We start from the raw sequence: 113512 nt of genomic DNA on the forward strand, positions 1-113512 counted from the left end.
TTCAGCGTCTCCGGCCAGGCCTCGGCGAGGAGCTCGACGATGGGCCGGCCCTGGTTGATGGACTCACCGAAGTCGCCCTGGAGCAGACCCGTGAAGTAGTACCAGTACCTCACGAAGAACGGGTCGTCGAGGTGGTACTGAGCGGTGAGCGTCGCTCTGATGTTGTCGGGTACGGGCTTCTCGCCGTACAGGTTCTGGATGGGGTCGCCACCCATCTGCGTGACGAGAAAATAGACGATCAACGTGGTGCCGATGAAGACGGGCACCATCTGAAGGATTCGTCGGATGACGAACCGGCCCATGGATCCTCCTCGCGAGAAACGGCGGGGGCCGGTGTTGCCGGCCCCCGCCGCCGTTCTCGACTCTTAAAAGTGGGTCAGATGCCTGAGGCCCTTAGGCCTTCGAGATCTTGGTGACGTCGACCCGGTTGAAGAGGTCCATCTCCACGTTCGTCACGTTCTTGCTGTGCGCGAACACGTTCTTGCCGAAGCGGAGCGGGATCACCGGCATGTCCTGGACGAGGACGTCCTCGGCCTGCTGCCACAGCTTGATGGCGTCGGCGGAGGTCTTGGCCGCGCGGCCCTGCTCGACCAGGCTGTCGAACTTCTTGTTGCTGTAGCCGTAGTAGTTCGAGGAACCACCGGTGGTGAACAGCGGGCCGAGGTAGTTCTCCATGGACGGGTAGTCCATGATCCAGCCCATCCGGAACATGCCGGAGAACTTCTTCTGCTCGACCTGGGTCAGCAGCTCGGCGAACTGCGGGACGGCCTGGCCGACGCAGTCGACACCGAGGTTCTTCTTGATCTGGTTGCAGGTGGCGTCCACCCACTCCTTGTGACCGCCATCGCCGTTGTAGCCGATGTTGATCTTGTTGCCCTCGATGCCGCCGGCCTTGGCGAGCATCGCCTTGGCGGCAGCCGGGTCGAACTTGCAGGAGTCACCGCAGGTGTTCTCGCGGTAGCCGCCCACGACCGGGGAGACGAAGGAACGGGCCGGCGACTGCGAGTCGTTGAGGATCACCTTGGTGATCTCCTCGCGGTCGATCGCCATCGAGATCGCCTTGCGGATCTCCGGCTTCGCGTACTTCTTGTCGTACGTCGGGAACGACACGAACTGGAAGGTCGACGCCGGGGACGACTTGAAGCGCTTGCCGAACTGCTTCGGGGCGTTGGCCAGTTCGGAGCTCGGGACCTGCGGGACGACGTCCAGGGCGCCGGCGACGACGTCCTTGTACATCGTCTCCTGCTTCTGGTAGATCTTGTAGGTCACGGAGTCGACCTTGGGCTTGTTCGTGCCCGTGTAGTCAGGGTTCTTGACTACCTTGATCGACTTGTTGTGGTCCCACTTGCCGTCGATCTTGAAGGCGCCCTGGCCGATCGGAGCCTGCTCGTACGCCTTGATGTTGGCGATGGCGGCGTCCGGCAGCGGGTAGAAGACCGTGTAACCGAGAACGGTCTTGTAGTCGGCGAAGGGCTTCGCCAGCTTGACCGTGAAGGTGGTGTCGTCGACGACCTTCAGGCCCGAGAGCTCCTTGGCGGTCGGCTCGGGAGCCTTCTTCGGGCCCTCCTCGCCGTCCGGGTCCGCCGGGTTGAGGGCGTCGTAGCCCTCGATGGTGGCGAAGAAGTAGTTGCCGTCGGCCGCGTTCGGGCCGTAGGCGCCCCAGTTCCAGCCCTGGACGTAGCTCTTGGCGGTCACCGGGGTGCCGTCGTGGAACTTCTGCCCCGGCTTGATCTTGATGGTCCAGAGCTTGTTGTCGGTCGTGGTGATGGACTCCGCGGCGTCCTCGACCGGCTGGTTCTTGTCGTCGTAGCTGACGAGCGGACGGAACAGCGCGTCCAGCACCTGCGAGCCCTCGGACTCGGTCGTCGTCTGCGGGACGAGACGCTTCGGCTCCGAGATGCCGACGCTCACCGCGCCGCCGTCCTTGGCCTTGCCCTCCCCGTTGTCCTTGCTGCCGCCACAGGCGGTCGCTGCCAGGGCGACGGCGATCGCGCCCGCAACCCACTTGGCGCTCTTGGCACCACGCATGGGGTTCCTCCTCATGAGTCCACTTGTCACTACGAAAGGGACGCACGGAGACGGCCGACACCCCTGACGGCCCAGGACTCCAGCGCCCCGAGTGTGCTCGTGAGTCGGCACTCCCCACAGTGCTTGACCCATTGACCCGAGCTCAATGGAGCCAACTATTAAGTACGTCCGGGCTGTAAACCACACTTAAGTGGTCTCGTTTTGACAACATCACCAAGCCGTCAGAGGCCAAAATCCGGACAAACTGATCACAGACAGACACACCCGAAACGGACTGTTAACACACGTACCGGAGAGCGACGTCCGGAAATCGGACGCGCGGCATCGAAATCGGTTTGACGCCCTCGCGGAGCCGGTGCTGCGCGCCGCCGGACCCGCCGGAAGCGGAAGGGTGTACTCAACTCTGTTGTCAAGCTCAGAAGTTGCTCAAAACTGTGTCCCACGTCTCCCCCGGCCCGCAAGACTCCGATCCGGCCCGCTGACCACGGGCCGCTCCGCCGCCCGACCGAGCGGCACCAACGAGGGGAAAACGCCATGCGCAAGAAGCTCGCGGCAGGACTCATGACCACCTGCCTGTCGGCCGCCACCCTGGCCCTGCTGCCCGCCGGCAGCGCCCAGGCGGCCGAGATGATGTGCAGCCCGGGGAGCCAGAAGTACACCTGGTCCACGGTGAGCAAGACTCCGGTCGTCACCCATCGCAAGGCGATCGAGCACTACACCGACGGCACGATCGTCAAGACCGTCAGCGCTCAGTCCGTCACCAGCATCACGGCCTCCGTCACCGCCACCTCCGGTGCCGAGGTCAGCGGGAACGTCGCCCTCGTCAGCCTCAGCGGCAAGGTCGGCCTTGAGCTGAAGGCCGAGGGGTCGAAGACGAAGACCACCGCCGAGTCCATCCAGCACCGGCTCTCCACCCGCGGCAAGTACGTCCTGTACGCCGGCACCATGAAGACCCAGGGCTACTACACCCAGTTCCGCTGCGACCGCGGCACCCGCTGGGTGAACACCGGCAACTACGGCAAGGCCGTCAGCTTCACCGTCGCCACGGAGGGCGGTCTGCGCTGCGGCACGTCCGTGCCGGCCGGCAGCCTCGCCGCGTACGCCAAGCGCTACTGCTGATCCCGCCACCGCCCCGCCCGGCGCCGGCCCGACCGGCCGGCGCGGGGACGGGCGGGGCGCGCACCACCCGTGAACGGGGGACGTGAACGGGGGACGGGGGAAAACGAAAGCGCCCGGCCGGGGAGAACCCCGGCCGGGCGCTTTCGTCTGTTCCGGCTCCGCGGCCGAACGGCTCAGCCGTTCTTCGCGCGGGAGGCCGCGCGAGCACGCTCGCGGGCGTCCAGGTTCACCTTGCGGATGCGGACGGCCTCCGGGGTGACCTCGACGCACTCGTCGTCGCGGCAGAACTCCAGCGACTGCTCCAGGGAGAGCTTCCGCGGCGGGACGATCGCCTCGAAGGAGTCGGCCGACGAGGAACGCATGTTCGTCAGCTTCTTCTCCTTGGTGATGTTCACGTCCATGTCGTCGGAGCGCGAGTTCTCACCGACGATCATGCCCTCGTAGACCTCGGTGCCCGGCTCCACGAAGAGGACGCCGCGCTCCTGCAGGTTGGTCATCGCGAAGGCGGTGACCGTGCCGGCGCGGTCGGCGACCAGCGAGCCGTTGTTACGGGTCTGGAGCGGGCCGAACCACGGCTCGTGGCCCTCGTGGATCGAGTGGGCGATGCCGGTGCCGCGGGTCTGGGTCAGGAACTCCGTACGGAAGCCGATGAGGCCGCGGGACGGGACGACGAACTCCATGCGGACCCAGCCGGAGCCGTGGTTCGACATGTTGTCCATGCGGCCCTTGCGGACGCCCATGAGCTGCGTGACGGCGCCCATGTGCTCCTCGGGCACGTCGATCGTCATGCGCTCGACGGGCTCGTGGACCTTGCCGTCGACCTCCTTGGTGACGACCTGCGGCTTGCCGATGGTCAGCTCGAAGCCCTCGCGGCGCATCTGCTCGACCAGGATGGCCAGCGCCAGCTCACCGCGGCCCTGCACCTCCCAGGCGTCCGGGCGCTCGGTGTCCAGGACGCGGAGCGAGACGTTGCCGATGAGCTCGCGGTCCAGGCGGTCCTTCACCTGACGGGCGGTGACCTTGCGGTCCTTGACCGCCGCCTTGGCGTCGGCGCCCTTGCCGGTGCCGCCACGGCCGACCAGCGGCGAGGTGTTCGTACCGATCACCATGGAGATGGCCGGCTCGTCGACCGTGATGAGCGGCAGCGCGACCGGGTTCTCCGGGTCGGCCAGGGTCTCGCCGATCATGATGTCGGGGATGCCGGCGACGGCGCAGATGTCACCGGGGCCGGCCACCTCGGCCGGCTTGCGGGTGAGCGCCTCGGTCATCATCAGCTCGGTGATGCGGACGTTCTGGATCGAGCCGTCCCGCTTGATCCACGCGACCGTCTGGCCCTTGCGGAGCTCGCCCTGCTCGACGCGGAGCAGCGCGATGCGGCCGAGGAAGTTGTCGGCGTCGAGGTTGGTGACGTGGGCCTGGAGCGGCGCGTCCTCCTCGTACGTCGGGGCGGGGACGTGCTCCAGGATCGTGGAGAAGAACGGCTCCAGGCTGGTGGAGTCCGCCGGGACCGTGCCGTCCTCCGGCTTGGTCAGCGAGGCGATGCCGTCACGGCCGCAGGCGTACACGATCGGGAACTCGATCTGGTCCTCGTCGGCGTCCAGGTCCAGGAAGAGGTCGTAGGTCTCGTTGACGACCTCGTCGATCCGCGAGTCCGGGCGGTCCGTCTTGTTGATGCAGAGGATGACGGGCATGCGGGCCTGCAGCGCCTTGCGGAGCACGAAGCGGGTCTGCGGCAGGGGACCCTCGGAGGCGTCCACCAGGAGGACGACGGCGTCCACCATCGACAGGCCGCGCTCGACCTCACCACCGAAGTCGGCGTGGCCGGGGGTGTCGATGATGTTGATCGTGATCGGGGCCCCGCCGTCCTTGGGGTGGTACTTCACCGCCGTGTTCTTGGCGAGGATCGTGATGCCCTTCTCACGCTCCAGGTCGTTCGAGTCCATCATGCGGTCGTCGAGCTGCTGGTGGGCGGCGAAGGCACCCGCCTGCTTGAGCATGGCATCGACGATGGTCGTCTTGCCGTGGTCGACGTGGGCGACGATGGCTACGTTACGGATGTCGTGGCGCGTGGGCATGGGTGGCTTGCGCTTCTCTCGGTTCGTGGGAATCGGCGTCAGTTCCTCTTACGCCCGCCGGGCGGACGCGCCACGGCTATGTCCTATGGTACGGGGCTGCCGCGCAAGGGGCTTCCCCGGTTGTGATCCGAGAGGGTCTACTGGGAGGTTTCAGGGTGTGGGGAAGATCATGCGGCCGGGTCAAGGGTCCGACGTGATCCTGCCCGCCGGAAGGCCCGGCGGGCAAGGAAATTGAGCGGGTTCTGAGGTTGTGACCTGCGGTTTCAGTGCTTTTCAGCGGTTCGGCCGGCACCCTTGACGGTTTCGGCCTTCTTGTAGCCGATGTCCTGGTAGCGGGGGGCGGCGAAACCCCACGCGCCGGCGTTCACGACGTCCGCCCGGGCGGCGACCAACTGGGGGCGCTGATAAAGGGGGATGGAGCCTGCGGCGGCCCAGATCCGGGCGTCGGCCTGGCGGACCAGCTCCCTGGCCTCCTCCTCGTCGAGGGTCCCCGCCGCCTGGTCGAACAGCTGGTCGATGCGGTCGGTGCCCACGCGCGAGTAGTTCTGCTCCACCAGCAGGGAACCGTCGGAGGCCGGCTCGGGCTTGGCGAAGATCGGCCGGGCGTCGGTGGCCGGGAAGGCCGTGGCGGGCCAGGAGTAGAGGGCCAGGTCGTAGTCGCCGGAGGCGATGTGGTCCTTGAAGAAGCTCTCGTCGGAGACCTTCGTGACCTGGGTGCGGATGCCGACCGCGTCGAGCATCCGGACGATCCGGTCGCCGACCGCGCGCAGCGACTCGGAGCCGGGCCCGGACGGCAGGACGAAGCGGAGGCTGAGTGCCTTGCCGTCCTTCCCGAGGGCCTGGTCCGCGGCCGGCACGGCGGCCGGGGCGGCGGTGCCGCGCGGGGCGTAGGCCCCGGCCACGCCCCGGTCCGGCTTGGTGACGGACTGGGCGGCGCGGGCTCCGGCGTCGGTACCGGTGTCCAGGGCCTCGGCTCGGGCGAGGAGGGCCCGGCCCTGGCGGTCGGCGGCGGGGGCGGCCGCCAGGACGCCGGTGCCGTTCTCGGGGCCCGCGGGTCCGATACGGGGGGCGGTGGGGTGCTCGCCGGGCTTGTCGTCCCCGACGATGTAGAGGCCCTCGTCGGAGGCGGTGTCCGCGGCCTTCGGGTCCTCGGCCTCCTTCTCCTTCTGCTGCTTCTGCTCCTTCTCGGCCTTCTCGGCCTCACTGCCCGCCTTGGTGCCGGCCGGCTTCCGGGCCGCGCCGCCCGGGACCCAGCCCGCGTCGGCGAGGAGCGCCCGTGCCTCGGCGGTGTCCTGGTCGCCGAGCGCGTCGCTGCTGTCGGCGTAGGCCGGCTGGCCGGCCAGGGCGAGGTGGCTTCCGGGCGGGCCCGCGGGCAGTCCGAGCGGTTTGAGCACCGACTCGGCGATCTCCTGGCGGTCGATGGCGCGGGCCACCGCCCGCCGGACCCGTTCGTCGGCGAGCGGGCCGGACTCGCCGTTGAGGGAGAGCTGGGTGTAGGCGGGCTCCAGGGACTTGCGGACGACGAACCGGGCGAGGCCGTCCTGCTCGGCCGCGTACCGGGCGACGGCCCGCCGGTTCTCCTCCCGGGCGGCCCGCACCTCCTCGGCCCGCTCCTCGTCGGAGCCGTACGCCAGCGCCCAGGACTTCAGGGCCTTGGCGGGGGTGATCGCGGCGCCGGGGCCGTGGGCGACGGCCGCCTCGGCTCCCTTGCGGCCGGCCCGGGCGTCCCGTACCGCGAGGGCGATCCGCTCGGCCGTGGACCGGTCGATCTCGGCCAGGTCGAGCGTGCCGGCGGCGAGGGCCGCACCGCGCTCGGTGCGGGGGACGGCCTTGAGCACGAGGCTGTCGAGCTTGGCGGGCTGTCCCCACCAGCGGGGGTTGCGGACGAGGGTGACGTCACCGCTCGCGCGGTCGACCTTCTTCAGCAGGAACGGTCCTGCGGTGGACTTGAGCGTGGTGCGCGCCCCGTCGTTGAAGGCGTTCGGGGACCCCATCACCTCCTTCGGGTAGAGGGGGGTGAAGAGGGACTTCCAGTCCGCGTACGGCTTGGCGTAGGTGACCCGGACCTCCAGGTCGTTCTTGCCCCGCTCGATCTTCTCGATCCGCTCGTACCCGGCGTTGCGGGCGGTCCAGTACGCGGTGTCCCGGCCGCTCAGGGCGCGCCACTGGGCCACGAAGTCGGCGGCGCCGATCTCGCGTCCGTCGCTCCAGACCGCCTGCTGGTTGAGCTTGTAGAGGACCACCTGCTTGGGCTCGGTCTCGATGACCTCGGCCGATTCCAGGTAGTCCGGGTTCCGCTGCGGACGGCCGCGCTCGTCGAGGGTGTGGAGGGCGGGGAGGACGGCTCCGGCGACGCGGGCGGTGGTGCCGTCGGCGTCGGCCTGGAAGGTGTTGAGGGTGCTGGGGAGCGTGTCGACGGCCCAGCGGAGGGTGCCGCCGTCGGCGACCTTTTCGCGTGCGGCGGGGGCGTGGTCCTGAGCGGCGGCCGGGGCCTGCTCCTCGCCCTCGCCGGAGCATCCGGCGAGCACGGTGACGGCGAGGACCGCGCTGGTGAGGGGGGCGACGGAGCGGAGCGTGCGGGAGCGGGGGCTCCTGGCCCATGTCCTCCCGCGGGGGGCGCCGACCTGGGACATGATGTGTACCCCTTCGTCCGGAATCATGCCATTTGGAGATGATCAGACCTATCGCTCATCCACTGAAAGCGACCGATCCGATCCGGCCGTGCCGACACGGCGGCGCACCCGCCGAACCCCACCCGTGCGGCCCAATCGCCCCGGCGGCGCCCCCGGACGGGCGCGCACCCGGGCAGCCGGGTCAGTGCCAGCCGGCGCGGTAGGCCGCCCAGTCCTCCTCGCGGGCCGCGAAGTCGACGTACAGCGCGACACCGAAGCGCTCGCGGCCGGGGTCGGTGCGGCCCAGGCCGAGGCGGGTGCCGCGGACGGCGGCGGCGACCGTTTCCGCGCTCTCGTGGTGACCGAGGTCGTCCTCGTGGAAGAAGGGGAGTCCCATGAGGAGGTCGGTCGACTCGGGCGTCACCTCCAGGGCGAGGCTCGTCTGCTGGGCGACGTACCCGCCGTACATGCCCTCCAGCGGCATCCACGTGTCGTACGACATGACGGCGATCTGGTCGACCCGGCGCGCGACCTGCCCGAAGAACTCCTGCGACCACCACTTCTCGCTGCCGCCGCTGACCACGCCGAGCACCGAGTGGGCGCCGGGCAGGGGATCGATCTGGTGGGCGGCGACGGAGAGCGGCACCTTCCGGGCCCGGGTGAGCCCGCCCAGGTCGTCGAGGAGGGAGAGGTAGTGCGCGTCGTCGGAGTGGAGCGGCTCCAGGTCGAAGTGGACGCCGTCGAAGCCGGCGTCGAGGATCTGCCGCGTGGAGCCGACCACGGCGGCCCGGGAGCGCGGGTCCTCCAGGCGCAGCCCGACCGGGCCCTCGGTGGCGAGGATGTCGCCCAGCCAGGCCTGGACCCGTATGCCGGGCATGGTCCGGTGCACGCCGTCGATCAGCCACCGGGCACGCGGGTACCTGTCCGCGCGCAGCGTGCCGTCGTGGTCGAGCGGACCGGCGTGGACGTACAGGTCACGGATGCCGGTCCCCCTGATCCGTTCGGCGAAGGCCGCGAGGTCGGCGTCCGTGCGCCGCCCGTCGACCCAGGCGTGCCCGAGCCAGATGGCGTTCTTGCCCCGGGTCCGCGCGTCCTCCCGCACGTCGCCGGCGTAGTTCACGCGCAGGGCGAGCGCCCCGGAGAGCGGCAGGATCAGCAGTACGAGGAGCGGGCCCAGGACGAACCAGCGCCCCTTCCGCCACACACGCCTCAGCCGTCCACTCACACGAGCCTCCTCAGGGGAGTCTTGTCACCGGAGCCACCGGGGCGTCGGCCACCGTCAGGGACGCGGGGTGATCACGGACGGTTTCCGAAGGCCCGTGATCCTCTCCCGGACGGCTTCCGAACGGCGCCGGTCCGCTCGCACTCCCCCATACCGGGACATAGCCTCCTTTTGTGACGCGAACAGCCACCCGAGCCCTTCTCGCGGTACTGGTGGCGGCGTGGTGGCTCCTCGTGCCCGCCGTTCACGGTGCCCACGCCGACGATCCCGCCGAGCTGTCCCGGGACGGCCAGATCACCGACCGGGCCGGCGCCCTCGGTGAGCGCCGGGCCGCCGTGGCCGCGGCGCTCGACCGGCTCTACGAGGACCACCGGATCCAGCTGTTCGTGGTCTACGTCCGGGACTTCTCGGGGCGCTCGGCCCCGGACTGGGCCGACGCCACCGCCGCGCGCAACGGGCTCGGCGCGGACGACGTCCTGCTCGCCGTCGCCACCCGCGCCCGGCAGTACGCGCACTCCGCCGACCCTGCGGGCCGGCTCACCCAGGCCCAGCTGGACGAGGTGGCACGGACGGCGATCGAACCGGCCCTGCGGCGGAACGACTGGGCCGGGGCCGCCATCGGTGCCGCCGACGGCTACGGCGCGGTCCTGGCAGGCCGGCCCGTCCCGGCGCCGGCGATCACCCCCGGCCCCGCCGACCCCGGGCCGGAGGGGGGCGGCTCGTGGGGCACCGACCTCGTCCTGCCGGTCGTGCTCGTCGGCGGCGCCGGGGCCGTGGCGGCGTACGCGTACGCCAAGCGCCGCAGGCGGACCGCGACCCGCACCACTCCCCAGGGCGGGCGGGGCTGGGACCCTCCACCCGAGCACGCGCCGCCGTCGCTGGACGCGCTCGACGCCGACGCCCGGCGGACCCTGGTCGCCACCGACGACGCGGTCCGCACCAGCCAGGAGGAACTGGGCTTCGCCTCCGCCCAGTTCGGAGAGGCGGCCGTGGAGCGGTTCACCGCGGCCCTGGCCTTCGCGAAGGAGCAGCTCACGGCCTCGTTCCGGGTGCGGCAGCGGCTCGACGACGCCTTCCCCGAGGACGACGGGGAGCGGCGCAACATGCTGGAGGAGATCCTCCGGCGCTGCGCCGAGGCGAACGCGCGCCTGGACGCGGAGAGCGAGGACTTCGACCGGCTGCGCGCCCTGGAGCGTACGGCTCCGGAGGCGCTGGCCTCGGTCGAGGCGGCGCTCCGGGAGCAGAGCGGGCGGGTGGTCACGGCCGGGGCGGCGCTGAGCGCGATGCGCGAGCGGTACGCGGACAGCGCCGCCTCCCCGGTCGCCGGCAATGTCGAGCAGGCCGAGGACCGGCTGGTCTTCGCGACGACGCACGTCGACGAGGCCCGGCAGCGGGTGGACGAGGGCGACAACGGCGGCGCCGCCGTGCACATCCGGGCCGCCGAGGGCGCGGTGGACCAGGCCGCCCGGCTGATCGAGGCGGTGGACCGGCGCGCGGTGGAGCTCGCGGAGGCGGTGGGGAAGCTGCCGGGTGCGCTCCTTGAGACGGACGCGGACCTCGCGGACGCCCGCGGCCTGCTGAAGGGCACGGCCGAAGGGGTGTCCACGGCGGACCTCCAGGGGCGGATCGCGCGGGCGGAGACGGTGGCCGCCGAGGTACGGCAGGCCGGTGAGGCCGGGCGGTACGACCCCCTGGAGGCGCTGCGGCGGGTCGAGGAGGCGGACGCGGCGCTCGACGAGGCGCTGCGGGGCGCGCGGGAGCGCGAGTCGGGCGACCGCCGCGCCCGCGGCCTGCTGGAGCAGGCGATGCTGACGGCCCGTTCGGCGATCGGGGCGGCCTCCGACTACGTGACGACGCACCGGGGAGCGGTGGGCAGCGAAGCCCGCACCCGGCTCGCGGAGGCCCGGCGCCGGTGGGAGAGGGCGGAGGCGCTCGCCGCTGCCGGGGACCCGCGGACCGCCCTGCCGGAGGCGCAGCGGGCGGACGGCCTGGCGCGGCTGGCGCAGGAGCTCGCGGAGCGGGACGTCCACGCCTTCGGGGGCCCCGGCGGTCCTGGTGGGGTGCCGGGCGTGGGCGGGGGCGGCGGGCTCGGGGGTGCGGTGCTGGGCGGCATCCTCCTCGGCGGACTGTTCGGCGGGGGAAGCGGGGGTCACGGGGGCTTCGGCGGCGGGTTCGGGGGCGGTGGTCACGGCGGCGGGCCCGGCAGCTTCGGCGGCGGCGGCACGCGCGGCCGGCTGGGCGGCGGGGGCCGCTTCTGAGCGCGGCCCGCCGTCCTTCCCTGTTTCGCGTCCCTCTGAGGACTCCACGAAGGAGATCGAGCATGAGCAAGCAGACCGTTCTCGGCCGGGTCGCCCAGCTGGCGAAGGCGAACATCCACGCACTGCTGGACCAGGCCGAGGATCCGCAGAAGATGCTGGACCAGCTGATCCGTGACTACTCCTCCAACATCGCGGAGGCCGAGGAGGCGGTGGCCGCCACGATCGGCAATCTGCGGCTGATGGAGCAGGACCACCAGGAGGACCTGGACGCGGCGAAGGAGTGGGGCGGGAAGGCACTCGCCGCCAGCCGGAAGGCGGACGAGCTGCGGGCCGGCGGGCGGACGGCGGAGGCCGACCGCTTCGACAACCTGGCGAAGGTGGCGCTCGGCCGCCAGCTGCGCGCCGAGCAGGAGGCGCGGACGGCCGAGCCGACCATCGCCGCGCAGACCGACGTGGTGGCCAAGCTGCGGACCGGACTGGACCAGATGGGGACCAAGCTCGGCGAACTCCAGGCCAAGCGCGACGAGCTGGTCGCCCGCGCGAAGTCGGCGCAGGCGCAGAACCGCATGATGGACGCGGTCGACAGCATCGACCTGCTCGACCCGACGAGTGAGCTCAGCCGCTTCGAGGACAAGGTGCGCCGGGAGGAGGCGCGGGCCCTGGGCAAGCAGGAGCTCGCCGCCTCGTCCCTGGACGCGCAGTTCGAGCAGCTGGACGCACTCGGCGACAGCGACGAGATCGAGGCCCGCCTCGCGGCGCTGAAGGCCGCCTGACTCCAGGGGTGCCCGGCGGGTCCCCGGCTCAGAACATGCTGAGGAGCTGCTCCACGCTGGGCTCGGCCGCGCTCTCCCCGTCGGGCAGGGCGAGTTCGAACCAGACGGTCTTGCCGCGCGGGGTGCGGCGGGAGCCCCAGGAGGAGCTGAGCAGCCCGACGAGCTGAAGACCGCGGCCGCCCTCGTCGGTGTCCCGGGCCCTGCGGCGCCGGGGCTGCACCAGGCCCGAGTCCCAGACCTCGCAGACGAGGGTCCGGTCGCGCAGCAGGCGGAGCCGGATCTCGCCCTCGCCGTAGCGCAGGGCGTTGGTGACGAGTTCGCTGACGAGCAGTTCGACGGTGTCGACGAGCGAGGCGAGGCCCCAGGAGGTGAGCTGCGCGCGGGCCAGTTCGCGGGCCCGGCCGACGGAGCGGGGCTCCCTGGGAAGCCGCCAGTCGCCGACGGCCTCGCCGGGCAGGCCCCGGATGCGGGCCATCAGGAGGGCGATGTCGTCCTCCCCGTGGCCGGTGTCGAGCCGGCTGAGGACCCGGTCGCAGACGTCCTCCAGCGGGCGTTCCTGCCCGGTGAGGGCCCGGCGGAAGGCGTGCAGGCCCTCCTCCAGCGGGTGGTCACGGGATTCGACGAGTCCGTCGGTGTAGAGGGCGAGGAGCGCGCCCTCGGGCAGTTCGATCCGGACCTCCTCGAAGGGCTCGCCGCCGACGCCGAGCGGCATCCCGGGGGGTACGTCGAGGAGGACGGCCTCCTCGCCGGGGCCGACGAGCACCGGGGGCAGGTGGCCGGCGTTGGCGAAGGTACATCGCCGGGTGACCGGGTCGTAGACGGCGTAGACGCAGGTGGCGAGGTAGACCTCGGAGAGTTCCGGGCCCCGGTTCTTCTGGGCGCGGGACTGCTGGGCGCCGATGGGGGCGCCCAGGCCGCGGGCGATCTCGTCCAGGTGGGAGAGGACCTCGGCCGGTTCGAGGTCGAGCTGGGCGAGGGTGCGTACGGCGGTGCGGAGTTCACCCATGGCGACGGCGGCGCGCAGACCGCGGCCCATGACGTCCCCGATGACGAGGGCGGTGCGGTGGCCGGGCAGCTCGATGACGTCGAACCAGTCGCCGCCGACCTCGGTGGCGGTGGTGCCGGGCAGGTAGCGGCAGGCGATGTCGAGTCCGGCGGCCTCCGGGTCGCCGGGCGGGAGGAGGCTGCGCTGGAGGATGAGGGCCCGCTCGTGCTCGCGGCGGTAGAGGCGGGCGTTGTCGATGCAGACGGCGGCGCGGGCGGCGAGTTCGACGGCGAGGGCCCGGTCGCGCTCCCCGAAGGGTTCGCTGCCCTTGGCACGGGAGAACTGCACGAGGCCCACGACGGTGTCCTGGGCGACCATCGGGACGACCAGGGTGGACTGGACGAGGTCGCCGTCGCCACCCGGCACGGTGCGGACCCGGCCGGTGCGCAGCGCGCCCGCGCAGGGCGAGTTGAAGGGGTAGCGGTGGACCTCGCCGACGCCGACGGCGGCGGGCCCGCAGCAGCCGGTGTCGGCGCCGTGCCCTTCGGCGGCCCGGTGGGGGGTGTCGGAGACGGCGCTGGAGAAGGCGACGCGGCGCAGTTCTGCGCTGCCCGCGCCGTAGCCGATGTCGTGGGAGCTGCCCCAGCGCCCCGGCGGTGCCTCGTCGCCGGTGAGCAGGCCCTGGTAGAGGTCGACGGAGGCGAGGTCGCAGAAGCCGGGGACGGCCACGTCGAGCAGCTCGCGGGCGGTGGCCTCCAGGTCGAGGGAGTTGCCGATGCGGGAGCCCGCCTCGTTGAGGAGGGCGAGGTTGCGGCGGGCGCTGGCGGCTTCCCGGGCGGCGTTGTGGCGGCGGGTGACGTCGATGCCGAGTCCGGCGACGCCGATGGGGCGGCCGGTGCCGCTGTGCACCCGGTAGAGGTTGATCGACCAGTGGCGCCGGTCCCTGGCGCCGGGGGCGGCGCCGACGATCTGCAGGTCGGTGACGGCCTCGCCGGTCTCCAGGACCCGGCGGAGGGCCTCGGTCATCCGGTCGGCCTCGGAGCGGGTGAGGTAGTCGTGGACGGTCCGGCCGCGGTGGTCGTCGGCGGAGCCGCCGAAGACGGTGGCGAAGCGCTGGTTGGCCCGCTTGACGGTGAGGTCCGTCCCGAAGAGGAGGAAGCCGAAGGGCGATTGGCCGAATATCGCCTGGGAGGCGGCGAGGTCGGTCTCGATACGGCGCAGTGCCCGGACGTCGACGACGATGCACAGCGCGGCCCGTTCGCCGGACTCGGTCTCACTGGGCATGACGTACATCTCGGCGAGGCCCTGCGGGCCGTTCTCGCCGGGGACGCGGAAGGGGACGAGCCCCGTCCATTCCTTGCCGTCGAGGATCTCCCGGACCGTGCGGTGTCCGCGCTCGCGCAGCCCGGCGGGCATGAAGACGTCGACCGGGTCCCGGCCCCTGGCCTCCTCGGCGGTGACGCCGAAGAGGTCCACGGCCCGCCGGCTCCACTGATCGACGAGCCCGTCGGGGCCGAGGGAGAAGGAGGCCACCCGTATGTAGTCATAGATGGACCCGGGCGGGCTGCTCTGCCACACGACGCCGCTCGCCGTCTCAGGTATCTCGCTCAACGCGACCGTCCCCTCCAGCTCACCGCACCGGACCGGCCATGCCCGCAGTATTCAGTACGGCAGGCCCCGGCGGCACGACGTTCACGATCACAGGGTGGTCTCGTTCGGTTCTGGCCGAGTGCCGGTGATCGTCGTCCCACCCTCTTTACTCACCAGGGAGAGCCAGCTCGAACCATACGGTTTTGCCGGTCCTTCCCCTTCGGGTCCCCCAGCGGCGGGCGGCGCCGGCCACCAGCGCCAGACCGCGCCCCCCTTCGTCGTCCGGGCCGGCGGGCCGCTCGGTGGGCGGATCGGGAAGCGGATCGGAGACTTCCACGAGCAGCGCGTCGCAGGGGCCCGGGCCGGTGCCGTCGGGGCCGAGGCGGACGAGCCGGACGCCGATGGGGCCGGAGGCGTACCGCAGGGAATTGGTCACCAACTCGCTGACCAGCAGGACGGTCACATCGCCGAGGGTCGCGTCGAGCCGCCAGCCGCGCAGGGTCGCGCGCACGGCGTGCCGGGCGGTGCGGACGGCGTCGGCCTCCGCGGGGAAGGTCCATTCGGCGCGGTCGCCGTCGGCGTCGCTCACTCCCGATCACTTCCCCAGCCGTGCGTCAGCAGGAAGACCCCTGCCCCCTCAAGGGCACATTCTGGACATACCCGTTATTTCTGGCCGAATATCGCGCCAGTGGGGGACGGTCGGCGCACGGAGGCACGAACGGCGTAGAGAACGCCTCGCGCGCCCCGCCGACGGTGCGGGGGAGCGCGCGTCGGCGCAGGGCATCCGGTGGTCCGCGGGGCGTGGGCCGGCGCGGGCGGCCGGCCGTACGGAGAGGCGGGAGGCCGGCGACACAGGGAGGCCTGGGGCCGGACGGAAAGCCGGCCGTGCGACGGAAGCGCGGGTCAGCGCAGGGCGCCGGCGGCCCGGAGGTCGTCGAACAGCAGCTGGTCGACGGGCGGTACGCGGTCGCGGTCGGCGTACGAGAACCAGGCCATCTCCTCGATCTCACTGCTGGGGAGCAGTTCACCGCGGTACTCGGCGGTGTAGCAGGCCATCCGGACCACGGCGCCGTCGGGGAGGCCGGGGCCGCCGGCCTCGTACGTCCCGGTGTGCACGGCGGTCTCCGGGTCGAGCAGGACGGTCAACTCCTCCTCGATCTCGCGGACGAGGGTCTGGAGGTCGGTCTCGGCGCCCTCGCGCTTGCCGCCCGGAATGTAGAAGATCCCCTTGCCCCGGGGCCGGGCGCACAGGATCCGGCCGCCTTCGATCCGCACCCAGGCGACGGTGTCGATCAGCACGCCCGCACCCCTCTTCCCTCACGTCCCTCAGCCGACGGACGCGACCCTACCGGGAGGGCGCGCGGCGCGCGGGGGCGCCCGGGGCAAGGACGGCGGCCCGCCGGGGAACGGCCGCGGCACCGCTCCCGGCCCGTGAGGGGCGCGGAGGCGGTGCCGCGGTGATGCCGTGAGAGGGGTGCGCGGCCCGGGGCGGGCTCAGGCGGGGGCGCCTCCCATGCGCTCGACCCAGTAGAGCCGTTCGTGGCCGCGCGCGTCGAGGCTGTCCGCGATCTTCCGGGCTTCGTCCTCGGTGGCGTACTGACCCACGCGGTAGCGGTGGCCGTTGTCGTCCTGCCGTATGACGAGCCAGGGAAGGACGGGGCCGCTCTCGGTCATCGGGCTTCTCCCTCCGTCGGTCCGGGCGCCTTCGACGATCTCCAGGAAACCGCATTGCGCATATGCCCGAGCTTACGCCTGACCTTCACACAGCGGATACGGGTTTTCACGAAGAGATACGGATCGGCCGGGAACCGACGGCGGGCGGCCGAAGGGCCGCGCCCGGCGGGCATGCCGTGCGCCCCCGCCCGGGGAGCGGGCGGGGGCGCACGGTGTGAGGGAACGTCAGCGCACGGGCAGGTGATAGGAGAGGCGGTAGCGGTCGGCCGGGACGACGACGTCCGCCGTCTCGACGGCCCGCCCCGAGGCGTAGAAGGTCCGCTCGATCACCATCACCACATGCCCCGGCACCCCGCCGAGCGCCATGAGCTCCTCGGCGAGGCCGGGCCGGGCGCCGACCTCCTCCACCACGTTGTCCACGACGATGTCGAGGGCCGCCATCCGCTCCACGACCCCGGCCCCTCCGAGCGGCCCCTCCTCGGGCAGCATCACCGGCGTCCTGCCCGTGACCGCGAGCGGCTCCCACGAGGTGGAGACCATCATCGGCTCGCCGCCGTCCCGGTAGACGTACCGGGTGCGCATGACCCGATCGCCTGGTTCGATCCCGAGCCGGGCCGCCACCGCGGCGCTCGCCCGCCCCTGCTCGCTGTTCGCATCCCAGGTGCCGCGCGCGCCTTCGGCCGCCTGCTCCTGGCGGAAGGGGCCGGCACCGGACGCCGGCCGGTACCCGGAGCGGGAGATCCGGCGTGGCACCGGCCGCTCCCGCACGTAGGTCCCCGACCCCGACCGGCCCTCGACGAGGCCCTCGGCCATGAGCACCTTGCGGGCCTCCAGTGCGACGGTGTCCGACACCCCGTACTCCTCGCGGATGCGGGCCTGCGAGGGGAGACGGGTATGCGGGGGAAGCGAGCCGTTGGCGATCTTCTCCCGGAGATCGCTCGCCACGCGCAAGTAGGCGGGCTGCTCACCGAACGTCACTGGACACTCCCCTCAGGTTGACGGACAGCTACAGCCTGACAACCCAGGGTGGCGCGCCGCAAGCATGGGCCAGGGTTTCACTCGAAGTGATGACAATGCTTGCCACCGGCAGTCACCCGGGGTAACCCCTTCGGTCCCGAGGGATCAGACGGATGCACCGCCTCCCGGCCCGTCCCCGGAACCGCCCGTCCCGCCGCCCGCGCCGCCGTCCGGCAGCGTGTCCGTCAGGCCGAGCGCCGTGCGCGCCCCCGCCCCGGTGTCCTCGGGCAGCAGCTCGAAGGCACGGTCGTACGCCTCCCCGTACGCCTCGGGGTCGGCCGCGCCCGCGAGCGCGCGCCACTGCGCGGAAGCGGCGTCCAGATCGGCGCCGAGCTCCGCGACGGACGCGCGCGCCGTGTCCGGCCAGGGGTGCTTCCCCAGGCCGGCCCGGGCCCTGTCGACGGCCGCGAGGACCTCCCCGGCCCAGGCCTTGTTGGCGGCGAAGTCCTCGTCCGGGTCCTGCTCGGGCTCGCGCAGGACGACCGTCTCGATCGGGTTCATCGTCTTCAGGAAGTGCACCTGGTCGGCGTCGAGCACCGTCGCGTCGGAGCGCAGCGCCCCCGTGAAGGGCTTGCCCTCGGTGGCCAGGGCGCAGGTCACGGTCCGGTCGCCGAGCCGCCAGCTCTGCTCGCTCGGCAGGTAGTAGTACACCCACACGTCCCCGGGGACGGCCCAGGTGTCCAGCGCGTAGGCGGAGTTGACGGCCTCGCACCGCTTCTCCGCGATCCGGTCGACGGCGGACTCACCGGGCCAGCCGTCGAAGCCGGTGACCTTGAAGTCCCCCGTCACCTCCCCGTCGTGCGGCCTCGCGCAGTCCACGATCTCGACGTCCGTCGCGTACTCCTGGAGTTTGCCGTCGTCGACGAAGCACTGGCCGGTGCGCAGCGAGAAGGCGGAGTCCGAACGCGCCGCCTCCTCCATCCCCGCCCTGAACTCCTGCCAGAACCGGGAGAAGCCGCCGGTCACCAGGCCGGCGACGAGCAGCAGGCAGCTGACGGCGGAGAGGACGATGCCCGCGACGGCCAGCCCTTTGCCCGCCTGGTCCCGCGCGCGTGTCCGGGGCAGGGCGATCAGCCCCAGGACCAGCCCGAGGGGCGGGAGACAGCAGACGACGCCGGAGACGAAGGACGCGACGGCGAGGCCGTTGGTCGTACGCGGCGGCCGGCCGTACGGGCCGGGGGCGCCGCCCGGCGCCCCGGGCGGACCGTAGGGACCGGCGGCGTACGGCATGCCCGGCGAGGTGTACGGACCGGGAGCGGGGTACGGGCCGGACGCGGGTCCGCCGTGCCCCGGGGACGACGAGGGCTGCGGGGTCGGCGGGGTCGGCTCCACGGGCGGGGTGCTCCTGTCGGCGCGGGCGGGGCGAGGGGACGTACAGCCGAACGACGGAACGACCGAACGACGGAACGGGCGTACAGGCGTACAGGCGGACGGGCGCGCATCGTACGCGGTCCGTGCGACGGCCCGGTGATCCGGGGTGGCGCTCGCCCCCCCCCACTCCCCCGGGCACGGCGGAGGGGCGGCCGCCCGCCGGCGACCGCCCCTCGTGCTCTCAGATGTTCAGGACCCTGTCACCGGGGCCCGTCGGTTCGCCTCGGGTCAGAACTGCAGACCCCAGGAGTCGATCTTGCCGGTGTCGTAGCTGGCGTTGTCGGTGACGCGCAGCTTCCACGTGCCGTTGGCGACCTCGGAGGAGGCGTTGACCGTGTACGTGGTGTTGATGTTGTCGGCGCTGCCGCCGGTGCCGAAGGCCTTCAGCGTGTAGGCCGTGCCGTCGAGGGCGATGAGCTGGACCTGGAGGTCACCGATGTAGGTGTGGGCGATGTTCACCGGCACCTGCAGGGCGGAGGGGGCGTTGCCCGCGACGCCGCTGACGGTGACGGGGGACTCGACGGTCGCGTTGTCGGCGATGGCGTAGTCCGTGGTGTTCTCGAACTTCGGGCCGGTGGGCGGCGGGGTGGTCGTGCCGCCGCCGACGTACAGGAGGCGGTTCGGGGAGCCGGTGCCGGGGCTGGTGACGACGTTCGGGGTGGCGGCGTTGGTCAGGGCCGTGGAGACCTGGGCCGGGGTGGACGCCGGGTTGTCGGCCAGGTAGACGGCGGCGGCGCCGGCGACGTGCGGGGCGGCCATCGACGTACCGGAGATGGTGTTGGTGGCGGTGTCGCCGGTGTTCCAGGCCGACTTGATGGAGGAGCCGGGGGCGAAGATGTCGAGGACGCTGCCGTAGTTGGAGAAGCTGGAGCGGGCGTCGCTCGACGTGGTGGAGCCGACGGTGATGGCCTCGGAGACGCGTGCCGGCGAGTAGTTGGAGGCGTTGGCGTTGTCGTTGCCCGCCGCGACCGCGTAGGTGATGCCGGCGGCGATGGAGTTGCGGACGGCCGTGTCGAGGACGCTGTCGACGCCGCCACCGAGGCTCATGTTGGCGACGGCCGGCTTGACGGCGTTGCGGGTGACCCAGTCGATGCCGGCGACGACCTGCTCGGTGGTGCCCGAGCCGTTGTTGTCGAGGACGCGGACGCCGACGATCTTGGCCTTCTTGGCGACGCCGTGCGCGGTGCCCGCGACGGTACCGGCGACGTGGGTGCCGTGGCCGTGGCCGTCCTGGGCGGTGTTGTCGTTGTCGACGGCGTCGTAGCCGTTGACGGCGCGGCCGCCGAAGTCGCTGTGGCTGATGCGGACACCGGTGTCGATGATGTACGCGGTGACGCCCTGGCCCGCGCTGTCCGGGTAGGTGTAGCTCTGGTTCAGGGGCAGCGCCCGCTGGTCGATCCGGTCCAGGCCCCAGGACGGCGGGGAGGGCTGGGTGGCGTCGATGGTGAAGACCCGGTTCTGCACGACGGACTTGACGGCGGGGTCCGCCGCGAGCTTCCTGGCCTGGGCCTCCGACAGCTCGACGGAGTAGCCGTTGACGGCGGTCGTGTACGTCCGCTTGATCTTCGCGCCGAACTTGGCGGCGACGGCGCGGCCCTTGGCGGTCTCCGCCTGGGCGGACTCGTGCAGGGTGACGATGTAGCTGCCCGCGATGGTGCCCTCGGCACCGGCGTTCTCGATGACGCCTTCGGCGGCGGCCGGGGCGGCGGTGGCGGGGAGTGCGGAGAGGGATCCGAGGGCGAGGGCGGCGACGGCGATGGCCGCGGCCGTGGTGATACGGCGGCGCGAGTCACGCACTGACATGTGGGGGGTCCTCCTCATCGGTGGTGCACTGCCGTGGGGATAGGGCAGGGACATGACAATCCATGGCATGGAGTCCGCGGCGTCTGGAACGTCCGGCTGCCGAGCGAAAGATTGACTGATCCATAGGAATCGCACAAGAGCGCGCGGGCATCCGCAACACCCTCGCCACACCGCCGACATGCCGCCGCCGTGAGCTCCTGGCTGTGTCACGGACGCGGTACGTCCGCGCCCACCGACGCCCTCACCTGGTGTTGTCCTCGCTGTCGGCGCCCGGAACCCCGGCCTCACCACCGCCCCCGTTCCCCCCGCCGGAACGCGCGGCCCGGGTGAATTCCCTCCGGCGGTACGAGGAGGCGCTGCCGCCTCTGCCGCACGCGGGCGCCGTCACCCCCGGCACCGCGCTCGCCCTCGACGAGCCGCGACGGCACGGCCTCACCGACGCGCGGCGCCCTGGTGGCCGTCCGGGCCGAAGTGGTCTCCCCGCCGGCACGGGCCTTCCACGCGGGGGCGGCACCACGGCGTGGGGGCGGGCCCGGCGTCCTCCCGAACGCCGGGCCCGCCCCCGCTCCCCCGCCCCGCTTCCGTACGGCTCGGAGTCCGTCGCCGCGCGGTCCCACGCCCCGGAGCGTCCCGGACCGGACCTCGTCGGCTCGTGACGCGACGCCGGGCCCGAAGGCCCGGCCCGGGACTCGGCGGCTCAGAACTCGTCGGCGCCGGACCGCAGCTCGTGCGTCCAGTAGCCCGTCTTCGCCACGGCCTCGTTGACGGCGAGACCGCCGGCCGGCGCCTTGACGACGACGCTGCCCTCGGCCGGGCCGTCGGCGGCGAAGAGGTTCACGTTGAACGCGGTGACGACCTTGGCGTCCTCGTCCACGCCCCCGAGGGCGATGCGGACGTTGGCGTACGCGGGGGCGCCCGGCTTCAGGACGACGGGGGCGGCCGGCTTGCTCTTGGCGACGGCCGGGACGTCCTTGGCGGTCTGGATGTCGCCGAAGGCGATCAGCGGGTAGCCGATGAGCCGGCAGGAGCTCGCCGAGGTGTTGGTGGCGGTGAGCACGATGTGCTCGGTGGGCACCTCGTCGGCCTTGGCCGCGGTGATCCGTACGTCCCCGGCGGCGCAGGCACGCTCCTTCGCGCCGGTCGAGCCGGCACTGCGGGTCCCGCCGGTGCCGGTCGCCACGGCGGTGGTGTTCGCTGCGGTGTCCGCCGTGGTGGCCGAGCCGCCGGCGGAACCGGACGTGCCCGTCCCGGTGCCGGTGCCCGTCGTCCCCGCACCGGCGGACGAGGCCGCCGACGGCGAGACGGAGACGGCGGAGGAGGAGGTGGGCGAAGACGCCGTGGCGCCGGTCGCGCTGCCCGCGTCCTTGGCACCCGTGCCGGTGCCACCGCCGCAGGCGGTGAGGCCCAGCGAGAGGGCGGTGACGGCGACGGCCAGAGCGGTGGTCGTGCGGTGAGTACGCATGATGAGAGTCCCCCGTGAAGGTGAGGCGTGACGCCTGCGGTGTGCTGTGCGGTCGGTGCACCCGGGCGCTCCGGTGGGCGCAGCGCCCGGGTGCGGCACCCGGGACCCGCCGGTCCGGCGGAGCCGGGCGCCGCACCCGGGGCGCGCCGGTGGGGTGGCGTCCGTGGTGCGGCACCCGGCCCCCGGCGCGGCGGGCCCTTCGTGCCGACACCAGCTTCCGCCCCCGCACTGCCGTCCCGCTTGCGTACCGCTAACGGTCCGCTGCCAGACGCGAAAGCCGCTCCGCCGCCCGCGCCGAACCCTCCCGGAAACCGGCCGCGTCGGCCGCGGCCATGGCTCGTTTCAGCTGGTCGGCGGCCTCGTCCAGCCGCCCGCTTCCGGCCAGGGCCTCCCCTTGGAGGATCTGCAGCCCGGCCCGTACGACCATCCCGTCGGGCGGTACGAGTTCCCCGGCGCGAACGGTGTGCGCGAGGGCCGCCTCGTACTCCCCCGCCTCCAGGCAGTGCCGTGCGAGGTGGTGGAGCGTCAGCACCTGGGTGTTGGGGTGACCGGAGCGGTCGGCGAGGGCGACCGCCTGGGCCATGAGCAGACCGGCCCGCCCGTGCTCGCCCGTCGCGTCCAGGACGGCGGCGAGGTTGACGTACGCGATGGCCTCGCTGATCGTGTCGCCCGCCCGGGCGGCGAGGACGGGCGCCTTCTCCAGGTGGACGAGGGCCTCCGCGTCCCGGCCCTCCTCGTGGAGGATCCAGCCGAGCAGCGCCCGCGTGCGCGACTGGGCGTCGAAGTCGCCCTCGTGCTCCGCGGAGGCGAGCCCCGCCTCCAGGAGCGGCGTCCAGCCGTCGCTGATCCGCACCAGCATCAACGGCCACTGGACCAGGGCGAGCCGCCAGGCCCGGTCGTGCAGCCCGAGCGCGGCGGCCGCCGCGACGGCCCCCTCCAGGGCGGGACGCTCCGCCGCGTACCAGTCGAGTGCCGCCGCCCGGTCCTCGAACTCCCGGGTCGCCGCGGGCCGCCGGTGGTCGGCGGGCAGGGCGTAGCAGGGCTGGGAACCCGGTTCGGCCGCGGCGTCGGCGGCGAGCCCGGTGTAGAGGTAGTGGTCGAGAAGGCGCCGCAGCCCCTCCTGGTCGGCCTGCGGCGCGAGCCGGCGCGCGTAGAGGCGTACGAGGTCGTGCGGGGTCCAGCGGCCGGGAACCGCCTCGGTGAGCAGATGGGCGGCGGCGAGCCGGTCCAGGTCGGCGGAGGCCTGCGCGGGCGAGGTGCCGGCCAGCGCGCTCGCCGCGAACCGGTCGACATCGGAGCCGGTGTGCAGGGCCAGGGCCCGGAACATACGGGTGGCGGACTCCGGAAGCTGCTGCACGGTGAGGCGGAGCGCGGCGGAGACGCCGATGTCCTCCACGTCGAGGAGCGACAACCTGCCCTGCTCGTCGGCGAGTTCGCCGACCATCGCGTCGAGGGTCCAGCCGGGCCGCTCGGCCAGGCGGGCGGCGGTGACGCGCAGGGCGAGCGGGAGCCCGTCGCAGAGCCCGGCGAGCCGGGCCGTGGCCTCCGGCTCGGCCGCGACCCGGTCCTCACCGAGGACGGTGGCGAGCAGGGCCGCCGCGTCGGCGGCCGGCAGGTGGTGCAACGGCACGGGCCGGGCCGCGTCGGACGCGATGAGCCCGCCGAGCCGGTCGCGGCTGGTGACGAGCGTGACGCAGCGGTCGCCACCGGGCAGCAGCGGGCGGACCTGCTCGGAGGAACGGGCGTTGTCGAGGACGACGAGGAGCCGGCGCCCGGCGGTGAGCGTCCGGAACAGCGCGCCGCGCGCCTCCGCGCCCTCCGGGATCCGCGGCTGCGGCACCCCGAGGGCCAGCAGGAACTCGCGGAGCACGGCGGCCGTGTCGGGCGCCGGGGTGTCGCTGAAGCCGCGCAGGTCGGCGAAGAGGCGCCCGTCGGGGAAGTCCTCGCGCCGCTCGTGCGCCCAGTGCACGGCGAAGGCGGTCTTGCCGACCCCGGCGGGACCGGTGACCAGACACACGGGGCCGTCACCCGCGCCGGCCTCCCGGTCGAGCGCGGCCAGCTCGCCCCGGCGGCCGGTGAAACCGCGCGGCGGGCGCGGCAGCAGCTCGGGCACCACGACCGGGGCGGGCGCCGGGGGCTCCGCCGTGAGCGCGGCGGCGGTACGCGGCGGGGCGGCGGGCGCGGCGGACCGCAGCAGCGTCGCGTACGCCTCGCTCAGCGTCTCGCCCGGGTCCACCCCCAGCTCCTCGGCGAGCAGCCGCCGGGTCCTGTGGTACCAGTCCATGGCATCGGACTGCCGGCCCGCCCGGGCCAGGGCCAGCATCAGCGCCGCGGCCAGGGACTCGCGCAGCGGATGGGCGACGGCCTCCGTCCGCAGGACGGCGGCGGCCCTGCCGTGCTCACCGAGCCGCCCGTACGCCGCCGCCAGCGCCTCCACCGACGCGAGCCGCATTTCCTCGAGCCCGCTCGCCGCCGCCTCCAGCGGCCGGCTCGGCACCGTCCCCGTGAGCGCGGGACCCTGCCAGTACGAGAGCGCCTCACGCAGCATCCGCACACTGTCGGCGGGACTCCGCTGCACGCCGGCCAGCGCCACCAGCTCCTCGAACCGGTGCGCGTCCACCAGCGACTCGGGCATCCGCAGCAGGTACGCCGACTTCCGGGTGACCAGCTCGACCCCGTACGCCTCCGCCCCGTTCTCGGCGAGCAGCGCGCGCAGCCGCGAGACATGCCCCTGCAGCACGGTCTTGGCATGGGTGGGCGGCTCGTCCTCCCACAGCGCGTCCATCAGCTGGGGCACGTTGACCGCCGTGTTGGGCCGCAGCGCCAGCATCGCCAGCAGAGTCGCCCGCTTGGCGGGCCCCAGCCCGACGTCCCCGCCCTCCCCCACCACCGCGACGGAGCCGAGCAGCCGGAACTCCACCTCACGTACCTCCGCGTTCCGATTCCCCGGCGAACGAGAATACGCGGACGGGGGGCGGTGACCGACGACCTGTGCGTGGCTCGGTGGTACGCACAGCTCGGTCTCCGCCGCTCCGGGGTACCGGACCGCCCTCCCCGTCGGGCCGCCGGACGAGCGATTCACACCTGGTGGCCGAAACTGCCCTCATCAACTCTCTGAGATCAGGAAGAGCTGGATCCGGCAAGGACTAGCATGGCCTTCTGCAGCAGGCCATGACACACCTGACAGGCTTCGGAACTGCTCCCGCACGGGCAGCCCTCTACCTGGTCTCGCCGAGTGCCACGGGGCGAACGTGCCCTCGAACCGGCCCTGCTCATGGGGGGAAGGGGGCTACGACTTGACATACGACTTGGCGCCACCGAAAGCCGTCGGCATGGTCGCATCGCTGAGTTCACTCGGGTACTCGCTGCCGGACGCCGTGGCGGATCTCGTGGACAACAGTGTGTCGGCCGCGGCGCGCTCCATCGACGTGGAGTTCACGTGGGAGGGTCCTCGTTCTTGGGTCGCCATCGTCGACGACGGTGTGGGCATGTCGGAAGAGGCGCTGGTCACGGCCATGACCGTTGCCGCCCGGTGGTCGGCCACGGACCGGACGAAGACCGACCTGGGGCGCTATGGGGTGGGGCTGAAGTCGGCCTCCTTCTCCCAGTGTCGGCTCCTGACCGTTTGCACCGCACAGGCGGATGGACGCTGGGCGACGCGCACCTGGGACCTGGACGTCGTCGAGGAGACCGGCGAGTGGCGTCTGCTGCGGGAGCCTCCCCCCGATGCCGCCGAAGCACTTGAGATGCTCGTCCGCGGGAGAGCGCACGGCACGGTCGTACTCTGGCAGCGGCTGCGCGGTTACCGGCGCACCACAACAGCCGACGCAAAAACACAGCAGGGGTTCTACGAGGAGATACCGAAGGTCTCCCAACATCTGGGGCTCGTCTTCGCCCGCTTCCTCGCCGGCAACGCCGGACTCACCGTTCGCGTGGCAGGCGATGCCGTACGGCCCTGGGACCCGTTCATTTCCTCCCACCCGTCCGTTCGGCACCTCCCCGGAGAGCAGTTGCCGCTCGACGGCCATGTCGTCAGGGTGAAGCCGTTCGTCCTGCCCGGCCTGCAGCGGCTCACCCCCGCCGAGGCCGAAGAGGCGGCAGGCCCGAAGGGTTGGCTGCGACAGCAGGGCTTCTACGTCTACCGACGCGACCGGCTGATCCTTTCGGGAAGCTGGCTCGGCATGCGTGGCCTGCGCCGCGAGGAGAAATACAACCCCGCGCGCATCGCGATCGACATCCCTGCGGAGACCGACTCCCAGTGGCAGGTCGACGTGCGCAAGGCGACGGTGGTTCCTCCGGTGGCTCTCAGAGCTCACCTCGCCCGCTTGGCCAAGACCACCCGCCTGGAAGCCGCGAAGACCGTGCGGCATCGCGGCCGAATCTCCGCCCGACAGCATTCCGGCGATCTCCAGTTCGCCTGGAAGGTCGACCGTCCGGACGGCACCGTGCGGTGCCGGATCAACCGGGATTACCCCTTGGTGCAAGCCGTTCTCCAAGAGGCGTCGGCCGATCCTTCGCACGTGCGGGCCCTCCTCCGCCTGCTGGAGGAAACCGTTCCGGTTTCAGCTCTCCGAGTGATCCATGAGCCTGACACGGCGGACGACCCGGAGCCTTTCGGAGGTCCCGGCAAAGCGTCGAAGGAGGCCACGGAGGTGGCCCGACATACGCTCGACATGCTCCTGGCTCAAGGACGCTCCCGGCCCCAGGCCCTGCAGGTGATTCGCTCCATGCCCCCGTTCGACCAGCTTGAGGGCTTCTGGAGCAACTGACGGCGTACGCCGCCGACGCTCATTCCTCCGTTCATCCCATCCCCACCGCCGCTTGGAGGCATCTGTGGACCCGGCTGTCGACAAAGACTTGGCCCGTGCCCTGAAGGCCGCGATCCAGCTTCTCCCCGAGGACCGTCAGGCCACACCGGAGGACGTGTCGAAAGCCGTCAGTGGCGCGGTGATGATCGCCGAGCTGCAGGGTGGGGCGGTGATCGACGCCGAAGAACTTCGCAAACTGGTCGAGGCGCGGACCAACATCTTCCAAGAGGCCTCCGCCGCCATCAGCGACGGGACCGGGCACATCCCCTGGTTGCCGGACGCCAAGAATGACCGTAAGTGGCCGTTCTGGGAGCGCTACGAGCGCTATCTGTCGTGGGTACGCGACATGCCCGCACAGGTCGTCCGAAGCATCGACCGCACCACCGACGAGGTGCTCGGTGAGCTTGAGGACCCCAATCGGCCGGGTCAGTGGCGTCGCCGGGGACTCGTCATCGGACAGGTCCAGTCCGGTAAGACCGGTCAGTTCATCGGCCTGGCCGCCAAGGCCGCCGACGCCGGATACAAGCTCATCGTGGTCTTCGCAGGTATCCACAACGACCTGCGGGCGCAGACCCAGCTCCGTATCGACGAGGGCCTGCTCGGCTTCGACACCCAGTTCCAGCTCCGGTCCGACCAGGAAGGGGCCAATTACTACATCGGCGTAGGGAACATGGCCGGAGAAGGGCGCCTCGCCATCGCCTCGTTGACCAACAGTGCAGAGGATGGCGACTTCAACGGCAAGACGGCTTCCAAGGCCAACCTGCCGATCGGACATTTTCCGATCATTCTGGTCGTCAAAAAGCATCCCAAGATGATCAACCATCTTCGATCCTGGGTGACCGACAAACACGGCGTCGAAGACTCGGCCACCGGACGCCGCACCGTTCGCGACATCCCGATTTTCGTCATCGATGACGAGGCGGACAACGCGTCCATCAACACCGCCGACATCGACGCCGACCCCACCAAGATCAACTCCTGTATCCGCGAACTTCTGGCGAGTTTTGAGAAGTCGGCGTACGTGGGCTACACAGCGACCCCGTACGCGAACATCTACATCGACCCCGACGCCGATCACGGCACCTACGGGAACGATCTCTTCCCTGAAAGTTTCATTCGCACGCTGCGCGCCCCCTCCAATTACCTGGGACCTGAGAGGGTCTTCGGCCTCACGGCCTATTCCGAGGAGGAGGAGGACATCGAACCGCTGCCGCTCGTGCGGTACGCGGAGGACACGGACACCTGGGTACCGGACAAGCACAAGTCCGGATGGGTACCTACGGCCGACCTTCCGGCCAGTCTGGTCACGGCCGTGCAGTCCTTCGTGCTGGCCTGCGCCGCGCGGCGGGCTCGGGGGCAGGTCAATGTTCACAATTCGATGCTGGTCCACGTCACGCGATTCACAAGCGTTCAGGGGCACGTACGGGATCAGATCGAAGATTACGTGCGCCTCCTGCAGCACAGCTTGCGAGATCGCTACGGCACGGCCTCCCGCGACCTCACGGAGGAGCTCCGTGAGCTCTGGGAGAAGGATTTCGTCGACACGACCCACTTCTTCACGGCCGAGGACGCGCCCCGCCTCTCGTGGGAAGCGGTGACGGCGGAAATTTTGCCCTCCCTGTTGAAGATCCAGGTGAAAGCGATCAACGGTGTGGCCAAGGACGCACTTGACTACTACACAAACCGCGACAAGGGTCTCTACGTCATCGCTGTGGGCGGCCAGAAGCTGTCACGTGGACTGACTCTCGAAGGCCTCTCCGTAAGCTACTATCTTCGATTCGCCAAAACGTACGACACACTGCTGCAGATGGGACGCTGGTTCGGTTACCGACCGGGCTACGAAGATCTCTGCCGCCTGTACACGACACCGCAGCTGGAGGCCGCTTACCGAGAGGTCACGGTCGCCACGGATGAACTGCGCCGCGACATCGAGGAGATGTCCGTGCTGGGCTATACGCCGAAGCAGTTCGGCCTCAAAGTGCGGACCTCCTCCCTGGGGCTGAGCATCACCGCCACGAACAAGATGCGGCAGGGCACAAAGGTCAGACTGAGCTACTCCGGGGAGCTCGCCGAAACGACGATCTTCCCGCTCGCCGACGGTGTCCCGGAGAGAAACTTCAAGAGTCTGCAGACCTTCACAGACCTGTTGCTCACGCACTCGAAGCCCCGCGTGGACGACAGAACCGGCAGCCTCGTCTGGGCCGACCTCCCCCCGGAGACCGTGGCAGGAGGCTTTTTCGACACCTACAAGTCGGCTCCGGAAGCGAACCGAATCCGGCCTGAGCTCATCGCCGAGTACATCCGGCACTGTGCACGCCATGGCGAGCTTGGCCGGTGGACCGTGCGCATCGTCTCCCGTAAGGACGCCGCGACCACCACGGAGCTCGCCGGCCATACTCTTGGCCCCGTCGTCCGCGCCGCCTCCAACACGGCGCGCACGGCGCCCGACCGGCACACGATCAAGCGCGTCCTCAGCCCGAAGGACGAGGCACTCGACCTCGACAACGAGCAGTACGAAGCAGCCCTCGCGAAGACCAAGGAGCTCGCACTGGGGGAGATCAGGCGGAACGGCGAGCCGCGCGACCCCGCGCTGCCGTCCAGTTTCCAGATTCGGATGCAACGACGGCATGACCAGCCTCTGCTGCTTCTGTACCTGATCCAAGCTCCCGAGGGCTCCGGAGTGAACACACCACTCATCGGCTTCGCGGCGAGCTTCCCGCTTTCCAGGGCCGACAACGCCAAGGAGTACGTGGTCAACGTGCCCTGGTGGAATCAGGACGACGAGGTCGAGACAGACGAGGCGAACGAGGACGTCAAGTGATCGACGAGAATCTCTGGAAGGAGCTGGAAGCTCCCCAGCCGGATCGGGGGCGTTCCACCCGACGCCTGTTCCCGGAGAGCCCCCACAGCATTCACGTCGGCGTGACACATCCGGCACGCCAGCGCATGCTGGTGGTGCGGGCCGGAGCCAGGGCGGCGGACCGGGCCCGTGATCTGCTGATGGACCTCCGGGAGACACGTGGCTTGAGCCTGTCCTGCAGTTCCGTCAGCAACCGTGAGTTCGAGCTTCAGATTTCTCTCACCGCGGGAGACCTCAGGGAGGTGTTCACGCCTCTAGCAGAGGACATCGCACGTGCAGCCAGGGACGCTGCGCCCGAGACGGTGCTGGAACGCGCGGTACTCCGATTCACTCGCTGGCAGGAACTTCTGCGTCGTGTCGGCGAAACAGGGCTGGGTCGGGACACCCGGCTGGGGCTCTACGCGGAACTGCACTACTTGCGAAGTCACCTGATGCGCTCTCTGCCGGCCGATACGGCTGTGGCGGCGTGGACAGGGCCGGAGGGCAGCAACCAGGACTTCCAGCTGCCGTCCATCGCCATCGAGGTGAAGGCCACTTCCGGGAAGAGTGCTGCCGCCGTACGGATAGCCAACGAACGTCAGCTCGACGACAGGGGCGTCGATCGCTTGGTTCTCGTACGGATCGCCCTCGACGCGCGGCGGGGCGGTACAGGCGAGAGCCTCAACTCGGTGGTGGACGAGATCCGGTCCGCGCTGGGCACGCCCGCGGCCACGGCGGGGTTCGAACAACGGCTCGCCTGGGCCGGTTACCTGCCTCACCAGCGGCACCTGTACGACGAACCCCGTTACACACTGCGTCAGACTGATCTGTGGAACGTCGACGAGGAGTTTCCTCGGATCGTGGAGACCGGCCTTCCCGCCGGCGTAGGAAACTGCTCCTACGAGATCAGCGTCGCTGGACTTGAGAAGCACCGCACAACGACCGACGAGGTCACCGGAGTGATCAGAGGTACTGATGGCTGAGCTGTCCCTTGCCGACTACGCCCGCACGCTCGTGAATGAGATACAGACCCGGGCGGAGGCCGAGGACGGCTCCATCCCGAAGACGTTCACCCGCCGAGTGCTGGAGATGCTGGAGGAAGGCGGCTTCGTCTCCAACACCACCGTCGCCTACCACGAGGGGCACGGAGTCATGGTCTTCGGGTTCGGTTACAGCGAGGACCGGACGGTCCTCGACCTGTACACCGCGGACTTCAACCTGACCCCTACAGCGACCAAGTTGACCAAGGCCGGCATGGAGCGCCAATTCCGGCGCCTTCATGCCTTTCTGCGGAAGACCAGTAAAATCCAGCCTCACTTCGATCCGATCGATGAGGTGTACCAGCTCTGCGAGGGCGTCGAGAAGATACTCGCCGATGCCACCCGGATCCGTCTGTTCTTCTTCGCCAACTACGAGTCCACGGCGCGCAGCGGCCCCGAACCGGAACAGTTCGACGGGGTCCCCGTCGAGCACCACCTCTGGGACCTCGGTCGCCTGTACCGGCACGAGACGTCCGGCACAGGTGGAGAGCCGATCATCGTGGACTTCGATCCGCCGCTACCGTGCCTGTCCGTTCAGGGCGGTGACTCGGGCCTCTCGGTCACGCTGGCCGTGGTTCCGGGCCAGCACCTTGCCGAATTGTACGAAGAGCACCGCACCCGACTGCTGGAGCTGAACGTCCGGGCGTATCTCCAGGCCCGAGGCAAGGTCAACGGTGGAATCCGTAAGACTCTCAGGGAGGAGCCCGAGTTCTTCCTGGCCTACAACAACGGCATCACGGCCACGGCGCTGGAGGCGGAGTTCGTCGAGGACTCCGACGGGAACCGGGTGGCGATCAGGAAGCTCACCGGCCTCCAGATCGTCAACGGAGGCCAGACCACCGCAACACTGCACCATGTCCTCAAGCGGGACCGGAAGGACTTGGCGAAGGTCAGTGTGCAGATGAAGCTGACCCTCGTGCAGGAGTCGGACCTCATGGAGATCGTCCCACGCATCTCCGAGTATTCGAACACCCAGAACAAGGTTACTCTGGTCGACTTCTCGTCGAATGACAAGTTCCACGTCGACTTCGAGCGGGTCAGCCGTTCTCTCTGGGCAACGTCGGCCGACGGCACCGGCCAGGACGTCCGGTGGTGGTACGAACGGGCCCGCGGCTCGTACGCGGTGGAGGAGGCGAAGCATGTCACGCCGGCGGCCAGGCGCAAGTTCCGCTCGGACAACCCGCCTGCACGCCGGTTCACCAAGGCCGACCTGGCGAAGTACGTGAATGTGTGGGACGGCCTGCCACATCAGGTTGCCCGAGGCGCTCAGAAGAACTTCGCCGAGTTCCAAGTGCGCGTCAAGGAGAACCCACCGGTCGTCGACGCGGACTACTGCCGTCGGGTCATCGCCATGGGCATCCTCTTCAAGGCGGTCGACCAGGTGGTCAAGAACCATGGGGCCGGCAGCCAGAAGGCCGTGGTCACCACCTACACCATGGCCCGTCTCTGCGAGGCGACAGACCGACGAATCGACCTCGACGGAATCTGGCGGCGTCAAGCGGTCAGCGCCGCCGTCGTCCAAGCCGCCGACGACCTCTGCCCGCGGGTGATGGACATCGTCATCCAGGAGGGCAAACTCGCCACCGAGTGGGGTAAGAACCCCAAGTGCTGGGATGACGTCAAATCGATCGACTGGCAGGTGCCTGACGAACTCGCGGCGGAACTGCTGAGTCAGCCCGTCGACATTCCCATCGACACCCGGGAGGAGGAAGAGGCCCGGCTGGAGAGGCTGAAGGAGATCCCGCTCGCCGACTGGGAAGCCCTCAGCGGGTGGGCACGGGAGACGCGAAGTCTTGAGTTGCACGACCAGCAGATGGCAACCACCGTTGCCACGAAGCTGACAACGGGGAGCGAGATCACTCCGGCCCAGGTCCGCCAAGCCTTGGAGGTCTACGACAGGGCTCTTGCGGGTGGGTTCAGCCCGTACCTGACCTGACGCCTACAGGGCCCGGTCCCAAGAGATCTCGGAACCGGGCCCTGGGCCGTTGCACAGAACCAGGCCCTAGCAAGGCCGGTCCACAGCCTCATCACCGAAAGTGACGCTGTACAAGTCGTCGTCCGCCGGCTTGCCCAAACAGTGCTTCAGCAGCGGACACTTGCGGTCGGGCAAAGAACAGTGCGGCTTCTGCGCCGTGCAGTACTCGTTGCCGATCACCCGTAGGGCTGCCATGCGCAGGGAGGCATTGGTCCCGGCGCCCACCAGCCGGATGAGATTGACCCGTCCGTCGGTCAGCTTGTTCGTCCGGTCCGCCTCACTGTCATTGACCCTGGCACCGACGCGGAGAACGCCCTGCGTTATGAGCAGCAGGTCCTGGTCACCCAGGAGAAGGGTATAGAGGGCTTCCTCGGCGGGCTTGAACCCCAGGGCCTCCGGCACGTCGTACTGGTTCGTCTCCCGCCACGCGTGCCGGTCGTCGACCAAGGGCTTCAGGCGGGCGAGCTTCTCCCGTGCCGACACCGTCGGCGCCTGGCCGAGGAGCTGCTCGAACAAGCGCGCTGTCACGCTCCTCTTGCCTCGCATCGTCTCCATCATGCCGCGCAGCTCGTTCGCCCTGAGGCGGCTGCCGGACATCAAGGCCATGACCGCGGCCTGCGGCGACTTCATCTCAGGGCCTGGAAAGTGGAACCAGGCTTCCTTGTCGCGAGCGGCTTCGGCCCAGTCACTGAGCTCCTGGCGCACCGACCGCCAGTGGGGGATCAGTGGCCGCCCATGCTCCGTCCCTTCCACGGGTGCCACCGCGGCGGCCGCAGCCTTGCCGAGGAGGGGAGGCACCGCGTTCCCGATCTGCCGGAAGGCGTCGCTTCTGGTGCCCGCGAAGCGGAACCGATCGGGGAACGTCTGGATACGGGCAGCCTCTCGGACCGTGAGGGTCCGGTTGTCCTCTGGATGGATGTACCAGTAACCGTCCTTGGCGATGTGTGCCGTGATGGAACGGCTGCGTTTGTCCCAGTCCAGTCGCTTGTACTTGTCGGTGAAATTATCGGCACGATAGCGCCGCAGTTCGGCGGGGATCTGCGAGTACAGGGTCGTCGACGTCATCCCCGAGAAGATCTCCAGATCGTCTTGGCGCACGCGCCTGGTCATGTGATCATGGATGGAGCCGGCGGGTGCACCCGCACGCATCAGGGCGACGAACTCCGACGGATTCTCGGGTTCCTGATATGCGAGTTCCCGCGCTCCCACGCGCTCTCTGGCCTTGACGTCGAATCTCGGCAAATCCGCAATCGCCTCACGCAGTGTGACATCCCGCTCCGCCTTCGGTTGCCAGTCGAAGCGCTCGATGTCGTTACGCGCGAGCAGTATCAAGCGCTTCCTGTGCTGGGGGACGCCGTAGTGCCATGCGTCGACCAGACGGACCTGAGTGGCGTATCCGAGGTCCTCCAGTTTCTCCTCAATGATCCGCACAACGGCGAAGTCGTCCCCAAGGCCCATGTCCGGGACGTTCTCCATCAGCACGGCGCGCGGCTGGACCCGCGTGACGACATCAAGGTACGCCTGCCAGAGCTGCTTACGATGGTCCTTCGGGTCCCTGCCGTGGTTGCGCACCAGATCGCGAATCTTGCTGCGGCCGGCACGGCTGAACGGCTGACACGGCGGACCTCCCGCCACGAGGTCGATCTTGGCTTCCTTGAGAAGGGCCACCAAGCGATCGCGAACCTCCGGATCGCCCAAGTCCATGGGAAGACTCAGCCCTGGAAAGTTATGGGCATGGGTTTCCAAGGCTCGAGTGTCGAAGTCCACCCCGGCAGCGATCGTCCAACCGGCTTCCTCGATGCCGAGGCTGAGTCCCCCCGCTCCCGTGAACAAGTCGGCGGCCAGCCTCCGGTCACGGTGACGCTCGACCCACTCCGAGAAGTTGTCCTCCGTGCAGTGGTCGGGGTGAGGAGGTAGCCCAAGATAGTCCGACCGCTCCAGGGGAACCCCGTACTTCCCCTTCGTCACTGCACTGCCCTCCATATTTTGAATCGCGGTCCCTGAAGCACTGTCCGTCCACCACGTGGCGGGCTCCCGCAGGAAGAGTCACAGCAACACCGGCGAACCGTCGACCCAAACACCAGAATCCGCGGGCAGGTTCTCATCCACCCCCGTACGGAGCCCCGCTCGCGGAAGCTGCGCCCTACGATCTCCGAGATCATCGATGGTACGCGAAGCGTATCGATGCCCCACTCCTCTGTGGACGACGTTCGAGAGTGTTTCCTGGGTTCACAACTGCTGGACCGGAACCCGGAAGACCTGCCGTGCCGCCGGCCTCCCGCCCGGAGCAGACGCACGCTTGAGCGGGAACGGGAGGCGCACCTGCCAGTGAGGGAGATGGTCCACCTCGGCGACGTGCACCTCCGCGCCTTCCACCTTTCAGCCCGTGCCGGCGTGGCAGAGGCCGCCTCACACGTTGAAGCGGAACTCCACCACGTCGCCGTCCTGCATCACGTAGTCCTTGCCCTCCATGCGGGCCTTGCCGGCCGCGCGGGCCTCGGCGACCGAGCCCGTTTCGACGAGGTCGTGGAAGGAGATGACCTCGGCCTTGATGAAGCCCTTCTGGAAGTCGGTGTGGATCACACCGGCGGCCTCGGGGGCCGTGGCGCCCTTCTTGATCGTCCAGGCGCGGGATTCCTTGGGGCCGGCCGTCAGGTAGGTCTGGAGGCCGAGGGTGTCGAACCCGACGCGGGCGAGGGTGGCGAGGCCGGGCTCCTCGGCGCCGACGGACTGGAGGAGCTCCATGGCGTCCTCCTCGTCGAGCTCGGCCAGGTCGGCCTCGAGCTTGGCGTTGAGGAAGATCGCCTCGGCGGGGGCGACGAGGGCGCGCTGCTCGTCCTTGAAGGCCTCGTCGGTGAGCTCGTCCTCGTCGACGTTGAAGACGTAGAGGAAGGGCTTGGTGGTGAGGAGGTGGAGGTCGTGCAGGAGCTCCGCCTTCTCCGAGCCCTGGACGATGCCCTGGGAGAAGAGGGTGTCGCCCTTCTCCAGGATCTGCTGGGCGGCCTCGACCGCGGCGACCTTCGGCGCCACGTCCTTCTTGATCCGGGACTCCTTCTGGAGGCGCGGCAGGACCTTCTCGATGGTCTGGAGGTCGGCGAGGATCAGCTCGGTGTTGATCGTCTCGATGTCGTCCTTGGGCGAGACCTTGCCGTCGACGTGGACGACGTTCTCGTCCTTGAAGGCGCGGATGACCTGGCAGATCGCGTCGGACTCGCGGATGTTCGCGAGGAACTTGTTGCCCAGGCCCTCGCCCTCGCTCGCGCCGCGGACGATGCCGGCGATGTCGACGAAGTCGACCGTGGCCGGGAGGACCCGCTGGGAGTTGAAGATCTCGGCGAGCTTGGTCAGGCGGGCGTCGGGGACGCCGACGACGCCGACGTTGGGCTCGATCGTGGCGAACGGGTAGTTGGCCGCCAGCACGTCGTTCTTGGTCAGGGCGTTGAACAGGGTCGACTTGCCGACATTCGGCAGACCGACGATTCCGATCGTGAGCGACACGGTGGCGACTTCCTGAAGGTGGGTGGGTGGGCCGATCCACCAGTTTACGGGCGGGTGGAACCGGCCGGTGACGGCGACCTTCGGCCGAAGTCGGGGTCAAGGTCACCCAAAGGGCGTGTCCCGGACCGGATTCCCGCCCCTTCCCGACCTACGTTGGTGGAGTGGAGCAGCACAGGACAAGTCAGCCGCAAGGCCGCCGACGGCAGCAAACCCCTCTCGCGCCGCCCGGTGCGCTGGTGGAGGGCGCTGCCGTCTACCGCGTGACCGGCCGCTCCGGACGGACACCCGGGGGCGCCCGCGTCGAACGGGCCGCCGCCGGTACGGGCGCGGCCGGGCGTCCCGGGGACAGGCGGCCCCCGGGGGCGCGGCGACCGGTGCCGCCGGTCGTGCTCGCCCTGCGGCGGCTGCCCTCGCCCCGGCTCACGGGGCTCGGCGCCGGTCTCTTCGCCTGCGCCGCCATGCTGGTGCTCGGCGTCCTCGACCGGGTGCTGTTCGACGGGTCCCCGCTGGTCTACGGGCTGCTGTTCCTGCCGGTCAGCGCGCTGACCGCGCTGTGGGTGCGGCCCGCGGACCTGGTCACGGCGCCCATCGGCGTACCGATCGCGTTCGCCGTCGGGGTCGTCCCCGTCTCCGGCGGTTCGGGGGGCATCGGCGGCCAGGCCATGGCGGTCGTCACGGCCCTCGCCGTGCACGCCGGGTGGCTCTACGGCGGAACGCTCGTCGCCGGGCTCATCGCGAGTGTGCGGAAGGTGCGGGACATGGGGCGGCGGCAGCAGCAGCGCGCCGCTGCCGCCGCCCGCGAGGCGGCCGGACAGCGTCCCGCCGCCGCTCCCCGGCCGGCGCCCTCCCGTCGTACCGCCCCCTAGGGAGTCGTACGACGGGGGCCGGGCCTCGTCCCGCCGGGCCGTACGCGGGTGGCGCGGGGCTCCCGGGGGCGGGCGGCTGCGGGACCCGCGGGCGGGCCCGTCGCGCGCCGCCCGGCGGGTGCCCGGTCCGGCGGGTGCCCGGTCGCCGCGGCGGGTGTCAGGACCCGGCCGACCGGTCCCGGCCGCCGGCTTCAGGTGACGCGGCCGCCATCGCCGCGCCCACGATGCCCGCGTTGTTCTGGAGCTGCGCGGGCACGATCTCCGCGCGGATGTCCTCGATGAAGGGGAGGAACTTGTCCGCCTTGCGGCTCACTCCCCCGCCGATGATGAAGAGCTCGGGCGAGAACAGCATCTCCACGTGCGCCAGGTACTTCTGCAGCCGCCTGGTCGCCCAGTGCTCCCAGGTCAGTTCCTCGTCCTCGCGGGCCTTCGCGGAGGCCCGCTTCTCGGCGTCGTGGCCCTTCAGCTCCAGGTGGCCGAGCTCGGTGTTGGGGACGAGCCGGCCGTCGACGAAGAGGGCCGAGCCGATGCCCGTACCGAGGGTCAGCATGATCACCGTGCCGGTGCGGCCGCGGCCGGCGCCGAAGGTCATCTCGGCGAGGCCGGCCGCGTCGGCGTCGTTGAGGACGGTCACGGGGAGACCGCCGACGCGCTCACCGATGAGCCGGGCCGCGTCGACGCCGATCCAGCCCTTGTCGACGTTCGCCGCGGTACGGATGGTCGAACCGGTCACCACGCCGGGGAAGGTCACCCCGATGGGACCGGACCACCCGAAGTGCTCCACCACCTCCGCGACGCAGCCCGCCACACCGTCGGGTGTGGCGGGCTGCGGGGTCAGTACCTTGTGACGTTCCTCGGCGAGAGCACCCCGTTCCAGATCCACGGGGGCGCCCTTGATGCCCGAGCCGCCGATGTCCACTCCGAAGACGTTCATGGAATCACCGTATGGGCACCGGGCCCGAAGTTACTCCTTGACGAGCCCGGCGGCCTCGGCGCGCAGGTCGCGGCGGAGTTCCTTCGGGAGGGAGAAGGTGAGGGACTCGTCGGCGGTCTTGACGATCTCCACGTCCACGTAGCCGCGCTCGGACAGCCACTCCAGGACCTCCTGGACGAGGACGTCCGGGACGGAGGCGCCGGAGGAGAGGCCGACGGTGGTCACGCCCTCCAGCCACGCCTCGTCGATCTCGCTCGCGAAGTCGACCAGGTGGGCGGCGGGGACGCCGGCCTGGAGGGCGACGTCGACCATGCGCTGCGAGTTCGAGGAGTTCTTCGATCCGACCACGATGACGAGCTCGGCGTCGCCGGCCAGCTCCTTGATGGCCAGCTGGCGGTTCTGCGTGGCGTAGCAGATGTCGTCCGACGGCGGGGAGATGAGCTGCGGGAACTTCTCCTTCAGCGCGTCGACCGTCTCCATCGTCTCGTCGACCGAGAGGGTGGTCTGGGAGAGCCAGACGACCCGGGAGGGGTCGCGGACCTCGACCTTGGCGACGTCCTCGGGGCCGTCGACCAGCTGGATGTGGTCGGGGGCCTCGCCGGAGGTGCCGATGACCTCCTCGTGGCCCTCGTGGCCGATGAGGAGGATGTCGAAGTCCTCCTTGGCGAAGCGGACGGCTTCCTTGTGGACCTTGGTGACCAGGGGGCAGGTGGCGTCGATGGTGGCGAGGCGGCCCTGGCGGGCCTCCTCGTGGACGGTCGGGGCGACGCCGTGCGCGGAGAACATCACGATGTTGCCCGGCGGCACCTCGGTCGCCTGGTCGACGAAGATCGCGCCCTTCCGCTCCAGGGTCTGGACGACGTACTTGTTGTGGACGATCTCGTGCCGGACGTAGATCGGCGCCCCGTACTGCTCCAGGGCCTTCTCCACGGCGATCACGGCACGGTCCACGCCCGCGCAGTAGCCGCGGGGAGCGGCGAGCAGGACACGCTTCGGGCGGTTGGTCGCGGGCGTTGCAGTCATGCGTCCCATCGTAAGGCCGCGTCGGTCGCCGTTTTGATCGGCGGCGTGGCCGAAACTGGGCCCATGGCTCAGGACGCGCGGGTGGCGGATCACGGGACACTGCGCCGGAACCTCGGGTTTCGGGATCTGGTCGTGTACGGCCTGCTGTTCATCGCGCCCATGGCGCCGGTCGGCGTCTTCGGCACGCTGGACGCCCGGTCGCACGGGGCGGTCGCCCTCGTGTACGTGGTGGCCACGGTCGCCATGGCGTTCACCGCCTTCAGCTACGCGCAGATGGTGCGCGTCGCCCCGCAGGCCGGCTCGGTCTTCACGTACGCCCGCAAGGGGCTCGGCGAGGGACCGGGATTCATCGCCGGGTGGATGGCGATGCTCGACTACCTGCTGATCCCTGCCGTCGCCTACCTCTTCGCGGGCATCGCCATGGAGGCGCTGGTCCCGGGGGTGGACCGGTGGATCTGGACGGGGATCGCGGTCGTGATCACCACCCTGCTCAACCTGTGGGGCGTCCGCGCGGCCGCCCGCGTCGGCTTCGCGGTGCTGGCGATGGAGATCGCCGTCCTGCTCGTGTTCGTCGTCTCGGCCGTGGTGGTGCTCGTACGGGACGGGGCGCGGCGCGACTGGTGGTCTCCGCTCACCGGGGACCTGTCGTTCTCGCTCGCGGCGGTCGTCGGTGCGGTGTCGGTGGCCGTGCTGTCGTACCTGGGCTTCGACGCCATCGCCTCGTTCGCGGAGGAGGTCACGGGCGGTTCGCGGAAGGTGGCGCGGGCGGTGCTGTTCTGCCTGGCGCTCGCGGGCGTCCTGTTCGTGGCGCAGACCTGGCTCGTGGCGCTCCTCGAACCGCTCTCCTCGGCCGAGCTCGCGGCCGACCCCGCGAAGCAGGGCTCTGCCTTCTACGACGCGGTCGACTCGTCCGTGGGCGGCTGGCTGCACGATCTCGTCGCGGTGTCGAAGGCCATCGGCGCGGCTTTCGCCGCACTGGCCGGACAGGCGGCCGGCGGACGGCTGCTGTTCGCGATGGGCCGTGACCGGCGGCTGCCGCACGTGCTGGCCCGTACGGACGCGGGCGTGCCGCGCGTGGCGCTGCTCGTGGCGGCGACGGTGACGATGATCGCGGCGGTGTGGGCGGCCCGGCGGGACGACGGCCTCGACCACCTGGTGTCGGTGGTGGACGTCGGCGCGCTCACGGCCTTCGTCCTGCTGCACGCGAGCGTGGTGGGGTGGTTCGCCGTACGGCGGGCCGAGGGGCCGCCGCACTGGCTGAAGCACGTCGTCCTGCCGGTGCTCGGCGCGGCGATCCTGATCGCGGTGATCGTGGAGGCCTCGCGCGCGGCGCAGGTGGTGGGCGCGGTGTGGCTGGCCGTCGGTCTCGTCGTCCTGGCGGTGCAGGGGACGGCCCGGGGCGCGCGGGGCGCGGGGAGCACGCGGGGCTGAGCTCCGACGGCCGGGGCCCGAGGCGTACGGCCCTGACCACGCCCCCGAGGGCACGCGGTCCTGACGTTGTCGGACCTCGCCGTTACGCTCGGTGCATGGGTCTGACTACGTCCGCCGAAACTCCCCTCCCCGTCGGGCAGGTCTCCCGGCTGATCGGCGGGTGGATCGACCGGCTCGGGGCGATCTGGGTCGAGGGGCAGATCACGCAGCTCTCCCGGCGCCCCGGCGCCGGGGTCGTCTTCCTGACGCTGCGCGATCCGTCGCACGACATCTCCATCGGCGTCACGTGCTACCGGCAGGTGTTCGACGCGGTGGCGGACGTCGTGTCGGAGGGTGCCCGGGTCGTCGTGCACGCGAAACCGGAGTGGTACGCGCCGCGGGGGCAGCTGTCGCTGCGGGCGGCCGAGATCAGACCGGTCGGGATCGGGGAGCTGCTGGCCCGCCTGGAGCAGTTGAAGCGGAGCCTGGCCTCGGAGGGGCTGTTCGCCCTGGACCGGAAGCGGCCGCTGCCGTTCCTGCCGCAGCTGGTCGGTCTGGTCTGCGGCCGGGCCTCGGCGGCCGAGCGGGACGTCCTGGAGAACGCACGGCGGCGCTGGCCCGCCGTCCGCTTCGAGGTGCGGAACGTGGCGGTGCAGGGCGTCCGGGCCGTGCCGCAGGTGATCCAGGCGGTGAGGGAGCTCGACGCGCACGAGGGCGTGGACGTGATCATCGTGGCGCGGGGCGGCGGCAGCGTCGAGGACCTGCTGCCGTTCTCCGACGAGCAGCTGATCCGGGCGGTGGCCGACTGCCGTACGCCGGTCGTGTCCGCGATCGGCCACGAACCGGACGCGCCGCTGCTCGACCTGGTGGCGGATCTGCGCGCCTCGACGCCGACGGACGCGGCCAAGAAGGTCGTGCCCGATGTCGGCGAGGAACTCGAGCGGGTGCGGGGTCTGCGGGACCGGGCCCTGCGGACCGTGCGGGGGCTCCTGGAGCGGGAGGAGCGCGGCCTGGCGCACGCGCTGGCCCGGCCCGTCATGGAGCACCCGCAGCGGATGGTGGAGGTCCGCGAGGACGAGATCGACGCGCTCCTGGCGCGGAGCCGGCGGGTGCTGGGCCACCTGCTGGACCGGGCGGACTCGGAGCTGTCGCACACCCGGGCGCGGGTCCGGGCACTCTCCCCGGCCGCGACGATGGAGCGCGGGTACGCGGTGCTCCAGCGGGCCGGCGGGGCCGTGGTCCGCTCCCCGGAGGAGGTCGCGGACGGCGAGGACCTGCGGGCCCGGGTGGCGGAGGGCGAGTTCGCGGTACGCCGGGTGCCGGGCGCCCCCTAGGGGGTGCGGCAGCCGGTGGAACAGACACGACACGGAGGACGGAAGCGGATGGCGAGCGGTACGGGTACGGAGGCGGGCGTGGGCCTGGAGGCGGCGCTCGGGTACGAGCAGGCGCGGGACGAACTGATCGAGGTGGTCCGGCGCCTGGAGCAGGGCGGTACGACGCTGGAGGAGTCCCTTGCGCTGTGGGAGCGCGGGGAGGAGCTGGCGAAGGTCTGCCGGCACTGGCTGGAGGGCGCGCGGGCCCGCCTCGACGCCTCCCTGGCGGCGGAGCGGGCGGCCGGGGGCGGCGCGGACGGGGACGAGGACGCGGACGCGGACGACGAGGGCTGACGGGCGGCTTCCGCGCCCCGGGGGGGGTGCCCGGCCGGGCTCGTACGGGAGGGACACCGGCGGGGCCCGGGGTGCCCGCCTCTCGTGTACGACCGCCCGCCTCCTCCCCGGACCGTGCTTCTGTCCTGTTCACGACCAGTCGGCCGCCCGGACCCGTAGACTCTGCGAACGTGAAGCGGATCACTATCCGCATGGGTTAGTTGAATTTTCATCAATCCCGGGCGTACTGTCGAGGACGTCGCCCGCACTCCCCTCGCGAGCACTCCTCTTGCAGTCCGGAAGGTACGCAGCATGTCTCTCGTTCTTGACCCCGCCGCCCAGGACCTCCTCTTCCGCGAGGCCCGTACCGCCAACACGTTCACCGACGAGCCGGTGACCGACGAGCAGGTCCAGGCGATCTACGACCTGGTGAAGTACGGCCCGACCGCGTTCAACCAGACCCCGCTGCGCATCACCCTGGTCCGGTCGCCCGAGGCCCGTGAGCGCCTGGTCAAGCACATGGCCGAGGGCAACCAGGCGAAGACCGCCGCCGCCCCGCTGGTCGCGATCCTCTCCGCCGACAACGAGTTCCACGAGGAGCTCCCGGCGCTGCTCCCGCACTTCCCGCAGGCCAAGGACATGTTCTTCGCCGAGCGCCCGGCCCGCGAGCAGTCCGCCCTGTTCAACGCCGCCCTCCAGGCCGCCTACTTCATCGTGGGCGTGCGCGCCGCCGGCCTGGCCGCCGGCCCGATGACCGGCCTGGACTTCGCCGGCCTCCAGAAGGAGTTCCTGGACGACGACCACACCCCGCTGATGGTCGTCAACATCGGCAAGCCGGGCGAGGACGCCTGGTTCCCGCGCTCCCCGCGCCTGGCCTACGACGAGGTCGTCACCACCGTCTGACGCCGCCGCGCCGCCCGTGGAGTGCGGGAAAGCCCCCGAGTGCCGAGCACTCGGGGGCTTTCCCGTATCCGGTCGTCCGCGACGGGCCCTCAGGCCTTCTTCGCCCGCAGCGCGCCCGCCATCTCGGCCAGCCGGTCGAAGGAGGCCGTACCGGTCACGACAGTCGTCGCCCCACCGTCCGTCCGGACCAGCGCGTCGTACTTCGGACCCTCCCAGCGCTGCCACACCTGACCCGCGACCGTCTGCGTCCGGCCGGTGTTCTTCGCCTCGTGCGTCACGTCCGGCACGTACTTCTTCGCCTCGGCCGTCGACTGGTGGATGGCCACGTACTGGGTGTCGGGAGAGAGGAAGCCGAGCTGCCAGGCGTCGCCCTTCTCCCGCTTGTACGAGACGACCGTGGCCTTCCAGCCCTCACCGAGGCCCTCGGGCGCCAGCACCGGATACGGCGCCGCCCGCTGGGCCGTGATCAGCTCGACCCGGTAGTCCTTCTCCTTCACCGGTTCCGCGTTCTCGTCATGCGGGATGAAGAGATACATCACACCCGCGGCGACCATGATCACCCCGAGGGACTGGAACATCCCGCGTACCGTCTGCCTGCCTCGCATACCTGCCACGCCCCCATGGTCGCATCACGGTGCGGCGCTCATACGTGGGCCCCTCTGCTCAATTTGTCGACGTACCGATAGAGTCGCAGCACCCTCTTTTCCCCGGCCGTCGCCGTACAGAAAGGTGCGCCCCGATGACCGAGCACCACCTCCCGCCCGAGCTGGAGGTCTCTCCCGAGGCCCCGGACCGCAACCTCGCCCTCGAGCTGGTCCGCGTGACCGAGGCCGCCGCCATGGCAGCCGGCCGCTGGGTCGGCCGCGGCGACAAGATCGGCGCGGACGGCGCGGCGGTCAACGCCATGCGGACCCTGATCTCGACCGTCTCGATGAACGGCGTCGTCGTCATCGGCGAGGGCGAGAAGGACGAAGCCCCGATGCTGTTCAACGGCGAGCGGGTCGGCGACGGCACCGGCGCCGAGGTCGACATCGCGGTCGACCCGATCGACGGCACCACCCTGAACGCCAAGGGCATGCCGAACGCGATCGCCGTGCTGGCCGCCGCGGACCGCGGCACCATGTTCGACCCGTCCGCCGTCTTCTACATGGACAAGCTGGTCACCGGCCCCGAGGCCGCCGACTACGTCGACATCGACGCGCCCGTGTCCGTGAACATCCGCCGGGTCGCCAAGGCCAAGAACTCCTCCCCCGAGGACATCACGGTCGTCATCCTGGACCGGCCGCGTCACGAGGGCATCGTCCGGGAGATCCGCGAGACCGGTGCCCGGATCAAGTTCATCTCGGACGGCGACGTCGCCGGCTCGATCATGGCCGTCCGCGAGGGCACCGGCGTCGACATGCTCATGGGCATCGGCGGCACGCCCGAGGGCATCATCTCCGCCTGCGCCATCAAGTGCCTCGGCGGCGTGATCCAGGGCAAGCTCTGGCCGAAGGACGACGCCGAGCGGCAGAAGGCCCTCGACGCGGGCCACGACCTGGACCGGGTGCTCTCCACCAACGACCTGGTCAGCGGCGAGAACGTCTTCTTCGTGGCGACCGGCATCACCGACGGCGAGCTGCTGCGCGGCGTGCGCTACCGCGCCGAGACGGCGACCACGCAGTCGCTCGTCATGCGCTCGAAGTCGGGCACGATCCGGCAGATCGACTCGACGCACCGCCTGTCGAAGCTCCGCGCCTACAGCAAGATCGACTTCGACCGCGCGAACTAGACCTGACGCAGCGGTACGAAAAGGGGCGCCCCCATGTGCGGTGGGGGCGCCCCTTCCCGTACCGGCGCCGGGTGCGGCGGCCGCGTCAGCCGGCCTGGGCGATCCTGCCGTCGGTGGCCGCCGCCTTGCGCAGCTCCACCTCGCGCCGCCGCCGGCGGGCGAGCACGACGCGGCGCTCGGCCGCGGTGAGGCCGCCCCACACCCCGTACGGCTCGGGCTGCAGCAGGGCGTGCTCCCGGCAGTCGACCATCACGGGACAGCGTGCGCAGACCTGCTTGGCGGCTTCCTCGCGGGCGAGTCGGGCGGCCGTCGGCTCCTTGGAGGGAGCGAAGAACAGCCCGGCCTCGTCCCGGCGGCACACCGCCTCCGTGTGCCAGGGACCGCCCTCGTCCTCACGGGCGGGAGCGCGCTGAGGGGGTACGGCGGCGACCTGGAGGGGCTGATGCGGCAGTTGCAGCACGGTCTACTCCTGACGACGGCTTCGCGAGCGAGCGGCGATGGAGCAGCCTTACCCGCTGTGCGTGCACCTATGCACTGCGTACGGCTCCGTTCCGCACTGCGGATGGCCGACGGCGAATTCCGGTCACTTCAGGGCCGGCCGCCCCGGGGAGACGGCCGGGCGGGCGGGGGGCTCGCCCCCCTCCTCAGTGGCCGAGGTGCTTGCGCAGCTTGCCCTGGAGGTCGGTGATCCACTTGCCGCGCTTGGGGCGGGCCTCCACGTTCCCGAAGACCGAGTAGCCGTTGACGACGACCATCGGGGCCTGCGGGTCGACGCCCTCCAGCGTGACGACCTCGAAGTTGCCGAAGACCCCGCTGCCGTTGCCGCGCAGGCTGATGTTCTCCGGGACCCGGATCTCCACGTTCCCGAAGATCGAGGTGGCGTTGATGGTGGTGAGCCGCTGGGCGAAGATCGCCTCGGTGAGGTCGATCTCGATGTTGCCGAAGAGGGCGAAGGCGTTGGTCCTGCGGCTGACCCGCCAGCGGCCCTTGCGGGTGGTGCTGGAGAAGACCGCGACGAGGCTGTCCGAGGCGCCGTCGGCGCCGTCCGGCACGTCGTAGGTGTAGGCCGGGTCGGGCGCGCGGCGGGCACGGGCGTCGGCCGGGAGGTCCCGGACGATCGGCTCCAGCTCGCCGACGGTCTTGGCGCGGTAGACCGCGTCGATCCGTTCCGCGTGCTCCTCCGGGTCGAGCCGACCCTCCGCCAGGGCCTCCCGGAGGATGTCCGCGATCCGGTCCCGGTCGGCGTCCGAGGCGCGCAGGGCGCCGCGCGGGTCCGCGACGGCGGGCTCGGCGGGGGCCGCCGCCGGAGGCCGGGGCTGCTTCTCGGGGTCGGGCTGCTTTTCGAGGTCCACGGAGTCAGCCTAGCGAAACGCGATAGATCGCGACCAGGGGGCGGGGCCGGAGATCCCGGCGCGCCGCCGGGAACCGGCCACCCGCACGGGCGTGTTGGAGCACGGTGGGGCGGACCCGCCCCGGCGCGCCCCGCCCCTCCGGCCACCGACGGCCCCCGCACGCCCCTCCCCCACCGACCACCCGACCTCGCCTCCCGGCCGTCCGGCCGCCCGAATACTCCGTTCCGGCGCGGTCCCGCCGTCTAGTGAGCCTTACCTCACAGGATCGGCGTCCCGCCGGCGTTCTACGCTGGAGGGCGCGCCGCCACCGGAGACGGCGCGCTGTCCGCCGAGTGAGGAATGGCCGCCGTCATGTCCCCTGTTTCCCGCCCCAACGGCCCTGCGTTCGCGTACTCCGATCTGCTCCCGCTGGGAGAGGACACCACGCCCTACCGCCTGGTGACCTCCGAAGGTGTCTCCACCTTCGAGGCCGACGGCCGTACGTTCCTCAAGGTCGAGCCCGAGGCGCTGCGCAAGCTGGCCGCCGAGGCGATCCACGACATCCAGCACTTCCTGCGCCCCGCGCACCTGGCGCAGCTGCGGCGGATCATCGACGACCCGGAGGCGTCGAGCAACGACAAGTTCGTCGCGCTCGACCTGCTGAAGAACGCCAACATCGCCGCCGCGGGCGTCCTGCCCATGTGCCAGGACACCGGCACCGCGATCGTCATGGGCAAGCGCGGCCAGAACGTGCTGACCCGAGGCGAGGACGAGAAGGCCCTCTCGCAGGGCATCTACGACGCGTACACCAAGCTCAACCTGCGCTACTCGCAGATGGCCCCGGTGACCATGTGGGAGGAGAAGAACACCGGCTCGAACCTGCCCGCGCAGATCGAGCTGTACGCCACCGACGGCGGGGCGTACAAGTTCCTCTTCATGGCCAAGGGCGGCGGCTCGGCCAACAAGTCCTTCCTCTACCAGGAGACCAAGGCGGTCCTGAACGAGGCCTCCATGATGAAGTTCCTGGAGGAGAAGATCCGTTCGCTCGGCACGGCCGCCTGTCCGCCGTACCACCTGGCGATCGTCGTCGGCGGCACCTCCGCCGAGTTCGCGCTGAAGACCGCGAAGTACGCCTCCGCCCACTACCTGGACGAGCTGCCCACCGAGGGTGACGCCGCGACCGGCCACGGTTTCCGCGACAAGGAGCTGGAGGAGAAGGTCTTCGAGCTGACGCAGAAGATCGGCATCGGCGCGCAGTTCGGCGGCAAGTACTTCTGCCACGACGTCCGCGTGGTCCGGCTCCCCCGCCACGGCGCCTCGCTGCCCGTCGCCCTCGCCGTCTCCTGCTCCGCAGACCGCCAGGCCGTCGCGAAGATCACCGCCGAGGGCGTCTTCCTGGAGCAGCTGGAGACGGACCCGGCGCGCTTCCTGCCGGACACCGAGGACGCGCACCTGGACGAGGGCGAGGTCGTGAAGATCGACCTCAACCAGCCGATGGACGACATCCTGGCCGAGCTGACGAAGTACCCGGTCAAGACGCGGCTCTCGCTCACCGGCCCGCTGGTCGTGGCGCGCGACATCGCGCACGCCAAGATCAAGGAGCGCCTGGACGCGGGCGAGGAGATGCCGCAGTACCTGAAGGACCACCCGGTGTACTACGCGGGTCCGGCGAAGACGCCGGAGGGGTACGCCTCCGGTTCCTTCGGCCCGACGACGGCCGGCCGCATGGACAGCTACGTGGAGCAGTTCCAGGCGGCGGGCGGCTCGAAGATCATGCTGGCCAAGGGCAACCGCTCCCAGCAGGTCACCGACGCCTGCGGTACGCACGGCGGCTTCTACCTGGGCTCGATCGGCGGCCCGGCGGCGCGCCTCGCGCAGGACTGCATCAAGAAGGTCGAGGTCGTCGAGTACGAGGAGCTCGGCATGGAGGCGGTCTGGAAGATCGAGGTCGAGGACTTCCCGGCGTTCATCGTGGTGGACGACAAGGGGAACGACTTCTTCCAGAACCCGGCCCCGGAGCCCACCTTCACGCACATCCCGGTGCGCCAGGGATCCCAGCTGTCGTAACGCGGCGTCAGTTCCCCCGCCGTCACAGCCCCTCGGCCTTCCGGGCCGGGGGGCTTCCGCGTCGCGGGCGGTCCCCGGTCGCCGCACCGGCGTGGCGTCGGTTCGCGCTCAGAAAGTCGCTACCGACTGGTAGCCCTCCCGTCGTCTACTGGTCAGTATGGGTCGCGAGCATGTCAACCACTGAGTCGGTCGACCTCTCGGGAGCCCCCCATGCCCTCCGCCCTGAACTCCGTCCTGCCCTCCGCCAGGACCACCGGTGCCACCGCCACGCTCGCCCTGACCGCGTTCCTCGTCGTCGGCCCCGCGCCGGGCGCCGCGGCCGCCGCCCCCGACACCCGCCTCGCCTCGACCGCCGCCGCCGCGGACGTCGACTACGGGACCTGGCGCCGGGACGTGGCGGCCGTCGTGGCCGAGGCCCGCCCGTACATCGAGGAGCGCGCCAAGGACGCCGGCCGCGAGAAGCAGGCGATCGTCCTCGACATCGACAACAGCTCCCTGGAGACCGACTTCCACCCGTTCTGGGAGCTGCCCACCCCCGCCATCCCCGAGGTCCGCACCCTGGTCCGGGACGCGCACGCGCGCGGCGTCGGCATCTTCTTCGTGACGGCCCGGCCCGGCATCATCCACTCCCTCACGGACTGGAACCTGCGGCAGGTCGGCTACCCGGTCGACGGTCTGTACGTACGCTCGCTGCCCGACCTGTTCGGCGAGGTGAGCGCGTACAAGACGGAGAAGCGCGCGGAGATCGAGGCGAAGGGCTACACGATCATCGCCAACATCGGCAACAACACCACCGACCTGGTCGGCGGCCACGCCGAGCGCACCTTCAAGCTGCCGGACTACGGCAAGCTCTCCTGACGCCCGGAGGGCGGGGGCGGAAGCCGTCCCCGCCCCGCGCGGGTGGGCCCCGCCGGTCGGGGATGATGGCGCCATGCCAGAGAGACCATGTTCGACACGGGCCGCCGCCGTGCCGGCCGTCCTGCTCACGGCGGGGCTGCTGACCGGCTGCGGGGCCGGTACCACGGCCCCGCAGGCCTCCACGGCCCCGGCCCCCGCCCCGGCGACCGCGTCCGCCGGGGTGACCGCCGCGGCGACGCTGGGCGGACCCGGCACGGCCTGCGCGCTGCCCGTCTCCTTCGCGCTCGCCGCGGACTGGGAGCCGGAGGCGATCGAGGACGCCGAGAACCCGGAGTTCGCGGCGCTGACCCGCCGGGGGCCGGCGTTCGCCCGCTGCGAGGTGGACGCCAAGCCGGCCGGGCACCTCGGCTTCCTGCGGATCTGGACGGCCGGGGGCACGGGCCCGGCGCGTACCGCCCTCGAGGGGTTCGTGAAGGCGGAGAGGAAGACCTCGCGCGTCACCTACCGGGAGACGGTGGCGGGCGCGCTGCCCGCCACCGAGGTCACGTACACCGCGCACGACGAAGCGCTCGGTGAGGTCAAGGAGGAGCGGGCCTTCGCCGTGGCGACCCGGCGGGGCACGGTCATCGTCCACCTCGGCGGGCTCGACACCGACGAGCACCGGGCGATGCTGCCCGCCTACGAACTGGCCCGCACCACGGTCAAGGCCCTCTGATCCGGGACCCGTGGTCCCCGGCGCCCGCCGTGGCCCCCGCCGCTCGGGCGCCGGAGGCCACGGTGTTCCCGTCGGTCAGGCGAACCGCTGGTTCGCCGAGCCGTCGCAGGGCTGGAGCCGGACGGGCTCCTTCGGCGCGCTCTGGGTGAGGCAGAGGTGGGTCGCGGCGGCGGGACGCAGGGTGGCGCCGTCGCGGACGAACGCCTGGTTGGCGCCGCCGTGGCAGTTCCAGAGGATCGCGGCCGTGCCCGCCCGGTAGGCGGAGTCCGGCACGTCCAGGCAGCGGTCCTGGGTGAGCTCGGTGTGGAGCGTCCGGCGGGCCGGGTCGTACCACCAGCCCTGGTTGCGGCCGCCGTGGCAGTCCCAGCCGAGCACCCGCGTGCCGTTGGCGCTCTTCGCGGAGTCGGTGTCGAGGCAGTCGCCGGTGGCCTGGTTCTTCAGCGGCTTGTAGACGTCGTCCCAGGCGAAGGGGAAGAGGGCGGGCCGGCCGGAGGAGTTGACGTCGGCGCAGCTCGCCTCGCGCAGCCCGGAGGCGTACAGCTGGGTCAGGCAGGAGGCGAAGGCCGTGTGGCCGTTCCCGTTGGGGTGGAAGGACTGCCGTACGGAGTTCTCGTCCAGGCCGCCGGGCTTGGAGAGGTCGACGTAGAGGCCGCGGGCCCAGGTGTCCTCCATGCAGACCTCGTGGCCGTGGAAGAGGCGCGAGTTGTCGAGGTAGACGGCGCCGGTGTTCGCGGCGACCTTCCGCATGCCGCGCTCGAAGGCGGGGACGGCGCTGTCGCGGCCCCAGACGGTGTCGGAGTCGTAGCCCATGCCGCCGCAGGCCAGCTTGCCGGGGAAGCCGGGGTTGTCGTGGAAGTCGGGGCCGATGGGGCTCGGGTAGCCCATGACGACGAGTTTGTAGTCGCCGTCGGCGTACCCGGCGTCGCGCATGACGGTGCGCAGGTCACGGACGACCTGCTCGGTCTTGGGGACGAGGGCGTCGACCCGGGACTGCCAGCCGGGGGCGTACTTCGGTGCGCAGGGGCCCTGGCTGAGGACGAAGCGCTGGACGCAGTCGGTCATCACGGGGCCGAACTGCAGGTCGTCGTTGGCGCCGGAGACGAGCACGATCATCTTGAGGCGGGTGTTGCGGGCCTTGACGGCGAGGTTGTCGCTCTGGACGAGTTCGTCGGCGTACTGCTTCGAGCCGCCGATCCTGATGTTGACGCTGGAGGCGCCGGAGCAGGACACGTTGAAGGTGAGGTCCGCGGGGATGCCGGTGCGGTGGATGGCGGCGTCCGGGGAACGGTGGCACCAGTTGGCGGGGCCGTTGGTCGGGGGCTCGTAGGTGCCGACGCCCTCGCCGGAGATCTCGCTGTCACCGAGGGAGATCAGGCCGGTCCTGCGCTGGTCGAGGGGGCGCTCCTCGGGGCTTCCGTAGATACGGGTGGCCTCGGCGGCGCGGATCGCCTCCAGTTCGGGTGGGAGGGGTACGGCGGTCCGCGAGACCTGGCCGGCCGTCGCGGTGGGCGCCGTTCCGGCGGCTCCGGCGGGTGTGGCGGTCGTCGCGGCGAGGGTGGCGGCGGCCGCGGCGGCGACGGCGGCCGCGATGGGCCGGCGGAGTCTGAACCTGGTGCGCGTCATTGCGCCTCCTGGAAGTGGGGTTACCCACGGTTTTTACTGGCGGGTACGCACGAGGGGAATACATCGAACAAGACAAGTGCTCATCTTTTCCGGGGGGTTCGGGGGGACCCGGCGGCCGCCCGACGAGCACGGTCCAGGAGGTTGAGGACATGAACGACACTGACGGATACCGGATCGAGCACGACTCCATGGGCGAGGTCCGCGTGCCCGCGCACGCCAAGTGGCGGGCGCAGACCCAGCGGGCGGTGGAGAACTTCCCGGTCTCGGGCCAGCGCCTGGAGCGCGCCCACATCGAGGCCCTGGCCCGGATCAAGGCCGCCGCGGCCAGGGTCAACGCCGAGCTCGGTGTGATCGACAAGGACCGGGCGGAGGCGATCGCCGAGGCGGCCGGGGAGGTCGCGGAGGGGCGCTGGGACGAGCACTTCCCCGTCGACGTGTTCCAGACCGGTTCCGGCACCTCGTCCAACATGAACACCAACGAGGTGATCGCCACGCTCGCCACCGAGCGGTTGCCCGAGGGGCGCGAGGTCCACCCCAACGACCACGTGAACGCCTCGCAGTCGTCCAACGACGTCTTCCCCTCCTCCATCCACATCGCGGCCACCGCCGCCGTGACCCGGGACCTGATTCCGGCCCTGGAACACCTGGCCGATTCCCTGGAGCGAAAATCGGCCGAATTCGCGACGGTGGTGAAGTCCGGCCGTACGCACCTCATGGACGCCACGCCCGTCACCCTCGGCCAGGAGTTCGGTGGTTACGCGGCCCAGGTCAGGTACGGGATCGAGCGGCTGCGCGCCGCGCTCCCCCGGCTCGCCGAACTGCCCCTCGGCGGTACGGCGGTGGGCACCGGCATCAACACCCCGGCCGGTTTCTCCGCGGCCGTCATCGCGGAGGTGGCGCGGGCGACCGGGCTTCCGCTGACCGAGGCCCGCGACCACTTCGAGGCGCAGGGCGCCCGCGACGGGCTGGTGGAGACCTCCGGGCAGCTCAGGACCATCGCGGTCTCGCTCACCAAGATCGCCAACGATCTGCGGTGGATGGCCAGCGGCCCGCGTACCGGCCTCGCCGAGATCAACCTGCCCGACCTCCAGCCGGGCTCCTCGATCATGCCGGGCAAGGTCAACCCGGTCATCCCGGAGGCGGTCCTGATGGTCGCCGCGCAGGTGACCGGAAACGACACCACGGTCGCGGTGGCGGGCGCCGCCGGGAACTTCGAGCTCAACGTGATGCTCCCGGTCATGGCGAAGAACCTCCTGGAGTCGGTGCGGCTGCTCGCCAACGCCTCCCGGCTGCTCGCCGACCGCACGGTCGACGGCATCACCGCCAACGTGGAGCGGGCGCGTGAGTACGCCGAGTCCTCCCCGTCCGTGGTGACCCCGCTGAACAAGTACATCGGCTACGAGGAGGCCGCCAAGGTCGCCAAGAAGTCCCTCGCCGAGCGGAAGACCATCCGCGAGGTGGTGCTGGAGTCGGGCTACGTCGAGCGGGGCGACCTCACGGTGGAGCAGCTCGACGAGGCGCTGGACGTCCTGCGCATGACCCGCCCCTGACCCGTACCGCGGAGGTGGCGGGAGTGCGCCAGGGCGTGTCCCGCCGGTCGTGCCGGGCCCGGCGCTTCCGGCGGGACACGCCCTAAGATCTGCGCATGACAGGATCGGACGGCCCTCAGCACTGGGCGCCGGGGGAGCACATTCTCTGGCGCTACCGCGGCAACGGCACCGGCGACGTGCACATCTGCCGTCCCGTGACCGTCGTCCAGGACACCCCGGAGCTGCTCGCGGTGTGGATGGCGCCGGGCACCGAGTGCGTACGGCCCGTGCTCGCCGACGGCACGCCCGTGCACGAGGAGCCGCTCGCCACCCGCTACACCGCCCCGCGCACCACGGAGCGCGCGCACTGGTTCGGCAGCGGGGTGCTGAAGCTGGCAAGGCCCGGGGATCCGTGGTCGGTCTGGCTGTTCTGGGAGCGCGGCTGGCGCTTCCGCAGCTGGTACGTGAACCTGGAGGAGCCCCGGACCCGCTGGTCCGGCGGCGTCGACTCCGAGGACCACTTCCTCGACATCTCCGTCTATCCCGACCGCAGCTGGCTGTGGCGGGACGAGGACGAGTTCGCCCAGGCCCAGCGGGCCGGCCTGATGACCCCGGCACAGGCCGGGCGGGTACGGGAGGCGGGGCGGCGGGCGGTCGAGCGGATCCAGGCCTGGGGCGCGCCGTTCGCCGACGGCTGGGAGCACTGGCGGCCGGATCCGGAATGGCCGGTTCCCGAGCTGCCGGCGGACTGGGACCGCACTCCGGCGCACACGGCACCGTGAGACCCTTGATGCGCCCCCGGGGTTCAAACGTAGGATCGTCCTCCGCAAGGCCGAGACCGAACGAACAGCACGTCAGACCGATCCGACAGCACGTCAGGCCGCCCGGGCGGTAAGGCGGGTACGGTCCCGGCAGCCCTGCCGGGACGGGCCCGGCGGACCGCCGGCGGCCGAGCACAGCGCAGGACCTGACCACCAGTCGCCCATGAGGGGGAGAACAGTGCCGGACGTGTGCCCGGGTGTTCCGACCCCTGCCGTCGCCGACACGCGCGGAGTGTCCGCATCCGCTGCGTACGAGGGGTTTAGCCCCGTCCGCGGTGCGGCATCGGCGACAAGAGCGAGTGCATCGCACCACCGGCCCGGACGGACGGAATCCCACGCGTGACGGAGCATCCCACCTCCCACGAAGGCAGGCAGCCGCCGACTGCCCGGTCGCAGGAACGTGCGCGCCCCCGCCCGGAGGCCGCGGCCGCCGCCCTGCCCGCCGAGCCGCCCGCGCAGCCGGCCCGGTCCGGCGAGGCCGCGGCGCCGGGCCTGCCGGCCCAGCCGGGCGACGGCGCGGCGCGCGCCGGTGCGGTCGCCGGTTCGCCGCATCCGGCCGACGCGGGAGCGCCTCCCGTGCCGGCGCCGGGCGGCCCGGCGGCCCCCGCCGCGGCCGACGCGCGCCCGGCAGGGGGTCAGCCGCGCCCTCCGGCGGTGGACGGCTCGCCGCCGGCCGTGCCGCCCGGCGCGGTGGCCATGTCCGTGTCCCCGCGCAGTCCCGAGCTCGGCGGGGAGGCCGGGCGGCGGGAGGGCGACCGGCTGCGGTTCGTCGGGGCGGCGACCCGGCGCATCGCGCGCGGGCTCGACCTGGACGAGATCGTGCTCGGTCTGTGCCGGGCCACGGTGCCGACCTTCTCCGACGAGATCCTGGTGTATCTGCGCGACCCGCTGCCGGTCGGCGACGAGCGCCCGGTGGCCCCGTTCGTGCTGCGGCTGCGCCGTACCGACCGGCTCCGCTTAACGGACCTGGAGGGCGAGGAACTCGTCCTCGTCCCCGACCCCGACCCGACGCCTGCGGCGGAACTGTGCGAGGTGGCGAACGGCAGCGCCCTGGCCGAGGTGCTGCGCGGGGTGCGGCCGGTCTTCGGCGACTCCGACGCCGCCCGGGCCGCGCTCGCCGAACTGCTCGGCTCCGACCGTCCGCTGCCCGCCGGGCCACGGGCGGTGCTCGCGCCGCTGCGCGGCCGGCGCCGGGTGATCGGCGCCGCCGTCTTCCTGCGCCGCCCCGAGCGTGCCGTCTTCGAGCCGAACGACCTGCTGGTCGCCGCGCAGTTGGCCACCCACACGGCGCTGGGCATCGACAAGGCGGTGCTGTACGGCCGGGAGGCGTACATCGCGGACGAGCTCCAGCGGACGATGCTGCCGGACTCGCTGCCCCAGCCGACCGGTGTGCGCCTCGCCTCGCGCTATCTGCCGGCCGCCGAGACGGCCCGGGTGGGCGGTGACTGGTACGACGCGATCCCGCTGCCCGGCAGCCGGGTGGCGCTGGTCGTCGGCGACGTCATGGGCCACTCCATGACCTCGGCGGCGATCATGGGCCAGCTGCGGACCACCGCGCAGACCCTGGCCGGCCTCGACCTGCCGCCGCAGGAGGTCCTGCACCACCTGGACGAACAGGCCCAGCGGCTGGGTGAGAACCGCATGGCGACCTGCATGTACGCGGTGTACGACCCGGTCTCGCACCGGATCACCGTCGCGAACGCGGGCCATCCGCCGCCGATACTGCTCCACCTCGGCGGGCGCGCGGAGGTGCTGCGGGTGCCGCCCGGCGCGCCGATCGGCGTCGGCGGGGTGGACTTCGAGGCGGTCGAGCTCGACGCCCCGGCCGGCGCCACGCTGCTCCTCTACACGGACGGCCTGGTGGAGTCCCGGCTGCGGGACGTGTGGACCGGCATCGAGCAGCTGCGGGAGCGGCTCGCGGCGACGGCGCAGCTGACCGGCCCGGACCACTCGCCGCCGCTGGAGGCGCTCTGCGACGACGTCCTGGACATGCTGGGCCCGGGTGACCGGGACGACGACATCGCGCTGCTCGCGGCCCGGTTCGACGGGATCGCGCCGAGCGACGTGGCGTACTGGTTCCTGGAACCGGAGGACGCGGCCCCGGGCCGGGCGCGGCGCCTGGCCCGGCGGGCGCTCGCCCGCTGGGACCTGGAGGAGCTGACGGACTCGGTGGAGCTGCTGATCAGCGAGGTCGTGACGAACGCGGTGCGGTACGCGGAGCGCCCCGTGACGCTGCGGCTGCTGCGCACGGACGTGCTGCGCTGCGAGGTCGGCGACGACTCGCCGCAGCTGCCCCGGCAGCGGCGGGCGCGGGAGACGGACGAGGGTGGGCGCGGTCTGTTCCTGGTGAACCGGCTGGCCCGGCGGTGGGGCGCGACACGGCTCTCGGGCGGCAAGGTGGTCTGGTTCGAGCTGGCGATCCCGCAGGGCTGAGCCCCGCCTCGGGCGGGCGATCCCCCAGGGGCCGAGCCCTGCCCCGGGCGGGTCCGGCGCCCGGCCTTCGGGCGCGGCCCGCGGTCGGCGCCCGGGCCCTCTCCCGTACCGCACACGCGCGAGGACGGCCGGTCCCCTCTCCGGGGGCCGGCCGTCCTCGTGTCTCTGGCGTGTCTCAGGTCCCGCGCGTCACTGCGGCGCCGGCGGCGTGTCGCTGGTCCGGTGGCCGCCGCGGCCGGGAGCCGTCCCGTCCGGCGGCTCGAACGACGGCGGCGGCGACGGCTCGTCGGTCGGCCGCTGCGTCGGGGGCGTCGGGAACGCCGGCGGCGTGGTGACCGGGTTCTGCGGGGTCCGCGGCGGGGTGGTGGCGGGCGTCGTCGTCGGCGGGGTCGACGGCGTCGTGGGCGTGGTGGGCGGCGGGGTGGTCGTGGGCTCCTCGGTCTCCGGCGCCTCGGTGGTGGGCTCGGTGGCCGGGTCGGTCGGCTCCCAGGTGGGGTCGACCGGGACGAGGCTGTCGGTCTTCAGCTCGAAGCGGGCGTCGGAGCCGCCGTCCAGGGCGCGGGTGGTGTAGTCGCCCCATATGCGGGCGGGGGTACGGCCGCCGTTGGCGCGGCCCGGGTTGATGGTGTTGGTCAGGGTGACCTGGTCGCCCTTGGGGTCCTCGCCGAAGAGGCCGACGGCGGTGACCAGTTCGGGGGTGTAGCCGACGAACCAGGCGGAACGGTTGTTCTCGGAGGTGCCGGTCTTGCCGGCGGCCTGGTAGTCGCCCGCGGCGCGCATGCCGGAGCCGTTGCGGACGACGCCCATCATGGCCTTGGTGGTGGTGTCGGCGGCCTCGCGGCTGATGACCTGGTCACCGATCGGGTCGGCCGGCTCGACCGTGCGGTCCTTGTGCGCGGCGGCCTTCACCAGGGTGGGCGTGACGCGCTTGCCGTGGTTGTCGAGCGTGGCGTAGACGCCGGCCATGTCGAGGGTGGAGGCGCCCATGGTGCCGAGGGACATGGCGGGCGTCTCGCCGAAGTCCTGGCCGTCCTTCATGCCGAGGTCGAGGGCGGTCTTCTTCACCTTGTCGGTGCCGACGTCGACGATCATCTGCGCGTAGACGGAGTTGATGGACCTGTTCGTGGCCGTCTGCACGGTGACGGGGCCGTGGTTGCGGTCGTCCTCGTTCTCGGGAGCGAACGGGATGTCGCTGCCGACGACCTTGCGCTTGCTGGTGCCGTCGTAGACCGTGCCGAGGCCGATCTTCCGTCCGTCCTGGGTCACGGAGTGGTTGTCGACGGCGGAGGCGAGGACGATCGGCTTGAAGGTCGAGGCGGGCTGGTAGTCGCGCCGGGTGGCGTTGGACATCCAGTGCTCGGTGGCACCGGCACCGCCGTAGAGGGCGACGACCCCGCCGGTCCTCGGGTCGACGGAGGTGGCGCCGGCCTGGACGGTGGCGTGCTTGGGGTTGCCCTTGCGGTCGAGCTTGTCCTCCAGCTCCTCACCGACGGCCTTGACGAGGTCCTTCTGCTTCTCCTCGTCGATGGTGAGGGTGATCGTCCAGCCGCCGGCCTTGATGTCCTCCTCGCTGACGCCCCGGCGCACCAGCTCCTGGTTGGCGGCCTCGACGATGTAACCGGTCTGGCCCTCCATGCCGGGGGCGGGGCGCGGCTTCTGCGGGACGGGGAACTTCATGCCGGCCCGCTCGGACGGGGAGAGCCACTGCATCTCGACCATGTTGTCGAGGACGTAGTTCCAGCGTTCCTCGACCAGCTTGCGGCCGGTGGGGGTGGCGGAGGTCCAGTCGTACTGGTTGGGGGCCTGGAGCAGCGACGCGAGGTAGGCGCCCTGCGCGGTGGTGAGCCTGTCGGCGTCGACGCCGTAGTAGGCGCGGGCGGCGGCCTGGACGCCGTAGGCGGAGCGGCCGTAGTAGCTGGTGTTCATGTAGCCGGCGAGGATGTCGTCCTTGGCCGTCTGCTGGTCCACCTTGAGGGCGATGACCATTTCCTTGAGCTTGCGGGTCGCCGTCTGGTCCTGGCTCAGGTAGAAGTTCTTGACGTACTGCTGGGTGATGGTCGAGCCACCCTGCTTGCCCTTGCCGGTGACGGTGCTCCAGGCGGCGCGGACGGTGCCCTTGATGTCGACGCCGTGGTCCTCGTAGAAGCTCTTGTTCTCGGCGGCGACGAAGGCCTGCTGGACCTGGCGGGGGATCTTCTCGAGGCCGACGATCTCACGGTTGATCTTGCCGGTGCGGGCGAGGATCTTGCCGTTGGAGTACTTGTAGATGTTGCTCTGCATGGTGGCCTCGGCGTTGGCCGTGGGCACGGGGACCATGAGGTAGACGACGTACAGGGCGCCCATGGCGATCAGGCAGCACACGAAGAAGGTGCCCAGGAGCTTCTTCCAGGTGAAGAGGCGGCGTATGCCGCTCTTCTTCGCCTTGCTCTTGTCCGGTCGGCCCATGGGTTGCGTCGCTCCGCTCGTCGTGGTCTCGGCGTTCCGGCCCGGGTGTCCGCGCCGGATCAGCTCAGCAAGCTAACACCGACGATGCAGACAAAGGGCAGCCGATCCCGTCTTTTCGGGACGTGAGAATCAGCACCCGCCCCCGGGGGAACCGACGTGCGAGAGCCCCGGATGGTTGCCTGAGGTGGTCATTCCGCTTATCGGCGTCCCGGCGGGCAACTCACGGCCGACCCGCCCGGACATCTATACACCTGGCGTATACACGCCGTGTACAGTGACGCCCATGTCCATCGGTCACACCCTTCTCGGGCTCCTGGAGTCCGGACCGCGCCACGGCTACGACCTCAAGCGCGCCTTCGACGAGCGATTCGGCCACGACCGCCCGCTCCACTACGGCCAGGTCTACTCGACCATGTCCCGCCTCCTGAAGAACGGCCTGGTGGTGGTCGAGGGCATCGAGCCCGGCGACGGGCCCGAACGCAAGCGGTACGCGATCACGGAGGCCGGCATCACCGACGTCGGGCAGTGGCTCGCCACCCCCGAGAAGCCGGAGCCGTACCTCCAGTCCACGCTCTACACCAAGGTCGTCCTCGCCCTGCTCACCGGGCGCGGCGCCGCCGACATCCTCGACGCCCAGCGCTCCGAGCACCTGCGCCTGATGCGCGAGCTCACCCGGCGCAAGAGGGACGGCGACCTCGCCGACCAGCTCATCTGCGACCACGCCCTCTTCCACCTGGAAGCCGACCTGCGCTGGCTCGAACTGACCGCCGCCCGCCTGGACCGGCTCGCCGAGGAGGTCCGCCGATGACGACCGCGCCCCTGCTGCGCGCCACCGGCCTGACCAAGGCCTACGGCGCCACCCCCGCCCTCTCCGGGGCCGACTTCGCGCTCCGGGCCGGCGAGGTCGTCGCCGTCATGGGCCCCTCCGGCTCGGGGAAGTCCACGCTGCTGCACTGCCTGGCCGGGATCGTCCGCCCCGACGCGGGCACCCTCACCTACGACGGCCGCGAGCTCACGGCCCTGTCCGACGCGCACCGCAGCGCCCTGCGCCGAACCGACTTCGGCTTCGTCTTCCAGTTCGGCCAGCTCGTCCCCGAGCTGACCTGCGTCGAGAACGTGGCCCTGCCGCTCCGCCTCAACGGCGAACGCCGGAAGGCGGCCGAGGCCCGGGCCACCGAGTGGCTGGCCCGCCTGGAGGTCGACGACACCGCGGGCAAGCGGCCCGGCGAGATATCCGGCGGCCAGGGCCAGCGGGTGGCCGTCGCCCGCGCCCTCGTCACCGCCCCGCGCGTGATCTTCGCCGACGAGCCCACCGGCGCGCTCGACTCCCTCAACGGCGAGCGGGTGATGCAGCTGCTCACCGACGCGTCGAGGGACACCGGCGCCGCCGTCGTCCTCGTCACCCACGAGGCCCGCGTCGCCGCCTACTCCGACCGCGAGATCGTGGTGCGCGACGGCGCGGTGCGGGACGCGGAGTGGGTGGCATGAGCCTCTCCGCCCGGGCCCGCGACCTCGCCCTCGGCGCCCGCTTCGCCTTCACCGGCGGCCGCTCCGGCCTGCTGCGCACCGTGCTGACCGCGACCGGCGTCGGCTTCGGCGTGGCACTGCTGCTGCTCGCCGCATCCTTCCCGAACATGCTGTTCCAGCGGGAGGTACGGGAATCGGTCCGCGCCGTCGACGGCAGCGAGCAGGTGACCTCCCCGCGCCCCGACTCCTTTCTCCACCTCGACCGGCCCACCGTCTACCGGGGCGAGGCCGTCAGCGGTCTGCTGCTGCGCCCGGAGGGTGACGCTCCCCCGGTCCCCCCGGGCGCGACGCGGTTCCCCGGGCGCGGCGAGATGCTGGTCTCCCCGGCGCTGCGCGACCTGCTCGACTCCCCCGAGGGCGCCCTCCTCAAGGAACGCCTGCCCTACAAGGCCGTCGGGACGATCGGCCCCGCCGGGCTCATCGGCCCGGCCGAGCTGCGGTACGTCGCCCACGCCGGCTTCCTGACCACGGAGAACCTCGACGGGCGCGGCGTCCGCTTCGGCTGGTCGGTGCCCGCGGAGCCGATGAACGCCTTCCTCGTGCTGCTCGTCCTCGTGGCCTGTGTCGTCCTGCTGCTGCCGGTGCTCGTCTTCATCGCGACCGCCGTCCGCTTCGGCGGTGAGCAGCGCGACCGGCGGCTCGCCGCGCTGCGGCTGGTCGGCGCGGACACCGCCATGGCCCGGCGGATCGCGGCGGGCGAGGCCCTCGCCGGCGCGCTGCTCGGCCTGGCCGTGGGCGGCGGACTCTTCGCCCTCGCCCGGCAGTTCGCGGGCGCCTTCACCATCTGGGACGTCAACGCGTACCCGTCCGACGTCGTGCCGATGCCGGTGCTCGCCGCGCTCGTCCTCGTCACCGTCCCCGTCGCCTCCGTCGTGGTCGCCCTCTTCGCCCTGCGCGGGGTGGCGTTCGAACCGCTCGGCGTGGTCCGGACGGCCGTGCCGCGCCGCCGCCGGCTGTGGTGGCGGCTGCTGCTCGTGGCGGCCGGCGCGGCCCTGCTGCTGCCGCTGGTCGGCGAGGTCCGGGTGACGGGGACGGGCGTCGACACGGTGGCGATCGCGGCCGGCATGGTGCTCTGTCTGCTCGGACTCGTCACCCTGCTGCCCTGGTTGGTCGAGGCCTGTGTGAAGCGGCTGAACGGCGGCCCGGTGGCCTGGCAGCTCGCGGTCCGCCGGCTCCAGCTGAGCAGCGGGACGGCCGCCCGGGCCGTCAGCGGCATCGTCGTCGCGGCGACCGGGGCGATCGCCCTGCAGATGCTGTTCCAGGCGATGGAGAGCGACTTCACGCAGCACACGGGCCAGGACACCGGCCGGGCCCAGATCGCCGTCGGCACCCACGCCAGGACCGCCGAGGAGGCGCGCCGGGTGATCGACCGCTTCGAGCGGACCCCGGGCGTGAGCGCGGTGATCGGCACGGTCGAGTCGCACGTGTGGCGGCCCGGCCCGCTGAAGGGCGGTGAGGAGTTCGCCCCCAGCGCCTCGATCAGGGTCGGCGACTGCCCTTCGCTGAAGGAGTACGCCGCGCTGCCCTCCTGCGCGGACGGTGACGTCTTCGTCTTCCTCGCGCACGGCGCCCAGGGCAACCCCGGGGACAGCTGGGTGACGCGGACCGCCCGGCCGGGCGCGACGGTCGTCCTGCGCGACCCGTACCCGCACCCTGACGCGCCGCGCCGCCCGGGGAGCGGCCCGCTGCCCCGGTGGCGCGTCCCCGCCGACGCCCGGGTCGTGGACGCGCGCCCCGACCCGACGGGCATGTACCAGTTCGGCATCCTCGCCACCCCGTCGGCGATCGACGGCGCGCTGCTCGACGAGCCCGACGCGCAGGCCATGGTCCGGCTCGACCCGGCCGTGCCCGACGCCGCCGAGCACGTACGGAACGCGGCGGCGGCGATCGACCCCACGTCCTGGGTCCGCACGCTCCAGGACGTCCAGCGCGACGCGGCCTTCTCCAGCGTCCGGACCGGCATCCTGGTCGGCTCGACCCTGACGATGCTGCTGGTGGCGGCCTCGCTCCTGGTGGCGACCCTGGAGCAGCTCAGGGACCGCAAGCGGCTGCTCTCCTCGCTGGTCGCCTTCGGCACCCGGCGCTCCACCCTGGGCTGGTCGGTGCTGTGGCAGACGGCCGTGCCGATCGTCCTGGGCCTCGCCCTGGCGGCGGCGGGCGGCCTCGCCCTCGGCCTGGTGCTCCTGCGGATGACGGGCCAGCCGGTGCGGGACTGGTCGGTGTTCCTGCCGGTCATGGGCATCGGCGCCGGGCTGATCGCCGTGGTGACCCTGGTGAGCCTGCCGGTCCTGTGGCGGCTGATGCGGGCGGACGGGCTGCGCACGGAGTAGACCGGTTCCGCGGCGTACGGGGGCGGGCGCCGGGTCCTGGCACCGGGGGGTGCCGGGAACCGGCGCAGGGGCGCGGCGTCGGGTCCTGGCACCGGGGGTGTCAGGACCCGGCGCGCACCACCCGTACCGGAAGGTCCCTCATCGCGTCGCGCAGTGCCCCGGCCAGCTCCTCGAACTCGGCGTGCCGGGCGGCGCCGGTCCGCATGGCGAGGGCGACCCGCCGCGAGGGGGCGGGGTCGGTGAAGAGGCCGGTGCACAGGGCGGTGTTGCGGGCGGTCTCGACGGTGACCGCGGTGCGCGGCAGCAGGGTCACGCCGAGACCGCCGGCGACCAGCTGCACCAGGGTCGACAGGCCCGCCGCGGTGGTGGTGACCTCGGCGCCCTCGCTGCGGCCGGCCTCCCGGCAGATGTCGAGGGCCTGGTCGCGCAGGCAGTGCCCCTCGTCCAGGAGGAGCAGCCGCAGCTCCTTGAGGGCGTCGCGGGGGATGTCGTCCCGGCCGGCCAGCGGGTGTCCCCGCGGGGTCACCAGCACGAAGTCCTCGTCGAACAGGGGCAGCTCGGTGACGCCGGGCACCCCGAGCGGCACGGCGAGCAGCAGCAGGTCCAGCCGGCCGGCGGCGAGCCCTTCCAGGAGCGAGGAGGTCTGCTCCTCGTGGACCTGGAGGTCGAGTTCGGGGTAGCGGCGGTGGACCAGGCGCAGCACGGTCGGCAGCAGATAGGGCGCGACGGTGGGGATCACCCCGAGCCTCAGGACGCCGGTGAAGGGGGCCCGGGCCGCCTCCGCCTCCTCCACCAGCTCGGCCACCGCGTCCAGGACGGTCCGCGCGCGGCCCGCGAGGCGCTCCCCCGCGGGCGAGAGCAGTACCTTCCGCGTCGTACGCTCGAGGAGCTGGACACCGAGTGCCTCTTCGAGAGCCGACACCGCGCCCGAGAGCGCCGGCTGACTCATGCCGATGGACGCGGCCGCGTCGCGGAAGTGCAGGTGCTCCGCCACCGCCACGAACGCCCGGAGCTGAGCGAGGCTCGGAAGTTTGGCGCGATGTGGACTGTACGGGGGGCTGTACGGGGATCCCACTGATAACCACCTTCGATCAACACGACCCACTCTAGCTATTTCACTGATCAATGCACCCCGTGCCATGCTGTGATCCGTCCAACCCCTCACGGAAGCCCCCAAAAGGGACCCTTCCACACTGCAAGGAGAGCGCGTGCTCACTGTCGGTGACCAGTTCCCCACCTACGACCTGACCGCCTGCGTGTCGCTGGAGAGCGGCAAGGAGTTCGAGCAGATCGACCACAAGTCCTACGAGGGCAAGTGGCGCGTGGTGTTCTTCTGGCCGAAGGACTTCACCTTCGTGTGCCCGACCGAGATCGCCGCGTTCGGCAAGCTGAACGACGAGTTCGCCGACCGTGACGCCCAGATCCTCGGCGTCTCCGGTGACTCGGAGTTCGTCCACCACGCCTGGCGCAAGGACCACGACGACCTGCGTGACCTGCCCTTCCCGATGCTCGCCGACTCGAAGCACGAGCTCATGCGCGACTGCGGCGTCGAGGGCGAGGACGGCTTCGCGCAGCGTGCCGTCTTCATCGTGGACCCGAACAACGAGATCCAGTTCACCATGGTGACCGCCGGCTCCGTCGGCCGTAACCCCAAGGAGGTCCTGCGGGTCCTGGACGCCCTGCAGACCGACGAGCTGTGCCCGTGCAACTGGACCAAGGGCGAGACCACCCTCGACCCGGTCAAGCTCCTGGCCGGTGAGTGAGCATGGCGCTCGATGAGCTGAAGGCCGCCGTCCCGGACTTCGCCAAGGACCTGAAGCTGAACCTCGGTTCGGTCATCGGCAACAGCGAGCTCCCGCAGCAGCAGCTGTGGGGCACGGTGCTGGCCTGCGCCATCGCCTCCCGCTCGCCGAAGGTCCTCACGGAGCTGGAGCCGGAGGCCCGGGCGAACCTGAAGCCGGAGGCGTACGAGGCCGCCAAGGCCGCCGCCGCCATCATGGCGATGAACAACGTCTTCTACCGGACCCGGCACCTGCTGTCGGACCCCGAGTACGGGACGATGCGCGCCGGTCTGCGGATGAACGTCATCGGCAAGCCGGGCGTCGAGAAGGTCGACTTCGAGCTGTGGTCGCTGGCCGTGTCCGCGATCAACGGCTGCGGCCAGTGCCTGGACTCGCACGAGCAGGTCCTGCGCCAGGCCGGCGTCGACCGCGAGACGATCCAGGAGGCCGTGAAGATCGCCTCGGTCATCCAGGCCGTCGGCGTGACGCTGGACGCGGAGGCGGTTCTCGCCGAGTAGCCGGCACAGCCGTACGCGGAGGGCCCCGGGGCAGCAGCCCCGGGGCCCTCTTCCGTCACTTCTTGAGGGCGGCGAGGAGCGCGAGGGCGTCCTGGGTCAGGGGGACCTCGATCCCGGAGAGGTCGGCATCGGACATCTCCACCGTTCCGTCCGCGTCGGCGACGTACTGCCGGGAGACGTCGAGGTCGACCTCGATCTGGCCGTCGAGGATCCTCAGGAGGCCGCCCTCCTCCCCCCGGTCGTCGAAGAAGGCTCGCTCCCCGAGGCCGTCGATCGTGCGGACGGAGCCCTGGCTCAGCGCCCGTGCGTCGAACTCCGGCCCCGGGTCGGTCACCTTGTGCAGGGTGTACGTGATCCCGACGGTCGGTCCGCTCTCGACCGGTCCGAAGGTGACCGTGCAGTGGGTCACGTGGAGCGCGGGCTCGTTCAGGACCGGACTGCCGCCGGACTGGCTGCGCTTGCCCAGGGCGCCCTGGAGCGCCGGAAGGTCGGCCACCGCGCAGAGGTCCTCGAACGGTTGGTAACCCCCCAGGTCCGGACCGGCGTCCTTCCGCTGCTCGTACGCGGAGAGCCCCGCGCCCCACACCACCGAGGCCGCCAGCGCCCCGCCGAGCGCCCACAGCCAGGGGCGGCGGCGTCCGGCGGGCCGGGGCGGCGGGGGCTCGGCGAACGGACCGGGGCCGCCGAGGCCCGGGCCGCCGTCGAGCTCGGGTTCGGAGATCACGCGTCACCCTTCGGCGGCAGGGTTCCGCCCGGCGGCGTCTCGCCGGGAGCCTGCGGCGCGGGGGCCGGGGTCGGCGCGGGGGCCGGGGTCGGCGCCACTTCGAAGGCGGTCGCGCCGCGCGGCTCGGGTGCGGCGCGCAGGGCCTGTTCGGTGCTCCACGCGCGGAGGTAGCCGACCACGGTGTTGGTGACGGCGACCAGCGGCACGGCGACGACGGCGCCGCCGATGCCGGCGGTGAGGCCGCCGGCGGCAACGGCGAGCACCACGGCGAGCGGATGGACCCGCACCGCGCGGCCGAGGATGAAGGGCTGGAGCACGTGGCCCTCGATCTGCTGCACGGCGAGGACGACGACGAGCACCATCAGGGCGGTGAAGACGCCGTTGGTGACGAGGGCGACGACGCAGGCGAGGGCGCCGGAGACGACGGCGCCGACGAGCGGGATGAAGGCGAAGAGGAAGATGAAGACGGCGAGCGGCACCGCCATCGGCACGTCCAGGAACCAGAGGCCGAGGCCGATGAAGACGGCGTCGATGAGGGCGACGAGGACGGTGCCGCGCACATAGGCGGTGAGGGTGCGCCAGGCGCGCGGGCCGGCGCCCGCGACTCCGGGGCGGGCCTGGGCGGGGACGAGCCCCAGCACCCACTGCCAGACCTTCTTCCCGTCGTAGAGCAGGAAGAGGGTGGAGAACATGGCGAGCAGGATGCCGGTCATCGCCTCGACGACCACCGTGACGCCCTGGAGGCCGGCGGAGGTGATCTGCTCGGCGTTGGCGCCGATGGTGTCGCTGAGGTTCTTGGCGATGTCGTTGATCTGCCGCTCGGTCACGTGGAACGGGCTGTCGAGGAGCCAGCGCTTGAGCTCCTCGATGCCGTCCCTGACCCGGTCGGTCAGGTTGTCGATGTTGTCCATCACCTGCCAGACCACGAACCAGCCGACCAGGCCCATCACGACGAAGCCGGAGACGGCGGTGACGGCGGTGGCCAGGCCGCGCGGCAGGCCGCGGCGGCGCAGCATGGCCACGGTGGGCTGGAGCAGGGCGGTGACGAGGAGGGCGGCGACGAAGGCGAGGACGACGAGCCGGACGGAGCTGATGACCTTCATCAGGACCCAGACGGTGCCCGCGAGGACGAGGAGCCGCCAGCCCGCCTCGGCGGCGACCCGCATGCCCCACGGGATCGCGTCGACCGGTTCGGGCCGGGCGGCGACGGCGGGGGCGTAGTCGGGGGGCGGGGGCACGGTGAGCGTCTGGCCGCCGGAGGGCTCGTCGCCGGTCTCCTGCTCCTCGCGCCCCGGGGGCGCGGCCGGCTTCCGGGCGGCGGGGGCGTTCCCGCTGCCGTACGGCGGGCCGATCGGGTCCTCCCGCTCGGCCTCGGCCCTGCGCTCGTCCAGGCGCGCGCCCATCCGGCTCAGGCCTTCGCCCAGCCGTCCCAGCCACCGTGGCACTCTCGACATCTTGTTCCTCTTCCCCCCGCCGGCTGTTTCACCGCGAACCTACACGCACGAAGCCCCTCACCGTAGGACGGCGAGGGGCTCGACGGGGTTGGCCAGGGCACCCGGGTACCGGCTAGTACCAGCGGTTGGCCTGCCAGAAGGACCAGGCGCCGCACGGGCTGCCGTAGCGGCCGTCCATGTAGCTGAGGCCCCACTTGATCTGGGTGGCGGGGTTGGTCTGCCAGTCCGCGCCGGCCGAGGACATCTTGTGGCCGGGGAGGGCCTGGACGAGGCCGTAGGCGCCGGAAGAGGGGTTCGTGGCCCGGTAGTTCCAGCCGGACTCGTGGTCCACGATGTTGCTGAAGCACTGGAACTGCGAGGCCGGGATGATCTGACGGGCGATCGCCTTCACCTCGGCGATGGTGTAGGAGCCCTGGGCGGGCGCGGAGAAGCTCGACAGGTCGCGGGCGGCGTCGCGGCTGGCGCGCTCCTCGGCCTCCCGCTTCTCGCGCTCGGCCCGCTCGGCTCGCTCCTCCGCCTCCTTGCGCTCCTGCTCGGCCTTGTCGGCCGCCTTCTTCTTCGCCTCGGCGTCCTTCGCCGCCTGGAGGCGGGCGGCCTCCTCGGCGGACTTGCGCGCGGAGGCGTCGGCGGCGGCGGCCTGGACGTCGGCCTGCTCCGTGAGGGAGGAGACCTGTACCTGGGCCTGCTCGCCGGCGGGGATGTCCGCGAGGAGGGTGGTGTCGGCCGCGGTGGCCTCGAAGTTGTCGCCCGAGGGCTGGGCGGCGTTGCCCGAGGCGACGCCGACGACGGCGCCGACGGTGGTGACCGCGGTGGCCGAGGCCACTGCGAATCCCCGGACCGAGATCCGGCTCACACGGTTTCCTTCCAGCATCGCCCGCACAGGTGACCACGCGGGCGAAATCGTGCCCCTGGCGCTGGTCTTCGACGTAACGGGTCACTGAAGACACGGGCCCGTGGTGCTGTGGGCGGCATACGGCGGACGGTTGTTGAGTTGTGTGCTGCTGCGTCCCTGAGGATGCACGTGTGCCGTATGCGGGGCCTGACGGAAGCAAGACTCTGCCGGACGGCGGCGCCGCAAGGCAATTCCATGTGGCGTGTGAAAGCTCACACCCGGGTGGCCGCAGGTGTTTTGGGGGATGGGGCGGACAGCGGAGCGCCGCCCGGCTAAGCTCCTGCGCTTTGCCGGGCGGCGCCCTCGGTGAGGTGTGTACGGGTCAGATCTGTACGTCCTCCAGCATTTCGGTCACGAGAGCGGCGATCTGGGAGCGCTCGGACCGGGTGAGGGTGACGTGCGCGAACAGCGGATGCCCCTTCAGTTTCTCGACGACGGCGACGACTCCGTCGTACCGGCCGACCCGCAGGTTGTCGCGCTGGGCCACGTCGTGGGTCAGCACCACCCGGGAATTCGCCCCGATCCGGGACAAAACGGTCAGCAGGACGTTCCGTTCCAGGGACTGGGCCTCGTCCACGATGACGAAGGCGTCGTGGAGCGAGCGGCCCCGGATGTGGGTGAGGGGCAGGACCTCCAGCATCCCGCGGCCGAGGACCTCCTCGATGACCTCGCGCCCGGCGACCGCGGACAGGGTGTCGAAGACCGCCTGCGCCCAGGGGCTCATCTTCTCGGACTCGCTGCCGGGCAGATAGCCGAGGTCCTGGCCGCCGACCGCGTACAGCGGACGGAAGACCATCACCTTCTGGTGCTGGCGGCGCTCCAGGACCGCCTCCAGGCCCGCGCAGAGCGCGAGCGCCGACTTGCCCGTGCCGGCCCGGCCGCCCATCGAGATGATGCCGACGTCCGGGTCGAGGAGCAGATCGAGCGCGATCCGCTGCTCGGCGCTGCGGCCCCGGATGCCGAAGGCCTCCCGGTCGCCGCGGACCAGCCGTACGTTCCCGTCGGGCGTGACCCGGCCGAGGGCCTTGCCGCGCTCGGACTGGAGGACGAGGCCGGTGTGCACCGGCAGCTCGGCGGCCTCCGGCACGTACAGCCGCTCCTGGTCGTACAGCAGGTCGATCTGCTCGGCCGACAGCGCGAGCTCGGACATCCCGGTCCAGCCGTTGGCGTCCGTGACGGCCAGTTCGGCCCGGTACTCCTCGGCGAGGAGCCCGACGGAGGAGGCCTTGATGCGCAGCGGCAGGTCCTTGGAGACGACGGTGACGTCGAATCCCTCGGCCTGGAGGTTGCGCGCGACCGCCAGGATGCGGGAGTCGTTGTCCCCGAGCCGGTAGCCGGCGGGCAGGACACCGGGGTCGGAGTGGTTGAGTTCGACACGCAGGGTGCCGCCCAGGTCCCCGATGGGGAGGGGGGCGTCGAGGCGTCCGTACCGCACCCGGAAGTCGTCGAGCAGGCGCAGCGCCTGCCGGGCGAAGTAGCCGAGCTCGGGGTGGTGCCTCTTGGCCTCAAGCTCCGTCACCACGACGATCGGGAGCACGACCTCGTGCTCGTCGAAGCGGGTCACGGCCTTGGGGTCGGCCAGCAGGACGCTGGTGTCGAGAACATAGGTGCGCCGGTCTGCAAGGCGGCGCTTCGTGCTGGTCACCACGGAAGGACAGACCCCCTCTGACGACCCGTTTGAGGTCGGGGTGCGACGGAACCGGTGTCGCTGCGGAATGGGACCGGGTTCAGGCCGCGATGCGCGGGCCGGGCACCGGCCCTCCGCTTCTTCCGTACGTGTCCCGCACGGTCGTCCTGGTGCAAGGGGCCTCCCGGGTGGCGGTCTCCGTGCCGCTCACTTCACCCGGGTTATGCCCTTCTACGGACGCCGCCATGCCGACGCGCCCGGCGGCGTGTTCATGAACGTGCGGTGACCGGTGCACGTCGCGGGGGGCCGGGCCGCGGGAGCCGGGCCGCGGGCACGGGCGCGGCCGGCGTGAACCGGCGGGGGCGGTGGGCCTCAGGTGCCGTAACGGCGGTGCCGGGCGGCGTAGTCGCGCAGCGCCCGCAGGAAGTCGACCTTGCGGAAGGCCGGCCAGTGGACCTCGCAGAAGTAGTACTCCGAGTGGGCGCTCTGCCACAGCATGAAGCCGGACAGGCGCTGCTCGCCGCTGGTGCGGATGACCAGGTCCGGGTCGGGCTGGCCGCGCGTGTAGAGGTGCTCGGAGATGTGCTCGACGTCGACGATCTCGGCCAGCTCCTCGAAGCTGGTGCCGCGGTCGGCGTGCTCCAGGAGCAGCGAGCGGACCGCGTCGGCGATCTCCTGGCGGCCGCCGTAGCCCACGGCCACGTTCACCAGTATCCCGGTGTTGTCGCGGGTGGCCTCCTGCGCCTCCTTCAGCACGGACTGGGTCCGGGCGGGCAGCAGGTCGAGCGTGCCCACGTGGTGCACCCGCCACCGGCCGTCGGCGGCGAGCGAGCGCACCGCGTCCTCGATGATGGCGAGCAGGGGGACGAGCTGCTCCTCGGGCCGGTTCAGGTTGTCCGTGGAGAGCATCCAGAGCGTGACGACCTCGACGTCCGTCTCGGCGCACCAGCCGAGCAGCTCCTGGATCTTGTCGGCGCCGGCCTTGTGACCCTGCTCGGGCGTGCCGCCGGAGGCCTTGGCCCAGCGGCGGTTCCCGTCCAGGATGACCCCGATGTGCTTGGGCACCTGGGCATGGTCGAGTCGGCCTTCCACCCGGCGTGCGTAGAGCCCGTACACCAGGTCGCGCAGGTTCACTGTTCTTTACCCCTCCATGGGCGGCGGTCCGCAGGCCGCCACACTACTGCGCACGGGCGACGGGCTCCCAGCCCGGGACTGTCACAAGTCCGTGATAAGCAGAGATACGTGACTGATTCCCCCCTCTACCGCGCCTCCGCGGACCGCTACGACACGATGGAGTACCGCCGCACCGGCCGCAGCGGTCTCAAGCTCCCGGCGATCTCGCTCGGCCTGTGGCACAACTTCGGTGACGACCGCACGATCGACTCCCAGCGGGCGATCCTGCGCCGCGCCTTCGACCTCGGGGTCACCCACTTCGACCTGGCGAACAACTACGGGCCGCCGCCCGGCTCGGCCGAGCTGAACTTCGGCAAGATCTTCGCCCAGGACTTCGCGCCCTACCGGGACGAGCTGATCGTCTCGACGAAGGCCGGCTATCTGATGCACCCGGGGCCGTACGGCGAGTGGGGCTCCCGCAAGTACCTGATGTCCTCGCTCGACGCCTCGCTGAAGCGCATGGGACTCGATTACGTCGACATCTTCTACTCGCACCGCTTCGACCCGAACACCCCGCTGGAGGAGACGATGGGGGCGCTCGCCTCCGCCGTGCAGCAGGGCAAGGCGCTGTACGTGGGTGTCTCGTCGTACACCGGCGAACAGACCGCAGAGGCGGCGCGGATCCTGAAGGACATGGGCGTCCCGGCCCTCATCCACCAGCCGTCGTACTCGATGATCAACCGCTGGACGGAGGAGGACGGCCTGCTCGACACCCTGGAGGCGGCGGGGATGGGCTGCATCGCCTTCGTGCCGCTGGCGCAGGGCCTGCTGACCAACAAGTACCTGAAGGGCATCCCGGAGGGCTCGCGGGCCACCCAGGGCAAGTCCCTCGACCCCGACCTGCTCTCCGACGAGGTGCTGCGGCGGCTGCGCGGCCTGGCGGACATCGCCGAGCGGCGCGGGCAGTCCCTGGCGCAGCTGGCGCTGTCGTGGGTGCTGCGGGACGAGCGGATGACGTCGGCGCTGATCGGCGCCTCCAGCGTCGCCCAGCTGGAGGAGAACGTGGCGGCCCTGACCGGTGCCCCGCTCACCGCCGCGGAGCTCGAGGAGATCGACTCGTTCGCGATCGACACCGAGGGCACGAACATCTGGGCCGGGCGGGGCTGACGCGCGACGCGTGCGCCGGGGGCCGGCCACGGGGAGCGTGACCGTGGGCCGTGGGCCGTGGACCGTGGGCCGTGGGCCGTGGGAACAGAAAACGGGCCGGTCCGTGGGGGGGATACGGACCGGCCCGAGGGGGGGTTTCCACCATAACCCTTCATTAGTCGTGCTGCGTGCAACGCGCGCCGAGGGAATGGCCGGCGATCCCCCCGATCCCAGGCGGGACAAGGGTCCCGGGCCCTGGTGGCGGGTTTGCGCCCCGGCGTGGCGGCGGGGTTCCGTCCCTCCCACGGGGGACCGCCCCGGACCGTAGCCGCGTTGACGCGCTGCTGGTCCGGGGCGGCCCCGGGCAGGTCAGGCGGCCTGCGCCGCCTTGCGGGCGACGATCTCCGCCATGAAGCGGTCGCCCCACTCCCCCAGCGGCAGCAGCGCCGTGTTCAGCGCCTCGCCGAGTTCCGTCAGGGAGTACTCCACCCGGGGCGGCACCTCGCGGTAGATCTCCCGGTGCACGATGCCGTCCGCCTCCAGCTCGCGCAGCTGCTGGATCAGCATCTTCTCGCTGACCCCCGCGACCAGGCGGCGCAGCTCCCCGAAGCGGACCGGGGCGTGGGCGTGCAGGGCCCACAGGATGAGGGGCTTCCACTTGCCGCCGACCACGTCGACGGCCGCGTCGAGGCCGCAGCCGTACATGCTCTTTCCCTTGGCCATCGCCAACTCCCCTACTCCCAGCCGCTCGGTCCCGGTGCCTGACAACGGTACGTCCGAAGGGGTGCCCCGAGTTCCGCCTTCCGCCAGGAGCGGACCCTTCAGGGCAGGGCGGTGAACGCGCCGAGGAGCAGGCCGAGAAGACCGCCGGCGAGCATGAAGGGGCCGAAGGGGATCGCCGAGGAACGCCCGGCCCGGCGCAGCAGGACGAGCCCTCCCCCGTACACCGCGCCCAGCAGGAACCCCAGGAAAGCGCCCGCGAAGAGGACACCCCAGCCGTACCAGCCGAGCGCCGCGCCCAGGGGCACGGACAGCTTCACGTCACCGAAGCCGAGCCCCCGCGGGCTGAGGAGGTGGAGGACCAGATAGGCACCGCCGAGGCCGAGGCCGCCGAGCAGCGCGTGCGTCCAGGAGCCGGAGTCGTACGGCAGGAGTTCGGCAACTCCCAGGAGCAGCGGCACGGCGGCGGCCAGCGGCAGGGTCAGTCCGTCCGGCAGCCGGTGCACCCGGGTGTCGACCGAGGCGAGGAGGACCGCGAACGGCGCGGCCAGCAGCCACACCGCGAGCTCGGGGCGCGGTCCACCGGTCGCCGCGGCGAGCGCGGCGCAGACGAGGGCGGTGACCAGGGGCGCGGCGAGGGGCACCCGGGTGGTCGCGCAGGCCGCCCGCCCGGGGCCGCCGAGCCAGCCGCGCGCCGGGCCGGCGAGGAGATGCCCGGCGGGGCAGCTGTCCCGCCAGGGGTCACCGGGCGGCACGGCGAGCCGGTACGCGGCACGGGGGACGAACATCCCGGCGACCGCGCCCCACAGGGCGGCGAGGGTGATCAGCGTGGCGTACACGTGCCAGACCCTAGGGGGTGTGGGCGGGGAACGGCCGTGCGGCGGGCGTGGGTTCGGGTGTTAGCGTCGTGCCGTGGTGGAGCACCGGAACGAGACCAGGGCGGCCTACGACGGGGTCGTCGAGTTGTACGCGTCGCTGTTCGCCGACGGGCTGGAGACGCAGCCGTTCGCACGGGCCATGATCGGCACCTTCGCCGAGCTGGTGCGCGGCGCGGGGAACCTCCGGGTGGCCGACGTGGGCTGCGGGCCGGGGCACGTGACGGCCCTGCTGCGGGACCTGGGCCTCGACGCCTTCGGTGTCGACCTCTCCCCCGGCATGGTCGAGCACGCGCGGCGGGCGCATCCGGGCCTGCGGTTCGAGGTGGCGCCGATGGAGGATCTGCCGGTGGCGGACGGCGCGCTCGGCGGCGTCCTCGCCCACTACTCGATGATCCACACACCGCCCGCCGAGCTGCCCGCGCTGCTCGCCGAGCAGGTGCGGGTCCTGGCGCCGGGCGGGCTTCTCATGGCCTCGTTCTTCGGGACGGAGGGACCGGAGCCGGTCCGCTTCGACCACAAGGTGACGCCCGCCCACAGCTGGCCGGTGGACCGTTTCGCGAGCCTGCTGACCGGGGCGGGGCTCGTCCCCTTCGCCCGTCTGCTCCACGACCCGGCCTCCGAGCGCGGCTTCCTCGACACGCACGTACTGGCCCGCCGGGTCTAGTCGGGTCGCCGGACACGGGGAGGGGAGCGGGCCGTGGGGTGGTGGCCGAGGGCAGGGTGGCGGGACGGGTCGGGGGTGCTGGCCGTGCCGGGCGGGCCGCCGGAGGTGCCGCTGGAGGTCGCGGCCTCGTACCGGGCGCGGAGGCGCGGCCTGCTCGGGCGGGACGGGATCGGGGGCGCGATGCTGATCACCCCGACGAACAGCGTGCACACCTTCGGGATGCGCTTCGCCATCGACGTGGCCTACCTGGACCGGTCGTTCCGCGTGCTGTCGGTGGTGACGATGCGGCCGGGCCGGCTCGGCCTGATCCGCCCGCGCGCCCGGCACGTCCTGGAGGCGGAGGCGGGCGCGATGGCGCGGTGGGGGGTGCGGCCCGGAGTGCCGGTGGCGGTGCGGCTCACGGAGGGCCGGAGCCGAGCAGGGTGAAGGCACCGTAGGCGGCCGAGGCGAGGGCGAGAACGACGAGGACCGGTACGGCGGTTCGGGGCCGGAGGCGGGCCAGGGCTGCGGCCGGCGGCAGCAGCAGCCCGAACGCGGGCATCATCAGACGCGGCCGGGAGCCGAAGTACGCCGCTCCGATCAGGGAGACGACGACCACCCCGACCGTGTACACGAGCAGGGGCAGCGGCTGCCGCTGCCGGATGCAGAGCGCCACCAGGCCGCCGAGGAGCACCAGGGCGGCGGACAGGCCGAGGGCGGCGGGCCACGGGAGGCCGGCGATGAAGCGGGCCAGGGCGAGACCTCCGTCGATGGAGTTGCCCCAGGCCGCCTGCACGGCGAAGTAGGCGGTCGGAGCGCCCTCGCGGACACCGACGTACGCGATGTGTCCGAGCCAGCCGAGAGGTGCGATCAGGACCCCGGCGACGGTACGCGGCGGCAGGCGCCGGTCCTGTACGAGCGCGGCGAGGGCCGTGACGCCGAGGGCGGCGATCAGCGCGACGGCCGTCGGGCGGGTCAGCCCGGCGGCGGCGCAGAGCAGGCCGGCGAGGATCCAGCGCCCGCGGAGCACGGCGTACAGGGACCAGGCGGCGAGGGCGGTGAACAGGCTCTCGGTGTACGCCATCGACTGCACGAACGCGGTCGGGTACACGCCCCAGAGCACGGCGAGCAGCACCCCGGTCCGCTGTCCCGCGATGTGTGCCCCGCACCGGTACAGGCCCCAGGCGGCGGCGAGCGAGGCGGTCCAGGAGACGAGCAGCCCCGCGGTGGCCGCGTCGAGCGGGAGGACGGCGGACAGGCCCCGTTCCAGGGCGGGAAGGAGGGGGAAGAACGCGAGGTCGGAGTGGACGGCGCCGGTGGGGAGGGTGGCCTCGTACCCGTAGCCGTTCTCCGCGACGCGGACGTACCAGACGGAGTCCCAGCGGCCCCGCAGCCGGTGCAGCCAGTCCTCACCGGTCACGGCGGCGGCGAGCACGAGGACGGCGAGACCGGTGAGCCGGGTGGCGGCGTAGCCGCCGACGGCGAGCAGGGCGGGGCGGGTGAGGGTGGGGGGACTGCTGGTGCCGGTGGGGGGACAGGTGGTGTCGGTGGGGCGGCGGGGGTCGGGCATGCGGTCGATTATCCGGGGGCCCGAAGGCGCTCAGCCGAGAGGCCTTATCCGGACGAACTTCGCGGAGAGCACCGGTCCGAGCTGATGGACGATGGCGTGCCCCGGCTCGTGCGGCGCGGGCAGGTCACCGAGGAAGGAGGTCACGATCACCTCGTCGATCCCGAGGATCCCGCGCCGGCTCTGCTCCTCCAGGAAGTCGAGCGTGCGGCGCCAGTCGGGGGCCGCGGTGGTTCCCGACGCGCGGGGCGGGTGCGGCGCCTCGGGCGGCGGCCCCTCGCGGAGGAAGGAGCGGACGGTGCCCTGGACGACGTCCCAGAAGAAGACGTGCGGCAGGACACCACCTTGCAGGAAGACGTGCGACTCGTACGCACCCCGGAACTCGGGGACACGGGCGACGAGATCACTGACCAGCTGCACACTCGGCGTCGTCGACGTCATCTGCGGCCCACTCCGGACGGTCCCTGTTGTCGTTCCGCTCCAGAATGCTCCTCCACAGGGGGTTTTCCACAGGGGGTGCGAAGGATCCCTCTTCCGTGGATCGTTGGGCATATGTACGAGTTGCTGATCCTCGCGCAGGGCGGGGTGCTCCTGACGGTCCGGGCGCTGGCGGCGGGCTGGTCGCGCGGCCGGCTCGCGGGCTACCTGCGCCGTGAGCAATGGCAGCGGGTCTGCCGGGGCGCCTGGGCCGTACCGGGCAAGGAGGTGGACTGGCGGGTGCGGGCGCGGGCGCTCCAGCTGCTCCGCCCCGAGCTGGTGTGCAGCCACCGGACGGCGGCCCTCCTGCACCGGATCGAGGTCCTGGCACCCCCGGGCCACCCGGCCGGCGCCGACCTCCTGGACTTCACCGCCCCCTGGCCCGCGAAGGCCTCCCACGACGAGCGGATACGCGTCCACACCACGGTCCGACCTGCCGAGCGGGACCGGGTGCTGCGCCGCGGCCTGTGGACGACCACCCCGGCCCGGACGGTCGCCGACCTCATACGGGGCTGCCGCGACCGGGAGGAAGCGGTCGTGGTGGCGGACTCGGCGCTCGCCCGGCGGGCCGTCGCGGGCGTCCGCCGCGAACCCCTGGTCCACCGCGAGGAGCTGGCCGCCGCACTGTCCGCCCGGCACCCCGGCGCCCGGCGGGCCCGCGCCTGGCTCCGGCTGGCCGAACCCGCCTCCGGCTCCCCCGCCGAGACCGTCGCCCGCCTGCGGATGGCGGACGCCGGCCTCCACCCCGAACCGCAGCCGGCCCTCCGCACCGCCCGCGGCCACGTGGTGCACCCGGACTTCCTGTTCCGCGCGGCCGGCCTGGCCGTCGAGATCGAGGGCTACGCCTTCCACGGCACCCGCCACGCCCACGAACGCGACATCGCCCGCTTCAACGCGCTCCAGTCCTGCCCGGAGATCCGCCGCGTGCTGCGCTTCACGGCCCGCGAGGTCTTCACCCGCCCGGACCGCGTGACGGCGACGATCCGGGAGGCGCTGGCACTGGAGCGGTGACGGGAGGGGTGGGGGTGGGAGGGGTGGGGGTGGGAGGGGTGGGGGTGGGGGGAGGGAGGGGGTCAGGGGGCGTCGGTGCGGGGGAAGGAGATCTCGACGCGCCGGTTCTTCCTGCGGCCGTCCTCCGTCCGGTTGTCGGCGATGGGGTAGTCCTCGCTGTACCCGCGGATCTCGTACGCCGTCCCCGGGTCCAGCCGCCGCGCGAGCACCCGCTGCACGGCGACCGCACGCTCCTTGGAGAGCTTCAGCCCGTGCTCGTATGTCCCCAGGTTGTCCGTGAACCCGAACACCCGGACCCGCCCGGCCCCCTGCTTGCTCACCTCCGCGGCGATCGCGAGGATCCGGGCGGTGGCGGAGGGACTGAGCTGGGCACTGTTCTTCGGGAACAGCACCTCGGCCTGCAACGCGAACGTCACGTCCACGTTGGTGTCCTGCCGCCGCTGCTCGCCGCCCTGTTCCTCGACGATCTGCTTGATGTCGAGCACCTTGGCGGGCGCGAGGGTGGCCCCGTCGGGCAGCATCAGCCCCGGCGCGTTCGCGTCCACCGCGGGCGGCGCGGCCACGACCCCGGCGGACCCGGGCGGGTCGTCGGCGTACGCGGCACCGGCCTGCAGTCCCCAGGTGAGCGTGACTCCCACGATGAGGAGGGCGGCGAAGCGGCGCGGTCTTGTCGTCGTCGTCATGGCGTCGCCTCAGGAGAGCTTGAGGGTGGCGGGTTCGAAGGTGGGGAGCTGGAAGGAGACTTCGGTGGTGGTGGCGGGGGGTGCGGGGAATTGTATGAAGACGGAGGTGGATTTGCCGGGGCCGAGGGTGGAGAGGCCGACCGTGGTGAGGGGGCGGCCGTCGGTGTCGCGGAGGACGTAGTAGCGCTTTTTGCCGAGCCCGTCGACGAGGGTGGCTCCACCTAGGGAGTTGCCGTGCTTCACGACCTCGGTCTCGTCGCCACTGAGGCGTGCCGGCACGATGGTCGATGTCTCGGATGTGTTCCGCAACTGTCCCTTGATCGTGAGAAAGCCTCCTTGATCCCGGTCCGCGGAAACAATGGACAATTCCAGACCCTTTTGCCCCTTGGCGACTGCCAGTGTTTCTTCTGGTTTCTCACTCGGTTGCGCGCTTTCAGAGGGCATTTCCCTCTGGGCAATCGAGCTACGAGACGCCGGTTTGTCGGCGGAGGGCTTCTCGTCGCTCCCGCAACCTGCCAGCAGGACGGCGGCAGCTACCGATGCAACGGAGGCAACGCCTCTCCGTGCGAACCGTGGAATCATCAGGGCTTGTTTCCTTTACTCGTCTTCGCCGGCCAACCGGACGGTGAAAAGGTCTGCGGCGCCAGGCAGCCGCGGGTCCTCTGGGTCCACTTCCCACTTTTCTCCGTCGCAGGTGAGGACGGCCGGAAGCGGCTCCTCATCCGGCACCGGGGTGGGATTGGCATCCGGTTCAGGTTCCTCCGGCGGGTCGAACAGGCACAGGGGTTCGATCACTGCGGTGGCCGACGCTGTGGCACGCTGCGCATCCGCCCCGGGGACAATGGAACGACCAACCGTCGAGGTGGTCTGCACCTTGACGCTGAAGCCCTCGCGACCGTCACCAAGCCGAAGACACGCCCTGGCCACGATTCGGGCGTCGTTCCGTGCCGCCAAGTCGGCCGCCCGCTGACATGCACGGTCAGCTATGTAAGACCTGCCACGCCGGAACTCCTCCCACTGGGTGGGATCGAGAACAACAGCCAGCCAACCATCTCGAAGTTGCTGCCGGGCATCCTCTGCGGCCGCCAGTGCTGCCGCGTCGGCGGCGGTCTGCGCACCGTTCCGTAGGGAGGCGGCCTGCCCCACGGCGAAGTACACGAATGCGAGGAACAGCAGGCCTGCCACCGCCGCGATGTAGACGGGGAAGGCCTGGCCTGACGCGCCCCCAAGACAGTTCGCGCTTACTCGCCTCCCGCCAACTCGGCGATCTTCTGAGTAATCGCGTCCTTGATGGACTGGCCGATGTCCGTGCCGGTGATCGCGATCACGATCGCCACCACCACCACGATGATGCCCAGGTACTCCACCGCCGTCTGGCCCCGGTCGTCCCTTTGGGTGGACCAGAGCTTTGCCTTGGTCAGGGCTTTGAGCATCGCGTCGTTCATCGTGGTCCCCTCCGCGTTCGGACGCTTGCGTGTGGGCACGGTGCGGCCCGTGGGCTGGTGTACCCCGGAGGTGCCGGGGGTGTTCGTCGGGTGTGGTCATGGCCGGGGCCTCGTGCCTAGCCAGGAGGCTAGGGCCTCGGGGTGGGGGTGGGGGTGGAGTTCCGGGAAGAGGGGTGGGCGGGTGGGGGTGGGTGGCCGGAATGTGGTGGTCATCCGTGGCTCCTCCCCCCAGGTACGTACGCTCGCTGACAAGGTTGCGCCTGCGAAGGCGATCCGTAAAGGGGCCCTGCGGCAAAGGGGCTTGGGCGCGGTCCGGTGGTGTGCAGTCGCACGTTCGGCTCCCTCATTCACCGGTGATCGAGCCGAAGTCCGTGCCGGTGCCCAGAAAGAGTCCCGCTCCGAGAAGGATCATCGTCGCCGGGACCATCAGGGTCGTGATGACCATCGTCGCCTTGGGGACCGCCCGTGCCGCTTTCCTGCGGGCGTTCTGGGCGTCCGTGCGGCGCATGTCGTCAGCGATCTGGATGAGGGTCTCGACGATCGGGGCGCCGAGTTCCTCGCCCTGCTGGAGGGCGGTGACGAACTGGGCGACCTGTTCGGAGTCGTTGCGTCGGCGCAGTTCGTCGAAGGCCTGGCGGCGGCTGACGCCCATGTCCATCTGGCGCAGGGTGATGCGCAGCTCGTCGGCCCAGGGGCCCTCGTACTTGTCCGCGACGCGTTCGAGGGCCTGCCGGAAGGCGAGGCCGGCGGAGACGACGACGGCGAGGACGTCCAGGAAGTCCGGCAGGGTGCGTTCGATCTGGTCCTTTCGGATGCGGACGGCCGACCAGATGCCGACCTCCGTCCAGAACGCGCCGAAGGCGAAGAGGAGCAGCGCGGTGAGGTAGGAGCCCTTGGAGAGCATCAGCAGGCCGCCGAGGGCGCCGAGGAAGCCGTAGACGGCGCGCCGGGCGCCGTACCGGTCGATGGTCAGTCCGCCGGGGTTGCCCGCCAGGTCGATGCGGCGGCGGACGGCGTTGACCCGCTTGGGTCCCATGAGGCGCAGGACGGCCGGGGACCAGCGCATGCCGAGCCGGTCGACGGCGGAGTCCACGGCGCCGGTGCGGGTGGCGCCGACCTCCAGGGCGAGACGGAGGTCGTCGGGGAGTCGGGCGTCGGCGCGGTAGAGGCGCAGGCCGTAGGCGATGCCGGCGACGGAGAGGCCGGCGAGGAGGGCGAGGAGGAGGTCCATCACGCGGTCACCCGTCCCTAGACGTCGATCTTCGAGAAGCGGCGGATGGCGGCGAAGCCGACCACGTAGAGGACGCAGGCGGCGATGACGGCGAGCTGTCCGACGGCGGAGTCGGTCATGCGGTCGAGGGCGCCGGGCTGCATGTTGTCGATGAGGAGGAGGGAGCCGATGCCGATGACGGGGACGGCGTAGGCGGTCATGCTCACCTGGGACAGCTGAGTGCGGACCTCGCGCCGGGTCTCCTTGCGTTCCTCCAGGGTCTTGGTGAGGTTGCGGAGGGAGGAGACGACGGTGCCGCCGGCCCGGTTGGCGAGGACGAGGGTGGTGACGAGGACGACGAGTTCGCGGGAGGGGAGCCGTTCGGCGAGCTCACCGAGGGCGTCGTCGAGGGAGGTGCCGACGGCGAGCTGCTGGGCGACCTTCTCCAGTTCGTCGCCGGCGGGGGCCTCCAGTTCGTCGGCGGCGAGGCTGAGTGCCATGCGCAGGGCGAGTCCGGCCTGCGTGGCGTTGGCGAGGATGCGGGAGAGTTCGGGGAGCTGGTTGATGAACTTCTCGATGCGTTTCTGGCGCTGCCAGTTGAGGTAGCCGAGCGCGACCCAGATGCCGAGGAATCCGCAGATCGGACCGAAGAACGGGGAGAGCGCGGCCTGGCCGGCGACCCAGAGGACGGCGACGGTGGCGGTGAGGGCGGCGGTGAACTCGCCGGGGGTGATGTCGAGCCCGGTGGCCGCGATCCGCAGTTCCAGTTTCCGGCCCGGCGCGGTGGACCGGAGCCGCCTGTCGAGCGTACGGAAGCGGCGTCTGCGGCGGCCGGCCGTCCCGGGTGCGGTGGTGTCGTCGAGCCGGGCGACCAGGGCCGCGTGGCGCCGGGCCCCGTCGGCGTACAGCTGGACTCCGACGACGCCGAGCACGCAGGCGAGCAGGACCGCCCCGAGGGTGAGCCAGAAGGGGTCCGTCCACAGGGACGACCACGAGGGGTCCTTGGTCATTCCGCCTCCCGGGTGGCGAGGTGGGCGTCGGTTGCGGCCACGCCGAAGGCCTGGGGGATGGGCTGCCCGGCGAGGTAGAGGCGTTCGGCGACGCGCCGGGGCAGCGGGTGGTACGCGTACTGCCCGTACACGCGGCCGTCGGCGGCGAGCGGCTGGGCGTGGAAGCGGCAGACGGTGGCGAGGAGGAACCGTTCGCGGCCCTGGGAGGCGAGGACGGCGATCTCGGTGATCCTGCGGGTGCCGTCGGGGTGCCGGGTGAGCTGGACGAGGACGTCGACGGCGCTGTTGATCTGGTCGCGCAGCGCCTCGAAGGGCACCTTCACCTCCGACATGGAGGCGAGGGTCTGGAGCCGCATGAGGGCGTCCTCGGCGGAGTTGGCGTGGACGGTGGCGAGGGAGCCGTCGTGGCCGGTGGACATGGCCTGGAGCATGTCGAGGGTCTCGCCGCCGCGGACCTCGCCGACGATGATGCGGTCGGGGCGCATGCGCAGGGAGTTGCGGACGAGGTCGCGGATGGTGATCTGGCCGCGGCCCTCGATGTTCGGGGGGCGTGCCTCCAGGCGGATGACGTGGGACTGCTGGAGCTGGAGTTCGGCGGAGTCCTCGATGGTGATGATGCGTTCGCCGTCGGGGACGAGGCCGGAGAGGGCGTTGAGGAGGGTGGTCTTCCCGGTGCCGGTGGCGCCGGAGACGATCACGTTGAACCGGGCCTGGACGAGCCCGGAGAGCAGGAGCAGCATCTGCTCGTCCAGCGAGCCGAGGCCGATCATCTCGTGGAGCGTGTAGGAGCGCGGGAAGCGGCGGATGGTGAGGGTCGCGCCGGTGAGGGAGAGCGGCGGGATGATCACGTTGACGCGTTCGCCGGAGGGGAGGCGGGCGTCGACCATCGGGTTGGACTCGTCCACGCGCCGGTTGACGGTGGAGACGATCCGCTCGATGGTCTGCATGAGCTGGTCGTGGGAGGCGAAGCGGAGCGGCAGCAGTTCGACGCGGCCGGCACGTTCGATGAAGATCTGGTCGGGGCCGTTGACCATGATCTCGGTGATGGAGGCGTCTTCGAGGAGGGGTTCGAGGACGCCGAGGCCGAGGGCCTCGTCCACGACCCGGCGGATGAGCTGGGCGCGTTCGGCGGTGGAGAGGACCGGGCCCTCGCGGCTGATGATGTGGCCGAGGACGCGTTCGAGGCGGGCCCGGCGCTCGGCGGCGGCGAGCGCGGACATCTCGGTGAGGTCGATCTCCTCCAGGAGCTTGGCGCGGAAGGCGGCGACGAGGTGGCCGTCCTCGCGTCCGCCGCCGGTGCGTTTCTCCTCGGGGGCGTTGATCCGGGCGCGCAGGCTCATGGCCGCTCCTCGTCGGTGGCGGGCAGGGGCATGGTGGCGGTCTTCTCTGCGGTGCCGAAGTCGTCCCAGAACGGGACGACGGAGGGGATGCGGACGTGGACGGTGACGGTGACCTCGCCGGCGCCGGGGCCTCCGCCGACGGCGACGGAGGTGACCCGGTCGGCGGCGGCGTGGGCGGCGGCGACGGCACCGGGGGCGTCCTCGGCGTCGCTGCTCTCGGCCCGCGCGGCGGCGCGGGCGGCCGTGCCCGCCTGCTGGGCGGCGTAGGCGGCGACGCCGAGCTGAAGGCCCGCGAGCCCGACGAGAAGGAGCAGCGGGAGGAAGCCGAGGTACTCGAGGGCGGCCTGGCCGCGGTCGTCCCGTCGGCCGTGGCGGCGGCCGCGACGGCGGTCGGGGCCGGGAGCGGGGCCGAGGCCGGGGGCGGGGCCTGGACCAGGGCCGGGGCCGGTGCCGAGGCCGGAGAGCGTGCGGGCCCGTGGGGAGCCAGGGCCCCCGAGTGACCGCGCCCAGGAGGCCCCGCGCGCCCCGAGCACCCGCGCCCAACGGGAGCCAGGCCCCCCCGACGTACGAACCCCCGCGCTCCGCCCCGGAGTTCGACCCGCGTCCGGCACGGTGTCCCGGACGCGGCGGCGCGGGATCCCGGCGCTGTCGCCGTGGTCCGTCCGGGCTCGGGCGGTCCCGCGCGGGTTCCTCATGGCGTTCCCCCTCACTCCGGTACCTCCGCGATCGCGCCCGCCTCGCCGACCACCGGGATGAGTCCTCCCGTACCGGGGACGAGGACGGGGACCCGGAGTTCGACGCGGACGTGCACCATGCCGCCGGCCGGCTCGCAGCGGCCTCCCGAGACGCTCCAGGCGCCGTCGATGTGCCGTCGGGCCGCGGCGGGTCCGTCGTCGCCGACGGCGCAGGCGCGGGCCGCCTCGTCCGCCGCGTTCCCCGCCAGGGTGTACGTGTAGCCGACGAGGACGATCTGCCAGAGCAGGGCGAGGGTGAGGAGGATCAGCGGCACCATGCCGAGGAACTCGATCGCCGCCTGCCCCCTGTCGTCGTCCCGGATCGCGGTCCCCGTCACGGTTCAGCGTCCTCCGGTGCGGCGCCGCAGGCCCAGGGAGCCGCGGTCGCCCGCGCGGGCGAGCTGCCTGCCGGGGGCGCCGGGGGCCGGGGCGGCGGACGCCGGGGCGCCGGTCAGGCCCAGTTCGGCGGCGAGGCTCCACAGGGCCTGCTTGACGGTGGACCGGGCGTCGAGTTCGTGGAGGCGTCCCGCGTCCACGACGGCCTGGAGCTCCTTGAACTGGGCGGGGACGGTGACGGCCGCCGTCCGGGTGCCGGTGATCTTCTGGACCAGGGGTGCCTGGATCTCGGCGGAGCGGTGGTGGCGGTTGACCAGGGTGACGGTCTCCTCGGCCTTGCGGACCTGGAGCCGTTCCCACATCCGTACCGTCCGCTTGGCGGAGCGCACGGCGATCACGTCGGGTGTGGTGACGAGCAGGGCCGTGTCGGCCATCTCGACGGTGGCGGCGCCCGCGCCGGTGAGCTGGGAGCCGCAGTCCACGACGACGACCTCGTGGCGGCCGCGGAGGGCGCTGACGACCTGGCGGGCGGCGCGGTCGGTGACCTCCTCGCCGCGTTCGCCCTCGGCCGGGGCGAGCAGCAGGGAGAGCCCGGTCTCGTGGACGAAGACGGCGTCCTGGAGGACCCGGGGCGAGATGTCGGCGATGGCGGCGAGGTCGGCGACGGAGCGCCGGAACTGGACGTCGAGGTAGGAGGCGACGTCGCCGCTCTGGAGGTCCATGTCGACCAGGGCGACGGTCCGCCCGGCGGCGCGGGCGGCGAGGGCGAGGTGGACGGCGGTGACGGTGGTGCCGACGCCGCCCTTGGCGCCGCTGACGGTGACGACGGTGCCGCCGGGGCCGGTGACGGTCTCGGCGCCGCCGCCGAGGTGGCGGCGGACCCCGGCGGACCACTGGGCGGCGGCCTGGACGCGGCTGGCGAGTTCCTCGTAGCCGAGCGGGAGGGTGACGAGGCCGCGGGCACCGGCGTCCATGGCGGCGGAGAGGAGGGCGGGCCCGGCGTCGGCGGTGATGAGGACGACGCCGACGGCGGGGAAGCGGAGGGCGACCGCGCGGACGAGTTCGAGGGCGGGGACGGGTCCGATGCGCTCGTGGACGAGGACGACCTCGGGCAGCGCGTCGAGGGAGTCGGCGGCGAGCCGGGCGAGGGTGTCGAGGAGCTGGGTGGAGTCGGGGACGGGCGGGGCCGGTTCGGCGTCGGGGAGCTGGCCGGCGAGGGTGGTGACGGACCGGGCCGCGTCGGGGTCGCCGACGGCCGGCAGGATCCTGGTGGTCATACCGGCCTCACTTGTCCTTGTCGAGCGTGTAGGTGCGGTCGCCGGGTGCGGCGGGGGCGCCGGCCGAGGAAGGGGCGACGAGGGCGAGGCGTACGTGTTCGGCGAAGGACTCGGCGTACGCGACGCGCTGGGCGTCGGCCGTGGTGAGGGCGAAGGTGATGGGGACGGCGGAGGTGGCCCGGTCGGTGCGGTCGCTGCGGCTGTCGATCGGGGTGATCTTCCCGACGCCGATGACGCGGGCGGACGCGACGATCAGGCGGGACTGGGGCGCCTCGCCCTTCTTCACGCCGTCGAACGTGGCGTAGATGTTCACGCGGGCGCCCGCGGTGATCTTGCCGGCGACTCCCGTGCCGGCGTCGATCATGATGGCGATCTCCTGTTCGCCGGGGCGGAGTTCGGGCCGCTCGACGATCATGTCGGTCTGGAGGAGCGAGCCGGACCGGAGGGTGGTGACGGCGATCTTGCCCTCGATCTGCCGCAGGTCGGTGACGGCGGTGGTGGAGAGCCACCGCTCGGGCATGGTGACCTTCTCGAACTGCGAGGCCTTGAGGGGGGTGTACGGCTCCACGTCGGCGCGCGCGACGCGGTAGGCGGTGACCTCCGGGCCGACCTTCGCGTTCACGTCGCTGATCACGGCGAGGACGCCGGCGAAGGCGCCGAGCGCGCACAGGACGGACAGCAGCAGCAGGATGACGCCGCGGCGCTGGCGGGAGTTCATGGCCGTACTACCTCGTTCGGATCCGGGGGACGGGGGACGGGGGGCCGGCTCCGCCTCACCGGCGCCGGGCCGGGGGCCGGGCGGGGAGCGGCGCCGGTGCTGGGCCGGGGGACGGTGCCGGTCACGGGAGGGCCGAGGTCCCCGGCCCGAGGGCCGGCGGTGACGCTCCCGGCGGTACGGCCGCGGTCCTGCCGCCCGGTGGTACGGCCGCGGCCCGGCTGCCCGGGGGGACGGCTCCGGCCTGTCGGGGGACGGACGCGGAGACGGCCGGCGACCGCTCGTGCCCGGGGCCGGCGCCGCTCCCGGGGGCGGGGGGCGCGGGCAGGGGGGCGGCGCAGAACGCGCAGCGGTCGCCGATGAGTTCCAGGCCGCACCAGTGGCAGGTCTCGCGGCGTACGGAGGCGACGAGCTGGTAGAGGACCGGCAGGTCGGGCAGGTGGGCGACGAACTCGACGAGCTTGCCGGTCCCCCACCAGCCGGGGGAGGCGGCGGGCAGGGACGTCTCCTGCACGGGTCCCTGGATGCGCCAGCCCGGTACGAGGGTGGTGGCCGGCCAGTCGGTCTGGAGACGGCCGCGGGCGAGGAGCAGCTGGGTGGGGAACTCCGGTCCGGTGAGCGGCGTCTCGTGGGAGCCGATGCGGACCATCTGCGGGGTGGGTCCGGCGAGGACGGCGAAGTGGGCGCCGGGGAGCAGGCCCGTGAGGTGGGAGCCGAGGCCGACGGGGACGCGGTCGAGGCGGGAGACGGAGCCGAGGACGGCCCCGGCGTAGAGGTAGTGGGCGAGCAGCCGGGCGGCGGAGGCGAGGACTCCGGGGCTGAAGTCGCAGCCGGCGAGCTGGCGGAGCTGGCGGACGAGGACGGCGGCGGCGAGGGGTGGCAGGTCGGTCCTGACCAGGGCGATGCGGTCGCTCTCCAGGAGGGCGCGGACGGCGAGGACGCGGCGGGCGACGGCCGGGGGCGCGGAGGTGGGGCAGACGACGATCACATGGCCGTGATGGTCGAGCAGGTGGCGGGCGTCGGCCACGGAGGCGTCGAGCGGCCGGGTGTCGGGGGGCGGCAGGACGGTGGCGTGCGGGGTCCGCCCGTCGGTGGGTGGCAGCACCAGGTCGGCGCTGGTGACCGCGATCGCTGTCGGCACGTCAGGCTCCCCGTCCCCTCCGGCCTCCGGTGTCCCGGGGCCGTGGCCCCCCGACCCCGGATCACTCCCTACCCCGGATCCCGCTCTGATCACTTACCGCGTTCGCCGCGTCACGGCGGTGCACGGCTGCTCTGCACCTTATCCACGGTGACCGGGGTGGTGAACACACAATCCGCCAACTCCCTTCGCATTCTTCGGTGCCCGGCGTCGGAGGTCTTGACAACGCGATTGGTCTGGACCAGCTTGGTGCGACAGCGACAGCGACAGCGACTCGCGGCGGTGGCCACCGATCGCACCCCGTACGGACCCGATCCCCCTCCCGTACGGCCCGCACGACGACGTACGACGGCGTACGGCTCCCTCCCTCTCCCCCACTCATCCCGGAGGACGCACGTGGACCGCACCACCCCCCGCCCCCGCGGCCGCAGATGGCTCGGCGGCGCCCTCGCGCTCGCCCTCGGTTCCGGACTGGTCCTGGCCGGCGGTGCCGGCACCGCGCAGGCCGCCGACATCGACGTCGCCCGCAACGGCGGCTTCGAGAACGGCCTGGCCAACTGGACCTGTTCGGCCGGCAGCGGTACGGCCGTCTCCTCGCCGGTACGCAGCGGGACCGGCGCCCTGAAGGCCACCCCGTCCGGCCTCGACCACGCCAAGTGCGTGCAGAAGGTGGCGGTCCGGCCCGGTGCGACGTACACGCTGAGCGCGTGGGTCCAGGGCGGTTACGCCTACCTGGGCGCGAGCGGCACCGGGACCGGCAACGGCACGGTCTCCACCTGGACGCCCGACGCGCCGGCCTGGAAGCAGCTCACGACCACCTTCACGACCGGCGCGAGCACCACCTCCGTCGACGTCTTCACCCACGGCTGGTACGGCACCGCCGCCTACCTGGTGGACGACCTGAGCGTGATCGGGCCCGACGGCGGCGGCGGTCAGGACCCGGACCCGGTCGTCCCCGCCACCCCGGCCGGCCTCACGGCGGGCACCGTGACCAGCAGTTCGGTCGCGCTGAGCTGGAGCCCGGTGACCGGGGCGACCGGGTACAAGGTCTACCGGGACGGCGCCCTCGCGGCGACCGTCGGCGGCACGTCGGCCACGGTGACGGGGCTCGCCGCCGACACGGCGTACCAGTTCCAGGTGGCGGCGGCCAACACGGCGGGCGAGTCGGCGAAGTCGGCCGCCGTGACGGCCCGGACGGGCAAGGCGACCGACCCCGGCCCCGGCCCGGCCGTGCCGAAGCACGCGCTGACCGGCTACTGGCAGAACTTCGACAACGGCGCGACCGTGCAGAAGCTGCGGGACGTGCAGGCGCAGTACGACATCATCGCCGTCTCCTTCGCGGACTCGACCGCCACGCCCGGACAGATCGTCTTCAACCTCGACCCGGCCGTCGGCTACGCCTCGGTCGCCGACTTCAAGGCCGACATCGCCGCCAAGAAGGCGGCGGGCAAGTCGGTGATCATCTCGGTCGGCGGCGAGAAGGGGAACGTCACCATCAACAGTGACGCCTCCGCGACCGCCTTCGCGAACAGCGCGTACGCGCTCATGCAGGAGTACGGCTTCAACGGGGTCGACATCGACCTGGAGCACGGCATCAACTCCACGTACCTCGTGAAGGCGCTGCGGCAGCTCTCCGCCAAGGCGGGCCCGTCGATGGTCCTGACGATGGCGCCGCAGACGATCGACATGCAGAGCACCGGCACGGAGTACTTCAAGACGGCGCTCGCCGTGAAGGACATCCTGACCGTGGTCAACATGCAGTACTACAACAGCGGTTCCATGCTCGGCTGCGACGGCAAGGTGTACAGCCAGGGCTCGGTGGACTTCCTCACCGCGCTCGCCTGCATCCAGCTCAAGGGCGGTCTCGACCCCTCACAGGTCGGCCTGGGCGTGCCCGCCTCGACCCGGGGCGCGGGCAGCGGCTACGTCTCCCCGCAGATCGTCAAGAACGCGCTCGACTGCCTCACCCGGGGCACGGGCTGCGGCACCTTCAAGCCGGACCGGACGTGGCCGACGCTGCGCGGCGCGATGACCTGGTCGACGAACTGGGACGCGACGGCCGGCAACGCCTGGTCGAACGCGGTGGGCCCGCACGTCCACGCCCTGCCGTAGCGGCCGCCTCAGGCCCGGTGGGCCAGGTAGTGCCCGAGCACGGGGCCCAGCTCCGCCAGCCACTGGTGGAGCCGGGCCCTGCGCCGTGCGTCGATCCGGCACTCGTACAGCATGCCGCCGGAGTGGCGGACCGCCACCATGAGGATGTGGCCGTGCGGCCCGGGGGCGGCGTGCACGGCCGCGATGCCCGCCCAGGGGAAGTCCAGGGTGCGGCCGCCGACCTCCAGCGACACACCGGCCGGGTCCACGATCACGGAATTCCGCCGGTCGTGCGCCACGAACTCCGGCCCGCCGGCGGCCGGCACCCCGTACGGGACCGGGGCCGGCGCCCCGTACGGGGCCTGAGGCGTTCCGTACGGGGCCTGAGGCGTTCCGTACGGGACCGAGGGTGCCCCGTACGGCGGCTGGATCGGTATCGGAGGGCCGAATCCGGGGGACGTTGTCATGTCCCCAGTATGGTCAGCCCGCCGCGTCGGGTGCCGGTCAGCCCGTCCGCTCCAGCTCGGGGTCCCCGCAGCTGTCAGGGTCCTCCCGGACCAGCAGCACGGGTTTCGACTCGCTCCCGCCGACGACCAGGTACTGGGCCTTCGCCGGCCGCTCGTCCCACAGACCGCCGGGCGCGAAGCTCAGCCTCACCCGCAGCTCGTCACCGTCGCCGGCCACCTCGTCATCCCAGGTCGCGCTCCCGTCGAAGCGCGTCTCGGGGTTGTCGTCGGCGAGATCGACCGGCCAGTTCCGCACCGCGGCCACCGCCTTGCCCTCCTTGCCGGGCGGCGAGAGGGTGACGGCCATGCCCCCTGGGCCCTCGTAGGTCCCCGCCAGGGCGACGGCCGAGCCGCCCGGCAGCGGTCTCGCGCACTCCCCGCCGAGGTGCGCGGCGGAGACACACCCCACAGGCACGAGCACCAGGAACGCCGCCACCAAGGCGACCTTCCGCGCTCGCGTCCTCATGAGCCGGCTCGGCACGCTCGACAGGTTCATCGGGATCAGGACCCCTCGGGATTCAGACGCTCGGTCCAGGTGATGGTCTCTTCGATGTCGCGTCCGGGACCGTGTTCGTGATTGAGCTTCTCCTGCCACTTGGGGTAGCCGGGCAGGAACGACTCCATGTCGGTGTCATTGGTGAGCGTGTACTGGACGACCAGCTGTCCGTCCTCGTCGACCCCTTTCACCTCGTAATCGACATCGTACGAGCCGAGCAGTGACTGGGCCTCATTGGTGTCGCCGCCCCACAGGTTGTCGATTCCGGAGAGGCCCGCCATGTCCTGGGCGTAGGTGCCGACCTGGGTAAGGAAACCGTCCGAGGAAATCTTGTGCTTGACACGGCCGGTGCCGTTGCCGTTCTCCCATTCCTTGATGGTGTCGGCCCTGATGTCCTTCATGCTGTCGCTCTGACGCAGCTGTTCGGTGAACTTGTCGCCCATCGTGAAGTGCTGGTCATCACGGCCGGTACCGGTGATCCAGTCGCTGAGCAACCCCCGCGGAGTGGTGTCGTTGCGTTCGGGGTTCGCCTCCCACCCCTGTTGGTCGCGCTCCAGGGCGTTGATGCGGTCGAGGCCGATGTCACCCGTGTGGTTGATGTCGGAGCGCACCGAGCCCTTGTTGAACCACCGATCGATGCCGATGTTGTTCTGCACGGTCAGTGCCAGTCGCTGGTCCACGAGGGATCCGCGGCGAAGGATGTCGTTGATCTCGTCCTGCGCCTCGTCGACCTCCTTCTGCTCATCCTTCCCAGGACCGCCGTCCGACACCACTTTGGACACGGCACCGTCCCGGCCGACGCGCATGCCCTTGGAGCGGGCCCGTGCTACCGCGTCTTTCAATTCCTTCTGAATCGCCTTGAGCTCTTCGGCGCCGTCCTTCACGGCCGCCTCCATCGCCTTGGCGACCTTGGCGGCGGCGGCCAGCTGGCGTTCGATGTCGTCGATCTGGGCCCAGGCGTACGGGGCGGCCATGCCCTCCCAGTACCCCTTGTCCTTCAGTGCCTTGAGCACCTCGTCGCGCATGCGCCGGGCGAGGCCGTCGATGTCCTTGCTGACCTGGGCCCACGTGACGGACAGGGTCGTCAGCTTGCCGAAGTCGGATCCGATGAGGTCTGCGTAAAGCGCGGGCATCAGAACCCCCACCGGTCGTACACGGGGTTTCGGCCGACCGTGGGACCCTGCGGAAGACCCGGATCGGCGGTCAGTCCGGCGCCTCTGCGGATACTGTCCTCCAGAGCGGTCTCGTTGCCCTGGTAGTCGCGGGCCGCCAGCCTGAGGCTCTCGGAGATGTTGGCGATCCAGGCGCTGACGAGTCCTGCCTGCTGCTCCCAGTGCTTGCCCGAACTCTTCAGCGCTGCGCCGGTCTCCAGGTCACCCACCGCGTTCGCGGCGGCAACGGTGTCCGGCTCCAGGGATGCGGCGGCCTTGTAGAAGACGTCGTAGATCTCGTCCGCCTTGCCCGCCGCACCCTCCAGCACCTTCTCCTCGATCTTGAGGTTCGGCGCCACCGGCCCGTGCGTCCCCGGCGGGAGGGACCGCGCGGGCGGCTGGGGGGCGTAGGGGTCGTAGATGTTCGGCTTGCCCGGGTCCGCTTGCAGCGGACCCGGGGCTATCAGTCCCGGTGCTCCGGGCGGCGTCCAGAGCAGGCTGTCCGGCAGTGCGCCGTCATCCTTCGCGTTGTCCTCGTCCGCGTCTTCGGCTGCCATGAGCGCTCCCTCTGTCCCCGTATCCCGGTGCCCGGCCTTCTGGAACCCTGGGCGCCGTGGGTGCGCCCAGGCAGCGGCGCACCGTGATCGACGATACGGGGACGAGTGAGGGAGCGAATCACCAGGGCAGCTCCCGCACCTGCTGCACGCACAGCACCACGAACAGCACCCCGGCCGCGACCAGGACGCCGTTGCTCAGCCAGCCGTTGCGCCATTCGCGGGGGGTGCGCGAGGAGTTGAGGAGCCAGACCAGGGTGAGGGCCAGGAACGGCATGAAGAAGGCGCCGATCACGCCGTACACGATCACCAGGCCGAAGGGCTGGTCCAGGAACAGCAGGCTCATCGGCGGGAAGGTCAGCCACAGCAGGTAGGCCCGGAAGGGCAGGGACTTCTCGCGGACGCCCGCGGCGACCTTCTCGCCCGTGGCGGCCCCGCCCTCGCGGAAGCGGGACACGAAGTCGGCGAACATCAGGCTCACGCCGTGCCAGACGCCGATGAGGGAGGTGATGGAGGTGGCGAAGAACCCGATGAGGAACAGCTTGGAGGTGACGGTGCCGTACCTGTCCTCCAGGACCTTGCCGAGGTCGAGGAGCCCCTTGTCGCCCTTGGCGAGCGCGACTCCGGAGGAGTGGAGCAGTTCGGCGCCGACGAACAGCATGGCGACGACGAAGACGCCGGTGGTGATGTAGGCGACGCGGTTGTCCAGGCGCATCACCTTCATCCAGGAGGTGTCCGTCCAGCCCTTGGCGTTGACCCAGTAGCCGTACGCGGCCAGCGTGATGGTGCCGCCGACGCCGCCGATCAGGCCGAGCGTGTAGATCAGCGAGCCGCCCGGCAGGACGGGGACGAGCCCGGCCAGCGCCTCGCCGAGGTGCGGGGTGACCCGGACGGCGAGGTAGACGGTGACGACGAACATGACGCCGACGAGGAGGGTCATCACCTTCTCGAAGACGGCGTACCGGTTGAACCAGACGAAGACCAGGCCGCCCACGCCGCACAGGACGGCCCACCACTTGAGGTCCATGACGCCGGGGAAGAGGGCCTGGAGGGGCAGGGCGCTGGAGGACATGGCGGCGGCGCCGTACACGAAGCCCCAGACGGCGACGTAGACGGCGAAGTAGACGGTGGTCCACGCGCCGAGGCTGCGCCAGCCGTCGAAGAGGGTGCGGCCGGTGGCCAGGTGCCAGCGGCCGGCGGCCTCCGCGAGGGAGATCTTCACGAGGCAGCCGACGACGGCCGCCCAGAGGAGTGTGTAGCCGAATTTGCTGCCGGCGATGAGCGTGGCCACGAGGTCGCCGGCGCCGACGCCGGTCGCGGCCACGACGATGCCGGGTCCGATGTACCGCCAGCTCGCCTTGCGGAACCGGGGGCCGTCCGTGCCCTCGGTCCCCTCCCGCCGTGCGGTGTCCGCCATGGTTGCCCGCCCTTCGCTCGTCGTTGTGACGCATGTGACGTCAGGTCACCCAAGCGTGGCGTGGGGTGATCGGGCAAGGGGTCCGGCGCGGCGCGGCTCGATCGGTCACGTCCCGCCGGGACACCGGGGCGTGACCGGAACGGGTTATTGACGCGCTCATGCCACGCCGGGACGATGCAGGCACGGGGTCACCCACCCCGCACCCCCCACGGCAGGAGTCGACATGCGCTCGCGCTCGCGTCCCCGCACCGGCACACCCACCCGCCCGCACGGCAGAAGGACCGCCACCCTCGCGGCCCTCGTGGCGCTCGCCCTGGCGGCGCCCCTCTCCGCCCTCTCGTCCCCGGCCGGCGCGGGCCCGGCCCCGACCGCCGCCTCCGGCACCTCCGCCGCCTTCGAGGAGGTGATCCGGCAGTACGAGATCCACGGCCCGTCCACCCCCGCCGAGCGCACCGCGCTCGCCGCCTCCGGTGTCTCCGTCGACGAGGCCGACGACCACTCGGTCGTGGTCAGCGCCAACGCCGAACAGCTGCGCAAACTGCGGGCGCTGGGCCACGAGCCCGTCGCCCTCCCCGGCCCGCCGCAGCGCGGCACCGCCGCGCGGAGCGCCGCCGGACCGCTCGACTTCCCCTCCGCCGACGCGAAGTACCACAACTACGCGGAGATGAACGCGGAGATCGACCAGCGGCTGGCCGCCCACCCCTCCATCATGAGCAAGCGGGTCATCGGCAAGTCGTACCAGGGCCGCGACATCGTCGCGATCAAGATCAGCGACAACGTCGCCACCGACGAGAACGAGCCCGAGGTCCTCTTCACCCACCACCAGCACGCCCGTGAGCACCTCACCGTCGAGATGGCGCTCTACCTGCTGCGGGAGCTCGGCGCCGGGTACGGCACGGACAGCAGGATCACCAACGCCGTCAACGGCCGCGAGATCTGGATCATCCCCGACCTCAACCCGGACGGCGGTGAGTACGACATCGCCTCCGGCTCGTACCGCAGCTGGCGCAAGAACCGCCAGCCGAACTCCGGCTCCACGTACGTCGGTACGGACATGAACCGGAACTGGGACTACAAGTGGGGCTGCTGCGGCGGCTCCTCCACCTCCAAGAGCTCGGAGACCTACCGGGGCGCGGCCCCCGAGTCGGCCCCCGAGGTGAAGGTCGTCGCGGACTTCGTGCGCTCCCGGGTGATCGGCGGCAAGCAGCAGATCAGGGCGGGCATCGACTTCCACACGTACAGCGAGCTGGTGCTGTGGCCGTTCGGGTACACGACGGCGGACACGGCCCCCGGCATGACGCAGGACGACCGGAACGCCTTCGCGGCCGTCGGCGGCAAGATGGCGGCGAGCAACGGCTACACGGCCGAGCAGTCCAGCGACCTGTACGTCACGGACGGCTCGATCGACGACTACCTGTGGGGCGCCCACAAGATCTTCGGCTACACCTTCGAGATGTATCCGGCCTCGTCCTGGGAGGGCGGCTTCTACCCGCCCGACGAGGTGATCGAGCGCGAGACCTCCCGCAACCGTGACGCGGTGCTCCAGCTGCTGGAGAACGCGGACTGCATGTACCGCTCGATCGGCAAGCAGGCGCAGTACTGCACGAGCTGACCGGCACGGTACGGCGCAGGGGCGCCCCGGCCTCCGGGCCGGGGCGCCTCCGTACGGCCGCGGGCCGGGCGACCCGGTACGGGCGGCGGAGTCAGACCAGCAGGCTGAGCAGGGCCGCCGCCGCGAACCCGGCGAGGGACAGCACCGACTCCAGGACCGTCCAGGACTTGAGGGTGTCCCGCTCCGAGATGCCGAAGTACTTCGAGACGATCCAGAAGCCGCCGTCGTTGACGTGCGAGGCGAAGATGGAACCGGCCGATATCGCCATGATGACCAGGGCGAGGAAGGCCTGCGAGTGCCCGCCGCCCTCGACCAGCGGCAGGACGATGCCGGCCGTGGTGACGATGGCGACCGTGGCCGAGCCCTGGGCGACGCGCAGCACCAGGGAGATCAGGTAGGCGAGGACGATCACCGGCAGGCCGACGTCCCGGAAGGTGTCGGAGAGCGCCTGGGCGACCCCGCTGGCCTTGAGGACGGCGCCGAAGACACCGCCCGCGCCGACCACGAGCAGGATGTTGCCGACCGGCTTCAGGGACGAGGTGGACACCTGCTCCAGGGCGGCGCGCGACCAGCCGCGCCGGACGCCGAGCAGCCAGTACGCCAGGACCAGCGCGATCGTCAGGGCCACGAAGGGGTTGCCGAAGAACTCGACCACCGAGCGGAGTGTGGACGGGTCGAGGGCGACGGAGGAGAAGGTCGCGGCGAGGATCAGGACGAGCGGCGTGCCGATGACGAGGAGGACCGTGGGGAGTCCGACGGGGGCCTCGCCGGTGCCGCGGCGCTCGGCCGCCGCCTTCGCCCGGGCGTCCTCGGCGGCCTCCAGCATGTCCTGCGGGACCTCCACGAAGACGCGCTTGCCGATCCAGGCGGCGTACCCCCAGGCGGCGAGGACGGCCGGGACGCCGACCAGGACGCCCATGAGGACGACCCAGCCGAGGGAGACGTGCAGCAGGCCGGCGGCGGCGACCGGGCCGGGGTGCGGCGGCAGGAAGGCGTGGGTCATCGACAGGCCGGCCAGCAGCGGCATGGCGTACAGGAGGACCGACTTCCCGGAGCGTTTGGCGGCCGCGTACACGAGCGGCGCGAGGACGAAGATGCCGACGTCGAAGAAGACGGGGATGCCGAAGAGGAGACCGGTGAGGCCCATGGCGAACGGGGCGCGCCGTTCGCCGAAGAGGCCGAGGAGCCGGGAGGAGAGCACCTCGGCGCCGCCGGAGACCTCGAGTATCGCGCCGAGCATGGTGCCGAGGCCGATGATGACGGCGACATGGCCGAGGATGCCGCCCATGCCGCTCTCGACGACGGAGCCGACGGCGGACTTCTGGACGGTGCCGAAGAGTTCGGTGACGGAGAGTCCGGCGGCGAGGCCGACGGTGACGGAGACGGCGAGCAGCGCGACGAACGGCTGGAGCCGGATCCTGATGATGAGGAACAGCAGGAGCGCGATGCCGAGCGCGGCGACGGTCAGCAGGCCCGCGGTGCCGGGGAGAAGGAGCAGCAGACCGCCGGTGTGGGGCGGTGGGGCGGTGGGAGGCATGGCAGGGGGACCTCGTTCAGGGTAGGGGGGAGCGCGGCACGGCGTCCGGGGGTCGGACGCCGTGCCGTGGAGCGGCGGGTGCGGGGGGTTCAGTTCGGTCTCGGTTCGGTCGCGGGGCCCGGGGGCGGGGCGGGGTTCCTGCCCGGGGTCAGCTCAGGACCGCGAGCGCGTCGATCTCGATGAGGAGGCCCTTGGGGAGGCCCACGTACACGGTGGTGCGGGCGGCGGCGGGCTCCTTGAGGCCCTGCTCCTCGAAGTACTGGTTGTAGATCTCGTTCATCTCGGCGAAGTGGTCCACGTCCGTGAGGTAGACGCGCATCATCATGACGTCGTCCCAGGTCGCGCCGCCCTCCTCGAGGATCGCCTTGACGTTGGCGAAGGTCTGGAGGGTCTGCTCGCGCAGGGTCGGCCCGGCCGGCGTCGGCGGCTGCCCCTCGACGGCGGGGAGGAAGCCGACCTGGCCGGCGACCTGGAGGATGTTGCCCTTGCGGACGCCGTGGGAGAACTTCGCGGGCGGGGTGGTGTGGGTGGCCGGGGTGAGGGCGGTCTTCTCGGTCATGTGCGGTCCTTGCCTGAGTAGTCGCGGCTGATGGCGTCGGCGGTGCGGCGCACCAGCGGGAGCAGGGTGAGGAGTTCCTCGGCCGTGACGACGACGTTGGGCGCCGAGACCGACATGGCGGCGACGACCCGGCCGTCCGCGCCCCGCACGGGGGCGCCGACACAGTTGATGGACTCCTCGTGGCCGCCGAGGTCGGTGGCCCAGCCCTGTTCGCGTACGGTCGCCAGCTCCTTGAGGAAGGCGGCGGCGTCGGGGGTCGAACGGGGCGTGTACGGGGGGTAGTCGAGCTTGGCGGCGAGGGCGCGCCGCTCCGGCTCGGGCAGGTCGGCGAGGAGCAGCTTGGCCACGGCGGCGACGGTGATCGCGACGGGCTTGCCGATGCGCGAGTACATCCGGACCGGGTAGCGGCTCTCGACCTTGTCGATGTAGAGGACCTCGCCCTCCTCGTACACGGCGAGGTGCACGGTGTGCCCGATCTCCTCGTTGAGGGCGACGAGGTGGGGGTGGGCGATCTCGCGGATGTCGAGGTTCTCGACGGCTTCCTGGGCGAGGGCGAAGAGACGGGCGCCGAGGCGGTAGCGCTGGTCCTGCTGGCGGTAGACGAGGCCGTGCTCGTGGAGGGTGCGCAGGAGCCTGAGGGCGGTGGACTTGTGGACGCCGAGGCGCTCGGCGACCTGCCCGAGGTCGGCGGGGCCCTGCGCGAGCAGTGGCAGGATGCTGAGCGCGCGGTCGACGGTCTGGCTCATGGCGTACGTACCTCCTGGTCCTCCCCCGTCCAGCCGGGGCCGAGGTGAAGTGTCCCCCAGGCGGTTCCGTCGAGTGCGGCGAGCCGGTCGGCGCGCGCGCGGCGGGGAGGCGTGGCGAGGTCGCCGGGCACGGTGAGGGCGGCGGCGGCCATGAGGTGCCCGTGCCGCAGCCGGGCGGTGAGCCCGAGCCCCCGCAGTCCGGCGGAGAGGAATCCGGCGGCGAAGGCGTCCCCGGCGCCGACGTGCGCGACCACGTCGACGCGGGGCGCGGGGACGGTGACGACGGTGTCGGGGCGCGGGTCGCGGCCGGCGGGCGGCAGGAGGCCCGGCCCGGGGCCGGGACGCTCCTCCCGTGCGAAGGCCACGGCGTCCCGGGCCCCGCGCTTGACGACCAGGACGGACGGTTCGGGGAGGGCCGCGCGGAGGGCGGCGGGGTCGCCGAGGCCCCAGAGGGTCTCGGCCTCGTCGGCGCCGACGAGCACGAGGTCGGCGCCCCGGGCGAGTTCGCGCAGGACGTCCGGGGCCGAGCCGTCGCGCCAGAGCCCGGGGCGGTGGTTGACGTCGAAGGAGACGAGGGGCCGCCCGGGGCGCGGCGCGGTGAGCGCCCGCATGAGGGCGAGGCAGTCCGCGGAGAGGGCGGCGGTGATGCCGGAGAGGTGCAGGACGCGCCCCCGGTCGGTGAAGCGTTGCGGCACGGTCGAGGGCGACATCGCGGAGGCGGCGGAACCGGCCCGGTAGTAGACGACCTCGTGCCCCTCCTCGGCGCGGTCGCCGGCCGTGCGGAAGTAGACGCCGGTCGGCCGGTGGGGGTCGCGCCGGACGGCGGTGACGTCGACGCCGTGGGCGGTGAGGGTCTCGACGAGGTGGTCGCCGAAGCCGTCGCGCCCGACCCGCCCGACCCACGCGGCCCGGTGGCCGGCGGCGGCGAGGGCGCAGGCGACGTTGGACTCGGCCCCGCCGATGGCGCGGGTGAAGGTGGGGACGTCGGCGAGGCGGCCCGGGCGGCCGGGCAGGAAGGTGACCATGGACTCGCCGAGGCAGACGACGTCGGCGCCGGGGAGTTCGGGCTCGGCGGTCTCGTCCACGGGCGGGTTCGCGGTCACTCTCGCTCCTGGTGGTCGTGCGGCCCCGGGGGCCGGCGGCGGCCGGATCCATTGACCGGCCGTTGGCCCGGATGTTAGACAGCAGTAAGCGATATGCGCAATGGGTGTTGCAGTCTGTGCAACACAGGAGGAGGAGCCATGCCCGACCTGGCGAGCGAGCGCGTCGACCACCGATTCAAGGGGCTGCCCCCGGACGCCGACGGCCTCACCGTCGGCGAGCTGGCGGCGCAGCGCCGCGATCTCTTCACCGGCGGCTTCACCACCCCCGTCCTCGCGCTCTCCGCCGAATCCGTCGAGCACAACCTCCGCCTCCTGAAGGAGTACGCGGAGCGCCACGGTCTGGCCTTCGCCCCGCACGGCAAGACCTCCATGGCCCCGCGGCTGTTCGAGCGCCAGCTGGAACACGGCGCCTGGGGCATCACCGCCGCCGTCCCCCACCAGGCCCGCGTCTACCGCGCCCACGGCATCGCGCGGATCTTCCTCGCCAACGAGCTGGTCGACGCCGCCGCCCTGCGCTGGCTCGCCGCCGAGCTGGACGCCGACCCCGGCTTCCGTTTCGTCTGTTACGTCGACTCGGTGCGCGGCGCCGAGCTGATGGACGAGGCCCTGCGGGCGGCGGGGGCGTCCCGCCCCGTGGACGTCGTGGTGGAGCTGGGCGCGGGCGAGGGGGCCCGCACCGGAGTGCGTACGGAGGCGGAGTGCGCGGCCGTGGCCGACGCGGTCGCCGCGGCCGGCACCCTGCGCCTCGTGGGGGTCGCCGGGTACGAGGGCGAGGTGCCGGCGGCCGATCCGGAGCGGGTCCGCGCCTGGCTGCGCCGGCTGACCGCGCTGGCCGCCGACTTCGACAAGGCGGGCCGCTTCGACCCGTCCGCGGGCGAGATCGTGGTGAGCGCGGGCGGCAGCGCCTGGTTCGACACGGTCGCGGAGGTCTTCGCCGAGATCCCGGACCTCTCGCTGCCCGTCCTGAAGCTGCTGCGCTCCGGCGCGTACGTCTCGCACGACGACGGCCACTACCGCACGCTCACCCCCTTCAACCGGGTCCCGGCGGAGGGCGCGCTGCGGCCGGCGTTCCGCCTCTGGTCGCAGGTCGTCTCCCGGCCCACGCCCGAGCAGGCCTTCACCAACGCGGGGAAGCGGGACGCGGCGTACGACCTCCACCTGCCCGAGGCACAGGTGGTCCGGGACGCCCGCACCGGCGCGGTCCGCCCGGCCGAGGGCATCGAGGTGACGGGCCTGTCGGACCAGCACGCCTGGCTGCGCACGGCCCCCGGGGCGGACCTGGAGGTCGGGGACTGGGTCGGGATGGGCCTCTCCCACCCCTGCACCTCCTTCGACAAGTGGCAGCTCATCCCGCTGGTCGAGGCGGACGGCACGGTCGTCGACTACCTCCGCACGTTCTTCTAGGGGGCCCGTGATGGATCTCGTCATCCGCGACGCCGAGGTCGTCGACGGCAGCGGCGGCCCGTCCTACCGGGCCGACGTGGCGATCGACCGCGGCCGGATCGCCGCCGTCGTCCAGGAGGGCGCGGCGGCCGGTTGCCAGCGCCCCACCGGCCGCCGCGTCCTCGACGCCGAGGGGCTCGCCCTCTCCCCCGGCTTCATCGACATGCACGCCCACAGCGACCTCGCGCTGCTGCGCGACCCGGACCACAGCGCGAAGGCCGCGCAGGGCGTGACCCTGGAGGTGCTGGGCCAGGACGGGCTGTCGTACGCCCCCGCCGACGACCGCACCCTGGCGGAGGTCCGCCGGACGATCACGGGCTGGAACGGCGACGGCTCCGACCTGGATTTCGACTGGCGCACGGTCGGGGAGTACCTGGACCGGCTCGACCGGGGCATCGCCGTCAACGCCGCCTACCTCGTCCCGCAGGGCACGGTCCGGATGTACGCCATGGGCTGGGAGGACCGCCCGGCGACGGAGGCCGAGCTGGACCGGATGCGGCAGCTGGTCGCCGAGGGCCTGGAGCAGGGCGCCGTCGGCATGTCCTCCGGGCTCACCTACACCCCCGGCATGTACGCCCCCGACGCCGAGCTCACCGAGCTGTGCCGGGTGGTGGCGCGGTACGGCGGCTACTACTGCCCGCACCACCGCTCGTACGGGGCGGGGGCGCTGCGCGCGTACGAGGAGATGGTGGCGCTCACCCGGGAGGCGCGCTGCGCGCTCCACCTGGCCCACGCCACCATGAACTTCGGGGTCAACAAGGGCCGGGCCCCGGAGCTGCTCGCCCTCCTGGACCGGGCGCTGGACGACGGCTCCGACATCAGCCTCGACACATACCCGTACACACCCGGCTGCACGACCCTGCTCGCGCTGCTGCCGTCCTGGGCGCAGGAGGGCGGCCCCGAGGCGGTCCTCGCCCGGCTGGCCGACGCGGGGACGGCGGAGCGCATCCGCCACGACCTGGAGGTGACGGGGTCGGACGGCTGCCACGGGGTGCCCGTGGAGTGGGACACCATCGAGATCTCGGGGGTGTCGGAGCCGGGGCTCGGGGCGTACGTGGGGCGGCGCGTCGACGGCTGGGACACCGCCCGCCGGCTCCTGCGGGCCGACCGGCTGGGGACGACGATCCTCCAGCACGTGGGCCACGAGGAGAACGTGCGGGCGATCATGCGGCACCGGGTCCACACCGGCGGCTCGGACGGCATCCTGCAGGGCGCGAAGCCGCACCCGCGCGCGTACGGCACGTTCCCCGAGTACCTCGGCCGGTACGTGCGCGACCTCGGCGTGCTCACCCTGGAGGAGTGCGTCGCCCATCTCACCTCCCGCCCGGCGGCCCGGCTGCGGCTGCCCGACCGGGGCCGGGTGAAGGAGGGGTACGTGGCGGACCTGGTCCTCTTCGACCCGGCGACGGTCGCGGCGGGCTCCACCTACGCGAACCCGCGCGCCCTGCCGGTGGGCATCCCGCACGTCCTGATCGACGGCCGCTTCGTCATCGAGGACGGCCGCCGGACGGACGTCCTCGCGGGCCGCGCGATCCGCCGGACGCCGGTGTCCTAGGCCGTGAGCCGGTTCCGGACCCAGGCCGGGTCGGGGTTGACGTGGGCCCGGCCGGCCACGACGACCGTCGGGACGGTCTCGTCGCCGCCGGCGGCCGCGCGCACCGCGGCCGCCGCCTCCGGGTCGCGCCAGATGTCGACCCAGTGCGCGCGGCGGGCGCGGAGGCCGAGCCGCGTCCGCAGGCGCAGGCAGTACGCGCACCCCGGCCGCCAGTAGACGATCGGGCGCCCGTCGGCCTCGGCGAGGCGGCGGGCCTCCGCCACGCCGGTCGACCGCGGGAAGACCAGCGGCGAGACGGCCGCCGCGAGCAGGGCGAAGATCAGCAGCGAGGCGAGGGCGCCGCCGGGGCCGCCCTGCGCGGCCCGGACCGCCGTGAGGGCGCCACCGAGGGCGAACACCAGGAGCGGCAGGGTCCAGCGACGTCGCGTCATGGCCCGGAGGCTACCGCCCCGCGTCCACCGGGCTCGCGCCCTCCGCCGCGTCCCGGGCGGACGGCCACGGGTCGCGCCGGAGCCACAGGAGGCCGAGCGCCAGGACGAGCCCGGCCGCGACGAAGCCGTACCAGGGGGTGCGGCCGTCCGGCTGGGTCTCGTACACGAGCGCCGCCGAGAGGACGGCGAGCACCTGCCCGGCCCGGCCGCGCCAGGCGGCGGCCGCGACGACGGCCGTCCCCCACAGCAGGTACCAGGGCTGCACCATCGGCGAGAGCGCGACGAGGGCGACGAGCGAGAGCCCGAGGCCGAGGACCGGATCGGTACGGCCCCGGTGCGCGCGCCACGCCAGAACGGCGATCACCGCCACGGAGGCGAGCAGCCCCGCCTGCTGCACCGCGGTCTTCACCGGCCCCGGGGCGTCGGCGACCAGCGTCCCGAGGGCGAGGCCGAGGTCGCTGGTGAGCGAGAGCGGCGTGTGGATCGCACCGGCGACGGACTGCGTGCCCAGCCAGCCGAAACCGGTGCCGGCGAGGAGGCTCGCCCCGGCCGCGACGGCCCCGGCGATCGCCCCGGGCAGCAGGAGCCCCTTCGCGAGGCCCCGGGCCCCGCCTCCGGCCCGGCGGGCGACGAGCACCCCGACGAAGAGGAGGGCGACGGCGGCCGGGGACTTCACCATCACGGCGCAGCCGACGAGGACGCTGCCCCACACCCACCGGCCGCGCACGGCCAGCAGGACGCCGGCCAGCATGAGCCCGACCATCAGGCCGTCGTTGTGGACGCCGCCGACGACGTGGACGAGGACGAGCGGATTGAGCACGGCGAGCCACAGGGCCCCGTCCGCGCGGTCGAGGCCGCGCACGGCCCACGCGAGGAGGGCGACCGCCGCCACCGCGACCAGCCGGAACAGCAGCACGGCCGGGACGACGGCGCCGCCGGTCAGCCGTACGACGGCCTCGGCGACCAGCAGGAAGACCGGGCCGTACGGGGCGGGGGTGTCGGTCCAGTTGCCGCCGACGCTCGCCGCCGCGTCCGCGCCGAGATCCCCCGGCCCGAGGACGGAGGGCCCGGCGCCGTACACGTCGTGGCCTTCCAGGACCATGGCGCCCTGGGCGATGTAGCTGTAGACGTCGGCGCTGTGCAGGGGCGGGGCGAGGAGCAGCGGCGCGGCCCAGCAGGCCAGGGTCACCAGGGCCCGGTCCCGCGCCCCGTGCGCGAGGAGGACGCCGTACCGCCACCAGGCGAGGACGAGCAGGGTGAGCCCGAGGGCGCAGAGCACCGCCCCGAAGGTTCCGGCCCCGCCGCCGCGCGGCGCCCACAGGTCCCCGCCGCCGCGCACGGGCAGCGCGCCCGCCGCGTATCCGCCGACCGTGACGCCGAGGGACCCGGCCGCACCCAGCCACCGGCACCCGGCGGCACTCAAAGCCCACATGACGGGCCAACCTACCCGCCGTCCGGCCCCGCGCCCGCGGCCCGGCCCGCCGGTCCCGTGCGCACCGCCGCGTCCTGTCACCGGGGGCGCTTCGTCACGCCCTTCCCCCGGCCGGGGTGACCGGGTCCGTCCGTGGGCTCCGGGTCCGCCGTCCCCTCGGGGGCGGCGCCGGACGGTTCCGCCTCGGGGGTGGCGGCCTCGTCCGGGTGCTGCCGTCCCGGGCCGTCGGGGACCGGGGCGGCGGGGGTGGGCGTTCCCCCGGACGGCCCTGCGCCGGGTGCGGTCGTCCCCGGCGGGCCGGCCGTGCCGGATCCCGCGCCGGGCGCGGCCGGGCCGTCGTCCTCGGTTCCGGCGCCGGGGCCGGTGCCCGGGGGCCGCGACGGGCCGCCGGAGTCGCCGGGCCCGCCGGGCTCGCCGGCGGAGGGGTCGGCCTGGATGAGGGCGGGCAGCCCCCCGCCGCCGTCCCCGGACGGGGCGCCCGGCCCGCCGCCCGTACGGGATCCGCCGCCGAACAGGGCGGCTGCGGCGAGGCCCAGGACGGCGACCCCGCCCGTGGCGACGAGCCACACCGGGCCGCGCCCGCGCCGGGCGGGGGCGTGACGGCGGCGCCCGCGCGGGGCGCTGCGGGGCAGCTCGTCGTTCATGGCCCGGATTGTAGGGAGCACGACACACCGGGTGCGATCCGGGTCACACCGGCGGCCCGGCGGCGGCGCCGCGCGGTCCGACGTGGCCGAGAACACGAGGCGTCCCCCCGCCGCCCCCCGTAAGCTCTCGACATGCAGGTGATCCAGTCCACGAAGCTCGCCAACGTCTGTTACGAGATCCGGGGCCCGGTGCTCGAAGAGGCGATGCGGCTCGAAGCGGCGGGGCATCGCATCCTCAAGCTCAACACGGGCAACCCGGCCGCCTTCGGCTTCGAGTGCCCGCCCGCCATCCTCGAGGACGTGCTGCGCAACCTCGCCGAGGCGCACGGCTACGGGGACGCCAAGGGCCTGCTGTCGGCCCGCCGCGCGGTGATGAGCCACTACGAGACCAAGGGCATCCCGCTCTCCGTCGAGGACATCTACCTCGGCAACGGCGTCTCGGAGCTCATCCAGATGTCGATGCAGGCGCTCCTGGACGACGGGGACGAGGTCCTGGTCCCCGCCCCGGACTACCCGCTGTGGACGGCCGCGGTCTCGCTGGCCGGGGGAACGGCGGTGCACTACCGCTGCGACGAGCAGGCCGACTGGATGCCGGACCTGGCGGACATCGAGCGGAAGATCACGGACCGCACCAAGGCGATCGTGATCATCAACCCGAACAACCCGACGGGCGCCGTCTACGACGACGAAATGCTGCGCTCCCTGACGGAGATCGCCCGCCGCCACAACCTGGTGGTCTGCTCTGACGAGATCTACGACAAGATCCTCTACGACGGCGTCACGCACACGCCGACGGCGGCCATCGCGCCGGACCTGCTCGTGCTCACCTTCAACGGGATGAGCAAGAACTACCGGGTGGCCGGGTTCCGCTCCGGCTGGCTCGCGGTCTGCGGCCCGAAGCACCACGCCTCGTCGTACATCGAGGGCCTGACGATCCTGGCCAACATGCGGCTGTGCGCCAACATGCCGGCGCAGCACGCGGTGGCCGCCGCGCTCCAGGGCCGGCAGTCGATCGAGGACCTGGTGCTGCCGGGCGGGCGGCTGCTGGAGCAGCGGGACACGGCGTACGAGCTGCTGACCCGGATCCCCGGGGTGACGTGCGTGAAGCCGAAGGGCGCGCTGTACCTCTTCCCGCGGCTGGACCCGAACGTCTACAAGATCAAGGACGACCGGCAGATGGTCCTGGACCTGCTGCGGGCGGAGAAGATCATGGTCGTGCACGGGACGGGCTTCAACTGGCACGAGCCGGACCACTTTCGGATCGTGACGCTGCCGGCCGCGGCCGACCTGGCGGACGCGGTGACGCGGATCGGCCGCTTCCTGGACGGATACAGCCAGCCGTGACGGCCTGACGGATCCCGCCGGCGGCCCCCGAACCGGACTGCGCTCAACTTTAGAACGAATCTAAGCTAGGATGGCTTCCCGAGCAGTCAGGAGGCCATCCCCATGTACGAACCGATCCGCACCAAGTCGGTCCACCGGATGGCCGACGACGACCACGCGTACCCGCACCGCTCCCGCGAGGAGGAGCTGGACATCCAGCTCGCAGGACACCTCGCCGCCCTGCTCGCCGTCACCGACGAGCTGGGCGACACGGAGGCCGGCGAGCTCATCGCCCGCCAGGTGGCGCGGCTGCGCGGCGCACCGCCCGCGCGGCACGCGGGCCTGAGCGGCTCCTCCCCGCAGGCCCTGCACCGCAAGGCGCACGCCCTCGCGGGCCGCGCACTGGTCGTCGCCGCCTCCCGGGCCGACACCGCCGCCGCGATCCTCGCCGCCGAACGCATGGACGCGCACACCGCGGCACTGGCCGGGGACTCCCTGGTCGCCGCCCCCTGACGGCCCCGGTCCGCGCGCCACGAACCGCGCGGACCGGGTGCCACCCACCCGTGCGCACCGCCCGGCCCGAAACGCGCCCGGCCCCCGGAGCCTGAGGGGGCTCCGGGGGCCGGAGGGGTCGTGGTGGGCCGTCGTGACCCCACTGGTCAGGGCGGAATGTCGGGGCAACCCACCACGAGTGTGCGGTGCGGGATCAGCCCAGGCGCTTCACGAGCGCGTGGTACTGGTCCCACAGCTCCTTCGGCGTGTGGTCGCCGAAGGTGTTCAGGTGGTCGGGGACGAGCGCGGCCTCCTCGCGCCACACGTCACGGTCGACCGTGAGAAGGAACTCCAGGTCCTCGGCCGGGAGGTCCAGGCCGTCGGTGTCGAGGGAGTCGGCGGTCGGCAGGATGCCGATCGGGGTCTCCACGCCCTCGGCCTTGCCGTCGAGGCGCTCCACGATCCACTTGAGCACGCGGCTGTTCTCGCCGAAGCCGGGCCAGACGAACTTGCCCGCGTCGTTCTTGCGGAACCAGTTCACGTAGTAGATCTTCGGCAGCTTGGCCTGGTCGGCGCCGGCACCGACCTTGACCCAGTGCGCCATGTAGTCGCCCATGTTGTAGCCGCAGAACGGCAGCATGGCGAAGGGGTCGCGGCGCAGCTCGCCGACCTTGCCCTCGGCGGCGGCGGTCTTCTCGGAGGCGACGTTCGCGCCGAGGAAGACGCCGTGGTTCCAGTCGAAGGACTCGGTCACCAGCGGTACGGCGGAGGCGCGGCGCCCGCCGAAGAGGATCGCGGAGATCGGGACGCCCTTGGGGTCCTCCCACTCGGGGGCGATCGTCGGGCACTGGGCGGCCGGGACGGTGAAACGGGCGTTCGGATGGGCGGCCGGGGTGCCGGACTCCGGCGTCCAGTCGTTGCCCTTCCAGTCGGTGAGGTGGGCGGGCGGCTCCTCGGTCATGCCCTCCCACCACACGTCGCCGTCGTCGGTGAGCGCGACGTTGGTGAAGACGGAGTTGCCCCACAGGGTCTTCATGGCGTTGGCGTTGGTGTGCTCGCCGGTGCCGGGCGCGACACCGAAGAAGCCGGCCTCGGGGTTGATCGCGTAGAGGCGGCCGTCCTCGCCGAAGCGCATCCAGGCGATGTCGTCACCGATGGTCTCGACCGTCCAGCCGGAGATCGTGGGCTCCAGCATGGCGAGGTTGGTCTTGCCACAGGCGGACGGGAAGGCGGCGGCGACGTACTTGGCCTCGCCCTGCGGCGGCGTCAGCTTCAGGATGAGCATGTGCTCGGCGAGCCAGCCCTCGTCGCGGGCCATGACGGAGGCGATGCGGAGCGCGTAGCACTTCTTGCCGAGCAGGGCGTTGCCGCCGTAGCCGGAGCCGTACGACCAGATCTCGCGGGTCTCGGGGAAGTGCGAGATGTACTTGGTGGAGTTGCAGGGCCACGGCACGTCCTCCTGGCCCTCCGCCAGCGGGGCGCCGAGGGTGTGGACGGCCTTGACGAAGAAGCCGTCGGTGCCGAGCTCGTCGAGGACGGCCTGTCCCATGCGGGTCATGGTGCGCATGGAGACGGCGACGTAGGCGGAGTCGGTGATCTCGACGCCGATGGCGGAGAGCGGGGAGCCGACGGGGCCCATGCAGAACGGGACGACGTACATCGTCCGGCCCTTCATCGAGCCGCGGAAGATGCCCTTCTCGCCCGCGAAGATCTCCTTCATCTCCGCCGGGGCCTTCCAGTGGTTGGTCGGGCCCGCGTCCTCCTCCTTCTCGGAGCAGATGAAGGTCCGGTCCTCGACGCGCGCGACGTCGGTCGGGTCGGAGGCGGCGTAGTACGAGTTCGGGCGCTTGACCTCGTCGAGCTTCTTGAAGGTTCCCTTGGCGACGAGCTCCTCGCACAGGCGCTCGTACTCGGCCTCGGAACCGTCGCACCAGACGATGTTGTCGGGCTGGGTGATCTCGGCGATCTCGTTCACCCAGGAGACGAGCTCCTGGTGACGGGTCGGAAGGGTCTGGGGAGCCGCGTTGTCGCGCGCCACGATTGCTCCTTGTCGAGGGGTTTTTGGGTGTGTGCCCCGTGGGGGCCGCGACCCGGATGCTTCGTAGCTGCTCATCCGGTGCCGACCGCACTCATTTGATCATCCGATGGAACCGCCCATATGTCCAGAGGGCCGCACACGTGAGCATCGCCACTCATATCCGGAACCTACGGGGCCGTAGATACGATGGGGTCCTATGACAGCTGCCACACCGGACGTGCCCTCCGCCGAGCCCGGTCCGATCGAACAAGCCCTGTCCCTCCCGCTGAAGCCGCGGCTCAGAGGCTGGTTGCACGCGGGCATGTTCCCCACGGTGATCGTGGCGGGCGTCGTCCTCGTCGCCCTCGCCGACTCCCCCCGCGCCCGGATCGCCTGCGGGATCTACGTGCTCACCGCCTGCCTCCTCTTCGGCATCAGCGCGCTCTACCACCGGGGCGACTGGGGCCCGCGCGGCGAGGCCGTCCTGCGGCGCCTCGACCACGCCAACATCTTCCTGATCATCGCGGGCACCTACACCCCGCTCACCCTGCTGCTCCTGCCCGACTCCACGGCGAAACCGCTCATGTGGGCGGTCTGGGCGGCCGCGGTCGCGGGCATCGCCTTCCGCGTCTTCTGGGTGGGCGCCCCGCGCTGGCTCTACACCCCCTGTTACATCGCGATGGGCTGGGCCGCCGTCTTCTTCCTGCCCGACTTCCTGCGCACGGGCGGCATCGCCGTCCTCGTCCTCGTCGTCGTCGGCGGTCTGCTCTACAGCGCGGGCGGAGTCGTCTACGGCATCAAGCGCCCCAACCCGTCCCCCCGCTGGTTCGGTTTCCACGAGGTCTTCCACGCCCTCACCCTCGCCGCCTTCATCGCCCACTACGTCGGCATCTCGCTCGTCGTCTACCAGGCCTGAGCTGCGACCATGAGGCCCATGGCGGCCGAAGAGACCTCTCCTGCCCCGCTGCGGGAGCGCAAGAAGCAGAAGACCCGCGCGGCGATCCGCGAGGCCGCCCGCCGGCTCGTCGCCGAGCACGGCTGGGAGGCGGCCACCCTCGACCGGATCGCCGCCGGCGCCGACGTCTCCGCCTCCACCGTCCTGCGCTACTTCCCCGTCCGCGAGGACATCCTCCTCACCGACGAGAACGACGAGCTCCTCGAAGCCCGGCTGCGGGCCCGCCCGGCCGGCGAGGAGCCCCTCGAATCCCTCCGCGCGGTCGTCCTCGACGCGATCCGCACCGCGCTCGACACGGAACCGGCCGCCGTGCGGTTGCGCGCCCGCCTCATGGCGGAGATCCCCGCCGTCCGCGCCCGGCTCACCGAGACCACCGCCGCGACCGGCCGCCGGCTGGCCCGCGCCCTCGCCGACCGCACCGGCCGCGCCGCCGACGACCTGGAGGTACGGGTCTTCACGGCGGCCGTCCTCGGCGCCCTGCGCGAGACCACGCTCTACTGGGCCGAACACGGCCTCACCGACGACCTCGTGGACCTCCTCGACCGCACCGTCGACACGCTCAAGACCGGCCCGGCGCTCCCAGCGCGCCCCTGAGCACCCGCGCCGACTCCGGGTTCTCCGCGCACCCCCACACCCCGTGCGGGCAGTAGTCCGTCACCGTCTGGTAGACCGGCCGGTGCGCCGCGAACCAATCGAGCATCCCCCGGACGTACGCGGGGTTGTCCCCGTTCCTGAACAGCCCCCACTCCGGGTACGACACGGGCTTGCCGCGCTCCGCCGCGAACCGCACATGGTGCGCGAGCCCGTACTCCTCGCTCACCTGCTCCTCGAAGGTGGCCCCGGCCGGCTGGTCGTAGGCGTCCATCCCGATGATGTCCACCACGTCGTCACCGGGGTAGCACTCCGGCCACGCCACCGCGTCCCGCCCCCGGCTCGGGGTGAAGTCGAACCGGAACCGCTGCCCGTCCACGCCCCGCAGCTCCGCGACGACCCGCCGCCAGTACGTCTTCCAGGCCGCCGGGTCGGGCCCGCAGCGGTGGCTGTACGTCGTGCCGTTCATCTCCCAGCCGGGGACCAGGATCGTGTCGGCGAGCCCGTGCGCGACGAGCCGCTCCCCCAGCGTCCGGAAGTGCCCGTCGAAGTCGCCGGCCGCGCCGCGCCGCAGCTGCGCCCGCACCTCCGCGTCGGGCAGGCCCTCCTCGTTCCGCTCCAGGAGCGGCACGTTGAGGACGAACAGCCGCCCGGGCCGCTCCGCCTTCCACCGCGCCCACGGACCGAACAGGGCCGGGTGGCCCTCGATGTTGGACCAGCGGTCGCCCGGCAGATAGGTGTGCCCGACGCTCAGCGGGGTGCCGCCGAGCCAGGCCTGCACCCCCGCCATGCGCCGCACCCCGGCCTCGTCGGAGCCCGTGAAGAAACCCGACGGCACCCGGGCCTCCGGCGGCCGCACCGCCTCGGGCACGGGCCGCGCGGTGGTGTGCCGGTCGCCGGGCGCGAGCCGGTCGTACGGCAGCAGGAACACCAGAACGGCCGCGAGCAGCACGGTGAGTGCGGCCCGCGGCCGGGTGACGAGGCGTCGCACGTCAGCTCGTCCAGAAGTCCCACCACCGGGTCAGGATCAGCATCCCGATGATCCCGATGTGCAGGAGGGGCGGAGCGAAGGCGAAGTCGCCGAAGAAGGAGCGCACCGCGGCCGGGGCGGGCAGCACCCCGGTCCGTACGTTGTGCGCGGTGACGTACCAGAACATGACGACGGTGGCCGTCCAGGCCAGGCAGCACCACAGGCACAGCGCGTGGATCTCGTACAGCGACTGGTGCATGAGCCAGGCGCAGAAGCCCACCCCGAACAGCATCCCCGCGTTCAGCCCGAGCCAGAACCAGCCCCGGTAGCGCGCCCCGGCGAGGAGACCGGCGCCGACGGCGACGACGGCGGCGTACGTGACGAGGCCGAGCATCGGGTTCGGGAAGCCGAAGACCGACGCCTGCGCGCTCTTCATGATGCTGCCGCAGGACACCACCGGATTGAGGCTGCATCCCGGCTGGAAGCCCGGGTCCTCCAGGAGCTTGAACTTGTCGAGCGTGATGACCCAGGCGGCGAGCACCCCGGCCGCACCGGTGACCATCAGCGTCCAGGCCAGAGCCCGGCCCGCCCCGGCCGAGCCCTGCCTCTCCTCGTCCCGCGCGAGCCGCCGCTGCCCCGGTACGCCCCGGACGTCCACCGTCGCCATGTCGCCGCCGCCCGCTCAGCCCTGCAGGCGCCGGACCGGCAGCACGGCGTGGCCCCCGACCGCCAGGACGTCCTCGCCGGCGAAGTAGGAGCGCAGCTGCTCCTCCGAGATCGGTTCGCCGGGCGCGGCCTCGGGCCAGGGGCGGACGGAGCAGATGAGGTAGACGTGCCCGAGCTTCTCGGCCGCCGCCTCCCACTCCTCCGACACCGAGCACTGCACCTTGATGTACGGCAGCGTGAGGACCGCCTGGCGGGCCTCCAGGAGGAGGTGGGCGTCGACGCCGGAGTCCTGGGAGGCGTCGACGACCGGCCCGCCGATGGGCAGCCCCATGCCCTCCACGGCGGCCCGCAGCGCCTGCACACAGGCCTCGGGACCGTCGAGGCCGTTACCGAGCGAATACACCATCACGTACGGAGCGGCCGGCTTCTCCTCGGTGGGGCCGGTGACCCAGAAAACGGTGGAGAGGATGCCCAGCGGGGAGACGCTGCGGGCCTCGGAAACGGCGGGGGAAGAAGTCATGGGTCCGGATGCTAGTGGTCCGGGGCCCCTCTCTCCGCTTTCCATTCACCCGATCGGCCTACGTTTACGCGGCGGGAATTTCCCCCACAACGTATCGGGGTTTTCCTCGTTATTCCCTCAGGGCATTTCCCCCGCCCTGGCGGGGGCCTGACGGACCTTCAGGAGATCACTCATGACCTTCCCGCGCCGCCTCGCACTCCGGTCCCTCCTCACCCTGACCGCCGCCGCCTTCACCGGTGGCGCGCTCGCCCGCATCGCCGTGACGCCCCGGGGCGGGGCGGCGGCCCGGGCGTCCGGCGGAACGTTCGACGAGATGTACCGGGGCCGCCGCATCCAGGGGCGGCCGGCGCCCGCCGGCGGGACCGAGGTCCTGGTCGACGGCCGGCCGCTGCACGTGATGCGCTGCGCGGACGGCGGCTTCCTCACCCCCATCGATCACTACCAGACCTATCCGACGCCGCTGGCGGCCACGCGCGGGGCCGTGGACGAGCTGGGGTCCGCACCGCTCTCCCGCTTCGCCGCCGCCCATGGCGTCCACCCGGGAGGGAGCCCCCGTGGCGTACACGCGTAAGAACCAGCGTGATCTGACCGGCGCGGAACGGAAGAAGTTCGTCGCCGCCGTCCTGGAGCTCAAGCGGACGGGAGTGTACGACCGGTTCGTCCGCACCCACATCGAGCACTACACGGCCGACGGGGAGGGCAAGCTGCGGGTCGCCCACATGGCGCCGAGCTTCCTGCCCTGGCACCGCAAGTTCCTGCTGGAGTTCGAGCGCGAGTTGCGCCGGGTCGACCCGACGGTGAGCGTGCCCTACTGGGACTGGACGCGGGACAACTCGCCCGCCTCGTCGCTCTGGTCGGACGACTTCATGGGCGGCAACGGCCGCCGGTCCGACCTGCAGGTGATGACGGGCCCGTTCGCCCACGCCGGCGGGCGCTGGACGATCAACCACGCCATGACCGAGGGCCGCTTCCTGACCCGGGACCTGGGCCGTCCCCGGGACCCGATCACCCTGCCCACCCAGGCCCAGTTGGAGGAGGTCATGCGGGAGCGGACGTACGACGTGGCGCCCTGGAACTCGACCAGCGCCTCCGGTTTCCGCAACCGGCTGGAGGGCTGGGCGGCCGGCCAGGGCAACGAACGGTTCCGGATCCACAACCGGGTGCACCGCTGGGTCGGCGGCCTGATGCTCGGGGGCGCCTCGGTGAACGACCCGGTGTTCTGGCTCCACCACTCGTTCGTGGACCTGGTCTGGTCGCGGTGGCAGCAGCGGAACCCGGGCGCCGCCTATCTTCCGGCGGAGCCGCCGCCGCTCGGTGACGCGCAGTACCGCAAGGTGGTGGCACGGCACCAGCCGATGACGCCCTGGGGCGTCACCCCGGCGGAGATGTTCGACCACAGCGCGATCTACCGGTACGCCTGACAAGGGGACGGGCCGCGCCGTGCACACGGGTGCGGCCCCCCGGCGGATGCGCGGGGGGCCGCTCCGTGCGGATCGGGAGATCAGCCGCCGTAGCCGCCGTCGTGGTGGTGACCGTCGATGTTGGCGCAGACGTTGCCGAACGCCGGGTTCAGCAGGCCGATGATGTCGACGGTGTTGCCGCACAGGTTGATCGGCACGTGGACCGGGACCTGGACGACGTTGCCCGAGATGATACCGGGGGAGGCGGCGGCGACGGCCTCGGCGCCCGAGTCGGCGACGGCCATGCCGGCTCCGCTGAGGGCAACGGCACCCGTGCCGGCGAGGACAGCGGCAGCCTTCGCGATGCGAGACATCAGGAACTCCTTGAGCGTGGAAAGTCGACCGCGAGAATCACGGTCACACAGAACCCTTCAACGCCGTCCTGGCGCAGGGGTAACGGCCTTTAGGCCGGATGGGACGG

The 113512-nt window shown here is 72.0% G+C and carries 99 protein-coding genes and 1 pseudogene (1 of these 100 cut by a window edge); 38 read left to right on the plus strand and 62 right to left on the minus strand.

All coding sequences use genetic code 11. The features are described from left to right. On the minus strand, positions 1 to 302 hold the start of the coding sequence (locus tag ACFY60_RS02660) for an ABC transporter permease (RefSeq protein ID WP_388607381.1). The gene continues 625 nt to the left of window position 1, outside the view; 302 of the gene's 927 nt are visible here — the first part of the coding sequence; the start codon lies at positions 300 to 302; its stop codon lies beyond the left edge, outside the window. A 91-nt stretch (positions 303 to 393) separates the two neighbouring features. Next, complete coding sequence (locus ACFY60_RS02665; RefSeq protein WP_388607380.1) at positions 394 to 2028, minus strand: ABC transporter substrate-binding protein; 1635 nt, start codon at positions 2026 to 2028, stop codon at positions 394 to 396. A gap of 534 nt (positions 2029 to 2562) precedes the next feature. Between ACFY60_RS02665 and ACFY60_RS02670 the strand changes: the two genes are divergently transcribed. Next, positions 2563 to 3147, plus strand: coding sequence for a hypothetical protein (locus ACFY60_RS02670; protein ID WP_388607377.1), 585 nt, complete (start codon positions 2563 to 2565; stop codon positions 3145 to 3147). Positions 3148 to 3320: 173 nt separating this feature from the next. On the opposite strand, the gene typA is transcribed toward ACFY60_RS02670, so the two are convergent. The 3 genes from typA to ACFY60_RS02685 all read right to left on the minus strand — a co-directional run bounded on the left by typA (position 3321) and on the right by ACFY60_RS02685 (position 9059). Next, on the minus strand, positions 3321 to 5222 hold the full coding sequence (gene typA / locus ACFY60_RS02675) for a translational GTPase TypA (RefSeq protein ID WP_388607375.1): 1902 nt from the start codon (positions 5220 to 5222) through the stop codon (positions 3321 to 3323). Positions 5223 to 5485: 263 nt separating this feature from the next. Beyond that, complete coding sequence (locus ACFY60_RS02680) at positions 5486 to 7855, minus strand: ABC transporter family substrate-binding protein (protein WP_388607373.1); 2370 nt, start codon at positions 7853 to 7855, stop codon at positions 5486 to 5488. Positions 7856 to 8036: 181 nt separating this feature from the next. Then, a complete protein-coding gene (locus tag ACFY60_RS02685; protein ID WP_388607371.1) occupies positions 8037 to 9059 on the minus strand; it encodes a hypothetical protein in 1023 nt (340 codons plus the stop codon). Positions 9060 to 9229: 170 nt separating this feature from the next. On the opposite strand from ACFY60_RS02685, the gene ACFY60_RS02690 reads away from it, so the two are divergent. Continuing rightward, entirely contained in the window at positions 9230 to 11314 is a 2085-nt protein-coding gene (locus tag ACFY60_RS02690) for a TPM domain-containing protein (RefSeq protein WP_388607369.1), read from the plus strand. A 62-nt stretch (positions 11315 to 11376) separates the two neighbouring features. Further along, positions 11377 to 12087 (plus strand): PspA/IM30 family protein, encoded by a 711-nt coding sequence (locus tag ACFY60_RS02695; RefSeq protein WP_388607368.1) that lies wholly within the window; start codon positions 11377 to 11379, stop codon positions 12085 to 12087. 28 nt (positions 12088 to 12115) lie between these two features. Here the strand turns inward: ACFY60_RS02695 and ACFY60_RS02700 are convergent, their stop codons facing one another. The 9 genes from ACFY60_RS02700 to ACFY60_RS02740 all read right to left on the minus strand — a co-directional run bounded on the left by ACFY60_RS02700 (position 12116) and on the right by ACFY60_RS02740 (position 24909). Then, positions 12116 to 14683, minus strand: a complete 2568-nt coding sequence (locus ACFY60_RS02700) for a SpoIIE family protein phosphatase (protein ID WP_388607366.1) — start codon at positions 14681 to 14683, stop codon at positions 12116 to 12118. 145 nt (positions 14684 to 14828) lie between these two features. Next, positions 14829 to 15251, minus strand: coding sequence for an ATP-binding protein (locus tag ACFY60_RS02705; RefSeq protein WP_388607364.1), 423 nt, complete (start codon positions 15249 to 15251; stop codon positions 14829 to 14831). A gap of 314 nt (positions 15252 to 15565) precedes the next feature. Further along, positions 15566 to 15961: an NUDIX domain-containing protein gene (locus ACFY60_RS02710; RefSeq protein ID WP_309053540.1), complete on the minus strand. Its 396-nt coding sequence runs from the start codon at positions 15959 to 15961 to the stop codon at positions 15566 to 15568. A 195-nt stretch (positions 15962 to 16156) separates the two neighbouring features. Next, complete coding sequence (locus ACFY60_RS02715) at positions 16157 to 16336, minus strand: SPOR domain-containing protein (protein WP_345284877.1); 180 nt, start codon at positions 16334 to 16336, stop codon at positions 16157 to 16159. Between the two features lie 225 nt (positions 16337 to 16561). Continuing rightward, on the minus strand, positions 16562 to 17314 hold the full coding sequence (locus tag ACFY60_RS02720) for a GntR family transcriptional regulator (protein WP_388607363.1): 753 nt from the start codon (positions 17312 to 17314) through the stop codon (positions 16562 to 16564). Positions 17315 to 17458: 144 nt separating this feature from the next. Continuing rightward, a complete protein-coding gene (locus ACFY60_RS02725; protein ID WP_388607360.1) occupies positions 17459 to 18685 on the minus strand; it encodes a septum formation family protein in 1227 nt (408 codons plus the stop codon). A 267-nt stretch (positions 18686 to 18952) separates the two neighbouring features. After that, on the minus strand, positions 18953 to 20527 hold the full coding sequence (locus ACFY60_RS02730) for a S8 family serine peptidase (protein ID WP_388607357.1): 1575 nt from the start codon (positions 20525 to 20527) through the stop codon (positions 18953 to 18955). A gap of 697 nt (positions 20528 to 21224) precedes the next feature. Further along, the gene (locus ACFY60_RS02735) at positions 21225 to 21989 is read right to left on the minus strand and encodes a DUF4232 domain-containing protein (protein ID WP_388607355.1); all 765 of its coding nucleotides are present in this window, start codon (positions 21987 to 21989) and stop codon (positions 21225 to 21227) included. Between the two features lie 250 nt (positions 21990 to 22239). Next, positions 22240 to 24909, minus strand: a complete 2670-nt coding sequence (locus ACFY60_RS02740; RefSeq protein ID WP_388607353.1) for a BTAD domain-containing putative transcriptional regulator — start codon at positions 24907 to 24909, stop codon at positions 22240 to 22242. A gap of 376 nt (positions 24910 to 25285) precedes the next feature. Here ACFY60_RS02740 and ACFY60_RS02745 point away from each other — a divergent pair, with 376 nt between their 5' ends. The 4 genes from ACFY60_RS02745 (at position 25286) to ACFY60_RS02760 (ending at position 32612) form a co-directional block, all read left to right on the plus strand. Then, entirely contained in the window at positions 25286 to 26758 is a 1473-nt protein-coding gene (locus ACFY60_RS02745; protein WP_388607352.1) for an ATP-binding protein, read from the plus strand. Between the two features lie 64 nt (positions 26759 to 26822). After that, positions 26823 to 29618, plus strand: a complete 2796-nt coding sequence (locus ACFY60_RS02750) for a Z1 domain-containing protein (protein WP_388607350.1) — start codon at positions 26823 to 26825, stop codon at positions 29616 to 29618. Then, entirely contained in the window at positions 29615 to 30619 is a 1005-nt protein-coding gene (locus tag ACFY60_RS02755; protein ID WP_388607348.1) for a PD-(D/E)XK motif protein, read from the plus strand. The genes ACFY60_RS02750 and ACFY60_RS02755 overlap by 4 nt, the downstream gene beginning before the upstream one ends. After that, entirely contained in the window at positions 30612 to 32612 is a 2001-nt protein-coding gene (locus ACFY60_RS02760; RefSeq protein ID WP_388607347.1) for an AIPR family protein, read from the plus strand. The genes ACFY60_RS02755 and ACFY60_RS02760 overlap by 8 nt, the downstream gene beginning before the upstream one ends. 66 nt (positions 32613 to 32678) lie before the next feature. Here ACFY60_RS02760 and ACFY60_RS02765 read toward each other — a convergent pair whose 3' ends face one another. Both ACFY60_RS02765 and ychF read right to left on the minus strand, forming a co-directional pair. Further along, the gene (locus ACFY60_RS02765) at positions 32679 to 34619 is read right to left on the minus strand and encodes a DNA cytosine methyltransferase (RefSeq protein WP_388607345.1); all 1941 of its coding nucleotides are present in this window, start codon (positions 34617 to 34619) and stop codon (positions 32679 to 32681) included. Between the two features lie 441 nt (positions 34620 to 35060). Continuing rightward, the gene (ychF, locus tag ACFY60_RS02770) at positions 35061 to 36149 is read right to left on the minus strand and encodes a redox-regulated ATPase YchF (protein ID WP_388607343.1); all 1089 of its coding nucleotides are present in this window, start codon (positions 36147 to 36149) and stop codon (positions 35061 to 35063) included. A 161-nt stretch (positions 36150 to 36310) separates the two neighbouring features. Here ychF and ACFY60_RS02775 point away from each other — a divergent pair, with 161 nt between their 5' ends. Next, a complete protein-coding gene (locus ACFY60_RS02775; protein WP_388607341.1) occupies positions 36311 to 37015 on the plus strand; it encodes a DUF6542 domain-containing protein in 705 nt (234 codons plus the stop codon). Between the two features lie 157 nt (positions 37016 to 37172). Here the strand turns inward: ACFY60_RS02775 and ppgK are convergent, their stop codons facing one another. Further along, positions 37173 to 37949, minus strand: coding sequence for a polyphosphate--glucose phosphotransferase (ppgK, locus tag ACFY60_RS02780; protein WP_388607338.1), 777 nt, complete (start codon positions 37947 to 37949; stop codon positions 37173 to 37175). Positions 37950 to 37979: 30 nt separating this feature from the next. Further along, on the minus strand, positions 37980 to 38981 hold the full coding sequence (locus ACFY60_RS02785) for a 4-hydroxy-3-methylbut-2-enyl diphosphate reductase (RefSeq protein ID WP_388607336.1): 1002 nt from the start codon (positions 38979 to 38981) through the stop codon (positions 37980 to 37982). A gap of 54 nt (positions 38982 to 39035) precedes the next feature. On the opposite strand from ACFY60_RS02785, the gene ACFY60_RS02790 reads away from it, so the two are divergent. From ACFY60_RS02790 to ACFY60_RS02805, 4 genes are all read left to right on the plus strand, one after another. After that, complete coding sequence (locus ACFY60_RS02790; RefSeq protein WP_388607335.1) at positions 39036 to 40403, plus strand: APC family permease; 1368 nt, start codon at positions 39036 to 39038, stop codon at positions 40401 to 40403. Between the two features lie 95 nt (positions 40404 to 40498). Beyond that, positions 40499 to 41716, plus strand: coding sequence for an exodeoxyribonuclease VII large subunit (gene xseA, locus ACFY60_RS02795; RefSeq protein ID WP_388607333.1), 1218 nt, complete (start codon positions 40499 to 40501; stop codon positions 41714 to 41716). Positions 41717 to 41764: 48 nt separating this feature from the next. Continuing rightward, positions 41765 to 42049 (plus strand): exodeoxyribonuclease VII small subunit, encoded by a 285-nt coding sequence (locus ACFY60_RS02800; RefSeq protein WP_388607331.1) that lies wholly within the window; start codon positions 41765 to 41767, stop codon positions 42047 to 42049. Positions 42050 to 42340: 291 nt separating this feature from the next. Further along, a complete protein-coding gene (locus ACFY60_RS02805; RefSeq protein ID WP_309051797.1) occupies positions 42341 to 42931 on the plus strand; it encodes a malonic semialdehyde reductase in 591 nt (196 codons plus the stop codon). Between the two features lie 89 nt (positions 42932 to 43020). On the opposite strand, the gene ACFY60_RS02810 is transcribed toward ACFY60_RS02805, so the two are convergent. Next, on the minus strand, positions 43021 to 43536 hold the full coding sequence (locus ACFY60_RS02810) for a DUF4245 domain-containing protein (protein ID WP_375165704.1): 516 nt from the start codon (positions 43534 to 43536) through the stop codon (positions 43021 to 43023). A gap of 134 nt (positions 43537 to 43670) precedes the next feature. On the opposite strand from ACFY60_RS02810, the gene glpX reads away from it, so the two are divergent. Continuing rightward, on the plus strand, positions 43671 to 44702 hold the full coding sequence (gene glpX, locus ACFY60_RS02815; RefSeq protein WP_345284916.1) for a class II fructose-bisphosphatase: 1032 nt from the start codon (positions 43671 to 43673) through the stop codon (positions 44700 to 44702). A gap of 85 nt (positions 44703 to 44787) precedes the next feature. On the opposite strand, the gene ACFY60_RS02820 is transcribed toward glpX, so the two are convergent. After that, entirely contained in the window at positions 44788 to 45162 is a 375-nt protein-coding gene (locus ACFY60_RS02820; RefSeq protein WP_388607328.1) for a WhiB family transcriptional regulator, read from the minus strand. A gap of 184 nt (positions 45163 to 45346) precedes the next feature. Further along, entirely contained in the window at positions 45347 to 46054 is a 708-nt protein-coding gene (locus tag ACFY60_RS02825; protein ID WP_388607326.1) for a DUF1707 domain-containing protein, read from the minus strand. 351 nt (positions 46055 to 46405) lie between these two features. On the opposite strand from ACFY60_RS02825, the gene ACFY60_RS02830 reads away from it, so the two are divergent. The 3 genes from ACFY60_RS02830 to ACFY60_RS02840 all read left to right on the plus strand — a co-directional run bounded on the left by ACFY60_RS02830 (position 46406) and on the right by ACFY60_RS02840 (position 49673). Further along, the gene (locus tag ACFY60_RS02830; RefSeq protein ID WP_388607324.1) at positions 46406 to 48100 is read left to right on the plus strand and encodes a fumarate hydratase; all 1695 of its coding nucleotides are present in this window, start codon (positions 46406 to 46408) and stop codon (positions 48098 to 48100) included. A 210-nt stretch (positions 48101 to 48310) separates the two neighbouring features. Then, on the plus strand, positions 48311 to 48958 hold the full coding sequence (locus tag ACFY60_RS02835; protein WP_388607323.1) for an HAD family acid phosphatase: 648 nt from the start codon (positions 48311 to 48313) through the stop codon (positions 48956 to 48958). 73 nt (positions 48959 to 49031) lie between these two features. Then, positions 49032 to 49673 carry a lipoprotein gene (locus tag ACFY60_RS02840; RefSeq protein WP_388607321.1) on the plus strand — a complete coding sequence of 214 codons (642 nt, stop codon included), beginning with the start codon at positions 49032 to 49034 and terminating at the stop codon, positions 49671 to 49673. Between the two features lie 75 nt (positions 49674 to 49748). Here ACFY60_RS02840 and ACFY60_RS02845 read toward each other — a convergent pair whose 3' ends face one another. Then, a complete protein-coding gene (locus ACFY60_RS02845; protein WP_388607319.1) occupies positions 49749 to 51296 on the minus strand; it encodes a ricin-type beta-trefoil lectin domain protein in 1548 nt (515 codons plus the stop codon). A 149-nt stretch (positions 51297 to 51445) separates the two neighbouring features. On the opposite strand from ACFY60_RS02845, the gene ACFY60_RS02850 reads away from it, so the two are divergent. The 3 genes from ACFY60_RS02850 to ACFY60_RS02860 all read left to right on the plus strand — a co-directional run bounded on the left by ACFY60_RS02850 (position 51446) and on the right by ACFY60_RS02860 (position 56079). Further along, a complete protein-coding gene (locus ACFY60_RS02850; protein ID WP_388607317.1) occupies positions 51446 to 52846 on the plus strand; it encodes a class II fumarate hydratase in 1401 nt (466 codons plus the stop codon). Positions 52847 to 52941: 95 nt separating this feature from the next. Further along, entirely contained in the window at positions 52942 to 53607 is a 666-nt protein-coding gene (locus ACFY60_RS02855; RefSeq protein ID WP_388607316.1) for a DUF402 domain-containing protein, read from the plus strand. Positions 53608 to 53985: 378 nt separating this feature from the next. Beyond that, complete coding sequence (locus tag ACFY60_RS02860; protein WP_388607314.1) at positions 53986 to 56079, plus strand: SpoIIE family protein phosphatase; 2094 nt, start codon at positions 53986 to 53988, stop codon at positions 56077 to 56079. Positions 56080 to 56268: 189 nt separating this feature from the next. Here the strand turns inward: ACFY60_RS02860 and ACFY60_RS02865 are convergent, their stop codons facing one another. Then, the gene (locus tag ACFY60_RS02865; protein WP_388607312.1) at positions 56269 to 58524 is read right to left on the minus strand and encodes a transglycosylase domain-containing protein; all 2256 of its coding nucleotides are present in this window, start codon (positions 58522 to 58524) and stop codon (positions 56269 to 56271) included. Between the two features lie 283 nt (positions 58525 to 58807). Here ACFY60_RS02865 and ACFY60_RS02870 point away from each other — a divergent pair, with 283 nt between their 5' ends. From ACFY60_RS02870 to ACFY60_RS02880, 3 genes are read left to right on the plus strand one after another with little or no spacing between them, the layout of a single operon-like run. Then, positions 58808 to 59332, plus strand: coding sequence for a PadR family transcriptional regulator (locus ACFY60_RS02870; RefSeq protein ID WP_352061569.1), 525 nt, complete (start codon positions 58808 to 58810; stop codon positions 59330 to 59332). Further along, positions 59329 to 60012, plus strand: a complete 684-nt coding sequence (locus tag ACFY60_RS02875; RefSeq protein ID WP_388607310.1) for an ABC transporter ATP-binding protein — start codon at positions 59329 to 59331, stop codon at positions 60010 to 60012. Before ACFY60_RS02870 ends, ACFY60_RS02875 begins: the two co-directional genes overlap by 4 nt. Then, positions 60009 to 62381: an FtsX-like permease family protein gene (locus ACFY60_RS02880; protein ID WP_388607308.1), complete on the plus strand. Its 2373-nt coding sequence runs from the start codon at positions 60009 to 60011 to the stop codon at positions 62379 to 62381. Before ACFY60_RS02875 ends, ACFY60_RS02880 begins: the two co-directional genes overlap by 4 nt. A gap of 100 nt (positions 62382 to 62481) precedes the next feature. Here the strand turns inward: ACFY60_RS02880 and ACFY60_RS02885 are convergent, their stop codons facing one another. Beyond that, on the minus strand, positions 62482 to 63456 hold the full coding sequence (locus tag ACFY60_RS02885; RefSeq protein WP_388607306.1) for a LysR substrate-binding domain-containing protein: 975 nt from the start codon (positions 63454 to 63456) through the stop codon (positions 62482 to 62484). Positions 63457 to 63589: 133 nt separating this feature from the next. Here ACFY60_RS02885 and ACFY60_RS02890 point away from each other — a divergent pair, with 133 nt between their 5' ends. Both ACFY60_RS02890 and ACFY60_RS02895 read left to right on the plus strand, forming a co-directional pair. After that, positions 63590 to 64144 carry a peroxiredoxin gene (locus tag ACFY60_RS02890; protein WP_345284943.1) on the plus strand — a complete coding sequence of 185 codons (555 nt, stop codon included), beginning with the start codon at positions 63590 to 63592 and terminating at the stop codon, positions 64142 to 64144. 2 nt (positions 64145 to 64146) lie between these two features. Beyond that, positions 64147 to 64680, plus strand: coding sequence for an alkyl hydroperoxide reductase (locus ACFY60_RS02895; protein WP_309056114.1), 534 nt, complete (start codon positions 64147 to 64149; stop codon positions 64678 to 64680). Positions 64681 to 64735: 55 nt separating this feature from the next. Here the strand turns inward: ACFY60_RS02895 and ACFY60_RS02900 are convergent, their stop codons facing one another. The 5 genes from ACFY60_RS02900 to ACFY60_RS02920 all read right to left on the minus strand — a co-directional run bounded on the left by ACFY60_RS02900 (position 64736) and on the right by ACFY60_RS02920 (position 70511). Continuing rightward, a complete protein-coding gene (locus tag ACFY60_RS02900) occupies positions 64736 to 65404 on the minus strand; it encodes a hypothetical protein (protein WP_388607304.1) in 669 nt (222 codons plus the stop codon). Further along, positions 65401 to 66858 (minus strand): AI-2E family transporter, encoded by a 1458-nt coding sequence (locus ACFY60_RS02905; RefSeq protein ID WP_388607302.1) that lies wholly within the window; start codon positions 66856 to 66858, stop codon positions 65401 to 65403. The genes ACFY60_RS02900 and ACFY60_RS02905 overlap by 4 nt, the downstream gene beginning before the upstream one ends. 112 nt (positions 66859 to 66970) lie before the next feature. Further along, positions 66971 to 67729 carry a transglycosylase SLT domain-containing protein gene (locus ACFY60_RS02910; RefSeq protein ID WP_388607300.1) on the minus strand — a complete coding sequence of 253 codons (759 nt, stop codon included), beginning with the start codon at positions 67727 to 67729 and terminating at the stop codon, positions 66971 to 66973. 343 nt (positions 67730 to 68072) lie between these two features. Next, positions 68073 to 69398: a PhoH family protein gene (locus ACFY60_RS02915; RefSeq protein WP_309051227.1), complete on the minus strand. Its 1326-nt coding sequence runs from the start codon at positions 69396 to 69398 to the stop codon at positions 68073 to 68075. A 351-nt stretch (positions 69399 to 69749) separates the two neighbouring features. After that, positions 69750 to 70511, minus strand: a complete 762-nt coding sequence (locus tag ACFY60_RS02920) for an isoprenyl transferase (RefSeq protein WP_309051226.1) — start codon at positions 70509 to 70511, stop codon at positions 69750 to 69752. A 108-nt stretch (positions 70512 to 70619) separates the two neighbouring features. Here ACFY60_RS02920 and mgrA point away from each other — a divergent pair, with 108 nt between their 5' ends. Continuing rightward, a complete protein-coding gene (gene mgrA / locus ACFY60_RS02925) occupies positions 70620 to 71657 on the plus strand; it encodes an L-glyceraldehyde 3-phosphate reductase (protein WP_388607296.1) in 1038 nt (345 codons plus the stop codon). A 348-nt stretch (positions 71658 to 72005) separates the two neighbouring features. On the opposite strand, the gene ACFY60_RS02930 is transcribed toward mgrA, so the two are convergent. Together ACFY60_RS02930 and ACFY60_RS02935 are read right to left on the minus strand one after the other, a co-directional pair. Beyond that, complete coding sequence (locus tag ACFY60_RS02930; protein WP_309051224.1) at positions 72006 to 72359, minus strand: helix-turn-helix domain-containing protein; 354 nt, start codon at positions 72357 to 72359, stop codon at positions 72006 to 72008. A 98-nt stretch (positions 72360 to 72457) separates the two neighbouring features. Beyond that, on the minus strand, positions 72458 to 73195 hold the full coding sequence (locus tag ACFY60_RS02935; RefSeq protein WP_388607293.1) for a prepilin peptidase: 738 nt from the start codon (positions 73193 to 73195) through the stop codon (positions 72458 to 72460). A 73-nt stretch (positions 73196 to 73268) separates the two neighbouring features. Between ACFY60_RS02935 and ACFY60_RS02940 the strand changes: the two genes are divergently transcribed. Together ACFY60_RS02940 and ACFY60_RS02945 are read left to right on the plus strand one after the other, a co-directional pair. After that, the gene (locus tag ACFY60_RS02940) at positions 73269 to 73898 is read left to right on the plus strand and encodes a class I SAM-dependent methyltransferase (RefSeq protein ID WP_388607291.1); all 630 of its coding nucleotides are present in this window, start codon (positions 73269 to 73271) and stop codon (positions 73896 to 73898) included. 84 nt (positions 73899 to 73982) lie between these two features. Further along, positions 73983 to 74324 (plus strand): DUF192 domain-containing protein, encoded by a 342-nt coding sequence (locus ACFY60_RS02945; protein WP_388607288.1) that lies wholly within the window; start codon positions 73983 to 73985, stop codon positions 74322 to 74324. Here the strand turns inward: ACFY60_RS02945 and ACFY60_RS02950 are convergent. Both ACFY60_RS02950 and ACFY60_RS02955 read right to left on the minus strand, forming a co-directional pair. Then, positions 74296 to 75447, minus strand: a complete 1152-nt coding sequence (locus ACFY60_RS02950; protein ID WP_388607286.1) for a mannosyltransferase family protein — start codon at positions 75445 to 75447, stop codon at positions 74296 to 74298. The two genes, ACFY60_RS02945 and ACFY60_RS02950, sit on opposite strands and share 29 nt — an antisense overlap. Before the next feature lie 30 nt (positions 75448 to 75477). Then, positions 75478 to 75885 (minus strand): hypothetical protein, encoded by a 408-nt coding sequence (locus tag ACFY60_RS02955; protein WP_388607284.1) that lies wholly within the window; start codon positions 75883 to 75885, stop codon positions 75478 to 75480. 111 nt (positions 75886 to 75996) lie between these two features. Between ACFY60_RS02955 and ACFY60_RS02960 the strand changes: the two genes are divergently transcribed. Next, on the plus strand, positions 75997 to 76932 hold the full coding sequence (locus tag ACFY60_RS02960) for a hypothetical protein (protein ID WP_388607282.1): 936 nt from the start codon (positions 75997 to 75999) through the stop codon (positions 76930 to 76932). A 62-nt stretch (positions 76933 to 76994) separates the two neighbouring features. Here ACFY60_RS02960 and ACFY60_RS02965 read toward each other — a convergent pair whose 3' ends face one another. The 12 genes and pseudogenes from ACFY60_RS02965 to ACFY60_RS03020 form a co-directional block, all read right to left on the minus strand. Further along, positions 76995 to 77615 (minus strand): OmpA family protein, encoded by a 621-nt coding sequence (locus ACFY60_RS02965; RefSeq protein WP_388607280.1) that lies wholly within the window; start codon positions 77613 to 77615, stop codon positions 76995 to 76997. A gap of 9 nt (positions 77616 to 77624) precedes the next feature. Continuing rightward, positions 77625 to 77924 carry a hypothetical protein gene (locus ACFY60_RS02970; protein WP_388607278.1) on the minus strand — a complete coding sequence of 100 codons (300 nt, stop codon included), beginning with the start codon at positions 77922 to 77924 and terminating at the stop codon, positions 77625 to 77627. 288 nt (positions 77925 to 78212) lie between these two features. Then, a pseudogene (locus ACFY60_RS02975) lies at positions 78213 to 78818 on the minus strand (pilus assembly protein TadG-related protein); the annotation flags it as partial. Positions 78819 to 78856: 38 nt separating this feature from the next. Beyond that, positions 78857 to 79060 (minus strand): Flp family type IVb pilin, encoded by a 204-nt coding sequence (locus ACFY60_RS02980; protein ID WP_388607276.1) that lies wholly within the window; start codon positions 79058 to 79060, stop codon positions 78857 to 78859. A 343-nt stretch (positions 79061 to 79403) separates the two neighbouring features. Next, positions 79404 to 80291, minus strand: a complete 888-nt coding sequence (locus tag ACFY60_RS02985; protein WP_388608147.1) for a DUF5936 domain-containing protein — start codon at positions 80289 to 80291, stop codon at positions 79404 to 79406. A gap of 17 nt (positions 80292 to 80308) precedes the next feature. Further along, positions 80309 to 81280, minus strand: a complete 972-nt coding sequence (locus ACFY60_RS02990) for a type II secretion system F family protein (RefSeq protein WP_388607274.1) — start codon at positions 81278 to 81280, stop codon at positions 80309 to 80311. Beyond that, positions 81277 to 82620 (minus strand): CpaF family protein, encoded by a 1344-nt coding sequence (locus ACFY60_RS02995; RefSeq protein ID WP_388607272.1) that lies wholly within the window; start codon positions 82618 to 82620, stop codon positions 81277 to 81279. The genes ACFY60_RS02990 and ACFY60_RS02995 overlap by 4 nt, the downstream gene beginning before the upstream one ends. Continuing rightward, positions 82617 to 83153: a TadE/TadG family type IV pilus assembly protein gene (locus ACFY60_RS03000; protein ID WP_388607270.1), complete on the minus strand. Its 537-nt coding sequence runs from the start codon at positions 83151 to 83153 to the stop codon at positions 82617 to 82619. Before ACFY60_RS03000 ends, ACFY60_RS02995 begins: the two co-directional genes overlap by 4 nt. Before the next feature lie 173 nt (positions 83154 to 83326). Next, positions 83327 to 83692, minus strand: a complete 366-nt coding sequence (locus ACFY60_RS03005; RefSeq protein WP_388607268.1) for a TadE/TadG family type IV pilus assembly protein — start codon at positions 83690 to 83692, stop codon at positions 83327 to 83329. Positions 83693 to 83695: 3 nt separating this feature from the next. Beyond that, positions 83696 to 84967, minus strand: a complete 1272-nt coding sequence (locus ACFY60_RS03010) for a CpaE family protein (protein ID WP_388607266.1) — start codon at positions 84965 to 84967, stop codon at positions 83696 to 83698. Between the two features lie 7 nt (positions 84968 to 84974). Then, positions 84975 to 85685 carry a Flp pilus assembly protein CpaB gene (gene cpaB, locus ACFY60_RS03015; protein WP_388607265.1) on the minus strand — a complete coding sequence of 237 codons (711 nt, stop codon included), beginning with the start codon at positions 85683 to 85685 and terminating at the stop codon, positions 84975 to 84977. A 121-nt stretch (positions 85686 to 85806) separates the two neighbouring features. Then, on the minus strand, positions 85807 to 86823 hold the full coding sequence (locus tag ACFY60_RS03020) for a hypothetical protein (RefSeq protein ID WP_388607262.1): 1017 nt from the start codon (positions 86821 to 86823) through the stop codon (positions 85807 to 85809). 393 nt (positions 86824 to 87216) lie between these two features. Here ACFY60_RS03020 and ACFY60_RS03025 point away from each other — a divergent pair, with 393 nt between their 5' ends. After that, the gene (locus ACFY60_RS03025; protein WP_388607260.1) at positions 87217 to 88932 is read left to right on the plus strand and encodes a chitinase; all 1716 of its coding nucleotides are present in this window, start codon (positions 87217 to 87219) and stop codon (positions 88930 to 88932) included. Between the two features lie 8 nt (positions 88933 to 88940). Here ACFY60_RS03025 and ACFY60_RS03030 read toward each other — a convergent pair whose 3' ends face one another. From ACFY60_RS03030 to ACFY60_RS03050, 5 genes are all read right to left on the minus strand, one after another. After that, positions 88941 to 89378, minus strand: a complete 438-nt coding sequence (locus tag ACFY60_RS03030) for a hypothetical protein (protein ID WP_388607258.1) — start codon at positions 89376 to 89378, stop codon at positions 88941 to 88943. A 37-nt stretch (positions 89379 to 89415) separates the two neighbouring features. After that, complete coding sequence (locus tag ACFY60_RS03035) at positions 89416 to 89913, minus strand: hypothetical protein (protein ID WP_388607256.1); 498 nt, start codon at positions 89911 to 89913, stop codon at positions 89416 to 89418. Positions 89914 to 89918: 5 nt separating this feature from the next. After that, positions 89919 to 91046, minus strand: coding sequence for a hypothetical protein (locus ACFY60_RS03040; protein ID WP_388607255.1), 1128 nt, complete (start codon positions 91044 to 91046; stop codon positions 89919 to 89921). Next, positions 91046 to 91621 carry a hypothetical protein gene (locus ACFY60_RS03045; RefSeq protein WP_388607254.1) on the minus strand — a complete coding sequence of 192 codons (576 nt, stop codon included), beginning with the start codon at positions 91619 to 91621 and terminating at the stop codon, positions 91046 to 91048. Before ACFY60_RS03045 ends, ACFY60_RS03040 begins: the two co-directional genes overlap by 1 nt. 118 nt (positions 91622 to 91739) lie before the next feature. Then, positions 91740 to 93035 carry an Nramp family divalent metal transporter gene (locus tag ACFY60_RS03050; RefSeq protein WP_388607252.1) on the minus strand — a complete coding sequence of 432 codons (1296 nt, stop codon included), beginning with the start codon at positions 93033 to 93035 and terminating at the stop codon, positions 91740 to 91742. Positions 93036 to 93258: 223 nt separating this feature from the next. Here ACFY60_RS03050 and ACFY60_RS03055 point away from each other — a divergent pair, with 223 nt between their 5' ends. Then, the gene (locus ACFY60_RS03055; RefSeq protein WP_388607250.1) at positions 93259 to 94647 is read left to right on the plus strand and encodes a M14 family metallopeptidase; all 1389 of its coding nucleotides are present in this window, start codon (positions 93259 to 93261) and stop codon (positions 94645 to 94647) included. A 91-nt stretch (positions 94648 to 94738) separates the two neighbouring features. On the opposite strand, the gene ACFY60_RS03060 is transcribed toward ACFY60_RS03055, so the two are convergent. The 4 genes from ACFY60_RS03060 to ACFY60_RS03075 form a co-directional block, all read right to left on the minus strand. Further along, on the minus strand, positions 94739 to 96184 hold the full coding sequence (locus ACFY60_RS03060) for a GntP family permease (protein WP_388607248.1): 1446 nt from the start codon (positions 96182 to 96184) through the stop codon (positions 94739 to 94741). 148 nt (positions 96185 to 96332) lie between these two features. Then, positions 96333 to 96743, minus strand: a complete 411-nt coding sequence (locus ACFY60_RS03065) for a RidA family protein (protein ID WP_345285001.1) — start codon at positions 96741 to 96743, stop codon at positions 96333 to 96335. Continuing rightward, the gene (locus ACFY60_RS03070; RefSeq protein WP_388607246.1) at positions 96740 to 97489 is read right to left on the minus strand and encodes an IclR family transcriptional regulator; all 750 of its coding nucleotides are present in this window, start codon (positions 97487 to 97489) and stop codon (positions 96740 to 96742) included. Before ACFY60_RS03070 ends, ACFY60_RS03065 begins: the two co-directional genes overlap by 4 nt. Beyond that, positions 97486 to 98514, minus strand: coding sequence for a sugar kinase (locus ACFY60_RS03075; RefSeq protein ID WP_388608145.1), 1029 nt, complete (start codon positions 98512 to 98514; stop codon positions 97486 to 97488). Before ACFY60_RS03075 ends, ACFY60_RS03070 begins: the two co-directional genes overlap by 4 nt. Positions 98515 to 98730: 216 nt before the next feature. Here ACFY60_RS03075 and ACFY60_RS03080 point away from each other — a divergent pair, with 216 nt between their 5' ends. Next, on the plus strand, positions 98731 to 99996 hold the full coding sequence (locus ACFY60_RS03080; RefSeq protein ID WP_388607244.1) for an alanine racemase: 1266 nt from the start codon (positions 98731 to 98733) through the stop codon (positions 99994 to 99996). A gap of 10 nt (positions 99997 to 100006) precedes the next feature. Then, complete coding sequence (locus tag ACFY60_RS03085; protein WP_388607243.1) at positions 100007 to 101590, plus strand: amidohydrolase family protein; 1584 nt, start codon at positions 100007 to 100009, stop codon at positions 101588 to 101590. On the opposite strand, the gene ACFY60_RS03090 is transcribed toward ACFY60_RS03085, so the two are convergent. The 3 genes from ACFY60_RS03090 to ACFY60_RS03100 form a co-directional block, all read right to left on the minus strand. Beyond that, complete coding sequence (locus tag ACFY60_RS03090) at positions 101587 to 102021, minus strand: glutaredoxin domain-containing protein (RefSeq protein ID WP_388607241.1); 435 nt, start codon at positions 102019 to 102021, stop codon at positions 101587 to 101589. The two genes, ACFY60_RS03085 and ACFY60_RS03090, sit on opposite strands and share 4 nt — an antisense overlap. Before the next feature lie 10 nt (positions 102022 to 102031). Next, positions 102032 to 103453: a polyprenol phosphomannose-dependent alpha 1,6 mannosyltransferase MptB gene (mptB, locus tag ACFY60_RS03095; RefSeq protein WP_388607239.1), complete on the minus strand. Its 1422-nt coding sequence runs from the start codon at positions 103451 to 103453 to the stop codon at positions 102032 to 102034. Between the two features lie 77 nt (positions 103454 to 103530). Beyond that, positions 103531 to 104097 (minus strand): hypothetical protein, encoded by a 567-nt coding sequence (locus ACFY60_RS03100; RefSeq protein ID WP_388607238.1) that lies wholly within the window; start codon positions 104095 to 104097, stop codon positions 103531 to 103533. Between the two features lie 132 nt (positions 104098 to 104229). Between ACFY60_RS03100 and ACFY60_RS03105 the strand changes: the two genes are divergently transcribed. Together ACFY60_RS03105 and ACFY60_RS03110 are read left to right on the plus strand one after the other, a co-directional pair. Continuing rightward, the gene (locus tag ACFY60_RS03105) at positions 104230 to 105441 is read left to right on the plus strand and encodes a pyridoxal phosphate-dependent aminotransferase (protein ID WP_388607235.1); all 1212 of its coding nucleotides are present in this window, start codon (positions 104230 to 104232) and stop codon (positions 105439 to 105441) included. 102 nt (positions 105442 to 105543) lie between these two features. Next, positions 105544 to 105933, plus strand: a complete 390-nt coding sequence (locus ACFY60_RS03110; protein ID WP_388607233.1) for a hypothetical protein — start codon at positions 105544 to 105546, stop codon at positions 105931 to 105933. Positions 105934 to 106126: 193 nt separating this feature from the next. Here the strand turns inward: ACFY60_RS03110 and ACFY60_RS03115 are convergent, their stop codons facing one another. Then, the gene (locus ACFY60_RS03115; RefSeq protein ID WP_388607232.1) at positions 106127 to 107950 is read right to left on the minus strand and encodes a phosphoenolpyruvate carboxykinase (GTP); all 1824 of its coding nucleotides are present in this window, start codon (positions 107948 to 107950) and stop codon (positions 106127 to 106129) included. A gap of 196 nt (positions 107951 to 108146) precedes the next feature. Here ACFY60_RS03115 and ACFY60_RS03120 point away from each other — a divergent pair, with 196 nt between their 5' ends. Next, positions 108147 to 108845, plus strand: coding sequence for a hemolysin III family protein (locus ACFY60_RS03120; protein WP_388607230.1), 699 nt, complete (start codon positions 108147 to 108149; stop codon positions 108843 to 108845). Between the two features lie 18 nt (positions 108846 to 108863). Next, positions 108864 to 109478 (plus strand): TetR/AcrR family transcriptional regulator, encoded by a 615-nt coding sequence (locus ACFY60_RS03125; RefSeq protein WP_388607228.1) that lies wholly within the window; start codon positions 108864 to 108866, stop codon positions 109476 to 109478. Here the strand turns inward: ACFY60_RS03125 and ACFY60_RS03130 are convergent. The 3 genes from ACFY60_RS03130 to ACFY60_RS03140 are packed head-to-tail and all read right to left on the minus strand — an operon-like array spanning position 109444 to position 111631. Beyond that, the gene (locus ACFY60_RS03130; protein ID WP_388607226.1) at positions 109444 to 110466 is read right to left on the minus strand and encodes a glycoside hydrolase family 26 protein; all 1023 of its coding nucleotides are present in this window, start codon (positions 110464 to 110466) and stop codon (positions 109444 to 109446) included. The two genes, ACFY60_RS03125 and ACFY60_RS03130, sit on opposite strands and share 35 nt — an antisense overlap. A 1-nt stretch (position 110467) precedes the next feature. Then, positions 110468 to 111112 (minus strand): vitamin K epoxide reductase family protein, encoded by a 645-nt coding sequence (locus ACFY60_RS03135; protein ID WP_388607224.1) that lies wholly within the window; start codon positions 111110 to 111112, stop codon positions 110468 to 110470. Between the two features lie 15 nt (positions 111113 to 111127). Beyond that, entirely contained in the window at positions 111128 to 111631 is a 504-nt protein-coding gene (locus tag ACFY60_RS03140; protein WP_388607222.1) for a DUF5949 family protein, read from the minus strand. A 172-nt stretch (positions 111632 to 111803) separates the two neighbouring features. Here ACFY60_RS03140 and ACFY60_RS03145 point away from each other — a divergent pair, with 172 nt between their 5' ends. Together ACFY60_RS03145 and ACFY60_RS03150 are read left to right on the plus strand one after the other, a co-directional pair. Next, positions 111804 to 112202, plus strand: coding sequence for a tyrosinase family oxidase copper chaperone (locus tag ACFY60_RS03145; protein WP_388607220.1), 399 nt, complete (start codon positions 111804 to 111806; stop codon positions 112200 to 112202). After that, the gene (locus ACFY60_RS03150) at positions 112186 to 113052 is read left to right on the plus strand and encodes a tyrosinase family protein (protein WP_309049818.1); all 867 of its coding nucleotides are present in this window, start codon (positions 112186 to 112188) and stop codon (positions 113050 to 113052) included. The genes ACFY60_RS03145 and ACFY60_RS03150 overlap by 17 nt, the downstream gene beginning before the upstream one ends. Positions 113053 to 113132: 80 nt before the next feature. Here ACFY60_RS03150 and ACFY60_RS03155 read toward each other — a convergent pair whose 3' ends face one another. Continuing rightward, positions 113133 to 113405, minus strand: a complete 273-nt coding sequence (locus ACFY60_RS03155) for a chaplin (protein ID WP_345285036.1) — start codon at positions 113403 to 113405, stop codon at positions 113133 to 113135. Positions 113406 to 113512: the final 107 nt, after the last annotated feature.

Origin of the sequence: Streptomyces sp. NPDC012827, from assembly GCF_042900905.1 — a bacterium.
Classification (GTDB): Bacteria; Actinomycetota; Actinomycetes; order Streptomycetales; family Streptomycetaceae; genus Streptomyces; species Streptomyces gulbargensis.

What these genes read in the sequence shown, in the direction of transcription:
- ACFY60_RS02865 (WP_388607312.1), bottom strand. Translation starts at nt 58,524, where the DNA reads ATGGGCCGACCGGACAAGAGCAAGGCGAAGAAGAGCGGCATACGCCGC.
- ACFY60_RS02715 (WP_345284877.1), bottom strand. Translation starts at nt 16,336, where the DNA reads ATGACCGAGAGCGGCCCCGTCCTTCCCTGGCTCGTCATACGGCAGGAC.
- ACFY60_RS03085 (WP_388607243.1), top strand. Translation starts at nt 100,007, where the DNA reads ATGGATCTCGTCATCCGCGACGCCGAGGTCGTCGACGGCAGCGGCGGC.
- ACFY60_RS03065 (WP_345285001.1), bottom strand. Translation starts at nt 96,743, where the DNA reads ATGACCGAGAAGACCGCCCTCACCCCGGCCACCCACACCACCCCGCCC.
- ACFY60_RS02855 (WP_388607316.1), top strand. Translation starts at nt 52,942, where the DNA reads ATGACAGGATCGGACGGCCCTCAGCACTGGGCGCCGGGGGAGCACATT.
- ACFY60_RS03125 (WP_388607228.1), top strand. Translation starts at nt 108,864, where the DNA reads ATGGCGGCCGAAGAGACCTCTCCTGCCCCGCTGCGGGAGCGCAAGAAG.
- ACFY60_RS02730 (WP_388607357.1), bottom strand. Translation starts at nt 20,527, where the DNA reads ATGTCAGTGCGTGACTCGCGCCGCCGTATCACCACGGCCGCGGCCATC.
- ACFY60_RS02800 (WP_388607331.1), top strand. Translation starts at nt 41,765, where the DNA reads ATGGCGAGCGGTACGGGTACGGAGGCGGGCGTGGGCCTGGAGGCGGCG.
- ACFY60_RS02875 (WP_388607310.1), top strand. Translation starts at nt 59,329, where the DNA reads ATGACGACCGCGCCCCTGCTGCGCGCCACCGGCCTGACCAAGGCCTAC.
- ACFY60_RS03010 (WP_388607266.1), bottom strand. Translation starts at nt 84,967, where the DNA reads ATGACCACCAGGATCCTGCCGGCCGTCGGCGACCCCGACGCGGCCCGG.
- ACFY60_RS02980 (WP_388607276.1), bottom strand. Translation starts at nt 79,060, where the DNA reads ATGAACGACGCGATGCTCAAAGCCCTGACCAAGGCAAAGCTCTGGTCC.
- ACFY60_RS02960 (WP_388607282.1), top strand. Translation starts at nt 75,997, where the DNA reads ATGTACGAGTTGCTGATCCTCGCGCAGGGCGGGGTGCTCCTGACGGTC.
- ACFY60_RS03075 (WP_388608145.1), bottom strand. Translation starts at nt 98,514, where the DNA reads ATGGTCACCTTCCTGCCCGGCCGCCCGGGCCGCCTCGCCGACGTCCCC.
- ACFY60_RS02805 (WP_309051797.1), top strand. Translation starts at nt 42,341, where the DNA reads ATGTCTCTCGTTCTTGACCCCGCCGCCCAGGACCTCCTCTTCCGCGAG.
- ACFY60_RS03100 (WP_388607238.1), bottom strand. Translation starts at nt 104,097, where the DNA reads ATGAACGACGAGCTGCCCCGCAGCGCCCCGCGCGGGCGCCGCCGTCAC.
- ACFY60_RS03140 (WP_388607222.1), bottom strand. Translation starts at nt 111,631, where the DNA reads ATGACTTCTTCCCCCGCCGTTTCCGAGGCCCGCAGCGTCTCCCCGCTG.
- ACFY60_RS03155 (WP_345285036.1), bottom strand. Translation starts at nt 113,405, where the DNA reads ATGTCTCGCATCGCGAAGGCTGCCGCTGTCCTCGCCGGCACGGGTGCC.
- ACFY60_RS03080 (WP_388607244.1), top strand. Translation starts at nt 98,731, where the DNA reads ATGCCCGACCTGGCGAGCGAGCGCGTCGACCACCGATTCAAGGGGCTG.
- ACFY60_RS02785 (WP_388607336.1), bottom strand. Translation starts at nt 38,981, where the DNA reads ATGGGACGCATGACTGCAACGCCCGCGACCAACCGCCCGAAGCGTGTC.
- ACFY60_RS02905 (WP_388607302.1), bottom strand. Translation starts at nt 66,858, where the DNA reads ATGTCGAGAGTGCCACGGTGGCTGGGACGGCTGGGCGAAGGCCTGAGC.
- ppgK (WP_388607338.1), bottom strand. Translation starts at nt 37,949, where the DNA reads ATGAACGTCTTCGGAGTGGACATCGGCGGCTCGGGCATCAAGGGCGCC.
- xseA (WP_388607333.1), top strand. Translation starts at nt 40,499, where the DNA reads ATGGGTCTGACTACGTCCGCCGAAACTCCCCTCCCCGTCGGGCAGGTC.
- ACFY60_RS02990 (WP_388607274.1), bottom strand. Translation starts at nt 81,280, where the DNA reads ATGACCAAGGACCCCTCGTGGTCGTCCCTGTGGACGGACCCCTTCTGG.
- cpaB (WP_388607265.1), bottom strand. Translation starts at nt 85,685, where the DNA reads ATGAACTCCCGCCAGCGCCGCGGCGTCATCCTGCTGCTGCTGTCCGTC.
- ACFY60_RS02840 (WP_388607321.1), top strand. Translation starts at nt 49,032, where the DNA reads ATGCCAGAGAGACCATGTTCGACACGGGCCGCCGCCGTGCCGGCCGTC.
- ACFY60_RS03105 (WP_388607235.1), top strand. Translation starts at nt 104,230, where the DNA reads ATGCAGGTGATCCAGTCCACGAAGCTCGCCAACGTCTGTTACGAGATC.
- ACFY60_RS03120 (WP_388607230.1), top strand. Translation starts at nt 108,147, where the DNA reads ATGACAGCTGCCACACCGGACGTGCCCTCCGCCGAGCCCGGTCCGATC.
- ACFY60_RS03145 (WP_388607220.1), top strand. Translation starts at nt 111,804, where the DNA reads ATGACCTTCCCGCGCCGCCTCGCACTCCGGTCCCTCCTCACCCTGACC.
- ACFY60_RS03045 (WP_388607254.1), bottom strand. Translation starts at nt 91,621, where the DNA reads ATGGCAGCCGAAGACGCGGACGAGGACAACGCGAAGGATGACGGCGCA.
- ACFY60_RS02810 (WP_375165704.1), bottom strand. Translation starts at nt 43,536, where the DNA reads ATGCGAGGCAGGCAGACGGTACGCGGGATGTTCCAGTCCCTCGGGGTG.
- glpX (WP_345284916.1), top strand. Translation starts at nt 43,671, where the DNA reads ATGACCGAGCACCACCTCCCGCCCGAGCTGGAGGTCTCTCCCGAGGCC.
- ACFY60_RS02880 (WP_388607308.1), top strand. Translation starts at nt 60,009, where the DNA reads ATGAGCCTCTCCGCCCGGGCCCGCGACCTCGCCCTCGGCGCCCGCTTC.
- ACFY60_RS02955 (WP_388607284.1), bottom strand. Translation starts at nt 75,885, where the DNA reads ATGACGTCGACGACGCCGAGTGTGCAGCTGGTCAGTGATCTCGTCGCC.
- ACFY60_RS02985 (WP_388608147.1), bottom strand. Translation starts at nt 80,291, where the DNA reads ATGGACCTCCTCCTCGCCCTCCTCGCCGGCCTCTCCGTCGCCGGCATC.
- ACFY60_RS02895 (WP_309056114.1), top strand. Translation starts at nt 64,147, where the DNA reads ATGGCGCTCGATGAGCTGAAGGCCGCCGTCCCGGACTTCGCCAAGGAC.
- ACFY60_RS03030 (WP_388607258.1), bottom strand. Translation starts at nt 89,378, where the DNA reads ATGACAACGTCCCCCGGATTCGGCCCTCCGATACCGATCCAGCCGCCG.
- ACFY60_RS03090 (WP_388607241.1), bottom strand. Translation starts at nt 102,021, where the DNA reads ATGACGCGACGTCGCTGGACCCTGCCGCTCCTGGTGTTCGCCCTCGGT.
- ACFY60_RS02965 (WP_388607280.1), bottom strand. Translation starts at nt 77,615, where the DNA reads ATGACGACGACGACAAGACCGCGCCGCTTCGCCGCCCTCCTCATCGTG.
- ACFY60_RS03050 (WP_388607252.1), bottom strand. Translation starts at nt 93,035, where the DNA reads ATGGCGGACACCGCACGGCGGGAGGGGACCGAGGGCACGGACGGCCCC.
- ACFY60_RS02790 (WP_388607335.1), top strand. Translation starts at nt 39,036, where the DNA reads ATGGCTCAGGACGCGCGGGTGGCGGATCACGGGACACTGCGCCGGAAC.
- ACFY60_RS03040 (WP_388607255.1), bottom strand. Translation starts at nt 91,046, where the DNA reads ATGCCCGCGCTTTACGCAGACCTCATCGGATCCGACTTCGGCAAGCTG.
- ACFY60_RS03135 (WP_388607224.1), bottom strand. Translation starts at nt 111,112, where the DNA reads ATGGCGACGGTGGACGTCCGGGGCGTACCGGGGCAGCGGCGGCTCGCG.
- ACFY60_RS02760 (WP_388607347.1), top strand. Translation starts at nt 30,612, where the DNA reads ATGGCTGAGCTGTCCCTTGCCGACTACGCCCGCACGCTCGTGAATGAG.
- ACFY60_RS02695 (WP_388607368.1), top strand. Translation starts at nt 11,377, where the DNA reads ATGAGCAAGCAGACCGTTCTCGGCCGGGTCGCCCAGCTGGCGAAGGCG.
- ACFY60_RS02835 (WP_388607323.1), top strand. Translation starts at nt 48,311, where the DNA reads ATGCCCTCCGCCCTGAACTCCGTCCTGCCCTCCGCCAGGACCACCGGT.
- ACFY60_RS02950 (WP_388607286.1), bottom strand. Translation starts at nt 75,447, where the DNA reads ATGCCCGACCCCCGCCGCCCCACCGACACCACCTGTCCCCCCACCGGC.
- ACFY60_RS03035 (WP_388607256.1), bottom strand. Translation starts at nt 89,913, where the DNA reads ATGAACCTGTCGAGCGTGCCGAGCCGGCTCATGAGGACGCGAGCGCGG.
- ACFY60_RS02850 (WP_388607317.1), top strand. Translation starts at nt 51,446, where the DNA reads ATGAACGACACTGACGGATACCGGATCGAGCACGACTCCATGGGCGAG.
- ACFY60_RS02735 (WP_388607355.1), bottom strand. Translation starts at nt 21,989, where the DNA reads ATGCGTACTCACCGCACGACCACCGCTCTGGCCGTCGCCGTCACCGCC.
- mptB (WP_388607239.1), bottom strand. Translation starts at nt 103,453, where the DNA reads ATGTGGGCTTTGAGTGCCGCCGGGTGCCGGTGGCTGGGTGCGGCCGGG.
- ACFY60_RS02830 (WP_388607324.1), top strand. Translation starts at nt 46,406, where the DNA reads ATGTCCCCTGTTTCCCGCCCCAACGGCCCTGCGTTCGCGTACTCCGAT.
- ACFY60_RS03110 (WP_388607233.1), top strand. Translation starts at nt 105,544, where the DNA reads ATGTACGAACCGATCCGCACCAAGTCGGTCCACCGGATGGCCGACGAC.
- ACFY60_RS02910 (WP_388607300.1), bottom strand. Translation starts at nt 67,729, where the DNA reads ATGCTGGAAGGAAACCGTGTGAGCCGGATCTCGGTCCGGGGATTCGCA.
- ACFY60_RS02670 (WP_388607377.1), top strand. Translation starts at nt 2,563, where the DNA reads ATGCGCAAGAAGCTCGCGGCAGGACTCATGACCACCTGCCTGTCGGCC.
- ACFY60_RS02845 (WP_388607319.1), bottom strand. Translation starts at nt 51,296, where the DNA reads ATGACGCGCACCAGGTTCAGACTCCGCCGGCCCATCGCGGCCGCCGTC.
- ACFY60_RS02995 (WP_388607272.1), bottom strand. Translation starts at nt 82,620, where the DNA reads ATGAGCCTGCGCGCCCGGATCAACGCCCCCGAGGAGAAACGCACCGGC.
- ACFY60_RS02680 (WP_388607373.1), bottom strand. Translation starts at nt 7,855, where the DNA reads ATGTCCCAGGTCGGCGCCCCCCGCGGGAGGACATGGGCCAGGAGCCCC.
- ACFY60_RS03055 (WP_388607250.1), top strand. Translation starts at nt 93,259, where the DNA reads ATGCGCTCGCGCTCGCGTCCCCGCACCGGCACACCCACCCGCCCGCAC.
- ACFY60_RS02930 (WP_309051224.1), bottom strand. Translation starts at nt 72,359, where the DNA reads ATGGCCAAGGGAAAGAGCATGTACGGCTGCGGCCTCGACGCGGCCGTC.
- ACFY60_RS03060 (WP_388607248.1), bottom strand. Translation starts at nt 96,184, where the DNA reads ATGCCTCCCACCGCCCCACCGCCCCACACCGGCGGTCTGCTGCTCCTT.
- ACFY60_RS02870 (WP_352061569.1), top strand. Translation starts at nt 58,808, where the DNA reads ATGTCCATCGGTCACACCCTTCTCGGGCTCCTGGAGTCCGGACCGCGC.
- ACFY60_RS03070 (WP_388607246.1), bottom strand. Translation starts at nt 97,489, where the DNA reads ATGAGCCAGACCGTCGACCGCGCGCTCAGCATCCTGCCACTGCTCGCG.
- ACFY60_RS02665 (WP_388607380.1), bottom strand. Translation starts at nt 2,028, where the DNA reads ATGCGTGGTGCCAAGAGCGCCAAGTGGGTTGCGGGCGCGATCGCCGTC.
- typA (WP_388607375.1), bottom strand. Translation starts at nt 5,222, where the DNA reads ATGCCCACGCGCCACGACATCCGTAACGTAGCCATCGTCGCCCACGTC.